Source organism: Streptomyces sp. NBC_00038 (genome assembly GCF_026343635.1).
Classification (GTDB): domain Bacteria; phylum Actinomycetota; class Actinomycetes; order Streptomycetales; family Streptomycetaceae; genus Streptomyces.
Genome location: NZ_JAPELQ010000001.1, coordinates 6,400,109 through 6,515,451, shown reverse-complemented (window position 1 = coordinate 6,515,451; position 115,343 = coordinate 6,400,109). Strand labels below are relative to the sequence as shown.

The window sequence follows — 115,343 nt, the reverse complement described above, 5'->3', positions numbered from 1 at the left end:
GCGGACCAGTGCGGGCAGGGCCTGGGCGAGATGGCCGACGTCGGCGTCGAGGGCCGCCCGGTCGGCGAGGACCCGCATGACCACGGGCAGCGCGTCCGGGAGTTCGGCGAGGAGGCAGCGCTCGGCGAGTGCCGTGACATCGGCCAGGGAGCCGGCGCCGATGGCGTCCGCGTCGGCCTTGGCGGTCGCGGCGGCGAGCACGGTGGTGCCCCACACCCCGGCCTCGGCGACCCGCACGGACAGCTCCGGCTCCCAGCGCAGCCGCCAGGCCTCGCGGAAGGTACCGGTGCTGCCGCGCGACGCGACGGGCTCGCCCCAGCCGATGCCCAGCAGCCGCAGCCGGTGCAGGAGTCTGCTGCGCCCGGCGTCGGTCTCCTTGCGCAGGTCGAGCTCCAACTCCCGCTCCATTGCCTCCGGTTTGAGCCGAAGCCGTCGCTGCAGCCGCGCCAGGTCGCGCTGCAGGGGCACCGCGGGTGCGGACTCCGGTACCTCCCCCATCACATCCCCGACCACGAGCCGGTCCCGCACGAGCGCGAGCGGCACGTCGGAGCCCTCGCACATCACAGCTCGTACGGCGTCGGTGGTCTCGGTCAGTCCCGGCAGCGGGCGGCCGCGCATCGCGGCGAGTGTGTCGGCGAGCCGCACCGCCTCGATGACGTGTGCGGACGAGACCATCCGGTCCTCGTCGCGCAGCAGCCGGGCGACCTTCGTCATCCAGCGCTCGACCGGGCGGTCCGGGGCGCCGAACAGATGCCCGTACCAACCCGGCGAGTCGATGCCCGCCCCGTACCCGCTGACCCGGGACAGCCGGCGGTGCGTCCACGGCACCCATGTCATGTCGGCCTTGGCCTTGGGCAGCCCCTTGAGCAGCGCCCGGTCGGCGCCGGCCGTGGTCTTCTGCCGCAGGGCGGGGACGTGCCAGGCCCCGCACACCACGGCCACGTCGTCCCCGAACTCCCGCTGCGCCGCCCGCACCTGGATCCGCATGTACGCCTCGCGCACCAGGTCCCGCTCGTGGCCCCCGACCCCGTACGCCTCCCGCAGCGCCCCCATCGCCTCCCCGAGTACGGCGAACGGCGCGAACGGATCGCCTCCCGCCACCCCGCCCCGGTGCTCGACCACGTCCTCCCACCACCGCTCGGGATCGTCGTAACCGGCGGTCTCCGCCAGCACGGCAAGGGGGTCGATACGGACGGCCTCGTCCGGAGACGAACCCTCCTCGTCCTCCGAAGCGGGTTCGTCCTTCCCCCATACCAGCGTGTGGGTGGCCGGAAGGTCGATGAACCGGGCCGGGACTCCCTGATCCAGGGCCCACCGGATCGCCACCCACTCCGGTGAGAACTCGGCAAGCGGCCAGAAGGCCGAGCGGCCGGGCTCGTCCACGACGTGGGCGAGGAGGGCGACGGGAGGACGCATCCCCTTCTCGGCGGCGAGCGGGATGAGTGCGTCCGCCTCCGGGGGCCCCTCGATCAGCACGACCCGGGGAGCGGCCGCCTCCAGCGCGGCCCGCACGGCCCGCGCCGACCCCGGCCCGTGATGCCGCACGCCGAGCAGCAGCGGCCCACCCTCCCGTACGCCGGAGACACGCTCCGGCTCCGCCTCCTGCTGGAGTCCGGTCATACGCTCACCTCCCGGCAGGCCCGGTAGAAGTCCTTCCACCCGTCCCGCTCGCGGACGACCGCCTCCAGGTACTCCTGCCAGATGACGCGGTCGGCCGCCGGGTCGCGGACGACGGCGCCGAGGATGCCGGCGGCGACGTCACTCGCACGCAGGACGCCGTCCCCGAAGTGGGCTGCCAGCGCGAGCCCGTTGGTGACGACGGAGATCGCCTCGGCGGTGGACAGCGTGCCGCTGGGTGACTTCAGCTTCGTACGCCCGTCGGCCGTGACTCCGTCGCGCAGCTCGCGGAAGACGGTGACGACGCGGCGGATCTCGTCGACGCCGTCGGGCGCGGCGGGCAGGTCGAGGGAGCGGCCGAGCTGGTCGACGCGGCGCGAGACGATGTCGACCTCGGCGTCGGCGCTCTCCGGCAGCGGCAGCACCACCGTGTTGAAGCGGCGGCGCAGCGCGCTCGACAGCTCGTTGACCCCGCGGTCGCGGTCGTTGGCCGTGGCGATCACGTTGAAGCCGCGGACGGCCTGCACCTCCGAGCCCAACTCCGGTATCGGCAGCGTCTTTTCCGACAGGATCGTGATGAGCGTGTCCTGCACGTCGGCGGGGATGCGGGTCAGCTCCTCGACACGCGCCGTCATCCCTTCCGCCATGGCGCGCATGACCGGGCTCGGCACCAGGGCGTCCCGGCTCGGCCCGTGCGCGAGCAGTTCGGCGTAGTTCCAGCCGTACCGGATCGCCTCCTCCGGCGTGCCGGCGGTGCCCTGTACGAGCAGTGTGGAGTCGCCGCTGACCGCGGCGGCCAGGTGCTCGGAGACCCAGGTCTTCGCGGTGCCGGGCACGCCGAGCAGGAGCAGGGCGCGGTCGGTGGCGAGCGTGGTGACGGCGACCTCGACGATGCGGCGCGGCCCCACGTACTTGGGTGTGATCACCGTGCCGTCCGGCAGCGTGCCGCCCTGCAGATACATCGCCACGGCCCACGGCGACAGCCGCCAGCGGGCCGGGCGGGGCCGGTCGTCCTGCGCGGCCAGCGCCGCGAGTTCGGCCGCGAAGGCGTCCTCGGCGTGCGGCCGCAACACCTCGCCCGCCGCCTCGCTCACGGACGGATCGACGGACGTGGTCCCAGTCGGCTCAACGGACACAGACATGGCTAGGTCCCCCCTCCAGCTCGGCCGGTTCGATCGGCCGGTTCGGACTGGTTCCACCGTGCACCATGCCACTGACAATGCGGCCTGACCTGCGCAAACGTGCTCGCGGAAGTCGATTGTCAGTGGTGGGATCTACCTTCGATGACATGACTCAGCAGGGGGTGCGCTGGACTGCGGATCAGGTGCTGGCACTGGCGCCTGACGCAGCGTCACGCAAAGCGGGAAGCAAGCTCGGCGCGGCCGGGCCGTGGTCGGAGGCAGGCAGTTCTGACGAGGGGACGGTATGGGGACTGTGCGCGGGAAGTGGCAGCAAGCCGTATCAGACGGTCATCGACGTCGCGGACTCCACCGGGCCCGCGTACAAGTGCAGTTGCCCCAGCCGCAAGTTCCCGTGCAAGCACGCGCTCGGGCTGCTGCTGCTCTGGGCGGGCGAGGAGGGCACTGTGCCGCGGGGGCAGGCGCCGGACTGGGCGGAGCAGTGGACAGAGGGGAGACGACAGCGCGCGGAGGGGAGTCGGACGACGACGGGCGGGGCATCTGGGACGGCCTCGCCGGGTGATCCGGAGGCGGCGCGGCGCAGGGCGGAGCGGCGGGCCGAGCGGATCACCGCGGGTGCGACGGAGTTGGAGCAGCGGTTGGCGGATCTGCTGCGCGGCGGCCTGGCCGGGGCCGAGCAGGCCGGGTACGGCGTGTGGGAGGAGACGGCGGCCCGGATGGTCGACGCGCAGGCACCTGGACTGGCAGCGCGGGTAAGGGAGTTGGGTGCGATCCCGTCGTCGGGCCCCGGCTGGCCGGTGCGGCTCCTGGAGGAGTGCGCGCTGCTCCATCTCCTCGACCAGGGCTGGCTGCGCCGCGAGCGACTGCCGGACGGCCTTGCCACGACGGTACGTTCACGGATCGGCCTGCACGGCTCGGCGGACGGCCCACCGATCCACGACCGCTGGCTGGTCCTCGCCCAGTACGACACGGCGGACAGCCGTCTCACCACGCGCAGGATCTGGCTGCACGGATCGGAGTCCGGCCGCACAGCTCTGCTCCTCTCCTACGGAGCAGCCGGCCGGGCACCGGAACTGACACTGCCCGTCGGCCTGGGCTTCGAGGCGGAACTCTCCGCGCACTCGGGCGGCGGGCTACGAGCGGCGCTGGGCGAGCAGTTCACACCACCCACCCCCACGGCGATACGACCACCGGGAGTCACCACGCCCCAGGCAGCGGCCCACTACGGCGAGGCACTACGGGCCGACCCGTGGCTCGACTCCTACCCCGTCACCCTCAACCGAGTCATACCGACCCCGGCCGGCGAAGCAACCACGACCCCACAAGGCTGGCAACTGGCAGACGCTGACGGCGACTTGGCCCTGCCCATCACCCGCTCTCCGCACTCCCTCCCCGGCCTGTGGCGCCTCGCCGCCCTCTCCGGCGGCGCCCCCGTCACCGTCTTCGGCGAATGCGGCCACCAAGGCTTCACCCCACTGACGGCCTGGCCGGAAGGCCCAGGAGAAGCGGTGCCGCTGTGCTGACCCCCTCCGCATGGAAAGGACGCCAACGCTCATGAACACCACTTCTGCTCCTGAAGGCTCCTGGGAGGAACTCGTCACCGTGGCACTGCTCGGGACGGATCGGCGTACACCTCCGGGATGCGGGCCGGGGCAGGAAGCTCCGATGGCTTTGCTGGACGCGGCCGCCGTGGAAACACTGCGGCGGCGGGCCGGGATGCGCCCGGCGCGAGCGGCGGCCCGGCCCGAGCCGTCGGCGCCGGATCCGCGCCCGGCCCTGCCGCCCGCCGCGGCCCAAAGACTCACGCTGCTGCTGGCGGACCGGCCCGGCACCGGTGGCGGCGGCCGCAGAGGAACGGCGCCCGACCTCATGGAGCTGCTGCCGCAGTGGCTCACCCTGGCCAACGCGCGCGGTTTCGCGCCGCCCCCGCACGCACTCCCCGCACTCCTCGACGCGGCCCGGGGCCGCACCGATCTCCGACCCGCCGCGCTGACCTTCGCGGGGCCGCGCGCCCTGTGGCTGGCACGGCTGAACCCGGACTGGCGCTTCGCACTGCGCTCCACTCCGGGAGGCGGTGCGGCGCTCCCGGACCCCGCCGAGCCCGAGCGCGTACAGCAGCTGTGGCAGGAAGGCCTGTTCGCGGAACGGGTCGCGCTGCTCGCGGCGATACGGAGCCGACACCCCGCAACCGCGCGCGAGTTGCTGGCCTCCACCTGGGCGACGGAGCGGGCCGAGGACCGGCTGATGTTCCTCGACTCGCTGCGGTCGGGGCTGTGCGCGGCGGACGAACCGTTCCTGGAGCGGGCGCTCGCCGACCGGAGCCGCAACGTACGGGCGACGGCGGCGGAGTTGCTGTCCGCGCTGCCGGAGTCGGCGCTCGCCGGGCGGATGGCGGCCAGGGCGGGCTCCTGCGTGGCCGTCGACCGTACGCGGGGCACGCCCACGATCGTGGTCGAGGCGCCGCACGAGTGCGACGCGGGCATGGAGCGGGACGGCGTGGTGCCGAAGCCTCCTGCCGGACGTGGTGAACGGTCATGGTGGCTGGGCCAGTTGGTCGAGGCGACACCGCTCGCGACCTGGCCGCGGCGGCTCGGCGGACGTACGCCGGAGGACATCGTCGCCCTGCCCGTGGCGGACGACTGGCAGAGCGAGCTGCATGCCGCGTGGTGCCGGGCCGCGGTACGGCAGCGGGATCCTGGCTGGTCCCGAGCGCTCCTCGGGGCGCCCTCCGCCCCGGAAGCCGGTGGACCGGGGGCGGTGTCCCTGTCGGAGCGGTCGAAACTGCTCGCCACGCTGGGCTCCGCCGAGCGGGCCGAGTGGGTGGCGGGGTTCATCGGCACGCACGGGTTGTCCGAGGCGTTTCAGTTGCTCGGGGTGTGTGCGGTGCCCTGGGCGGGGCCGTTGGGGCGGGCGGTGGTCGACGCGCTCAATATCGCGCGGGACGCGGGGAGTTACCCCTGGAGCTTCAGTGGAGTCATGGGGCTGGCCGAGCGCTGCCTCGTCCCCTCCGAGGCCGTACGACTCGAAGGCCTCACGGGCATCCCCGAAGAACCGGAGAACGCCGCCCCAGGCGCCGGCACCTACTGGGCGGAGGCCTTCCAGCGCCTGGTAACCACCCTGCGCCTACGCGCAACCATGACCAAAGAACTCACCCCACCCCAGCCAACGTAAAAGCAGTTCCTCGCCCCCTCCGCCCCTACCCAACCCGTACCTGGGGGCTCCGCCCCCAGACCCCCGATCGCCCAAAGGGCTCGTCCTCAAACGCCGGACGGGCTGATGGTGCCTACCCGGGCTGAAGAGTGGAGCCCCCACGGGCGGGTGGGGGATTGGGAAGGCATCGCCTCGTCCTCAAACACCAAACAGGCTGGATGGTGCCTCCCCGGGCAGAAAACTGGAGCCCCCGGGTGGGCAGGGGATCGGGACGGCACCACCTCGCCCTCAAACACCGGACGGCCGAAGACCAGCCTGCCGGAGTGGGAATCGCACCCGCACCCACCCACCGGCGGAAGGGGGCGTGCCGGTACGTCCAAAGCCCGTCGCGTACGTTCGCGTCACCGGACGGTTTCCTGCTAGGCCAACGTCTGATCCGGCGGCGACGGGCGGACGTACCGGCACGCCCCCGACCCACCACCCGGACAGCAGGCGCCCCCGCCAGAACTACGCCCCGGCAGGCTGCCGAACATTCGCCCGCACCCACTCCACGATCGACGCGGTAGTCGCCCCCGGCGTAAAGATCTCCGCGACCCCCTTCTCCTTGAGCGGAGCGATGTCCGCCTCGGGAATGATGCCGCCGCCGAAGACCTTGATGTCCTCCGCGTCGCGCTCCTTGAGGAGCTCGATGACGGCCGCGAAGAGCGTGTTGTGGGCGCCGGACAGGATCGAGAGGCCGATCGCGTCGGCGTCCTCCTGGATCGCGGTGTCGACGATCTGCTCGGGAGTCTGATGGAGCCCGGTGTAGATGACCTCCATACCGGCATCGCGCAGCGCCCGCGCGATCACCTTGGCCCCGCGATCGTGGCCGTCGAGCCCCGGCTTGGCCACCACCACGCGGATCGGACCGGCTGCCACACCCATCACTGCCTCCATGAACCGACTACACCAACCTGAACCAACACACACCGACAGATATCGCACATTCCGCCACCGGCCGCACCAGACGCGGCACCAGACGCACACCCGCGGCACGGGCGCCCCGCACCACACCACCCGAGGAAGTGAACGAACGTTATCCCCAGCATCCCGCAACCGGCAGTTTCGCGGTGGATACCGAGGGGGAAATCACACGGTGGGACAAGTTCGCCGCGCACCGCTCCGGGTTCCTGCGGCACACGCACCGCAAGGACCCGCGGCGCATGGACCACAGCCGGAGCATGCGCAAGGAGAGCCGCTATCAGGTGGCCGCACCACGGCGTCGTCAGCGGGACACCGCGGTGGTGGGGCACATCGGCGATGGCACGACAGCGGGGAGCACCACCCGTACGAGGAAGACGAGGACCGACGCCCCCGCCGCACACCGGCGGGGTCATCCGCCGCAGGGACAGCGACGGCCGGAACCCGCGTCACCACCAAGGAACGGGCCCCCGTCGCGTCACCGGCGCCCCACGCGCCACAGACGCACCGTCGCGACCACCACCGACACCGCCCGAGCGACCGCCGAGCGACCGCCGAGCCGACGTCAAACCGGCATCGACGAGACCTCGACCAGACCTCGACCGAGCCGCCACCGGCATACGCGACTCTCCACGAGTGCACACGGGGGACAGAGGCGTCCTCCGTGTGCCGACAGGAGGTCGGCCATGAAGGTCACCAGGGCGGTGTCGCCCCTTCTTCCTCTCTGCCAGCGCCTGCTTCCGAGCAGACTGGCAGGACTCTCGATGGTCCTCCTGAAGGCGACGGCCCTGGAGATCGCGATCCTCGCGGGGCACCTCCTCCTCTACCCGTCGGGCATGACCCAGGAGCGCCGGACCACCCCCGCGCTCCCCTCACCGGACGCCGCCCGGCTGCCCACGGAGGCCAAGCCCCCGGTCGTCCTGCTGCACGGCTTCATAGACAACCGCTCGGTCTTCGTCCTGTTGCGCCGCAACCTCGCCCAGCACGGCAGGCAGCACATCGAGTCGCTCAACTACTCGCCGCTGACGTGCGACATCCGCACCGCCGCGGAGCTGCTCGGCCGACACATAGAGGAGATCTGCGAGCGCACGGGCCAGGACCGCGTGGACATCGTCGGGCACAGCCTCGGCGGACTGATCGCGCGTTACTACGTGCAGCGCCTCGGCGGTGACGTGCACGTGCGCACCCTGGTCACGCTGGGCACACCGCACTCGGGCACCCGCGTGGCCCCGTTGATGAACGCGCACCCGATCGTCCGTCAGATGCGCCCGGACTCCGAGGTGATCGAGGAACTGCGCAAGCCCGCGCCGGACTGCCGTACGCGCTTCGTGAGCTTCTGGAGCGATCTCGACCAGTTGATGGACCCGCTGGAGACGGCCTGCGTCGACCACCCGGACCTGCTCGCGCAGAACGTGCGGGTGAGCGGCGTCGGGCATCTCGCCCTGCCCGTGCATCCCGCCGTAGCGGCCGGCATACGGCAGGCGCTCGACACCGAGGAAGCGGGAACCCGCGCCGCCACCCACACCGGCGGCGGCCTGACAGTGGCGTGACAGTCACCCCGCACCCCCGCGCCCCCGTACCCCCGCCCCCCGTACCCCCGCCTCCGCACAGCGGGCCGAGAGCCACCGGACAGCCGCCCACATTCGAACGTTCATCGAACGCCAGGCCAAAGCCGTGCCCACAGTCCCCCGAAACACGGCCGAATGCCCGTTTCCTACGAGAGGGAAACCTGCCGAAGATTGTCGCGCCCGCGTACTGCCGGGTACAGTCACCGCACTGCTCTGCCAGCCCCTGTTGTCGAGGCGAAAGAGAAGTTGGTGAACGACCGTCCCCCGTCGGGGATTGCTACTCCCCCGGCCCCGGCTTCCAATGCCGCCTCGACGCCTTACGCGTCGTACGGCGGGCAGGAAGCCCAGTACGGCGACTTCACCACGCACGACGGTTACCCCGCCACCGGTTTCGAGACGGGCGCCAACGCCGCGTACGCGACCGGGCACTTCGAGACGCAGGCCTTCGAAACGGCGAGCTTCGCGACAGACCCTCTCTTCGGCGACATGCCGGGCGACGGCACGGGTTCGTACGACGCCACCGGCTCGTACGGCACCACTGGTTCATACGACACCACCGGCTCCTACGACGCGTCCGGTTCGTACGACGCCACGCAGTGGAGCACCGGCGGTCACCAGACGCTGAACTACGACCCGTACGCGGCGCAGCACCAGGCCGCCTACGACACCGGCAGCTACGAAACGACGACGTGGGCGGCCGGTTACCAGCAGCTCACCGACATCCCCGCGCAGCACCCGAGCCCTGACTCCTCGGGCCAGTGGGACGCGACCGCCTGGCGCCAGCCCGAGCAGCCGGTCGACCACGCCCAGCAGTGGAGCGCGCACACCCAGGAGACCGGCGCGTACGACGCCACGCAGTGGAACACCGCCGGTGACCACGACGCGTACGAGCGAGAAGCGGCGTACGAGCGAGAACACGAGCACCCGCAGCCCGAGTCCTACGAGCATCAGCCCGCGCCGGAGCCCCTCGACCAGCAGGCGACCACCACATTCGAGCAGGTCCCGCACGAGCAAGTCGCCGCCGCGGAGGACGAGTTCGAGCACCCGGCCGACGAGCACGACACCGGCGACGAGCACGAGGCGCCGCTGCTGCTCGACGACATGGAGGAAGTCGCCCCGGCCCCCCGCCCCGCCTCGCGGTCCGCGTCTCGGCCCGCTTCCCGCTCCCGTCGCCGCACCCCCGCGAAGCGTTCCGCGCTGCTGACCGTCGCCGTTCCCTCGGCGTGCGTGATGGGGGTCGCGGGGATCGCCGCCGCCTCGGTGGTCGACGTCGGCGGGGACGAGACCAAGGACACGACGCTCAGCGCATCCGACGGGACCGCGGTGAAGCCGTCCGCCGCGAACAACAAGCTGGACACCCAGCTGCAGAGTCTCTCCGCGGGCGCCGACGACTTCGCGGACCGGGCGAGCCGGACGCAGGAACGTATCGACCTCGAGGCCCAGCAGGAGGCCGAGCGGAAGAAGGCGGCCGAGGCGGCGGCGACCAAGGAGCGACTGCGCCCGAAGTTCGCGCTGCCGGTCGCGCAGAAGGGGCTGAGCGCCTACTTCGGCCAGGCGGGCGTCAACTGGATGTCCATCCACACGGGCATCGACTTCCCGGTGTCGTACGGCACGACGGTGATGGCCGCGACCGACGGGACCGTCCGGACGCAGTGGAACAGCGCGTACGGCAACATGATGATCGTGACCGCGAAGGACGGCACGGAGACGTGGTACTGCCACCTCTCCAGCTACCAGGTCGCGTCGGGCACGACCGTGAAGGCCGGTGACCCGATCGCGAACTCCGGGAACTCCGGCAACTCCACCGGCCCGCACCTGCACTTCGAGGTCCGCCCGGCGGGCGGCTCGGCCATCGACCCCCTGGCCTGGCTGAACAGCCACGGCCTGGACCCGACGTAACCACCGGATCCCGCCTGGACCCGACGTATCACCTGACCGCCGGGCCCTACCCCTAGCCGTCTACAGCTTCTCCACCGGCGCATACCGCAGCAGCAACCGCTTCGGCTTCGGCTCCCCGAAATCGACCGTCGCCTCGGCGTTCGCACCCGTCCCGTTCACGCCGACGACGGTGCCCAGGCCGAACTGGTCGTGCGTGACCCGGTCCCCGACCGCAAGCGACACCACCGGCTTCTCGGAGATACCGCGACGCGTCGCGAACCCGGAGGCACCCGAGGCTGCGGACCGCGACCGCGAGGACGACAGCGACGACGACAGTGAAGCCGCCACTCCCGACACGGGGCTCGACGAGGCGGGACCCATCGCACCGGTGCGCTTCCACTCCAGATGCGCGTCCGGGATCTCCTCCAGGAAGCGGGACGGCGGGTTGTACGAGGGCTGGCCCCAGGCGCTGCGCATCGACGACCGCGTCAGATACAGCCGCTCCCGCGCGCGCGTGATGCCGACGTACGCAAGGCGTCGCTCCTCCTCCAGCTCCTTGACCTGACCCAGCGCGCGCATGTGCGGGAAGACGCCGTCCTCCATGCCGGTCAGGAACACCACAGGAAACTCAAGGCCCTTGGCGGTGTGCAGGGTCATGAGGGTGATGACGCCGTTGCCGTCCTCCTCGTCGGGGATCTGGTCGGAGTCGGCGACGAGCGCGACCCGCTCCAGGAAGGCGGAGAGCCCGCCCGGGGTCTCTCCCTCACCGGTCTCCTGCTCGAACTCCAGGGCCACGGCGGCGAGTTCCTGAAGGTTCTCGATGCGGGTCTCGTCCTGCGGATCCGTCGAAGCCTGCAACTCCGCGAGGTAGCCGGTGCGTTCGAGTACCGCCTCCAGGACGGTGGCCGGACCCGCGCCCGATTCCACGATCGTCCGCAGGTCCTCCATCAGCGTGTTGAACCGCTTGACCGCGTTCGTGGATCGGGCAGCCATGCCGTAGGCCTCGTCCACCCGCCGCAGTGCCCCCGCGAAGCTGATCTTCTCGCGCAGCGAGAGGGCGTCGATCATCGCCTCGGCGCGGTCGCCGATGCCGCGTTTGGGGACGTTGAGGATCCGGCGCAGCGGAACGGAGTCCTCCGGGTTGGACAGCACCCGCAGGTACGCCAGGACGTCCCGGACCTCCTTGCGTTCGTAGAAGCGGACGCCGCCGACGACCTTGTAGGGCAGGCCGACGCGGATGAAGACTTCTTCGAAGACACGGGACTGGGCGTTCGTACGGTAGAAGACCGCGACGTCGCCCGCCTTGGCGTCGCCCGCGTCGGTGAGACGGTCTATTTCGTCGGCGACGAACTGTGCCTCGTCGTGTTCGGTGTCGGCGACGTAGCCGGTGATGTTCGAACCCGCGCCCGCGTTCGTCCACAGGTTCTTGGGGCGCCGTGATTCGTTGCGCTCGATGACCGCGTTGGCCGCGCTGAGGATCGTCTGGGTGGAGCGGTAGTTCTGCTCCAGGAGGATCGTCGTCGCGTTCGGGTAGTCCTCCTCGAACTGGAGGATGTTGCGGATGGTCGCGCCGCGGAAGGCGTAGATGGACTGGTCGGCGTCGCCCACGACACACAGCTCGGCGGGCCCGAGGTCCTGCTCGCTGGGCGGGACGTCCACGGGGTGCTGGGAGGTGCCGACGAGTTCCCGCACCAACGCGTACTGCGCGTGGTTGGTGTCCTGGTACTCGTCGACGAGCACGTGCCGGAAGCGGCGGTGGTAGTGCTCGGCGACGTCCGGGAAGGCGCGCAGCAGATTGACCGTCGTCATGATCAGGTCGTCGAAGTCGAGGGCGTTGGCCTCGCGCAGCCGCGACTGGTACATCGCGTAGGCCTGAGCGAGGGTCTTCTCGAAGCCGTCGGCGGCCTGGGCGGCGAAGTCCTCCTCGTCGATCAGCTCGTTCTTCAGGTTCGAGATCTTGGCGCTGAACGACTTGGGCGGGAAGCGCTTCGGGTCGAGGTCCAGATCACGGCAGACGAGCGCCATCAGCCGCTTGGAGTCGGCGGCGTCGTAGATCGAGAACGAGGACGTGAAGCCGAGCCTCTTGCTCTCGCGGCGCAGGATCCGTACGCACGCGCTGTGGAAGGTCATCACCCACATCGCGTTGGCGCGCGGGCCGACGAGGTGCTCGACGCGCTCCTTCATCTCGCCCGCGGCCTTGTTGGTGAAGGTGATCGCGAGGATCTGGCCGGGGTGGACATTGCGCTCGCCCAGCAGGAATGCGATCCGGTGGGTGAGCACGCGGGTCTTGCCGGAGCCCGCGCCGGCCACGATGAGCAGGGGGGAGCCGGAGTGTGCCACGGCCGCCCGCTGGTTCTCGTTCAGCCCGTCCAGGAGCGCGGCCGCGTCCACGGCGGGACGCGGGGCGCCGTCGCGGTAGTACGCGTCCCGGCTTGGCGGCACGTCGAAGCGGCCGCCGAACAAGTCGTCCGGAAGCGGCTCGGCCGCCCCGTCCTCGGGCGGCGGCGGGGGCTCTTCCTCGTGAGCCCCGGAGGGCTTGAGGTCCGCCAGGAAGCTGTCATCAAAGAGGCTGCTCATCGCTCTCCGAGTCTAGGCGGCCCCACTGACACCCCGCCGCCACCCCGAAAACTCCGTCGCGGGAAACGGCCGGGAAACCGCACTCCGAAGCCGAGAATCCTTCCAGAGTCGGCCGCCCGACGTCTTCCTACCCTCCAGAACGGTTCCGTCACGGTCGGCGACCGATCGGGATCAGGACCGAGGGCCGGCGTGGTCCGGACCTACTCGTGTTGTCCTGCGCCGCCCGGTTTCAGGACCCTGAAACCGTCTTGAATGCGCGTTGAATGCGCCCTGCCGCAACCTCCTCGGCATGACGACAACGACATCGCCTTCTCCCGCCATCGCGGCCAAGGGGCTGCGCAAGGCCTACGGGGACAAGACGGTCCTCGACGGCATCGACCTGACGGTGCCGGCCGGTTCCGTGTTCGCGCTGCTCGGGCCGAACGGCGCCGGCAAGACCACCGCCGTGAAGATCCTGTCCACCCTCATCACCGCCGACGCCGGCGACCTGCACGTCGGCGGACACGACCTGGCCACCGATCCGCATTCCGTGCGCGCCGCGATCGGTGTCACCGGCCAGTTCTCCGCCGTCGACGGCCTGATCACCGGCGAGGAGAACATGCTCCTCATGGCGGACCTCCACCACCTGTCCAAGAGCGAGGGCCGCCGCACCGCCGCCGAACTCCTGGAACGCTTCGACCTCACCGAGGCCGCCAAGAAGCCCGCCTCCACCTACTCCGGCGGCATGAAGCGCCGCCTCGACCTCGCCATGACCCTCGTCGGCAACCCGCGGATCATCTTCCTCGACGAGCCGACCACCGGCCTCGACCCCCGCAGCCGCCACAACATGTGGGGCATCATCCGCGAGCTGGTCTCCGACGGCGTCACCGTCTTCCTCACCACCCAGTACCTGGACGAGGCCGACGAACTCGCCGACCGCATCGCGGTATTGAACAACGGCAAGATCGCCGCGGAGGGCACCGCCGAAGAGCTGAAGCGGCTCATCCCAGGCGGACACGTCCGGCTCCGTTTCACCGACCCGACCGCCTACCAGTCCGCTGCCTCCGCCCTGCGCGAGGCCACCCGCGACGACGAGTCGCTCTCCTTGAGCATCCCCAGCGACGGCACCCAGCGCGAACTGCGCGCCATCCTCGACTGGCTCGACTCCGCCGGGGTCGAGGCCGACGAGCTGACCGTGCACACCCCCGACCTCGACGACGTCTTCTTCGCCCTGACCGGCACGACCACCGTCCCCAACCAGCCCAAGGAGACCGTCCGATGAGCGCCGCCCTTGCTCCCGCCCGCCCGAGCCGGATCTCCCTCGCCGTCCGCGACTCGAACACGATGCTGCGCCGCAACCTCCTGCACGTCCGGCGCTACCCATCCATGACGCTGAACCTGCTGCTCACGCCGATCATGCTGCTGCTGCTCTTCGTCTACGTCTTCGGCGGCGTGATGAGCGCGGGCATCGGTGGCGGTGGCGCCGACCGCTCCGACTACATCGCCTATCTCGTCCCGGGTCTTCTGGTGATGACCATCGGCAGCACCGTCATCGGAGCCGCGGTCTCCGTCTCCATGGACATGACCGAGGGCCTCATGGCCCGCTTCCGTACGATGGCGATCCACCGCGCCTCCGTAATCATCGGGCACGTCGTCGGCAGCGTGCTGCAGGTGCTCGCCAGCCTGGTCCTCGTCGGCGCCGTCGCCGTGGCCATCGGCTTCCGGTCCACCGACGCCACGGCCGTGGAGTGGCTGGCGGCATTCGGACTGCTCGCGCTGTTCGCCCTGGCACTCACCTGGATCGCGGTCGGGATGGGCATGGCCAGCCCCAACCCCGAGGCCGCCAGCAACATGGCGACGCCCCTGATCCTCCTCCCGCTCATTTCGAGCGCCTTCACTCCGGCCGACACGATGCCGGGCTGGTTCCAGCCGATCGCCGAGTACCAGCCCTTCACCCCGACCATCGAGACCCTGCGCGGCCTGCTGCTCGGTACCGAGATCGGCAACAACGGGTGGATCGCGCTCGCCTGGTGCGTCGGCCTCACCGTGCTCGGCTACCGCTGGTCGACATCACAGTTCAACCGCGACCCGAAGTAACCGCCATGGCAGCGCGGGCCGCCTCCCGCAACTCGTCGCGCCCCAGGGCGGCGTACTCCGACACCGCGTCGGCGTACGCCGCCCTGTCGGCATCCTCGGCCGCCTGCCGCGCACGGGTCGCCGACATCGTCGGCTGGAAATCGCGCAGCACCCACAGCCGTTCGGCCAGCGCGATCATCCGTACGGCGGAGGGGTCGCCGGACACCAGCCCCGCCATGCCGAGGGCGTGCAACCCCGTCCCGAACACGGGGAGTTCCATGGGCGATCGGGCCGGGCCGGCGAGCAGGGTGCGCATCCGCTGCCGCAGCCGGTCGACCACCTCCGCGACGAGTTCGAGCCGGCCGGCGTGCGCGTGCGCCGTCACCGCCGCCGACCGGAGCTGCAGCGTCCACCTCTCGTAGAAGGGGTCGTCGTCGTAGTCCATCGAGGCCGCGGGTATCCACTCCACGGCGCCGCGCCACAGGCCGAGCCCGACCTCCGTCAGTCCGCGGGCGAGCGCGATCTCGGCGCGGGCGCCGAGGCCGGGGCTTTCGGAGGCGTCCTGTTCCGGGTTGTCGCACTCCGCCTGCCGCAGCCAGTACTCGGCCTCGTCGGGGTCGCCGCGCTGCAGACAGGCGAGGGCGAGGCCCCCGCGGACGCCGATGGAGTCGTGCTCGTCGCCGAGCCGCGGCAGCGCCTTCAGCGCCGCCTGGAGGTGCGTGTACGCGGCCGCGCCCTGCTCCGTCCGCAGGCACAGCTCGCCCAGCCGGGCACGGCCCATGACCTGCAGGAACGGGTTGTCGACGGGCTCCAGTGCGGCAACGCTCCGGCGAGCCGAGGCGAGCGCGCGCTCGATGTCGTGCTCGTGCTCCCAGACGTACGTGGCGACGCACTCGGCGATGCCGGCGAGCAGCGGCTGCTCGCTCTCGCAGAGATCCCGCAACACCTCGTAGTCGGGAGGCGACATCTCGGGGATCGCGCTGAGCACTGCCGCGATGGCCCGCACCAGGGTGTCCGGCGGGGCTGGGGGCAGCCGCCGGAGGGTGACGAGTTGGCGTACGGCGCGCGGGCCTTCGCCCATGAACAGGCTTCCCGTGGACAACACCGCGGCGGCGCGGGCGACTTCGACGTATTCGGGCTCGGGGTGGTAGTGCGACAGGGGCGGGCCTGTGTCCGCGGCGAGGGCGGCGAGGCGGGGGTAGCTGGAGCCGATGGACCAGGCGGCGGCCAGGACGGCGGTGAGGGCGGCGAGGGTGGGGCAGTCCGTACGGGCCAGGGCGTGTCGCAGGGCCAGCACGAGGTTGTCCTGCTCGGCTCTGATCTGCTCCCAGGCGGTCAGCGGTTCCGAGCCGAAGAACCAGTCGTGGTACGTGACCCCGAAGTCCCGCGCCCAGGCGAGGAACCGGTCGACGGCCTCCTCGTCCTCGCCCGCCTCCGCACACCGGGCCGCACTGAACTCCCGTACGGTCTCCAGCATTCTGAACCGCACGCCGGCCGCGGTGTCGGCGACGGTGAGCAGCGACTGATCGGCCAGCTGCTCCAGGAGAAGCAGCGCGTCCTCGCCGAGGACCTGCTCCGCCGCCTCGCCGGAGAAGCCGCCGGGGAAGACGGACAGGGTGCGCAGCGCCGCCCTGGCGTCCTCGTCGAGCAGGTTCCAGCTCCAGTCCACGACCGCGTGCAGTGTGCGGTGGCGCTCCGGCGCGTCCCGGGCCCCGCCGCGCAGCAGCGCGAACCGGTCGCCGAGGCGGCGGGCGATCTCCGGCACCGAGAGGACCCGTACCCGCGCGGCGGCCAGCTCCACGGCGAGCGGCAGCCCGTCGAGGTGGCGGCACAGCTCGGCCACCGCGTCCGGCGGCAGCTCCACGCCGGGCCGGGCGGCCCGGGCCCGCTGTGTGAACAGCTCGACGGAGGTGCCGAGCCCGAGCTCCGGCAGCGCGTACACCGCCTCCGAGGTGAGGCCCAGCGGGGCCCGGCTGGTGGCGAGCACCCGCAGGTCCTTGGAGGACGAGACCAGGGCCTGTACGAGGTCGGCGGCACCGGCGACGACCTGCTCGCAGTTGTCGAGGACGAGGAGCGCGGACCCGGAGCCGAGCACGCCGAGGATGCCGGACACCGGGTCGTGACCACTGAGTGCGCCGGGCCGTCCCTCGCCCGCGCCGAGCGCGGAGGCCACCTCCGCGGCCACGTCCGCGCCCGCGGTGACGCCGGCGAGCGGCACGAAATACACCACGCGCTGCTCGGCCCGGCGGCTGACGGCGTGCGCGAGCCGGGTCTTGCCGAGACCGCCGGGGCCGACGACGGTGACGGCGCGGGAGGCGCGGAGCAGCCGCTCCACCGCCGCGATGTCCTCGTCCCGGCCGAGCAGCGGGTTCGGCTCGTGCGGCACGCCGTGCCTGGCGACGGGCGCCTCGCCGCGCAGCAGCTCCTGTTGTACGGCCTTGAGTCCGGCGCCCGGATCCGTGCCGAGCTCGTCGCGCAGTTCACGGCGGTACGCCTCGTACCGCATCAGCGCGGCGGACGGGCCCGCCGTGGCCGCCTCGCCGCGCAGCCGCTCGGCGAGCACCTCCTCGTCGCGCGGATGCTCCGCGGCGGCCGCGGCCAGCTGTCCGGCCGCCTCCGCGTGCCGGCCGAGGCGGGCGAGTGCGAGCGCCTGCGCGCGTACGAGCGTGCCGCGGACGGGGGCGCGCTCGGTGCGCAGCGCGGCTACAGGGTCGTCGGTGTCGCCGGCCTCGTCAGGGGTGCCCTCCCACAGCGCGAGCCCGGCCTCGGCCGCGGCCAGCGATCCCGCGTGGTCCCCGGCCCTGGCCCGGTCCGCGCTCGCGGCGGCGTACAGCAGTAGGGCGGAGCTGTCGACCTGCTCCTCGGCGAGTGTGAGCCGGTATCCGGTCGGCGTGCTGATGAGGACGTCGGCGCCCAGCTGCGCCCGCGCCCTGGACACCAGGACCTGTACCGCCTTTCCCGGCCGCTCCGGCAACTCCTCCGGCCACAGCCCTGCCACCAGCCGCTCGGTGCTGCAACCCGTGCGCAGGTCGCCCGCGAGCAGCGCGAGGAGACCTCGGAGCCGGGGCGCGGTGACCTCCTGCCCGCGATAGGCGACACGCGGCAGCAGGGTCAGGTCGGTGGTCATCCGTGCAGATTAGCCAGGCCCGGCCGCCGGGGGCTCCGGCGCGGGCCGAACTCCCCACGCGGGCCGAACTTCCGCATCGCGGGCGGCTGCTGCGGTCGCTCCGACCGCTTCGGACAACTCACCGCAGACCATTCCAAATCGACCCCGGGTGACGAAGCTCATGACTAAGGTCACGAAAATGTATCGGGCATATCGAACATCAACCTTCACAAGGGCCACACGAGTTGGCTAGCGTGCTGACCAGGCCGCCCGACCCCCACCGGCGAACGTCGCCGGGCCGCGGTAGCCTCCGCCGAGTCCGGCGCGCCTTCATGGCAGCTGGAGCCGGGGACCCAACCGACCTTGGGGTGAATCGGTCCAACTGCCTTGTCGGGCAGGGACCGTAGGGCAACCCTTCCGAACCACCCGCCCGAACCCGACAGCTAACTCGGTAGGCGGATGATGGAAGGAGTCGCCTCCCTTGGCGTCGCATCGCAAATGGCTCTCGGGTACGCGCGTGGCGGGCATACGGCCCCCCGCGCTCGCAACCGCGGCCCTCACCTCGGTGGCTCTGCTCTCCCAGACGGCGACCGCCGCGCCCTCGGAGGAGCCCAAGCCGAGCCTCGAAGAGGTCGAGAAGAAGGTTGACGACCTCTATCGGCAGGCGGAGTCGGCCACCGACAAGTACAACGCGGCCAAGGAGAAGACCTCCAAGCAGCGCAAGCAGGTCGACACCCTTCTCGACGACGTCGCCAAGCGCACGGAGAAGCTCAACACCGCGCGTGAGGAGCTGGGTTCGTTCGCCGCGGCGCAGTACCGCACCGGGGCCGCCGCCCCCGACACCGCGAGTCTCCTGCTGGCCGACAACCCGCAGGACTACTTCGACCAGACCCAGCTGATGGACCGGCTGACCACCCGCCAGAAGGCGGCCGTCGACGACTACGTCACGGAGCAGGCCGCCGCCACCGAGAAGCGCACGGAGGCCTCCCAGAGCCTGGAGACGCTGACCACCTCGCAGACCGCCCTCAAGACGTCCAAGGCCGACGTCCAGCAGAAGCTCGCCTCGGCGCGCGAACTGCTCTCGCAGCTGACCGCCGAGGAGAAGGCGCGGCTCGCGGCGATCGAGGAGGAGCAGCGCAAGGAGGCCGAGCGCAAGGCGGCGGAACTGGCGCAGCAGCAGGCCGCTGCCGAGGCCGCGGCGAAGGCGGCCGCCCAGGAGACGTCGTCGAGCGCCACGACCGGCACGACCACCACCACCGACTCCTCGTACGCCACGAAGGCGGCCAAGGCCATCGCCTTCGCCCGTGCCCAGGTCGGCAAGCCGTACGTCTGGGGCGCCACCGGCCCCGGCTCGTACGACTGCTCGGGCCTCACCCAGGCCGCCTGGAAGGCCGCCGGCGTCACACTCCCGCGCGTCACCTACGACCAGGTGAACGCCGGCACGACCGTCGCCCTCTCCGACGCCCAGCCCGGCGACCTCGTCTTCTTCTACGACGACGTCAGCCACGTCGGCCTCTACATCGGCAACGGCATGATGATCCACGCCCCGAAGCCGGGCGCGTACGTCCGCGAGGAATCGATCTACTACGACGGCGAGTCGGCGATCCACAGCGTGGTACGCCCGGCGTAACGCAACGCACCACCCGGACACCCTTTTCGCGGGGCACGCACGCGTGGGGCACGTTTTCGTGCACTACGGGGCGTGCCTCGCGGCCGTTTCGGGCGAGGCACGCCAGGCGGCTGTCACGCCCTGCGCGTTCGCGCTCCGCGCGAGGCGCGAGGCGCGAGATCCTGATACGCACGCGCCGGGGTGTGTGGGTCCTGATAGGCACGCGCGGAGCGTGGTCCTGCAATACGCAGGCGCCGGGCACTTCACCCCGCGCGTGGGCGCACTCCACGGCTTTCACGCCCCACCCACCCCAAACAAGCGCGTGCGCCATCCCCCACGCACGCGTGCCCCACGTTTTCATCCCCCGCGCGCGTGCCCCGCGGGCCACCCGTCCGGAGATCCCTAGCATCGGGCCCATGCCAGCCATGCCAGCCATCCCCCAGCTCCGCGCGTGGTGGGCCGAGCGGCCGCCCGCCGCCGGTGCCGCCGTCATGGCGACCGGCATCATCTCGGTCGGGTGGCATCTGACCGGCTACGAGACGCTGTCCCGTATCGCGCTGGCGCTGGCGGCCGTCGCCTGGCTCGCGCTCGCCGCGGACTTCGTCGTACGGCTGGTGCGGGAGCGGACGCGCTGGGCGGCGGAGGCGGGCACGCCCGCCGGGCTCACCGCTGTCGCGGCGACGACCGTCCTCGGTACGCGGCTGTCCGCGCTGGGGTGGCAGGAGGTCGCCGAGGCGCTGCTTGCGCTGTCGGCCGTGCTGTGTCCGGTGCTGCTCTTCGTCGTCGTACGGCACTGGAAGCGTCGTATGCCGGGAGGGGTGTTCCTCGTGTGCGTGGCGACACAGGGCCTGGCCGTGCTGGGGGCCACGCTCGCCGCGGCGCTGGGCGCGGACTGGCTCGCGCACACCGCGCTGGTGCTGTTCTGGCTCGGGATCGTGCTGTACGCGGTGGCGTTCGCGCACTTCGACATCAGGGAGGTGGCCACGGGCGCCGGGGACCAGTGGGTCGCGGGCGGCGCGCTCGCGATCTCGGCGCTGGCCGGTGCCGAACTCGTCGCGGCACACCACGTGAACGCCTACCTGTGGAACGACGACGACAACGGCGTCCTGCGCGCCGTCACCGTCGCCCTGCTCGTCCTCGATCTCGCCTGGTACTGCGTCCTGGTCGCCGCGGAACTGGTCCGGCCGCGCCTGCGCTACGACGCGCGGCGCTGGGCGACCGTGTTCCCGATGGGGATGACGGCGGCGGCGACCCTGTCGGTCTCCACCGCCCTCGATGTCGACTGGCTCAAGGGGCTGGGTGAGGTACTGCTGTGGATCTCGGTGGCGGTGTGGCTGGTGGTGGCAGCCGGAGCCGTCAGGTCCACAGCACCGCGATGAAGATGTCCGTCGTGGTCAGCAGCCCGACGAGCCCGAAGAGGCCCTTGTCCACCTTCTCGTCGTCGCGCTTCACGTAGACGAGCCCCAGGATCACTATCAGCAGCGCCAGCTTCACACCGATCTTGATGTTGTTGACCGTCTGGTCGTCCGCCTGGTTGAGGCCGACCAGCACGACGCCCGTGACCAGCATGGTCAGCGCGCCGTGCAGCATCGCGGGGACGAACCGGGCCGTGCCCTGGCCCATCGCCTTCATCTGGGTGAGGAAGCCACCGAGAAGCGAGGCGATGCCGATGATGTGCAGGCCGACGAAGAAATGGATGAGTAGGTCCATGAGGCGGGAGCCTATTCCTGCGCCCTGGCCCCACTTGTCACCGGCCCATCCCATGTAACCCCTAGCACCGGCGCACCCCTGGTTGTCCGGGATTGCCCCCATCGGTCATCACACCGTGTGAAGTCGGCGACTCCAGGCGGGAATCGCGATCACATGCGGTCGTTCGGCGATCCAGTGACGCCAGTTCCGTACATGGCGTTACCAACCCCTCACGCTCAGGTTTAGCGTCCTCCACCAGGTGCCCGGCTCCCCACCGCCGCCCGGGCCAGGGGCGGCATCCGGACACCACCGCCGAGAAGGTCCGGCGGCGGCCCGCTCCCCCTGTGTGGGCCGCCGCCGGACGCGTAACCGCTGACCGCCGGGTTCCCGCTCCGGCGGCCGTACCGAAGGATGTGGCGCCCTCGTGGCAACGCACCGCAAGCCCAGGCAGCGCTCGCTCGGTGGAGGCAAGGTCCGCACAGCCGCCACGATCGCCCTCGCAGGCGCGGCGACGGCCACCGCCTTCGACGGGACGGGTCACGCCGAGCCCCAGCTGTCGACGGCGCAGGTGAAGGCCAAGGTCGACAAGTTGTACGAGGAGGCGGAGGTCGCCACCGAGAAGTACAACGGCGCCAAGGAGAAGGCCGGCAAGGCCGCGGAGCGGCTGGGCACGTTGCAGGACGAGGCGGCACGCAAGGAGGAGCGCCTCAACTCGGCGCGCGACGCGCTGGGTTCGATAGCCGCCTCGCAGTACCGCAGCGGCGGCCTCGACCCGGCGCTGCAGCTCGCGCTCTCCGACGATCCGGACCAGTACCTGGAAGGTGCCGCGTTCGCCGAGCGCGCGGGCAGCAGGCAGGCGGCATCCGTGGAGCGCGTACGCCAGCAACTGCGGGAGATCGAGCAGCTGCGCGGGGCCGCACATGTCGAACTGGCCTCGCTCAAGTCGCGGCAGGCGGAGCTGAAGCGGCACAAGAAGACGATCAACGGAAAGCTGGACGCGGCACGGCAGCTGTTGGGCCGCCTCAGCGAGGAAGAGCGCGCACAGGCCGTCGGCGCCGGTGACTCCGGTGACCGCGCCTCGCGGTCCTCGGCACGGGACCTGGCCCAGGCGCCGTCGTCGGGCTCGGTCGCGGCCCCCAACTCCCGCGCGGCCGCGGCCGTTTCGTACGCCTACGCCAAGCTCGGCAGCCCCTACGTCTGGGGCGCCACCGGGCCCGACGCCTTCGACTGCTCCGGCCTGACCCAGGCCGCCTACCGCGCCGCGGGCATCGAGCTGCCCCGTACGACCTACGCCCAGATCAACGCCGGCCGCCGTGTCTCACAATCCGAACTCCTCCCGGGCGACCTGGTGTTCTTCTACTCGGGCATCAGCCATGTGGGCATCTACGTGGGCAACGGCCAGATGATCCACGCACCCAACCCGAGCGCGCCGGTGCGACTGGCCCCGATCGACGAGATGCCGTTCGCGGGGGCTACACGGGTGGCGTGAGAGCCGACACCCGCCGGACGTCACGGGCAGCCCGACGCACACGGGCCGCCGCCGCTCACACCAGACGACGCGCGGTGGCCCACCGAGTCAGCTCGTGCCGGTTGGAGAGCTGCAACTTCCTCAGTACGGCGGAGACATGGGACTCGACCGTCTTGACGGAGATGAACAGCTGCTTGGCGATCTCCTTGTACGCATAACCACGGGCGATGAGGCGGAGGACCTCGCGCTCGCGCTGGGTGAGCCGGTCGAGGTCCTCGTCGACGGGCGGGGCGTCGGTCGAGGCGAACGCGTCGAGGACGAACCCTGCCAGGCGGGGTGAGAAGACCGCGTCGCCGTCCTGGACGCGGAAGATGGAGTCCACGAGGTCCGCACCGGTGATCGTCTTGGTGACATAGCCCCGGGCGCCACCGCGGATCACCCCGATGACGTCCTCCGCGGCGTCCGACACGGACAGCGCGAGGAAGCGGACCGGCTGCTCGGCGTCGCCCATCAACGGGGCGCAACGGCGCAGCACTTCGACACCGCCGCCGCCCGGCAGGTGGACGTCGAGCAGAACGACCTCGGGCCGTGTGGCCGTGATGACCGTGACCGCCTGGTCGACGTCCGCGGCCTCACCGACCACCTCGACGCCGGTCCGCTCGGTCTCGCCGATCTCGGCCTGAACGCCCGTACGGAACATGCGGTGGTCGTCGACGAGCACGACCCGCGCCCGCCGCCCATCCCCGGCAGCGGCCGGCCCGGCCGCGTTCGCAGTCTCTCCGGATGCGGCGGCGGCCGAAGGGGTCTCCTCCGCTCCGGCAGAACTGCCGGACTCCACAGGCCCATTCGTGTCAGTCATGACGTCTTCTCCGCCCTCTCCATCTCCAGCTCGACCTCCGTGCCGCCGTCCGGCACCGCGCGCAGCCGCGCCGTGCCGCCGTTGCGCTCCATGCGGCCGATGATCGATTCTCTGACGCCCATGCGGTCGGCGGGTATCGAGTCGAGGTCGAAGCCGGGGCCGCGGTCACGCACGGACACGAAGACCGTCCTGCCCTCGACTTCGGCGAAGACCTGTACCGCGCCGCCCTCGCCACCGTACTTGGCCGCGTTCACCATCGCTTCCCGCGCGGCCTGCATCTGTGCGGTGAGGCCGTCGTCGAGCGGGCAGTCGCCGACGACCACGACCTCGATGGGGACGCCGTGCTTGTCCTCGACCTCCGCGGCATTGCGCCGGACCGCCTCGGCGAGGGTGTCGGGCTCCTCCGCCTCGTCCTTGCCTGTGCCCTCGGGTTTGTAGAGCCAGGTGCGCAGGTCGCGCTCCTGGGCGCGGGCCAGTCGCCGCACCTCGTTGCCGTTGTCCGCGTTGCGCTGGATCAGGGTCAGGGTGTGCAGCACCGAGTCGTGGACATGGGCGGCGACTTCCGCCCGCTCCTGGGCGCGGATACGCATCAGGCGCTCCTCGGAGAGGTCCTGTGTCATGCGCACGAGATAGGGGCCGGCGAGCAGCGCTATGCCGACCAGGACGGCGAGTGCCGCCTGCAGGACGGAGCCGAGGTGGGCGGCCGAGCCCTGGAGTACGAATATTCCGGAGACGCCTGCGGTGACCAGCAGGACACCCGCCGCGGAGCGCAGCAGCGTGAGCGTACGACGGCGGCGGCCGACCTCCACCCAGCGGGCCCGCCGCGCGTTGTCCGCCTGACGCCAGACGAGGGCGACGCCCGCGCCGACGAGCACCGTCGGCCACAGATACGCCTTCGCTCCGCCGCCGAGGTTCACATTGCCGACGAAGACCATGGCCACGACGACCATGAGGAGCAGGGCGACGATCTGCCCCTTGTCCGGCTTGCGGGCCACCAGCCTGCGGCGGCCGTCGGGAGCGGTCTCCGTGGAGATGCCCGGCGTACGCCCCGAACCGACCGGGCCGACTCCTCCGACCCCGCCGACGCCGAGCGGCACGAAGAACCAGAACGCGGCATACAGCAGGGCCCCCAGCCCGTCCGCCATGAACAAGCCGACGAACACGAGCCGCACCCAGATCACGGGCAGCCCGAGATGCCCGGCGAGCCCTCGCGCCACACCCCCGAGCCAGCGTCCGTCGCTGCTGCGGTAGAGCTTGCGCGGGGGCCGCGGGGCGTCCAGTGGCATGGCTGCGGCTTCCGGCATGCCATCGATGTTCACACGCCCGGCGGGCCCGGGCATCAGGGTCGACCCCCGAGACTCCCCTGATCTTCGAGAATCCGCGACCTGACCTTCGAAAGCCCGATGTCCGATCCCCAGGAATCCGGCAATTGATCTTCGACCAACAGGCCGCCGATCCTCGGGGAGCCGGTGACCGAACAGTCCCCACAGTCCCCCGGCCACCCATCAGGGCCGAAATCAGGGTTCGGCCAGGGTCATCCCGACTGCCGTTGCGCCTCCTCGCCCGTCACGATGGACGCATGACAGATCACCAGCACGCGGCGGCGGAGCCGGACCCCGGCCCCGGCCCGGGCGCCCCACCACCGGGCACCGGGCCGCGCGACGCCGTGCCGCCCGCCCCAGGTGAGGAGCCGCGCGCGCCCGAGGTCCCCCGCAAGTTCCGTCGCGACCGGCGGCACAAGATGCTGGGCGGGGTGTGCGCCGGTCTGGGGCGGCAGTGCGACATGGACCCGGTGATCTTCCGGATCGTGCTCGCGGTGCTCTCCGCGACGGGCGGCCTCGGCCTGATCTTCTACGGCTTCGTCTGGCTGTTCATCCCGTTCGACGACGACGAGGAGAACGAGGTACGGAAGCTCCTGACCGGCCGCGTGGACGGCCAGGCGCTGGCGGCCGTGCTCTTCGCCCTGGTCGGCTGCGGAGTGTTCCTCTCGATGATCAACAACGGCGGGGTGCTGACCTTCGCCGGGGTCCTCGCCCTGCTCCTGGCGGGCGCCGGGTTCTGGTCGCAGCAGCGCGGCGCCCCCGACCCCGACCCGCTCGCCGCCCAGGCCGTGGCCGACGCCCCGCCGGAGGCGAAGGCACCGCCCGTCCCCGCCTCCTACCCGTCCTGGTGGCGCGACCCGATCATCAAGGACGGCTCCCACGTCGGCGGTACCGGCTATCTATGGGGACCCAGAGACACACGGAACCGGGATGTGGCGGCCGCACTCAATATCGCCCGAGGCACAAGCCGCCCCGACATACGCACGGCATGGCACCCGAAGCCACCCGGCCCGCGCTGGATCGGCGGCTGGGTGCTGGTGCTCGCGCTCGTCGCGGGCATCCTCGGCACCAGCCTGACGTGGGAGGAGCACACGCTCTCGACCAGCCTGCAGACGGGCCTGGCCGGCGCGCTGATCGTGTTCGGCCTGGGCATCGCGATCAGCGCGTTCAAGGGGCGTACGGGCGCGGGCTCGATCTTCCTCGCGATACTCACCGCGGGCCTGCTCGCCGGCTCCGCCGCGCTGCCCAAGAACATCAGCACGCACTGGGTACGGACGGAATGGGTACCGGCCAACGCTGCCGAGGTGAAGGATTCGTACGACCTCGGCACAGGCGTGGGCACCCTGGACCTGACCAACCTCGACCTCGCCAAGGGCCAGATCCTCGCGACGAACGCGGAGGTGGGTGTGGGCCAGCTCAAGGTGATCATCCCAAAGGATCTGACCGTGAACCTGAGCGTCGATGTCGGCGTCGGAGACATCCAGTTGCCGGGCGACGACGAGAAGGACGTGGACGTGGCACCGGGCAAGAACAAGAACGTGACGCTGTCGCCCACGACCGCCGACAAGAACGGCGGCACGCTCGACCTCGATCTCCAGGTCGGCGTGGGCCAGGCGGAGGTGACCCGTGCCACGTCATGAGCTCCAGCCGGGCAAACTGGTCGCGGGTTTCTTCCTCACCCTCGCGGGCGTTATCTACGCCGGCGACGCGGGCGGCCTCTGGGAAACGCCCTGGTTCGCGATCATCCCCCTGGTCACGGTGGGACTCTTCCTGGCAGCCACCGTGGCCCTCCTGACCCGAGCAATACGCAGACGCCGGGCGACCCGCCGGGATCCGGTGACCGCGGCGAGCAAGCCGGGGTAGGCCACCCTCTGCCCCGTTGGCCTCCGGCTGGAACCACCTCTTCAGCCCAGTCCGCCAACAGGGGCAGTCATCCGTGCCGGCAAGCCGGGAGGGCCCTCCCGCCATGGGAAGGCCCTCCCGACTGTCAAGCCGCCCGACGGATCACGGGTCGATGTCGCCGAGGTCCCTGACCAGGATGTCCTCGCCGTTCTGCTGGACGTGCAGCTCGACGTCGTTGAAGGTGAGGTGGAGCAGCTGCACGCGCCAGTTCCCGTTGGGACATACGTCGTCCTCGCTGGGAGTCTCCGGCGCCGGGAGCGTCACGTTCCGGAAGGTGATCTGGCCGTTGCGCGGGGTGACGTGCTGGGTCGGGCCTTGCACGTTCTGGAACTCGGTGCCCTGGCCAGGGGCGATGTTGCCGCCCCGATTGACGCATACGTACTCGGCCTCGACGGAAGACGCCGTGAGGAAAATGTCGGTGGCGACGTTGCCGAGGCCGGCAGCCTTGCCGCTGCAGCTGAGTCCGCTGAGGGACTTACTGCAGGTGACGTCGCCGATGAAGTGCGGGCTCTGGGCCGCCGCCGTCGAGATGCCGATGGCGGTGGCTGCAAGAGTCATGAGCGCGGTGCTGAACACGCGGCGCATGCAGGTCTCCCTATCTTCGTGCGGGAATGAGACTGGATGCTCGACGGACGCCCCTGGGAGCGGGTCGGCGTCTCGCCTTTATCCCGTTGAAGACATGAGCATGCGCAGGTTGCGATGCACGGACTACGAATAGTGATCGTACGAGTGCCAATCGTAACGGTCCGGAGTATCGCCACATCCTCAGAGACCGCAGGCCGGGGCTCGCCTCTTCAGGCTCAGCCCTTCATCGGTAACCGCCACTGCGTTGCCGACGCCGGTTGCGCAGTGCCGCGTCCACGGAGAACACCGAGGCGCCGGCCAGAACCAGGGGCAGCCAGGCCATCAGGTAGATCAGGTCGTTGCCGTAGTAGTACGGGTCGGCGGCCCAGCTCACGGTCAGCCACAGGCTGAGCGAGATGACGGCGCCACCGAACGCGGCGAGGCGGGCCAGCAGGCCGATCAGAGTGCCGATACCGACGGCGAGCTCGCCGAAGGCAATCGCGTAACCGAAGCCGACCGGATTCTTCAGCGACATGTCGACGAGCGCCGGGATCGCCGAGGAGTCGCGGACCCCGCGCATCATGTCGCCGATCGAGCCTGCGCCGGAGTCCGACATGAACGCGCTGTCGGTGAGTTTGTCCAGGCCGGCGTAGATGAAGGTGACACCGAGGAAGACCCGTAGGGGAAGCAGGGCGTACCGGGTGGCGGTGTCCCGCCAGTCCCGCCCCCCATCGAGATAGGGGCTCGGTGTGTCCGTCCGAATACCGTGAGTCATCGCTCTCCGCCGCCTCTCGCCCGCGTGCCGTTGACCCCTCAACAGACCATACGTACGACAGCAGGCCCCCGCTCAAGGATCGGGGGGCCCGTTTTCCTTCCCACCCTCCAGCGCCCGGACCGATATGGCCACCCGACCCGGGTGTCCGGCCCGGTTTTTTTCGCCCCCTCCGCCCCTACCCAACCCGTACCTGGGGGCTCCGCCCCCAGACCCCCGCTCGCCCAAAGGGCTCGTCCTCAAACGCCGGACGGGCTGAAACCCCAGCCCCGACGGGTGGGTGGGGGATCGGGACGGCACCACCACACCCTCAAACACCGGCGGGGTTGGAGCCGCCCACCGGCGGAAGGGGGCGTGCCGGTACGTCCAAAGCCCGTCGCGTACGCCCGCGTCACCGGACGCTCCCCTCCTCGCCCAACGTCTGATCCGGCGGCGACGGGCGGACGTACCGGCACGCCCCCGACCCACCCACCACCCGGACCGCTCCTCAGTCCGTCACATCAATCACGCACCGATTCGTCTCCACCCCCGCAGCGGTAACCACCTGCACCTCCACCCGCCCCGGCTCCACATCCACCGGCACAGGCACGGTAAGCACCGCATCCGTGGGATTGCTGAACCCCCCGGCCACGGGAACCAACGGCACATGGACATGCACCGGACCGATCCGCACCACCATCCGGGACAGCCGGTCCGCGGTCCCCGCGCCGGGCGGCACGAACCCGGCCCCCCGGATCTCGATGTCGTCGCCGGTGCGGATGGGCGCGTCGAGGTCGCCCGCCTCACGGGCGCGGACGACGGAGAGGATCACCGGCCGCCCGCCCTCGGCGTACTTCGCGGCGAGATAGGTGGCGGCGGACACGAGGACCAACAACGCCAGCCCCCACGGCAGATCCGGCAGCTGCGAGGGCCGCCGCGCCAGCCGCACCGCCGCGAACACCAGAGCAACCGCACAGATCACGACGTACTGGATGTCCGCGAAGGACCCCCGCCCGGAGTCGTCGGTCAAAAGATCGGACGCCCGCGGCCGATCCGCCCGCACCTTCTGAAGCCGCTGCCCAAGCACCCGCAGCCCCACAACCCGCCGCACCAGCACAGCAATCCCGCACAACACGGCGACAACGGTCACCACACCCGCACCCCGGGCGAGTTCAAGCCCGGCGATCAGCTCGTCGCGAGTGCCGTGCGCGGAGGCAGCCGCCAGCTGCCCCACGAGCACCAGAACGGCATACACGACGAACAGCACCCAACCCCCCGCCACCACACGCGAGGTGGAGAGCCGGTTGTCCTCGCCGATGAGCGGGGCGAGGACGCCACCCCGCGCCCGGTGGAGATACCCCGCACCGGTCAACGCCCCGCTCACCACAAGAGCGGCGAGCAGCCCGGCCGTGCGCGCCGCACTCCACCCCGCCCCGATCGCGGTGAGCGCCTGCACCAGAAGCAGCGCGACGACAACTCCCCACACCGCGTAGGCAGTACGCCGCCACATCCGTCCGAGCCACGCCTCGCCGTCGAGGCGCCCGCGCTCGGCGACGACGTCCGCGGACTGGGTCAGCTCGTCCGAGACCCACTGCCGGGACGCGGACGCCGAGTGGGCGACGGCGGCGGGCAGCCCCTGCCCGGACGCCAACTGGTCGCGCTTCGCGAGGAATTCGGCGACAGCCCGCCGATGCCCCTCACGCGCCCCGTGCGGACAGTCCCCGCAGGTGCACCCACCGCCGTGCGCGCCCTGCCCGGAACCCTGACCGGCGCCGAGCCCGTCACCGCGCCCCGCGCCACGTCCCGAACCACGCTCCACGCCGTGTCTCGCCTCCTGCACCGCCACGTCCGCTGCCGCCTTCCCCGCGCCAAGAACTCCGTGCGGCCAGACCATCCGTACGCCTGACTGCCGTACAACTGCCTTACAACTGCGTCGCGATGACAGCGAATTGTGCCGTACGAAACACGGCCCGCGTCCGGCAGGTCTGGTCAGCGCGGGTGAAGCGCGGGCGCCCGTGTTGACCCGGCTGCGAGAATTCGCGTATGGCCGAGATCATCCAGCGCGACGGGACCTGGGTCTTCGACGGCAGCACGGTCAGGATCACGCCGGGGCTGCACCGCTCCGTGCCGCTGTTCCGGCAGACGTACGGGGAGGTCACGGTCCCCCTGGAGGCGATCGCCGGCATCGTCTACGAGCCCGAACGCAAGCGCGGCCGCCTGCGGCTGAGCCTGCGCGAGGGCGCCGACCCGCTTCTCCAGGCGACCGGCGGCCGGCTGCCCGAGGCGGCGGACCCGTACCGGCTGGCGGTCGACATCGACCGTTCCGGGGTCGCGGAGTACGTCGCCGAGGAGATCCGCCGCGCGCTGCTCCTCGACCAGATCCCCAAGGAACCGACGAAGACCTATCTCCTCCCGGGCCCGCCCGTCCCCGTCTCCGTCCGCTCCAGCGACGGCACGGTGTCGTTCGACGGAACGCAGGTGCGGATCGACTGGGCGGACACGTCCGACCGGGTCAAGCGGGCGACGGGCCCGCGGATCGTCGCGGTGAGCGACCTCGTGCAGGTCGAGTGGCTGCCCAACTCCGGTTACGAGGACGGCTTTCTGCGCTTCGTGACCGGCGAGACCGTCTTCTCCAAGCTGCCGCCCGAGAAGGACCCGTACTCCCTGGACCTGTGGGGGAACACCCACCGCGACCTCCTGACGGCTCTCGTCGCCACCGCCGTCACGGCCCGTCTGCCGCATCCGTCCACCCGCACGGGCGAGTACGTGGACCGTCCCCAGCTCAAGCAGGCCGCCGTACCACCTCCGGCCGACCATCACGACGTACTCCTGCGCCGCCTGCGGGAGTTGGGCGAACTGCACCGCGACGGCGTACTCACGGACGAGGAGTTCGCGGCAACGAAGGCGGCGGTGCTCCGGGGGTTCTGACCCCCGCCGCGGAACCCCCACTACCCCTACCCCCACTACGCCCCCGTCACGAAAGAAGATCAGGCTCACTCCGGCTGATGTCCTGCCACAACGGCTGGTAGTTGATCCACGCCACCAGATCGCCGCCGAGCTGCTCCCGCGTAGCAACCGCCTGCTTGTGGTCGATGAGGATCGGCCGGCCCGCGGCCTGCGCGGTGAGCTGAACCTGGCTCGACCGCTCCATGGACACGAACCACCAGGCCGCCGCGTCCACCGAGTCCCCGACCGTCAGCAGCCCATGGTTGCGCAGCACCAGTGCCTTGCCGGTGCCGAGCGCGGAGGCGATGCGGCGGCCCTCGTCGGCGTCCACGGCGACGCCGGTGTAGGTGTCGTACAGCGCGTGGTCCTCGTAGAAGGCGCAGCTCTCCTGGGTGATCGGGTCGAGCAGGTCGCCGAGGGCGGACAGAGCGCGCCCGTGCACGGAGTGGCAGTGCGCGACGGCGACGACGTCGGGGCGGGCGGCGTGGACCTGGGCGTGCACGGTGAAGGCCGCCTGGTTCACGTGGTAGCGGCCCTCGATCACCTGCCCGTCCTGGTTGGCCATGACGAGGTCGCTGACGGTGACGTGCTTGAACGGCATCCCGAAGGGGTTGACCCAGAAGCAGTCGCTGTACTCGGGGTCGCGCGCGGTGATGTGGCCGGAGACCCCGTCCTCGAACCCGAGCCGCCCGAAGAGCCGCAGCGCTCCGGCCAGCCGTTCCTTGCGGTGCCGCCGCTCGTCGTCCACCGAATCGTGCATCGGCGGCATGGCGAACCGCAGCCGGTCGGTGGGTAGGGGCGTGGGCGTGGGCGGGGTGGGCCCGTGCATATGTCCTCCAGCACTGGCGTGTCCGGTACGGAGCGGAAGTTACCCCCGGTCAGCCCAGGAGACCAGGGCCGTTCGGTGAAGAGAGTGCGCAACCGTTACGAGATCCGGGTTCCCTCTGTCGCCGAGAGCACGCGGACGGTCGCCGAGAGCACTCGGATACCGGACAGAGGATGTCGGGTATCCGCGCGAGACTCGTCGTATGACTCCTCCGACGACATCGAATACAACGGCATCGAACTCGACGCCACCGAACTGGGCGGCCTTCGGCACCGCGGAACCCGACCTGGCCAAAACGGTCGAGGACCGGTTCACGGCCTTCACGCACCACACCCTCGCGACCCTCCGCAAGGACGGTTCCCCCCGCACCTCGGGCCTTGAGGTCCGTTTCCTGCACGGCGAGCTGTGGCTCGGCATGATGCCGGACTCGCTGAAGGCACTCGACCTGCGCCGCGACCCGCGCTTCGCGCTGCAGGCGAACCAGGGGCCGGGCACCACCCTGGCGGGCGGCGACGTCCGGATCAGCGGGCGGGCGTACGAGGTCGCAGACTCCGAAGGCTCGGCGGCGAAGGCGGCGTACGTGAAAGAGGTGGAACCGCCGGAGCCGTTCCACCTCTTCCGCACCGAGCTGACGGAGGTCGTACGGACCTACGTCGAGGACGACAAGTACCTGGTCGTCGAGATCTGGAAGCCCGGAGAGCCGGTGCGAACTCTCAAGCGGACGTGAACCGCGCGGCTACTACTCCCACTCGATGGTGCCCGGCGGCTTCGAGGTCACGTCGAGGACGACTCGGTTGACGTCCGCGACCTCGTTCGTGATCCGGGTCGAGATCTTCGCGAGTACGTCGTACGGGAGACGCGACCAGTCGGCGGTCATGGCGTCCTCGCTCGACACCGGACGGAGCACGATCGGGTGGCCGTACGTGCGGCCGTCGCCCTGGACGCCGACGGACCGGACGTCCGCGAGCAGGACCACCGGGCACTGCCAGATGTCGCGGTCGAGACCGGCGGCGGTCAGCTCCTCGCGGGCGATGGCGTCGGCCTCGCGCAGCAGGTCGAGCCGCTCCTTGGTCACCTCGCCCACGATGCGGATGCCGAGGCCGGGGCCCGGGAAGGGCTGGCGCTGGACGATCTCGTCCGGCAGGCCGAGCTCCTGGCCGACCATCCGGACCTCGTCCTTGAAGAGCTTGCGCAGCGGCTCGACGAGTTCGAACTCGAGGTCCTCGGGGAGGCCGCCGACGTTGTGGTGGGACTTGATGTTGGCCGTGCCGGTACCGCCACCGGACTCGACCACGTCCGGGTAGAGCGTGCCCTGCACCAGGAAGGCGACGTCCTCGCCCGCCGCGGCCTCGGCGATGATGTCGGCCTGCGCCTGCTCGAAGACGCGGATGAACTCGCGCCCGATGATCTTCCGCTTCTCCTCGGGGTCGGACACCCCGGCGAGCGCGGCGAGGAACCGCTCCTCCGCGTCCACGACCTTCAGCTGTACGCCGGTCGCGGCCACGAAGTCCTTCTCGACCTGCTCGGTCTCACCCTGGCGCATCAGACCGTGGTCGACGTACACGCAGGTCAGCTGCGAGCCGATGGCCTTCTGCACGAGGGCCGCGGCGACCGCGGAGTCGACGCCGCCGGACAGCCCGCAGATGGCGCGCTTGCTGCCGACCTGCTCGCGGATGAGCGCGACCTGCTCGTCGATGACGTTGCCGGTCGTCCAGTCGGGCTTGAGGCCCGCACCCCGGTACAGGAAGTGCTCCAGCACCTGCTGACCGTGCGTGGAGTGCATGACCTCGGGGTGGTACTGGACCCCGTACAGCTTCTTCTCGTCGTTCTCGAAGGCCGCGACTGGGACGACGTCCGTGGACCCCGTGACCGTGAAGCCCTCGGGGGCGGCGGAGCAGGCGTCGCCGTGCGACATCCACACCGACTGCTCGTCGGGGGTGCCCTCGAAGAGGGTGGAGCCCGGCTTCGAGACGTGCAGCCCCGTACGGCCGTACTCGCGGGCGCCGGTGTTGTCGACCGTGCCGCCCAGCGTCGTCGCCATCAGCTGGAAGCCATAGCACATGCCGAAGACGGGGACGCCGGCCTCGAACAGCGCGCGGTCGAGGCGGGGGGCGCCCTCCGCGTACACCGACGACGGGCCGCCGGAGAGGATGATCGCCGCCGGGTTCTTGGCGAGCATCTCCTCGACCGGCATGGTGCTCGGCACGATCTCGCTGTAGACCCGGGCCTCGCGAACGCGGCGGGCGATGAGCTGGGCGTACTGCGCACCGAAGTCGACGACCAGGACGGTGTCGGGGGCGGCGGCGGGGGTCGCTGATGACACGGGTTGCCTTCCGGCGGTGAGCAGTGGGTGTGTGGGGCCGAGTCTACCGGGGGTGCGGGTGGGGGGTGGCTGGGGCGGGTTTTTCGCCGCCTCGGCCCCCGCTTGACCGAAGCCACCCCTGCCTGCCCGACCCGTGTCCACCGCCTGCCCGGCCCGTCTCACCATCCGAACCGTCTTGGCCAGGACGCCCCGCCCCTGCATACTGCTCCCATGCTCACGCACCCGACGAACTTCGTCTTTACCTATGGCAACCGGCCCACCGGCTGCCATGGTCGTGCTGCTTGAGCAACTGACAAGCGACTTCCCAGGCGCCCCGGGCCGACAAGGCCCGGGGCGCCTGCCGTTTCCGGACCTGGCCGCTCCGGGGCACCCCGTCACCAGAAGACAACAAGAGGAGCCCCACCATGGCCGACGCAGCCGACGTACTCGACAAGACCGGCGCCCGCACCGACGAGGCCGCTGACACGATCACCGGTGCCCGTGAGCGCATCGACGCCCTGGACGACCGGATCATCGGTCTCGTCCAGGAACGGATGGCCGTCTCGGCGGTGATCCAGGAGGCCCGGATCTCCTCCGGCGGCCGCCGTGTGAACCTCTCCCGTGAGATGGAGGTCCTCGGCCACTACAGGGACGCGCTGGGCAAGCCGGGCACGTCGCTCGCGATGACGCTGCTTGAGCTGTGCAGGGGCCGTATCTGAGTGCCGTACGGAATCCCGTACGGCGCCGTACGCACGTACGCATGCCGTCTCACCCGTACGGCGCGTGACCGGGCCGCCGCGGGCTTCGTTGGTCCCGATGTCCGTGTCAGCCAGGGGCGGGCCCGAAAGAACCACGCGTGGCTTCGCTGGAGTGATGAGACGTACGGATCGTGCCGTGTGTCGTGGGACCTCACTCCAGGGTCGTGACCGGACGGCAGGGGACAGCAGCCCGGTCACCCAAGAGAACGGTCGGCTCCGGGGACGCCCGGGGCCGCCCGGCGGAATCTGTACAGAAGCGGTCGTAACGGTTGCGGACTCCGCCGCCCATCCCGCACGATGCGAGAACAGCCCAAGTCCCCTACTGGGCAACCAAATTCATCCAGTACCGCCAATGGTCGACACCACCCGCACGCCCCCAGTGCGCCGGGGCGCCGACCAGCGGCCCCCAGCCCAGCGGCGCACCCCCCGGCGCCGCTCCCCCGGCACCGGCGCTGCCCTGACGTCGGTGCTGACGCCGAAGGGCCCTGCGGATTCCGTCCCGCGGGGCCCTTCGCCATGATCAGGGGTTGGTCACTCCGCCCGGTCTTCGGCGGAGGACTCCTCGGCACGCCGGTCCGGTCGGGGGGCGAACCCTGCCGTCTCAAGCTCGAAGTCGAACGGCGCGGGCACGTGCAGGCGCTTCCCGAACGGAACGGTGGTCCGCGACTGGTACCCCTTCGCGGACGGATCCCAGAACGCCGTGATCTCCTCGGCCTGCATGTCGAGTACAAGGTAGACAGGCACGACGCGCCCGTAAGCGTCCAGCTTGTCGAGCCAGTCGGCGTCCTTGATGGATACGGAGGTCAGCTCGGCGACCAGGGAGAGTGCACCACCGTCGGCGTGCCGGCCATCGGCGTCGAAAGCGGCCTCGTCGGCGACGTGCAGGTCGGGACCGAATCCTCGCTCCACCCCGGGAAACACAAAGAGAAACGGCGCCACGTCAACGTCATGGCCGGTCGGCGCATGGGGCTCAAGCTGTAGGCGCAGCGACTTCATAGCCTTCTTGAAGCGCAGCTTCGACCACGGCGACACGACGATCTTCCCCCGGATGAGTTCGGCCTTGTAGCCGTCAGGTGTGTCCAGCTCCTCGACGATCCGGAGCATGTCCTCGAAGGCTCCGGTCGCAGGAGCGTCTATGGCCGCCGGGCGCTCGCTCATGGTGGTCACCACGGTCCTCCACTGACTACAGGGCGTGTCGCTGGCCCCACGGTAGCGCCGAGCCTCTCCTGCCGCCCACCGCCCAGACGCCCTCATGCGGCGACGACACGGTCGGCGGACTGCGCCCCCATCTCACACCACAGCAGCTTTCCGCCCCGCCCGAAGAGGTCGTCGCCGAGCGGGTAGCCACCCCACGCGTCCGCGTAATGGCATACGAGGAACAGTCCGCGCCCGCCGTCCGCCTGGGCGGGGACGGGGTGGAGCGGGCCGGAGCGCTTGTCGAAGGGAGGTGGGATGTGCGGGTTGGCGTCCCAGACGCTCACGCGGAGGCGGGTGCCGCCGAGGGCGCGGAGGCGGAGGGTCGCGGGGCCGGTGGAGTACCGGTATGCGTTGGTGACGAGTTCCGAGGTCAACAGTTCGGCGGTGTCGGCGAGTTGGTGCATGCCGTGGCCGGTCAGGACGGCCCTGAGGGTGGTTCGGGCGATCCGCGGGGCCAGCGGATCGTTCGGCAACTGGAGGGCGTATGCCCAAGATGCGGACGCTTCGGACTTCGGCGGGGATACGGTGACCATGAACGCCTCCTGCGGTGGGGGGACTTGTGTTCGTACGGGCCCGGCTGAGCGGTGGCATGTCGCGTGCGTAGGTGTGGGCAGCGCGGGGCGCTTCCGGCTTACCGGTGGGGCCAGTTGAGCGGCGTGGAACTCACCGTAGACTGCGATCCCTGAAGGTTTTGCTGATGCCTGCAAAACCTTCAGGGATTTACCTCGTGTGGGTGACCGCCCCACCAGGTGTACGGAACGGAGCGAGGACATGGCACCGAGGAGCGCACCGACTGCGCGCCGCCTCCGCGTCGGGACCGAGCTGCGCCGACTGCGCGAACGCGCGGGCATGGCCGCCGTGGAGGCCGCGCGGGCCCTGGGCACGACGCAGGCCCAGATCAGCAACATTGAGGCCAACCGGTTCGGCGTGAGCGCCGACCGCGTCCACACCCTCGCCCACATCTACGGCTGCACCGACCAGCCCCTGGTCGACGCCCTCGCCGACATGGCAGCCGACCGCACGCGTGGCTGGTGGGAGGAGTACCGGGGCACTATGCCCGCTCCGCTCCTCGATCTGGCCGAGATGGAGCACCACTCGACCGCGCTGCGCGTCGCCCAGGTCATCAACATCCCAGGCTTGCTCCAGACGCCCGACCATGCCCGCGCGCTGTTCCGGGAAGCTGTCCCCGCCCTACGCCCTCACGAGATCGAGCACCACGTCTCCCACCGCATCAAGCGCCAGGCCGTCCTCTTCCGCGACCAACCGGTGCCGTACACCGCGATCATCCACGAGGCCGCACTGCGCATGCAGTTCGGCGGCTCGCAGGTGACTCATGCCCAGTTGGACCACCTCATCAAGGTGAGCGAACAGCCACACATCACCCTTCGAGTCATCCCCTTCGACGGCACCTCGTTCCCGACCGCCGGTCACGGTCTGGACTACGCGCACGGCCCGGTGACAGCCCTCGACACCGCACAGCTGGACACCAGCCACGGCAGCGAACTCATCGACGCAGTAGGGAAATTGGAGACGTACCGGCTGGTCCTGAACCGTATGGAGCAAGCCACCCTCAAACCCACAGCATCCCGAGACCTCATCCGCCGCATCGCCAAGGACACCTGAGGAGAGACACCCCGTGACCGAACTCAACTGGCAGAAGTCCACCTACAGCGAGGCGGCCTCCTCGTGCGTCTACCTCGCCACCACCCCCGCCGGAACGATCCTCCTCCACGAAAGCGACGAACCCGAGTCCGTCCTCACCACCGGCCCACGCCAACTCGACGCGCTGATAACCACCTTGCGGAACACGCTCCGCAGTTCACCATCCTGAGGCGCCCCAAGGCCTGAGCTTTTACCTGAGCCGCCTGAAGGAGACACGGAGCCAGTTCCATCCTCAGTCTGAGCTGGCCAGAGGACGGCCTGAACGAGACTCGTGATGCGGCTGGTCGAGCACCGAAGCTTGCGGAGGAGTCACCAGGACTTGGGGGTGGCAACGGCCTGCCCGACGAGGCCCGGATCTTTGCGTGAGACCGAATTGACGGCTTGCTGGCCGTGGAGAGCATCTCCCACCCGCCACGGGTAGGGCACACGAACCGTACCTCCGGTAGGAAGTCCTCCAGAGCCTCTCCGTTCAGAACGGTTCGAAGCGCGGCTGAACAGGGCCGATCTCTCCGGCGGCGACCAATTCCTCCAAGTCCGCCGGTTCCAGGAACTCCAGGGCTTCCGGTTCGATGCCGTGGTAGCGGTCCACGTCGAGCAGGCGCCGTACGAACGAGAGGGCGAAACTGGAGAACGGCCCGTCGAAGGTCTGGCATCCCTCTTCATGGACCATCGTGACGATCTTCCATTGCTCCGGGTCTGGGTCGCACGGCAGGAAGAAGTGCTCGTCACCGCTGTAGTCGTACCCCCAGGAGATCAGCCCACCGGGTTCGGGATGGAAGGCGTACGGAACATGCTCGGAGCCGCCGCGGCTCAGGGCTCTGTCTCGACGCTCAGTAAACGTCTGGTGCGTCTTGCGCATGCGCTCCAGCAACGGGCTTGATCCACGCGGGTGGAAGACAACGAGCTCGCCAGAGATGACCCCGCTGCCGTAGACATTGAGAAACGTCTTGAAGTCACCGGGCAGAGCGGAACCTACGTGTTGCTCGACTTCGTTCCAGTGGTCTGGGTTCGGTTGCCGGTCGGCGGGTTCGCCCAGCAGGGCCTGCAACTCATCCAACGAGGACATGCACTGCTCCAAGAAGCGACTGACCAACGCACCTCTAATTACATGCCACGCTCAGGCCCGCGCCACGTGCTCGAACGTTCCGACTCGGTCATCGGCATGGACTCGAAAACGATCGGACCTGCGTAGAAGACAGCACTTCCGGGACCAAACATATCTTCACCGACCAAGTACCGGTAGAGCCATTCAGAAAATTCCATGCGGTACTCGTAAAAATCCTGCTCGTCTCCATCGCATGACAGGATCCTCCATTCTCCGAAGGCCGCGTCGACCACCCCGAAGACATATTCCCCGCGATCCGTAGAGACCAGCGGTATGAGTCCCGACGGCCCACCGAACAGTGGGCCGTCTGGAAAACCGGGACACTCCGCTTCCGACAGGTCACTGCGTGAGAATGCCTCGACCGTCCCCCTCATCCACTTTCCCAGGTTCCACCGGTGAGTGGACGGATGGTCCAGGGAGAGGTGCCAGTTCAATTGCACCGGTGCATAGCTACCGATGATCTCCTTGTAGTCGTCGGGCAGTTGGACACCCAACTCTCCCTCCAACCTGTCCCAAGCCGAAGCCGGAGGCAAAACATTTCTCGTCGGACCCAGCATTCCGATCACAGACTCAGTGAAGTTACGAGACATGACCATCCTCAAAGATCACTTCGGAAATTTACTGGACCCCGTGGTGCACGCTGGTCGATACAGCGTCTCGGCCTCAAGCTCCCGGACTCGTCCCAGCAGGGGGAAACCACACTGGCGTGGTGTCGCATGCCGGGCGTCAGGTCCGGGACGCCACACCGCAGCCCGCCGCAGGGTTCTGATCGATGCCCTCACTGCGGTCGTACGGGTCCAGTGTCGGCCCGGTCGGGAGCTCGCCCTCCTGCTCGCCGGTCGAGAACTGGGGATGGAAATAGCCGTCGTAGACGTCGCAGGCGGAGTTGCCGATCTCCTGGTCGTAGCGGGTGACGAAGAGCTTGCCGGGGGTGACCTGGTACTTGACCGGGTCGGAGACCTCGAGGTCGAGCACCCGACGGATGACGGTGCGGGCGACCTCGGTCGAACCGTCGGTGCGGGCGAGCGGGTAGACGAAGGTGTAGTCGGCGTGGATCACGAAGGAGGCCGACTCGCCGGCCTCGAACGTCATGCGGCCGCGGGTCTTGACCACGTCTCCGGCGAGCCGCAGTTCGGCGGGGTCGTAGCGGCTGAACATCCACAGGGGGTCGTGCTTCTCGTCCGGCTTGCGCAGCGCGGTCTCCAGCAGGTCGACCACGCCGGTCTGGAGGGGGTCGATCACACCGAGCGCAGTCTCGGGTCGCTCGCCGCGCAATGTGGCCGGGTCGAGGTTCGCATCGACCAGGAGTTCCTTGGTCTGCCGCAGCGCCTTTTCGACCTGCGCCTTGGAGAAGGAGCCGACCGCTGTCGCCTTCGGCAGGACGATGCCGGCCGCGCCGTCGGCCCACCGCGCGGCCGGGGAGCCGGCGAACGGCCGTTCCAGGGTGGGGGTTACCGGAGCCACCTCCGAGGGCGCGGCGGTCGGGGCCGCGGTCTCCGCCGGGAGCTGGGACGCGGCAACGGCCTCCGGAACGCCGGTGCCCGAGCCGGGGTCATCGCCGAGCAGGAGTGACGGCTTGTTGGCCACGACGACCGCGGCAATCGCTAGGGGCACACCGAGAATCGCCCACAGCCGGCGGCGACGGGCCGCGCGCCCGTCCATTTCCCGCCAGGCCGGCCCGGTGCGCCACCCGTCGGGCACCTCACCCCGCGCATCCTGCTGCCGCAGCCGCTCAGTGACCACACGCGCCCGCGCGGACGGCTCCTTCGGCGCCGAGGCATGGATGTCCCGCTCGGTGTCCTGGACGAACTTGTCCCAGACCTCGTCGGATATGGAGCCCGAGTCGGGGTTCGGCTCGTCGGACGGTCTTTCGGCCACGGTGGATCGTGCGCCTTTCTCTGCGGGAACGGCCACCGGGCCCGGGCAGGGGAAACCGGGGGCTGGGCACGTCCTCGCTGGTGAGCCAGAGGCAGAGCCACTCCGCGAACCCGGTCGCACAGATCCCCCACCTGAATGATCAAGAGGGGACACTTCTAAGCGGACTTACTGGAGATGCACAAGACCTCCACAGGGCTCCGGGATTGATGCGTGATGACGGTCACACGAAAATCAGCCACGAACGGGACGATCCGACCCCGGACCTCCATGTGATCCACCCCACATAAGGATTCCGTGAGTGAAGGCACAACCATTCTCGGCCATCCCGTGTCACACCTGCAGAACCAACGGCCACACCCGCGCCCCACACGCGAAGGCCTCCCCACGTGCGTGCCGCGACGTAGCGGCGCGCGCCAGACTTTCCGAGGTTTTCATGAAGCTTCGTCGTGCCATGGCCGTTGCGGCCGCGACGGCCGCACTGGCCCCTATCGCGCTGCTGTCGGCGCCGGCCGCCTTCGCGGATGACACCACTCCCCCGGCCACGGCTGAGAGCAGCCCCGCGGTGGAGGACACCACTCCCGCGACCGAGGACACGACTCCTGCCGCCGAGGACACCACCCCGGCGGCTGAGGACACGACCCCCGCCGCTGAGGACACCACCCCGGCGGCCGACGACACGACCCCCGCCGCGGACGACACCACCCCCGCGGCCGGCGACAGCAGCCCGGCCGTCACGCCGACCCCCTCTTCGACCGTCCCGGAGGAGGGCGAGGAGCCCGAGCTCTGCATGGACGAAAGCGACGTCGTCGAGATCAGCAACGACCTGACCAGCAACCTGTCGGGCCTGCCCGACACCATCGTCGCGGGCAGCGGCTGGACGAAGTTCTCGTTCAACGTCTCCAACAGCGGCGACGACACCATCAAGAACATCGCGCCGCTGATCGGCGTCGCCGCCATCGGCTGGGACGAGGAGGACTACTCCGGCGAGATCAGCGTGCAGGTCCTCGACAAGGACTCCGGCACCTGGCGCGAGGTCGCGGGCGCCGCGGGCGAAGGCGGCACCTTCACCCCGTTCTCGCTCGGCGCCGGCCAGTCGACCTCGTACCAGCTGCGCCTGAGCGTCAGCGGCGACGTGCCTGACGCCATCGGCGTGACCGGCGGCTTCGCCCAGTACGCGGACGACGAGGGCTGCTGGGTCGCCGACGACCCGAACGGCTGGATCTACTTCTTCGACATCCTCGCCGCCGGCTCTGACGCGGGCGACCCCGAGGACGCCAAGCCGCAGACCGGCGGTTCGAAGGAGATCAGCGACGCCAAGACGGTGGACGCCTCCGGCTCGCTCGCCGAGACCGGTTCCTCGTCCGTGCTGCCGCTGATCGGCCTCACCGGCGGTGTCGCCGTCGTCGCCGGTGCGGGTGCGGTGTACGTGGTCCGTCGCCGCAACTCGGGTGGCGCCACCGCCGCGTAAGGCGGCCCGGCCCCAGTAGCCACAGCTGAATGAAGGACCTGCGCTCGGAGGGGGGTGCAGGTCCTTCTTTCTGTCCACAGCTGCCTGCGGGTTACGACTTCGGCGGCACCGTAGGCATCCCCAGGAACGGCAGCTTCAGCGCGCCGAACGCGTCCGCGGGGACTGCGGGGCTCTGCGGCTCGACCGGCTTCAGGCGCTCGTACGCCGCTCCCTGCGCCGGACGCGGGTCGGCCTCGCCCTTGTTGGGCCAGTACGACATCGCGCGCTCGGCCTGGGCGGTGATGGTGAGCGACGGATTGACGCCGAGGTTCGCGGAGACCGCGGCGCCGTCGACGACGGAGATGCCGGGGTGGCCGTACAGCCGGTGGTACGGGTCGATGACCCCGGTGGACGGCGAGTCGCCGATCGGGCAGCCGCCGAGGAAGTGCGCGGTGAGCGGCGTCCCCATCAGCTCGCCCACGTTGCTGCCGGCGAAGCCGTTGATCTCGGCGGCGATGGCGGAGGCGCCCTCCGAAGCCGCCTTGATCTGGCGGGGGTTGGGAGCCCCGTGCCCCTGACGGGCCGTCAACAGGCCCTTGCCCACGCCCTTCGACTTCAGGTACGTCGTCAGGGAGTTGTCCACCGACTGCATGACAAGACCGATGATGGTCCGCTCGGACCAGTGGCGGTTGGAGAGCGAGCGGAGCACGAGGAGTGGGTGCTTCGCGGCGTTGGCCAGCCATCCCAGAAGCAGTGATGAGCCCTCCGCGTACGGGACTTGGAGGATCGACAGGCCGCCCATCGAATTCGAGCCCTTGCCGTAACGGACGGGCTCGATGTGGGTGTTCTCGTCGGGGTGGATCGAGGACGTGATCGCGACGCCCTGGGTGAAGTCGACCTTGGGCGTGCCGTGCGCCTTGCGGTACCGGCGGTTGTCGGTCTGCGCGCCCACAAGGGCCTCGGAGTTGGTGCGGGTCAGATCGCCCAACCTGCTTGAGATGTACGGCAGTTGGCCGCCGGACTTCATGCGGTGCAGCAGGGTCTGCGTGCCGTAGGTACCGGCGGCGATGACGACCCGGCGGGCCTTGAGGATCCGCCCCTCGCCCTTGCGCTTCTCGTCCGTGGGCAGGGTGGCGACGGCGTATCCGCCCTGCGAGTCGTCGGTGACGGACACGACCGTCGTCATCGGGTGCACCACGGCACCCGCCTTCTCGGCGAGGTGGAGGTAGTTCTCGTTGAGGGTGTTCTTCGCGCCGTGCCTGCACCCGGTCATGCACTCGCCGCACTCGGTACAGGCCTTGCGGGTGGGTCCGGCGCCGCCGAAGTAGGGGTCTTCCACCTCGCCGCCCGGCCTGGCCTTCGCCGTCCCGTCCGCGTCCTCACCGTCGCCGAAGAAGACGCCGACCGGCGCCATGTGGAAGGTGTCGCCGACGCCCATCCGCTGGGCGGCCGCCTTGAGGTGGACGTCGGACGGGGTCATGGTCGGGTTGAGCCGCACGCCGAGCATCCGCCGGGCCTGGTCGTAGTACGGCTTCAACTCCCCCTCCCAGTCAGTGATTTCCTTCCACTGCGGGTCCTCGAAGAAGGCCTTCGGCGGTACGTAGAGGGTGTTGGCGTAGTTCAGGGATCCGCCGCCGACGCCGGCACCCGCGAGGACCATGACGTTGCCCAGCAGGTGGATGCGCTGGATGCCGTACATGCCGAGCCTGGGTGCCCACAGGTAGTTCTTCAGGTCCCAGGAGTTCTTGGGCAGCGAACCGCGGGTGAAGCGGCGGCCGGCCTCCAACACGCCTACGCGGTAGCCCTTTTCGGTGAGCCGGAGGGCGGTCACCGACCCGCCGAAGCCCGAGCCGACGACGATCACGTCATAGTCGTACGCGGACTCGTCCTGCTTTTGGACAGAGCTCTCCTGTGACACGTGCCGCTCTCCTCGTTGAGAACTTCTGAGAACTATTCAGATCTGGGATCTACCGGAGCCGCAGCGCCTTCATCACCCTGAGGCTCCGGCTCATGAACGCCGCGTACTTCTCGTCGTCCATGCCGAGCGACGGTGCCATCGGCAGCAGCCGCTGGTGGGCGACGGTCTGCGCCTCGGTGTACTTGAGGATGCCCTCGGAGCCGTGGCGGCGGCCGAGGCCGGAGTCCTTCATGCCGCCCATGGGTGACTGGACGCTGCCGTACGCGGGCGCGTAGCCCTCGTTGACGTTGACGGTTCCGGTGCGCAGCCGGGCCGCGACCGCGCGACCGCGCCGCCCGTCCTTGGTCCAGACGGAGGAATTGAGGCCGTACGCCGTGGAGTTGGCGAGTTCGACGACCTCGTCCTCGGTCTTGAAGCGGTAGAGGGAGACGACGGGTCCGAAGGTCTCCTCGGCGCAGACCGCCATGGGGGCCTCGACGCCGTCGAGGATGGTGGGCTCGTAGAAGTAGGGCCCGATGTCGGGGCGGGCGACGCCACCGGCGAGCAGCTTCGCTCCCTTGGCGACGGCCTCGTCCACATGCCGGGTCACGGTTTCGAGCTGCCGCTCGCCGACCAGCGAGCCCATGTCGGCGCCGTACGCGAGGGAGGTGCCGAGCCGCATCGCCTTGGTGCGTGCGGCGAACCGCTCCGCGAACACATCGGCGATGTCCTCATGGACGTACAACCGCTCGATGGAGATGCAGAGTTGGCCGGCGGAGGAGAAGCAGGCGCGCACGGCGCCCGCGGCGGCCTTGTCGACGTCCGCGTCCGCCAGCACCACCATGGCGTTCTTGCCGCCGAGTTCGAGCGAGACGCCGACGAGCCGGGCGGCGGCGCCCTGCGCGACCTCGCGCCCGGTCCGCGTGGAGCCGGTGAACGAGACGTAGTCGGCGTACTTGACGATCTCGGGACCGACGACCGGACCGTCGCCGATGACGACCTGGAACACCTCGGCGGGCAGCCCGGCCTCGATGAGCAGGTCGCGCGCCCAGAGGGCGGTGAGGCAGGTCTCGGTGTCGGGCTTCATGACGACCGCGTTGCCCGCGACGAAGGCGGGGAGCGCGTCGCCGACCGACAGCTCCAGGGGGTAGTTCCAGGGCGCGATCTGGCCGACGACGCCACGCGGGTGACGCAGTTCGGTGACCTTGGTGAGGGTCGGGACGGCGCCGGTGTGCCCCTTGGGCCGGAGGTAGGAGGGGGCCTTGCGCCCGTAGTGCCGCGCGGCCACGACAACGGCCTGGACTTCCTCGTGTGCGTGCAGCCGGGCCTTGCCGGTCTCCAGCTGGATCAGGTCGAGGACCTCGGCCTGGCGGGCGAGCACGAGATCGTGGAAGCGGAGCAGGACGGCGGCGCGCTGCCGTACGGGGGTGGCGCCCCAGGCGACCTGCGCCTTGCGCGCCCGCTCGAACGCTTCCCGTACGTCCTCGGGGGTGGACCCGGGCAGATCGGCCAGCTTCTCCCCGGTGAACGGGGTGTGGTTGGCGGTCCGCCCGGATCCGACGACACCCTTCGTGAGCTGGGCGACCAGCTCGGGCGTGACGACGTCGGCGGCGGTGCGGGCGCCTGCGGGGGCGGCGGCGAGGGGATTGGTGCCGACCATGGCGGCAGCGCCTGTGGTGCCCGTCCCGGCCGCTTCGTCGGTGCCGGTGTTTTCCGTGGCCTGCTCCGTGGCCTGCGAGTCCGTCATGAGCCGCAGGGTATGCCCGACCGCGCCCTTTGGGTACCCGTGGGTAATGCGCTTTCACCGACTGCTCACACGACGCCAGTGATCGCTGGCAACGAATGCCCTGATCAGGGGGTTGTGGGTGCGGCGATCACAGCTTGGTCACTCCCCAGCCAACGCTTGGTGATCCCTTTAATGTTGCCCTCATATTCCGGCTTCACTTCAGGCATCACTTCAGGCACACCCTGAACACACCTAAGGAACACCCCAACATGAAGAGATTCACGCTGCCCCGCACAGGCATCGCAGCGGCCGCGTCGGTGCTCTCGCTCGCCCTGGCCACCGGCTGCTCCGACAGTGGATCCGACTCCGGGGACGGTGACAAGGCCACGGGCGGCAAGGAGTCGACGGCCGCCGCGAAGGTGCTGAGCAGCAGCGAGTTGGAGAAGGCGATCATCGCCACGGGCGACGCCGACGGCTTCGAGGTCAGCTCGGCCACGGACTCCGAGCCATTCGCGTCCTCCAAGGAGAAGGTCAAGGTCGTCGACGAGAAGTGCGCGCCGATCGCGTACGTCCTCACCGGGTTCGCGCCCGGCGACTCCGAGGCCGCGTACCTCAACCGCCAGGTCACACCGGCCACCGAGGAGATCAAGCCCAGCGCGACCTCCTCGGACAGCCTGGAGGACTCGCTGGATTCGATCACCGACGCCCTCAACAGCACGATGACGATCGTCTCGCTCTCCTCGTACGAGGGTGACGGCGCCCAGGAGACCCTTGCCTCGGTCTCCGAAGCGGTCGAGGGCTGTGCGAGCGGGTTCACCGTCGCGGCCGGCAGCGACACCCAGAAGTTCACGAAGGTGGCGTCCGAGAAGGCGTCCGGAAGCGGCGACGAATCGGTCGCGTTCGCGGTGACCGGCGACGCGGAGGGCGACGAGGTCGTGGTGAAGGGCGAGGTCGTACGCCATGGCAGCACGGTCGCCACGTACTACTCGATAAACCTGGCCGCCTTCTCCGGCGAGGCGGGAGCCGGCACCGCCGACTACGACGTCCCGGCCGAGGTCATCGACGCCCAGGCGGCCAAGCTCGGCTGAGCCGCCTGACAGCCGGACCCCGGCCCCTTCCTCACAGCTTGTTGATGTCCAGGTTCGCGATCGCCGTCTTCGCCACTTCACGGCCGCGTGCGGTGAAGTCGCCCTTGCCGGGATAGCTGATCGTGAGCTTGTACATGTCGCCCTCGGACGACTTGTAGTAGAAGATCTTCAGCTCGCGGGGGCGGGGGTTCTGGCTGTCGGTGGTCGTGTAGGTCACCGTGTTCTCGGCGGACTGCTTGCCTTGGTACTTGGTCTCCCCGTTCGGGACCGTCTTCGCGCCCTCGGGCATGCTCAGCTCGTACGCGCCGCTCTCCTTAAACTCGCCGTCGTCGGCGTACATTTCGGCGCGGGCCGAGCCCTCGATCTGGCCGCTGGTGTCCTCAGCCTTCCTCGCGAGGTTCAGGCCGATCCAGATGCTGCCGCTCCAGTCGGAGTACGTGACCCAGTTCTTGTCCGTGTCGTCCGCGTCCGGCTTGCCCACCTGGTAGTTCGCGGGGACCGCCAGCGTCACGCCCAGCTTCGGGTGCGCCCGGTTCTTCCAGGTGTCCGGCAACGACCCCGCGAACGGATCCGCGACCACCAGATACGCGGCCACCGCCGCGGCGACGATCGCCGCGCCGAGGCCGATCAAGGTCTTGCGGCCGACACGGATCCCGTTGCCGCCCTCCGGCCCCGCCATCCGCACGACCTGCGTCGGCGCCGGAGCGGGCGGCCGAGCGGCCGCCTCCAGGAGACTGCGGACCCGGGCCGCGTCCGGGCGGCGGGACGGCTCCTTGTCCAGCAGGCCGTTGATCGTCTCGGCGAGCGGGCCGTTCGCCGAAGCGGGCGCCGCGGGCGTGGAGTTGAGGACGGACTGAAGGGTCGCCGGAGTGTTGCTGCGGCGGAAGGGCGAGACGCCCTCGGTGGCCGCGTAGAGCACGACGCCGAGGGACCAGAGGTCACTCGCCGGGCCCGGGCGCTGCCCCAACACCCGTTCCGGTGCGATGTATTCGGGCGATCCGACGAAGCCGCCGGTGTCCGTGAGGCTCGTCTCGCCCTCGATCTGGGCGATGCCGAAGTCGGTGAGGACGACTCGGCCGTGACGGCCGAGCAGGACGTTGTCCGGCTTCACGTCGCGGTGCAGGATGCCCGCCGCGTGCGCGGCCTCCAGGGCGCCGAGCACCTCAAGGCCGACACGCGCCGCCTCGCGGACCCCGAGCGTGCCCTCTTGGAGGGCGTCGCCCAGCGAGCGGCCCTGCACCAACTCCATGACGATCCAGGGCTGTCCGTCCACGACCGCGACGTCGTGGACGTTCACGACCGACGGGTGGTCGAGCCGCGCCGCCGCGCGTGCCTCGCGGCGCATGCGCTCGAAGGCGTTGGCGCGTTCGCGCTCGGGAAGATGGTCCGGAACGCGGGGCTCCTTGACTGCGACCTCGCGGTCCACCGTCTCGTCCTTGGCCCGCCAGACCGTGCCCATCCCGCCGTCGCCGAGCTTGGAGAGGAGACGGTAGCGGCCCGCGATGAGACGCCCCACGCCCGGGTCCTGCTGCGCGTGTTGTGTGTGTTGCGCCTGCTGTGCGTGCTGCGCCTGCTGCTCCGGGACGACCTGGGTCGGCGTGGCGTACGGGTTACCGGGGTAGGGCACACCCGCCTGCTGCCCCGGCACACCCTGACGTGGCGGTTGCAGACCGAAACTCGTTGGTTCATCGGCCCCGTAAGGGACTCCCCCGTTGTCACTCATGGGTCCATCCATATCGCGCCAAGCGGTTCGGCATCCAGCCCCGTCGCTTTCCAGTCACAGACCCGTGACGCGAGCCACCCTTTATTTCCCCTTTATTCGGGTACGAAGGTGTCCACCGCCACGTCGAAGTACTCCTTCGCCTCCGTCGCCCTCCCGACCGGCGCCGACACCCACACGTCGTACATCCGCCCGCCCTCCTCCCAGCACAGGTCGTACGTGTGCCGCGCGCCCTCCGCCTCGGTGAAGCCGTTCCAGGTGAACTCCCAGAACGCGGCGGGCTGTCCGCCGTGCGTGGCCGAGGTGACGGCGGCGTCGCGGTAACCCGGGTTGGTGGAGGGCCCCTTGGCGTCCCCGCGCCGCATCACCTCGAGCGGACCGCCCGGTTCGGGATCGGCCACCTTGATGCCGAGGCGGAAGGTCTTCCCCTGCGACACGTAGAAGACCCGCTCCCCTTCCGGCTCCCGGGTGAAGTCGTCGGGCACGGCGAGCGAGAACCCGTTCGGATCCGACGCGGTGCGGTAACCGGAGGGCGCCTTGTGGCTTACGGGACTCGCGGGCGAATTCGAGACCGACGCGCTCGCCGACGTGCCCGGCGCCCCGGGCGTTCCCGGCGTCCCCGATGTCGCGGTCATCGATGTACTCGCGGTACTTGAGGGAGCCGGCGTCCCCCCACCCCCACCGTCGTTCATCAGCAACGCCGCCGCCGACACCCCCGCCCCGGCCATCGCGGCGACCAGCGCGGCAGCGACGAGGATGCCCCGCGTGGAGCGCTGCGCCACGGGAAGCGGAGCGGAGGACGACGAGGTCGTCGAGGAGGTCGGCGGCGCAGGTGCAGCCGGCCGCGCCGGTACGTCCCGTTGCGTGGGCGTGTACCCGGCCGCAAGCCTCGGCGTACGCCCCGTGTCCCGGAACGCGCGCAGCATCCGCTCCGCCTCCGCCGCGTCGAGCCGCCGCTCGGGATCGCGCTCCAGCAGCCCCCGTACGACGGGAAGCAGGGGCCCGGCCTGGGCCGGCGGCCGGATCTCGTCGATGACGACCGCGTGCAGGATGCCGCCCAACGAGTCGCGATGGAAGGGGGATTCGCCGCTCAGGACGGTGCACAGCAGCACGCCCAGCGACCACAGGTCGGACTCGGGGCCCGTCCTGACCCCGGACATCCGCTCGGGCGCGGTGTACTCCGGTGAACCGACGAACGCCCCGCTCTCGGTGAGTGTCGTCGCGCCCGCGACCTGGGCGATGCCGAAGTCGGTGAGGACGACCCGGCCTTCCTCGGCGATCAGCACGTTCGCGGGCTTGAGGTCCCGGTGCAGGACACCCGCGTCGTGCGCGCGGCGCAGCGCACCGAGGAGGCCGATGCCGATGCGGGCGGCCTCGCGCGCGTCGACCGGACCGCGCGCGGAGATCCGCTCGGCGAGCGAGCCGCCCTCGATCAACTCCATGACGATGTACGGGCGTTCGTCGTCCTCGACCACGTCGTGCACGACGATGATGTGCGGGTGCCGCAGCTGCGCGACGGCGCGGGCCTCACGCAGGGTCCGGTCGCGCTGCTGACGGGCCTCGTCCGCGGAGAGCGTGGTGTCGAGGGCGATTTCCTTGACCGCGACCTGGCGGCCGAGCAGTTGGTCGGTCGCGCGCCATACGACGCCCATGCCGCCCCGCCCGATCCTGGCCTCCAGCCGGTAACGGCCGGCGATCACCCGGGCGTTGTCCCCCTCGGTCCCCATGCGTCCCATCATGCCGCAATGGAGCCCGGCCCTCCGGGTCGGCGACCGGCGGTGGCTGTATCCGGCCGTGCCGTTGTCCGGCGCTTCCCTTGCCCGGCGATTGCCCGGCGTCGCTATTCGGCCGTGGGGCGCCAGCCCTTCAGAACCGTGTCGAACTGCTCGCGCGCGGTGCCCCAGTCCGCCGCCGGCGCCGACATGTAGATCACGTACTCGACGCCGTCCCGGCTGAGATACGTCTGCTCGATGGCGCGGCGCGGCCCGGGGAACGCCGTGTCCTTCGCCAGCGCGGTCCAGGTGAAGTCCCACAGCGCGCCGTCGCAGTCACGGAAGGTGTTGGACTCCATGCTCACCCGGTGGTAATCGGCCAGCTTCGTCAACTGCTGTTCCAGGTCCACCTGGTGCAAGTACGGGTTGTCGAAGTCCGGCGAGTCGTCCACGGCGATGCGTACGAAGTGCTCGCCGCCGTCCGGTGTGTAGTCGATCTGTGCGCCGTCGACCTGCCGCACCCAGCCCTTGGGCACGGCGAGGCTGAAGCCCTCGGGGTCGTCCACGCGCACCCAGCCGTCGGGCAGGGCACCGGCCGCCGGCTGTGTGCTCTCGCCGGCCTGCGGGCTGGTAGTGGCGCTCGGCTCCGGCGTACTCCCCGATTCCCCGTCACCACCGGGTTCCTCGCTGCTGGTGACCCCGCCCGCGCCCGTCCGCCAGTCGTCCGCGTACTTCATGGCCGCGGCACCGCCGCCACCGACGAGCGCGGCCGCTACGACGACGAGGGCGATGGTGCGACCCCGACGCCGTTTCCTGGGGGCGGCCGGGACGGGCGTGGGGTAGGACATGGCCTGGGGCTGGGTCCCACCCGGGACATGGGGTGCCAAGCCATGGGGTGCCAAACCATGGGATGCCGAGTGATCGGGTGCCGGGACATGTGTGGTCGACCCATGTGCGGGTGTGGTCGCCGCATGTGCGGGGGCGATGCCGCCACCGAGGGAGTGATCCACCCCGGTTTCCACATGCTGCGTCGGCACGAACGCCTGCGCCGCGCTCGGCCGCCGCCCCTCCGCCGCCTCGGCGAGCATCTGCTCGGCCTCCGCAGCACTCGGCCGTACGGCGGGATCCTTGCGCAGCAGCGCGGTGATCACGGGCCCGAGCGGACCGGCGTACTCGGACGGTTCGGGCTCCTCCTCGACAACGGCCTGCATGGTGCTCAGCGGCGAGGTGCGCCGGAACGGCGACCTGCCCTCGACCGCCGTGTACAGCGTCGCGCCCAGCGCCCACAGGTCGGAGGCCGGACCGGGATCGTGCCCGCGCACCCGCTCGGGGGCCAGATAGTCGACCGAGCCGACGATCTCGCCGGTGCGCGTGAGGGTCGTATCGCCCTCGACCTGCGCGATCCCGAAGTCGGTGAGCAGTACGCGCCGGTCGGCGGAGAGCAGTACGTTCCCGGGCTTCACATCACGGTGCAGCACACCGGCGGCGTGCGCGGCCCGCAGCCCGCGCAGCACCCACAGCCCGATCCGCGCCGCCTCGGCCGGTTCGACGCGCCCCCGCTCCTTGACCTCGTCGGCCAGCGAGTTGCCCTCGACCAGCTCCATCACGATCCACGGCCGGCTGTCGTACTCCAGGACGTCGTGGATGGTGACGACGGCCGAGTGGTTGATCCGGGCGGCCGCTCTCGCCTCGGCGTGCGTGCGGGCGAGCATCGGAGCCAGGTCGCTCTCGGCGACGTACAGCGCGGCGGTCAACTCCTTGATTGCGACCGGGCGGTGCAGCACTTCGTCGTGCGCGCGCCACACCCGGCCCATGCCGCCGCTGCCGATGGATTCGGCAAGCCGGTAGCGGCCCGCGAGGAGCAGGCCCTGCATCTGATTCACGTTTCCCCGCAATGGTCTTGACAGGGTCAGACTAAGGAGCGGCCCCCGCGCAGGGAACCGCCGGGGCCGTACGGAGACCGCACTGTGACGGTTCTCCCTTCCGCGCGCGAAAGGGAACCAAAGTGAGCCAAGGGGGAGCCGTGGGGTTACGAAGGCGTCGGCCCACGCCCTGAGGAGGCATCGGGCGGCGCCCTGAGAGCAGTGTCAGCCGACTCCCTGAGACCGTGTCAGCCAGCGCCCTGAGACGGTGTCACCTCGTGACCTGATGTCACCCCGTGACCCGATACGTCCCCGAAGCCTGCTCGTACAGCCGCGTGACCTCGTCCCGTTCGGCCTCCGGGCCGCGCACCTGCACCACGTGGTAGCGCCCCTCGATGATGATCGCGAGATTGCGCACGAAGAGCTCGTGCCCTTCGCCGTCGGTCCAGGTGAACTGTCCCTCGGCCATGGCGAGGCCGCCCACATCGATCCGCCGCATCCCGCTGGAAGTGGCCCAGGTCGAGTCGCGGAACGGTTGCAACTCGCTCTCTCGCTCCCGCTGGTACGTCATCGGATCGCTGCCGTACGTGCTCGTGCTGTCCCGCCCGGGTACGAGGATGAGCTCGAAGTCGCCGTTGGAGTAGACGACTTGGCCGCTCCCGTTCTTCGCCGCACGGTCCCAGCCGTTGGCCACGGCCACCTGGAAGCCCTCGGCGTCCTCACGGAGCGTGAAACCCTGGGCGACTTCGGGGTCGTTGGCCCCTGAACTCGTCGAACTGGACGAGGCCGAGGGGCTCTTGTCCCCTCCGGGAGAGGTCTGGTCGGGGCGCGGCTCGCTGCTCGCGCTCCCTCCCGCGCCGGTGTCGGGGGCGGGACTGACGTCCCCGGCGGAACCGGTCCGCTCGTCGTCCGTGCCGCTGTTCGACTCGGCCTTGGGCATGAACACCATGGCGTACGCGATCGCCGCGGCCAGTAGGAGCAGGACCAGCAGGACGAGGTTCCGCCCGAGCCGTCTGGGCTTGGCCTGCTTGTTCTGCTTGGCACGCTTGTGACGGGCGTGCGGGCTGGTCGCGGGGAGCCCGGCGCGGCGCCTGCGAACAAGCTCGCCCCGTCGCCGTACGATCGGCAGCCGGCTGGGGTTGACCGGGGGCGCGGCGACGACATGCGCCCCCGCCTCGGCCTCCGGCGCCGACCGCACCAAGGAGCGCAGCCAGCCACGCAGTTCCTCGAAGTCGAGCCGCTCGGTGGGGTCCTGGCGCAGCAGCGACTCCACGACGGGCCTGAGCGGCCCGCACTCCTCGGCGAACGCGGGCGGCTCCGCGCACACGAGCTGCACCAGCTCGGCGGTGTTCTCCTCCGGGTAGGGCGCATGCCCCTGTACGGCCCGGAAGAGCAGCGCCCCCAGCGCCCACAGGTCGGTCGCGGGCCCGATCGGCGCCGCCAACTGCCAGTTCTCATGCACCGGCCCGGCCTGCTCGGGCGCCCACCGCTCGGTCACCGGCCCGACCACGGCCATCCGCGCCTGCCGGGCCCGCTCCGCGGCGAGCGCGGTGGCGGGTCCCCGGCGCGGGGGCCCACTGGCGACGATCTGGTCCCAACGGGCGGTCTGGCCTTGGGGGGTGGAGGTGGGCGTGCCGGGGCCCGGGGTGGGTGCGGGTACGGCCGCGGGTGCGGGTGCGGGGGCGAGGGGCTGGCCGGGTACGAGGGCGGGAGCGCTGTTGCCCGGGAGCGCTCCGGTGGGGGCGCCGCTCATCGGGAGGGGGCTGGTGGAGGTGCCGCTCCCGGAGTACATGCCGGGTGAGGTGTCACTCCCCGGCGCCGCCATCCCGCCGTTCGCGGCTCCAGGGAGCGCGGGGCGGCCTTCACCGCCGCCACCGGTTCCGGTTCCCGTGCCGGTTCCGCCGCCGCTACCGCTACGGGGCTGGGCGCCATGCCAGGAGCTGGAGTGCCCGACTCCGTACGGGTCGGCTATCTGCCCGGGGGGCGCGGTGTTGGGGTGATGTTCCGTGCCATGGGCGGGGACCTGGTAGGAACCCTGAGCCTGGGTCTGGCTGTGGCCGGGTGCTTGGGCAGGGGCTTGTCCATGACCAAGACCTTGAGCCTGGGCCTGACTGTGGCCGGGCGCTTGGGCCGGAGCTTGTCCATGACCAAGACCCTGGGCCGGGACTTGCCCGCGGCCCAGACCCTGAGCCTGAGCCTGACCGCCGTGCCCAGGAACCTGCGGGAACCCGCCGCCCCCACTCCCCCCGGATGCCTGCGGGAACCCGCTGTACCCGGCGACCTCGTGCCCGGACGCCTGCGCCACGCCCTGGCCCTGCGCCTGGCCCTGAGCCTGAACCGGCGACTGTGCCTGAACCGGAAACTGTGCCTGGGCCTGAGCCGCCGACGCATCGCCCTGCGGCGAAGGCCGGGGCGCGGGCAGCGCCGCCCGACCGCCCCCTTGCTCTTCGTGCACACGGGCCGCGGCACGCGCTCCGGCACGGTACGCGGCAATCGCCCCGGCGCGCGCCGCACGCATGTCGCTCCCAGCGCCACCACCAGGACCCACGGCGCCACCCGCGCCCCCGGCACCTCCAGCGCCGCCGGTTCCTCCGGCCCCCGGTGCTTCAAGCGCGCGCGGCCCTACGCCCGCAGCCGCCTCCGCAGGCCCCCCACGCTTGGCCCGAGCCTCGATCGCGGCTCGCCGCGCGGCTTCAGGATCGCCTCCGGCCGCACCACCGACCGCCCCGCCACCCGACGGACCCGACGGACCCGACGGACCCGACGACCCAGGCGGTCCAGACGGCCCCGACGGCCCACCAGGACCGAACCCATGCGAAGCACCACCACCGGCCCCACCTGCACGCCCAGCCCCCGCACCCCCGGGCCCACCCGGCCCACCGGCTCCCGCACCCCCACCACCGACGTCACCCTCGAAGTCCCGCACCGGCACAGGGTCGTACCCGCACAGCGCCTCCTCCGCGGCCCCGGCCGCCAGGCCGGTCAGCATCACGCGGCCGTCGTCGCAGACGAGCACCGTGCGCACGGTGATGTTCCGGTGCACCCACCCGTGCGCGTGCAGCACCCGCAGTGCGGCGAGGACGTCGGAGGCGATCTCGGCTGCCCGATAGGGGCTGAGCGGCCTCTCGGCGAGCAACACGTCCAGCCGCCTCGCCGCCACCAACTCGCTGACGATCCACAGCGACCCGCCCTCGGCGAACACGTCGAAGACCTGGTCGAGCCGGGGATGATCGGGTATCTGCGCGGCAGCCTGCGCGGCCTCGATCGCCCGCCGAACGGCCGGTTCGGTGGGCCGGCGCGTGGTCCGCGCGGACGCCCGGCGCACCCCGCCGTCCCGCGCCACGAACCCCTCGGGCAACCCGTCCGCGTCGAGCACCTCCGCCTCGACGACCTCAGGCAACGGCACCTGCCGGACCAGGACTTCCTGCCCGCTGTAGGTGTCGTACGCCCGGGTCTCGGCGAGTTCGTACTCGTCGGAAGGCGGCAGCGGCAAGCGGTAACGGTCGGCGAGAATCCGTCCCGCGTACTCGTCCACGATGCCTCCCCCGGCCGCCCGGTTGGTCAATTCCGTTCGCCTTGCGTCCCGTTGTGGTTCCGTACGGTCCGCAACTACTCACGATACGTGCCGGAGGCAACCCGCAAAGTAGGGATGCGATATCTCAGGGTGCCCAAGCATGGCGGAACGTCACATCGGCGAGCGGTACGTCACGACTTCGGCTGGAACGTCTCGGTGAACGTCTTCCACGTGTCCTTACGCAGATCGGTGTCCCAGTCGGCTGCCTTCGCCGTGTACATCAACGCGTACCCCTGGCTCGAGTTGACGACGAACCCGCGGTCGATCGACCGGTACTTCGTGCCACCGTCCTCGTAGGTGAACTCCCAGTCAGCCGTGTTCCAGCTGCGGTAGTCCACCTTCTCTATTCGCACGCGCTTGTAGTTCGACCGCGTCATGTACTGCTCTTGGTTCTCCCAGTCCGCCACCGGGTCGTCCTTGGGCGTGGTCGTCCAGCCGATCAGGAGCTTCTGCCCGTTGGGACCGGTGAGCCGGGCGCCCGCGTCGTCAGTGGACACGTACTTCCAGCCCTCCGGCAGCACGATCGAGAACCCTTGACTGCTTGTGTACGGCGTTCCGCCCGCGGAGCCCGAGGTCGACCCCTCGTCACTGTCCGACCCGCTCGACGTACCGGCACTGGCGCCGGTGCTCGGCGTACTGCCCGAACCCGTGGCCGAGTCGTCCGCCCCGTCACCGCTGTCCGTGTGGGCGCCGCTGCTCTCCTCGCTGCCACTTCCGGCGGTCGCCCCACTGGAAGCGGCCTTGGTGTCACCGCTCTTGGAGTCGTTCGAGTTGTCGTCGCCCCCGTTGAGGGTCAGGGCCAGCACGGTGCCGAGCACCGCCAGCGCCACGACCACCGCGATGATGATCAACGTCCGCCGCGGCACCACATCCGTCAACGGCGCCCGAGGCACCGGCCGCGGAGGCCGCTCCGGAGCCACCGGCCACCCGGAAGCCTTGCCGGCGGAAGCGGAAGCAGCAGGTGTATCGGCCGAGACGGAGGCGGAGACCGCAGTAGCGGCAACACCACCGTCGTCCTTCTCCGACGCAGGTGCAGAAACAGGCGGGGACACAGGTGGAGACACAGGTGCGGACACATGCGTGGCCGCTTCCGTACCCAAACCCGTACCCGAACCCGAACCCGACTCGGCAGTTGCCCCCGCACCCCCGGACTTCGCCCGCGCCGTCGCCGCCGCACCGGCCGCCGCCGTGGCCGCCCCGGCCGCCGAGGCAGCCTTCCGCACGGAACGCATCGCCCCGCGCAGCCGCTCCCCGGCCTCCTCACCACGCTTGGCCCCGGAACCGCCCGAGCCACCGGACCCCGAACCACCCTTGCCAGGCCCCTCGTCGGGCACCGGCGGCAACGCCACGACCTTCGTCGCGTCCGCCGGCTCCGGCACGGCCGGCCTGGGCTCGGGCGCGCGTAGCACCTCGATGAGCATCGCGCTCGCGCCCTCGACGTCGAGCCGCTGCTCGGGGTCCTTGGCGAGCAGCCCGTAGATCACGTTCTCCAGCGGACCCGCGTTCTTCGGCTGCTCCACCGGCTCGATCATCACCGCGGTGAGCGTCGCGATCGCGGAACCCTTGTCGTACGGCGGCACGCCCTCGACCGCCGCGTACAACAGACCGCCCAGCGACCACAGGTCGGCGGCGGGCCCGGGCTTGTGACCGCGCGCCCGCTCCGGCGAGATGTACGAGGGCGCGCCGACGAGCATGCCCGTCGAGGTGATGGACGGGTCGCCCTCGACCTGCGCGATCCCGAAGTCGGTCAGCACGACCCGGCCGTCCTCGGAGATCAGCACGTTCGACGGCTTCACGTCCCGGTGCAGGATGCCCTCCCGGTGCGCCGAACGCAGCACATCGAGAATCGCCAGCCCGACCTCGGCGGCCCGCACCGGCGTGAGCAGGCCGTCCTCGCGGATGACCTCGGCGAGCGACTTGCCCTCGACGAGCTCCATCACGATCCACGGCCGGTTGTCCTCGTCGACCACGTCGAAGACCGTCACCGCGCCGTTGTTACGGATCCGCGCGATCGCCTTGGCCTCACGCAGCGTGCGCGTGATCAGCCGCCGCTTCTCGTCCTCGTCGATGCTCGACGGGAACCGCAGCTCCTTGACGGCCACCGTGCGGCCCAGGGTCTCGTCCTTGGCCCGCCACACCGTGCCCATGCCGCCGCGGCCGAGAACATCCCCCAGCCGGTAGCGCCCGGCGAGGAGACGTTCGCTCTTGTCCTGACGGGATGCTCCCGCCCGCTCCGCCTCCGACATGCGTCCCCTCAAGCAACCCGCCCTGACAGAGCCTCCATTGTCCCTCACCGGACAAGTGAACGATGCCGTGGGGCCCCTCAAGAAGGGACCGCCCGACACCTGGCCCCGCGCCGTCCCGCATGATGGCCCTCAACAAGGAAGGACCACCGATGCCGCCGCGCCGGACACCTCGGACACTCCGGGCCATACCCGCGACCCTGGCGCTCCTCGGTCTGGCCCCGACCTGTTTGCTCGCCTCGACCCCGACCGGCGCACAAACCCCCAGGTCCGAGCCCTCGTCCGACTCCCGAGCCCTCACGTCCCCAGCACCAGCCGGATCGCGGTCCTCCGCCTCCCCGGCCACGGACGCCGCCCTCGCCCTCCTCGTCACCCGTGGCGAAGCCCCGGCCGCGGCCCTGCTCGCCCAGGACGATTCCGGCTCACAATTCGCCGACGCCGGTGACGGAATCGACCGCTCCGACCACTTCCGCGCGGGCAGCATCACCAAGACGTTCATCGCGACCGTCGTCCTGCAACTGGCCGCCGAACACCGGCTGTCCCTGTCGGACTCCGTGGACGCCCACCTCCCCGGCCTGGTCAGCGGAGCAGGCAACGACGGCAGCCACCTGACCCTGCGCGCCCTGCTCACCCACACCAGCGGCCTGTACGACTTCACCGCCGACACCTTGGGCACCGTCCCCGTCACCCCACTTCAGGCCGTACGCATCGCGCTCACCCACCCCCCGGCCGACCCCGGCCGCTACTCCTACTCCAACACCAACTACGTCGTGCTCGGCATGGTCATCGAACAGGTCACCGGCCACTCGTACGCCACCGAGGCCCAGCGCCGCATCATCACCCCTCTCCGTCTGACCGGCACCTCCTTCCCAGGTGCCCGCACCTCTCTCCCCTCACCGCACGGCCGCGCGTACGCCGCCGACGGTTCCGACGTCACCGAGCTCGACCCGCGCGTGGCCGGCGCGGCGGGCGAGCTGGTCACCACGCTCGCCGACCTGGACCGCTTCTACGGGGCCCTCCTCGCCGGCGAGCTGCTCCCGCCCGGCCAACTGCGGGAGATGCTCAACACCCGCGCCGCACACGGCTCGTACGGCATGGGCCTCTACCCGGTGAAGCTGCCGTGCGGCACCACGGTGTGGGGGCACAACGGCCGCATATCCGGCAGCTACGTGCGCAGCGCAGCCACCGTCGACGGTCGTCGTGTCCTCACCTTCCGGGTGAACACGGACGGGATCGCAGACCCTGACCTCGAACCGGCCCTGCTCGCCGCCGAGTTCTGCCCCCGCACCGAGTAGAACGGACACGTTCCGAGCAAAGATCCCAGCTCACGACACTCGTTCGAGTGACATCAGCGGGAGCCGTCAGCCACGGGAGTCATCCGCGGCGGGAACCGTCAGCAACGGAAGTCGTCCGCAGCAGGAACCGTCAGCGGCCGAAGCCCAGGCGGCGGGCCCGTCGGGTCGGTCAGAGCGGCACGATGTCCGGCGCCCCCAGCCGCGCCGCGTCCGCCGTCAGGTCGTCCGGCTGCCGCTGCGACTCCCGCTCGGCCTCGACCCGCTTCTCGTAGTGCTCCACTTCCCGTTCGATCTGGTCCTTGTCCCAGCCGAGCACCGGGGCCATCAGCTCCGCCGCCTCCCGCGCGCTGCGCGTTCCCCGGTCGAAGGTCTCGATAGAGATGCGGGTGCGCCGGGTCAGCACGTCGTCCAGGTGCCGGGCACCCTCGTGCGAGGCGGCGTAGACGATCTCGGCCCGCAGATAGTCCTCGGCGGCCGGCAGGGGCTCACCGAGTGAGGGATTGCCGGCGATGAGGTCGAGCACTTCCTCGGCGAGCACTCCGTACCGGTTCAACAGGTGCTCGACGCGCACCACATGGAGCCCGGTGCGCGCCGAGATCCGTGCTCGCGCGTTCCACAGCGCCCGGTACCCTTCGGCGCCGAGCAGCGGAATGTCCTCCGTGACGCACTCGGCGACCCGCTGGTCGAGACCGTGCACCGCCTCGTCCACCGCGTCCTTGGCCATCACCCGGTACGTCGTGTACTTGCCGCCCGCCACGACCACCAGCCCCGGCACCGGATGCGCCACGGTGTGCTCGCGGGACAGCTTGCTGGTGGCGTCCGACTCACCGGCGAGCAGCGGCCGCAGTCCCGCGTACACACCCTGTACGTCGTCGCGGGTGAGCGGCACCGAGAGTACGGAGTTCACGTGCTCCAGCAGATAGTCGATGTCCGCGCTGGACGCCGCCGGATGGGCCTTGTCGAGGTCCCAGTCGGTGTCGGTGGTGCCGATGATCCAGTGCCGCCCCCACGGGATCACGAAGAGCACGGACTTCTCGGTGCGCAGGATCAGCCCCGACGTCGAGTTGATCCGGTCCTTCGGTACGACCAGATGGATGCCCTTGGACGCGCGCACATGGAACTGCCCCCGCTCCCCCACCATCGCCTGGGTGTCGTCGGTCCACACCCCCGTGGCGTTCACCACCTGCTTGGCGCGGACCTCGTACTCCCCGCCCCCTTCGACATCCTGCACCTTGGCACCGACAACGCGTTCGCCCTCGCGCAGGAAGCCGGTCACCCGCGCGCGGTTGGCCACCTTCGCGCCGTACGCCGCCGCCGTGCGCACCAGGGTGGCCACATAGCGGGCGTCGTCCATCTGCGCGTCGTAGTACTGCAGGGCGCCGACCAGGGCGTCCTTCTTCAAGGCAGGGGCGACGCGCAGGGCGCGGGTGCGGGACAGATGGCGGTGTGTGGGCAGTCCGCGTCCATGACCGCTGGAAATCGACATGGCGTCGTAGAGCGCGACGCCCGAGCCCGCGTACAGCCGCTCCCAGCCCTTGTGCTGAAGCGGATAGAGGAACGGCACGGGCTTCACGAGGTGCGGCGCGAGCCGTTCGAGGAGGAGCCCGCGTTCCTTCAAGGCCTCGCGCACCAGTGCGAAGTCGAGCATCTCCAGATAGCGCAGGCCGCCGTGGATCAGCTTGCTGGACCTGCTCGACGTGCCCGACGCCCAGTCACGCGCTTCGACCAGACCTGTGGACAGACCGCGCGTCACGGCGTCCAGGGCGGTGCCCGCACCGACCACGCCCGCGCCCACGACCAGCACATCCAGCTCACGCTCGGCCATTGCTGCCAGTGACTCGGCGCGCTCCGCCGGCCCCAGTGTCGCTGTCCTCACCGCTGCCTCCCGCTCTTGGTCGCGCCGACCTCACCTGTCAGGCGGGCCCGTGCTCACATCCCCCATGCCCAAAGTCTGACCTTCTTGCCCTCCTTCGGCCACCACTCACCAGCAGCCTGTGGACAACACTCGGAGAATCTTGAACGCGCAATGCCGCAAATCGGTCATATTTACTCCTAGTCTGACATTGCGCTCGCCCGTCTTGTCCACAGGGCTTGCGCACCTGTTCCGCTTCGGCTACTGGGAAGGACGGCCCACTCCATGCCCGCAGACCTCGCCGTCATCGGACTCGGTCATCTCGGCCTGCCCCTCGCCCAGGCCGCCGTCGCGGCCGGCATCCCCACACTCGGCTACAAGACCGGTCCGGAAGGCGGCTCCCTCAGCCCCGCCGAACTGCGCCGAATGCTCTCGGGGGGCTTCCGGCCCGCCACCGACCCGGCGGAACTCGGCCGCGTCCGCACCGCCGTCATCTGCGCCCCGACCTCACGCGGCGCGGACGGCGCACTGGACCTGAGCCAGCTGGAGGCCGCCGCCCGCACCCTGGCCGCCCAACTGCGCCCGCACACCACGGTGATCCTCGAATCGCCCGTACGCCCCGGCACCACCGAGGAGTTCCTCCGCCCGCTCCTCGAAGAGGGCTCCGGGCTGCGCGCGGGACGCGACTTCCACCTCGCCTACTCGCCCAGCCGGGTCGACCCCGGCAACCGCGACTTCGGCCCCGCCAACACCCCGAAGGTCATCGGAGGCCTGACGCCGGCCTGCACCGAATCGGCCGCCGCCTTCTACGGGCGCCTCACCGACAAGGTCGTACGCGCGCGTGGAACACGCGAGGCGGAAACCGTGCAGCTCCTGGAGACCAACTTCCGGCACGTCAACATCGCCCTGGTCAACGAGATGGCCGTGCTCTGCCACGACCTGGGCGTCGACCTGTGGGACGTCATCCGCTGCGCCGAGACCAAGCCGTTCGGCTTCCAGGCGTTCCGGCCGGGCCCCGGAGTCGGCGGCCACGGAATCGCCCAGGACCTCACAGGCCACTCCGGACGCACCCTCCGGATGGTCGAACTGGCCCAGCAGGTCAACAACCACATGCCCCAGTACGTCATCCAGCGCGCCGCCACGCTCCTCAACGAGCACGGCAAATCGGCCCGCGCCGCGCGCGTGCTCCTCCTGGGCGTCACCTACAAGGCGGACCTCGCCGACCAACAGGGCACCCCCGCCCACGAGATCGCCCTGCGACTGATGGAACTCGGCGCGTCCGTCAGCTACCACGACCCGCTCGTCCCGGCATGGCGCGTCCTCGGCCGCCCCGTCCCGCGCGCGGACTCCCTCTACGAGGCCGCGGCCGACGCCGACCTCACGATCCTGCTCCAGCAGCACCGCACGTACGACCTCCAAGGACTGTCCGTGAAGGCCCAACTCCTCCTGGACACAAGGGGAGCAACCCCCACCGGAGCGGCCCACCGGCTCTGACCCCGGAAATCCCTCTCCCGTATGTCAGTGGTGACTGCTAGTGTCCGGGGCCGTTGTCGCACTCGAGTGCGCCCGCGCCCCACGCACATCAGTGCGTCCACCATCCACACCAAATTCGGGGGATATCCACCATGAGCCAGCCCACGCCGCCCTCCCAGCCCACCGAGGGCAACCCGTACGCCGCCCAGCAGCCCGTCGCCGGCAACCCCTACGCCGGTCAGCAGCAGCCCGCGGGCGGCGGCAACCCGTTCGCGGGTCAGCAGCAGCCCACCGGTGGCAACCCGTTCGCGGGCGGCCAGCAGCCCGGCTTCGCCCCTGCGCCGCCCGCCCCGCGCCAGGGCAATTTCGCCCTCGGAATCGTGGCCGCCGTTGTGGCGGCCCTGGTGACCGCCGGCATCTACGGCGCCATCATCGGCGGCACGGGGTACGAGATCGGCTACGCCGCGGTCGGCGTCGGCTTCCTCATAGGCCTCGCCGCGGGCAAGGTCGGCGGCAGCAACCCGGTACTGCCGGTCCTGAGCGCCGTCCTCTCCCTGGGCGCCGTCTACGTGGGCCAGCTCATCGGTGTCGCGATGATCGGTGCCGACGAGTCCGGTATCTCCGCGACCACGCTCCTCACCGACCACTTCGACCTGGTGACCGCGGCCTGGAAGGAATCGGCCGACTTCATGACGTACCTGTTCTTCGGGATCGGCGCCTTCGCCGCCTTCTCGGGCGCCAAGAAGGCCGCCCTGTAACCCGGTTCGCGCAGCGGTTCACGCACCGGTTCACGTACGGCGAAGGGGCCCGCGTCACCACCAGGTGACCGGGCCCCTTCGCGTCGTACGAGTTGTCGTACGAGCCGTTAGTACTGCCTACCGCTTGTGCTGCGAGTCCGCGACCGTCACCTCGACGCGCTGGAACTCCTTCAGCTCGCTGTAGCCGGTGGTGGCCATCGCCCGACGCAGGGCGCCGAAGAAGTTCATGGAGCCGTCCGGGATGTGCGAGGGGCCCGCGAGGATCTCCTCGATGGTGCCCACCGTGCCGAGGTCGACTTTCTTGCCGCGCGGCAGCTCCTCGTTGACGGCCTCCATGCCCCAGTGGTGGCCCTTGCCGGGCGCGTCGGTGGCGCGGGCCAGCGGGGAACCCATCATCACGGAGTCGGCACCGCAGGCGATGGCCTTGGGGAGGTCGCCGGACCAGCCGACACCGCCGTCGGCGATGACGTGCACGTACCGGCCGCCGGACTCGTCCATGTAGTCACGGCGCGCGGCCGCGACATCGGCGACCGCGGTCGCCATCGGAACCTGGATGCCCAGCACGTTGCGCGTGGTGTGCGCGGCGCCGCCGCCGAAGCCGACGAGGACACCGGCCGCGCCCGTGCGCATCAGGTGCAGGGCCGCGGTGTACGTGGCGCAGCCGCCGACGATCACCGGGACGTCCAGCTCGTAGATGAACTGCTTCAGGTTCAGCGGCTCGGCGGCACCGGAGACGTGCTCCGCCGACACCGTCGTACCGCGGATGACGAAGATGTCCACACCCGCGTCCACGACGGCCTTGGAGAACTGCGCCGTGCGCTGCGGGGACAGGGCGGCGGCGGTGACGACGCCCGAGTCGCGCACCTCCTTGATGCGCTGCCCGATCAGCTCCTCCCTGATGGGAGCCGCGTAGATCTCCTGGAGGCGGCGGGTCGCGGTGTCCGCGTCCAGCTCCGCGATCTCGTCGAGCAGCGGCTGCGGGTCCTCGTACCGCGTCCACAGGCCCTCGAGGTTGAGCACGCCCAGGCCGCCCAGCTCACCGATGCGGATCGCGGTGGCCGGGGAGACGACCGAGTCCATCGGGGCGGCCAGGAAGGGCAGCTCGAAGCGGTAGGCATCGATCTGCCAGGCGATCGAGACCTCCTTCGGGTCCCGGGTACGGCGGCTCGGGACGACGGCGATGTCGTCGAAGGCGTACGCCCGGCGGCCGCGCTTGCCGCGCCCGATCTCGATCTCAGTCACGTGTGTGGCCTTTCCCTCTTCGCTTCTGCGTCTCCCAGTATCGCCGACGCCCACGACAAGGGCGGCCCCGGGAACCTCCGGGACCGCCCTCAAGCCGTACGACCACTGGTTACGGCGACTGCTGACGACTACTGGTTACGGCTGTAGTTCGGTGCCTCGACCGTCATCTGGATGTCGTGCGGGTGGCTCTCCTTGAGGCCCGCCGAGGTGATGCGGACGAAGCGGCCCTTGGTCTCCATCTCGTCGATGGAGGCGGCGCCGACATAGCCCATGGTCTGGCGCAGGCCGCCGACGAGCTGGTGCAGCACGTTGGCCAGGGGGCCGCGGTAGGGCACCTGGCCCTCGATGCCCTCGGGGACGAGCTTGTCGTCGGAGGCCACCTCGGCCTGGAAGTAGCGGTCCTTCGAGTACGACCTGCCCTGGCCGCGCGACTGCATGGCACCGAGGGAACCCATGCCGCGGTACGACTTGAACTGCTTGCCGTTGATGAACTGCAGCTCGCCGGGCGACTCCTCGCAGCCCGCGAGGAGGCTGCCGAGCATCACCGTGTCGGCGCCGGCCGCGAGGGCCTTGCCGATGTCGCCGGAGTACTGGAGGCCACCGTCGCCGATCACCGGGACACCGGCGGCACGCGCCGCGAGGGCGGCTTCGTAGATGGCGGTGACCTGGGGGACGCCGATGCCGGCGACCACTCGGGTGGTACAGATCGAGCCGGGGCCCACGCCCACCTTGACGCCGTCGACACCGGCGTCGATCAGGGCCTGGGCGCCGTCACGGGTGGCCACGTTGCCGCCGATCACGTCGACGCCGACGCTCGACTTGATCTTCGCCATCCAGTTGAGGGCGTTGCTGTTGTGTCCGTGCGAGGTGTCGACGATCAGGAAGTCCACACCGGCCTCGGCCAGCGCCTGCGCCCGCTCCAGCGCCTCGGGGCTGGCTCCGACGGCGGCACCCACCAGGAGGCGGCCCTCGATGTCCTTCGCGGCGTTCGGGTACTTCTCGGCCTTCACGAAGTCCTTGACCGTGATGAGGCCCTTGAGAACGCCCGCGTCGTCGACCAGCGGAAGCTTCTCGATCTTGTGGCGGCGCAGCAGTTGCATCGCGTCGTTGCCCGAGATGCCGACCTTGCCGGTGACCAGGGGCATCGGGGTCATGACCTCACGCACCTGGCGCGAGCGGTCGGTCTCGAAGGCCATGTCGCGGTTGGTGACGATGCCGAGCAGCTTGCCGTTGCCGTCGGTGACGGGGACACCGCTGATGCGGAACTTGGCGCACAGCGCGTCGGCCTCGCCCAGCGTGGCGTCCGGGTGCACGGTGATCGGGTCGGTGACCATGCCGGACTCGGAGCGCTTCACGAGGTCGACCTGGTTGACCTGGTCCTCGATGGAGAGGTTCCGGTGCAGCACGCCGACGCCGCCCTGCCGGGCCATGGCGATCGCCATGCGCGACTCGGTCACCTTGTCCATCGCGGCCGAGAGCAGCGGGATGTTCACACGTACGTTGCGGGAGATGCGGGACGAGGTGTCGACCGCGTTGGGCAGCACTTCCGAAGCGCCCGGCAGCAACAGCACGTCGTCGTAGGTCAGCCCGAGTGTCGCGAATTTAGCGGGCACTCCGTCGACGTTGGCAGTCATGACACCTTCCCCAAATGGCCTTGATCGGTGCGGATGTCCATGCTAACGGGAAGCAAGGGTCTCTCATTCCATGGCCTGGGTTGGGCTGGGGCTTCGTACTTTCGTACGGGGCTGATGGCGTCGCCGTTCATCCGCGACGCCGGAAACCCTGTTCCCGGGCCTGGCCCGGCCTCTGTGGGCCCGGCCTGCTCGACGTGGGCCGGTTTCTTATCGGCGCAGGCCGGTTTTTTCAGCGCGGGCGGGTTTTCGCCGCCCGGCTCCCCGCTGCCGCGACGGAGAACGACTGCCGTCCCGGCTGAGCAGTTCTGGGCACCGCCGGACACCACCGTCCGGCTGCCCGCCGTCGAGGCGGAGAAAGAATCGCCGTCCCGACCGGGCCATGCTCGGCACCGGCGGCCAACGCCGGCCACCGCCGGACACGGCCGCCCAGCTCCCCGCCGTCGCGGCGGAGGAAAACCCAGAAGACCCACCGCCCCGGCCGAGCCGCGCCCGGCACCGGCGGACCGCCAGGCATCGACGTCCGACTTCCCGCCGCCGCAGCGGAAAGGGACCGGAAACCAACTCCCGAAGAAGGCCCGACTACTGCTCCGCCAACGCCCGCAGCCGGCTCAACGCCCTGTGCTGAGCCACCCGTACCGCCCCTGGTGACATTCCCAACATCTGCCCTGTCTCCTCGGCCGTGAGGCCCACCGCGATCCTCAGCAGGAGCAGCTCGCGCTGGTTGTCGGGGAGGTTGGCCAGGAGTTTCTTGGCCCATTCGGCGTCGCTGCTGAGCAGGGCGCGCTCTTCGGGGCCGAGGGAGTCATCGGGGCGCTCGGGCATCTCGTCCGAGGGGACCGCGGTGGAACCGGGGTGGCGCATCGCGGCTCGCTGCAGGTCGGCGACCTTGTGCCCGGCGATGGCGAAGACGAACGCCTCGAAGGGGCGCCCGGTGTCCTTGTAGCGCGGCAGCGCGAGGAGCACCGCGACGCAGACCTCCTGCGCCAGGTCCTCCACGAAGTGCCGCGCGTCGCCCGGAAGCCGGGACAGACGGGTGCGGCAGTAGCGCAGCGCGAGGGGGTGAACATGGGCGAGCAGGTCGTGCGTGGCCTGCTCGTCGCCGTCGACAGCGCGATGGACGAGCGCACCGATCACCGTCGTCTCGTCGTCGCGCATCGGTCCATGGTGCCTCGGCGTCGTCCGATCCGTGGCACCGCGTCCATAGTTGTGCACCGAAGCGTTATGAGCAGGTGCGCCGGAACTCATCTCCTGCGCCCTCCCCTTCCGCTCGACCGAATCGTCCCCTAGGAACTCCACACCTCAAGGATGCGGCATCCGCCGGGAAACGGGGATCAGGCATCGAAGAGGCTCTCTCCGAGGGCCCGGCCCCACCCGCCGCACGGCGGGCAGGGACTACTGCCGTTGTACCCCCACGGCGGCTCACTTAGCGAACCAGGCCCCACCGGAAACCGAGCGCCACAGCGTGCGCGCGGTCCGAGGCGCCGAGCTTCTTGAAGAGCCGCCGGGCGTGCGTCTTGACGGTGTCCTCGGAGAGGAACAGCTCACGGCCGATCTCCGCGTTGGAGCGGCCGTGGCTCATACCCTCCAGGACCTGGATCTCCCGCGCGGTGAGCGTGGGAGCCGCGCCCATCTCGGCCGACCGCAGTCTGCGCGGGGCGAGCCGCCAGGTGGGGTCGGCGAGCGCCTGGGTCACCGTCGCGCGCAGTTCGGCACGTGAGGCGTCCTTGTGCAGATAGCCGCGGGCGCCGGCGGCGACGGCGAGCGCCACGCCGTCCAGGTCCTCGGCGACGGTGAGCATGATGATGCGCGCACCGGGGTCGGCGGACAACAGCCGCCGAACAGTCTCGACGCCGCCCAGACCGGGCATGCGTACGTCCATCAGAATCAGGTCCGAACGGTCGGCACCCCAGCGGCGGAGTACTTCCTCGCCGTTGGCCGCCGTCGTCACACGCTCGACGCCGGGCACGGTCGCCACCGCGCGGCGGAGCGCCTCTCGGGCAAGCGGGGAGTCGTCGCAGACGAGGACGGATGTCATTGCCGTCCTCCGCAGCTGATGCGCGTCACCTTGAGCCTCCAGGCTGGTACGAATCGTCATCTGTGCGGTCGACACTCGCCGACGGAAACTGCCGTCTGCCCGAGCGCTTGTTCCTTCAACCGCCTCGGCACTTCCAACGATGGTCACTCGAAAGAGTTACGGGGCAGCAAGTCGTCTTCGGCACTGTACGTGAGGGCGCGGACACGGTGCAGACATGCGGAGCGGACCCACAACCTTTCATCACAACCCATGCCCCATTTAGCCCGATTTCTTCCCTTTTGCTGGTGTCTGTGGCTAGATTCGCAATGAGTCATATTTTCATCTCCTTAGATCGTAGATGTACGGTCGGTGGGCACATAGCAGCCCAGAACGGCAACAAGGGGACACGCAATGGCAGATTTCTCCCGCCTTCCCGGTCCGAACGCGGACCTCTGGGACTGGCAGCTCCTCGCGGCCTGCCGCGGGGTCGACAGCTCGCTCTTCTTCCACCCGGAGGGCGAGCGAGGTGCGGCACGGAGCGCTCGCGAGAACTCGGCCAAAGAGGTCTGCATGCGATGCCCGGTACGCGCGGAGTGCGCGGCGCACGCGCTGGCGGTGCGCGAGCCGTACGGCGTGTGGGGCGGGTTGACCGAGGACGAGCGCGAAGAGCTCATGGGACGGGCACGCAACCGGCTGGTCTCGGCGTCGGCGACTGGAAGCAGTCCCGCTTCGAACAACTGAAGGAACGTTTCTGCTGACCGGGCACGCGCCCGCGTGCCCCTAACTTTTCTGGCCCCTCTCCCCAACGCGCCCCGCGCCGGGACTACCGCTGCGCGGCCCGCGCCAGCCGGTCGAGCGTCGCCGCCACCGCGGGCACCTGAGCGAGATCCGGCAGCGTGAGCGCGACGATCTCCCGCCGCACCGGGGGCTCCACCCGCACCGTGCGCGCCCCCTTCGGCCGTACGGACTCGATGGCGAGCTCCGGAAGGACCGCAACCCCCAGACCGGCGCCCACCAGGCCGACCACGGCCGGGTAGTCGTCGGTGGCGAAGTCGATACGGGGCTCGAAGCCCGCGCCGCGGCAGACCTCGACCAGTTGTCGGCGGCAGCGCGGGCAGCCCGCGATCCATGGGTCCCCGGCGAGTTCGCCGATCGCCACCGACTCGGCCCCGGCGAGGCGGTGGCTCTCGGGGACGAGCCCGACGAGGCGGTCGAGGAGCAGGGGGCGTACGACCAGGTCGTCCCACTCCTCGACGCCCGCCGCCCCCTCGTACCGGAACGCGAGCGCGATGTCGCAGTCGCCCTCGCGGAGCATCTCCACGGAGCGCGGCGGCTCGGCCTCCTCCAGGGAGACCCGGGTGCCTGGGTGCGCGGCGCGCAGGGCGGCGAGGGCCGTGGGGACGAGCGTGGAGCTGCCGCTGGGGAAGGAGACGAGCCGTACGCGGCCGGCGCGCAGGCCCGCGATCGCGGCGACCTCCTCCTCGGCCGCCGTCAGTCCCGCGATGATGCCGGCCGCGTGCCTGACCAGCGCGTCGCCCGCCTGCGTCAGGCGCATCTCGCGTCCCGTGCGGACCAGCAGCGGTGTGCCGACGGATGCTTCGAGCGCCTTCATCTGCTGGCTGACGGCGGGCTGGGTGCAGCCCAGTTCGCGCCCGGCCGCCGAGAAGGAACCGGTGGCGGCGACGGCGCGCAGTACGCGGAGATGACGTGCCTCGATCATTTTCCGAGCATAAGGGCGCCTTGGGTAAGGAAGCGAATATTGCGTCGCCGCTTTGGCTCCCATCGCCTAGCGTGCTCTCCATGAAGCTTCTCTCGCTGAATCTGGGCCAGGCGCGGGCCGTCGACTACACGGACCAGCCGGAGGGGGTGACCGGCATCGACAAACAGCCGGTGCCGGGGCCGGTGCGGGTCGCGGCGCCCGGGCCCAAGGGGACCGGCGGGAGCGGCCTCGCCGGGGACGCCGTGTGCCACAAGCGGCACCACGGCGGGGAACACCAGGCCGTGTACGCGGTCGCGCGCGAGGATCTCGACGACTGGGAACGCGAGCTGGGCCGGACGCTGCCCGCCGGCTCCTTCGGCGAGAACCTCACGACACTGGGAGTCGACGTGTCCGGGGCGCTGATCGGCGAGCGCTGGCGCATCGGGCCCGAGGTGATCCTCGAGGTCACCTGCGGGCGCATCCCCTGCCGGACCTTCCAGGAACACGTCGGCGAGAAGGGGTGGGTGAAGCGCTTCACTCAGAAGGGCGCGCCCGGCGCGTATCTGCGTGTCGTCGAGCCCGGCGAGATCCGCTCCGGCGACCCGATCGAGATCGTGCACAGGCCGGACCACGACGTCACGGTCGCCCTCCAGTTCCGTGCGATCACGACCGAACGGGGGCTGCTGCCACGGCTGCTCGACGCGGGCGAGGCGCTGCATCCCGAGTCACGGGCGATCGCCGAGAAGTACGTGGCGACGCCCGGCGCTTAGCAGGGGCTGCGCAGGCAGTCGCGCGCCCCGCGCAGAAGTCGTGTGGGGCGCGCGCACGTTGGGGAGCGCGGAGCGCCGGACCACAGGTCAGGTCACTAACCTTGGGCCATGACAACGGCTCTGATTACGGGATCGACCGCGGGGATCGGCGCCGCCTTCGCGCGGCGTCTGGCGGCTGACGGGCACAACCTCGTGCTGGTGGCGCGTGACACCAAGCGGCTGGGCGAGCAGGCGACCGAGCTGCACGACCTGCACGGCATCGAGGCGGAGGTGCTGACGGCGGATCTGGCGACGGACGACGGCATCGAGGCCGTGGCCGGGCGCCTGAGCGACCGCAAGAACCCGGTCGACCTGCTGGTCAACAACGCCGGCTTCGGCAACAAGGGCCGCTATCTCGACGTATCGATCGCGGACGAGCTGAAGATGCTCAAGGTGCACTGCGAGGCGGTCCTGCGGCTGACCTCCGCGGCGACCGAGGGCATGCGGGAGCGCGGCCGTGGCGGGGTCGTCAACGTCGCGTCGGTGGCCGCGTTCCTGCCGCGGGGGACGTACGGGGCGTCGAAGGCCTGGGTCGTGCAGTTCTCGCAGGGCGCGGCGAAGGACCTGGCAGGCAGCGGCGTACGGCTGATGGCGCTGTGCCCCGGTTTCGTGCGCACGGAGTTCCACCAGCGGGCCGGTATGGGCACTGACAACATCCCCAACTGGATGTGGCTGGACGCCGACAAGCTGGTCGCCGCCGCGCTCACGGACCTGGCCCGCGGCAAGACCCTGTCGATTCCCGACCCGCGCTACAAGGTGCTGATGGGCATGGCGAAGGTGGCGCCGCGGTCGTTGCTGGGCGGAATCTCCTCCAGGACCGGGCGGAAGTACGGGCCCCAGTAGGCCAGAGGCGGTGGCGCCGCCGTCCCAGTGGGACGATGGAGGTATCACCCGGACCCAGGGGGGCCGGAAGGCGGCGTCATGACGTTCGTACAGCTCATCGACTGCAAGACCGGTCGATTCGACGAGATGGACCGGCTCATGGACACATGGGTCGAGCAGACCAAGGGCAAGCGGACCGCGACGCACAGCGTCATCGGCAAGGACCGGTCCGACGCCAGGCACTTCATCGAGATCGTGGAGTTCGCGTCGTACGAGGAAGCGATGGCGAACTCGAATCTTCCCGAGACGGACAAGATCTTCCGGGAGATGGTGGCACTCTGCGACGAGATGCCGACGTTCACGGATCTGGATGTGGTGCGGGACGAGTGGCTCTACAAGACCAACGTCCGCAATTTCTACGGACTGGTCGCAGGCAAGGGCGAGTTGCCCTCGTGGGACGAGGTCGTCGCGGAGAACTACCACGACCACGATCCGTCCAACGAGCAGGACGTGATCGGCCTGGACGCCATGCGCCGCGAGGTGGAGATGTGGCGGTCCGGCTTCGACTTCACGTTCACCATCGAGGACCAGCTCGCCGACGGCGACCGGGTCTGTACGCGCTGGACCTGGAACGGCACCCACAAGGGCGACTTCATGGGGATCCCGGCCAGCGGCAGGCAGGTCGCCATGACCGGCACGACCATCCACCGGTGCACCGACGACGGCAAGCTCGTCGAGGGCTGGTGGCAGTACGACAGGCTGGGGCTGATGGCGCAGCTCGGGGCGCTGGATTCGCTGGAGCAGTGACCGGTAGACCGCAGCGCTGGAGCAGTGACCCGGCTAGACCCGCAGAACACGGGAGAAGCCCCCGTTCCCTGTGGGAACGGGGGCTTCCTCGGAAGCCGGTGCCTCAGTGCGAGTGGCCGTGACCGTGGCCGTGACCGGCCTCGGACTCTTCCTCGGCCGGCTTCTCGACGACCAGGGTCTCGGTCGTGAGGAGCAGGGAGGCGATGGAGGCGGCGTTCTCCAGGGCGGAGCGGGTGACCTTGACCGGGTCGATGACGCCGGCCTTGACCAGGTCGCCGTACTCGCCGGTGGCGGCGTTGAAGCCCTGGCCCTTGTCGAGCTCGGCGACCTTGGAGGTGATGACGTAACCCTCCAGGCCGGCGTTCTCGGCGATCCAGCGCAGCGGCTCGACGGCGGCCTTGCGGACGACCGCGACACCCGTGGCCTCGTCGCCGGTCTTGCCGAGGTTGCCCTCGAGGACCTTGACGGCGTGGACGAGCGCGGAGCCACCACCGGAGACGATGCCCTCCTCGACCGCGGCGCGGGTCGCGGAGATGGCGTCCTCCAGACGGTGCTTCTTCTCCTTGAGCTCCACCTCGGTGGCGGCGCCGACCTTGATCACGCACACGCCGCCGGCCAGCTTCGCGAGGCGCTCCTGGAGCTTCTCGCGGTCCCAGTCGGAGTCGGTGTTCTCGATCTCGGCCTTGATCTGGTTGACGCGGCCGACGACCTCGGAGGAGTCGCCGCCACCGTCGACGACGGTCGTGTCGTCCTTGGTGACCGTGACGCGGCGGGCGGTGCCCAGCACGTCCAGGCCGATCTGGTCGAGCTTGAGGCCGACCTCCTCGGCGATGACCTGACCGCCGGTGAGGGTGGCGAGGTCGCCCAGCATCGCCTTGCGGCGGTCGCCGAAGCCCGGGGCCTTCACCGCGACGGCGTTGAAGGTGCCGCGGATCTTGTTCACGACCAGGGTCGACAGGGCCTCGCCCTCGACGTCCTCGGCGATGATCAGGAGCGGCTTCGAGGCGTTGGCCTGGATGACCTTCTCAAGCAGCGGCAGGAGGTCCTGGATGGAGGAGATCTTGCCCTGGTGGATGAGGATGTACGGGTCCTCGAGGACGGCCTCCATGCGCTCCTGGTCCGTCACGAAGTACGGCGACAGGTAGCCCTTGTCGAAGGCCATGCCCTCGGTGAAGTCCAGCTCCAGACCGAAGGTGTTGGACTCCTCGACGGTGATGACACCGTCCTTGCCGACCTTGTCCATCGCCTCGGCGATGAGCTCGCCGACCTGGCTGTCCTGGGCGGACAGACCGGCGACGGCCGCGATGTCGGCCTTGTCCTCGATCGGACGGGCGGTCGCGAGGAGCTCCTCGGACACGGCCTTGACGGCGGCGTCGATGCCCTTCTTGAGGAGGGCGGGGGACGCGCCGGCGGCGACGTTCTTGAGGCCCTCGCGCACGAGCGCCTGGGCGAGCACGGTGGCGGTGGTCGTACCGTCACCCGCGATGTCGTTGGTCTTGGTCGCCACCTCCTTCACCAGCTGGGCACCGAGGTTCTCGTACGGGTCGTCGAGCTCGACCTCGCGCGCGATGGTGACGCCGTCGTTGGTGATGGTGGGAGCGCCGAACTTCTTGTCGATGACGACGTTGCGGCCCTTGGGGCCGATCGTCACCTTGACCGTGTCGGCAAGCTTGTTGACGCCGCGCTCGAGGGCGCGACGGGCGTCCTCGTCGAACTTCAGGATCTTCGCCATGGGAGCGATTCAGCCCTCTCGAAACTCTGGAAAATCTGGGGAGAACGAACGGCGCCCCCGACGCCCGGCTTCTTGCGATCGCGGGGGGCCAGGGGCGCTGTTCACTGCAAGACCGGTTGATGCCGGTCAATACCGGTTAAACCGGGGTGAACTACTTCTCGATGATCGCGAGCACGTCGCGAGCCGAGAGGACGAGGTACTCCTCGCCGTTGTACTTCACCTCGGTGCCGCCGTACTTGCTGTACAGCACGATGTCGCCGACAGCGACGTCGAGCGGAAGACGGTTACCGTCCTCGAAACGGCCCGGGCCCACGGCAAGGACGACGCCCTCCTGGGGCTTCTCCTTCGCGGTGTCCGGGATGACCAGGCCAGAGGCCGTGGTCTGCTCGGCTTCGAGCGGCTGGACCACAATGCGGTCCTCGAGCGGCTTGATGGCAACCTTGGAGCTGGTGGTCGTCACGATCCGACCTCCCCCTTCGGAGATCTCACGGGGTTAACTGTCTGAGGTGGCGACCAGGTGGACCCGTCGTCGCGGGAGCCGGATCTACCTGTCGTCATTGGCACTCTCCAGGGGGGAGTGCCAGACCTGAGACTATGACCGTGATTAGCACTCGGTCAAGCGGAGTGCCAACGCGGCGCCCACGAGCTCATCGGATCCCGAGCGGAACCACAGCCCCCGGACACGTCACAGGTAGTCCTCGAGCCGCGCCGGAGTGAACCCCTCCGCCTGGACGCGGCGCAGCAGCTCGAGCGTCGCCTCCGTGAGGTCCGGGTCCTCGGAGCCGGACAGGATGTCGCCCGGCCGCAGGGGGCCCGCATCGGCGTCCCGCCCCCGCACGACGGCGGCGATCCCGCAGTCCGCGGCGGCCCGCAGCGTGGTGGTGTCGTACGTGCCGTACGGGGGCCGCAGGAAGCGGGGGCGGATACCGAAGCGCTCCTTGAGCTTGTTCTGCTGGCCGCAGATCTCGGCGCGCTGGCCGACGTACGGCAGGCCCCGCAGGGAGGGGTGGTCCAGGGTGTGGTTCTGCACGGTCGCGCCGACCGCCCGCAGCCGCGCGAAGTGTCCGTACCCCGGCCCGACGACACTGTCCGTGACGAACATGCTGACCGGCAGCCGCAGTTCACGGACCATGTCGACGAACCGCGGATCCCGCTCGGCACCGTCGTCGTACGTCAGGAAGACCACCTTGTCGCGGGTGGGCACGCGGTCCACGAGCGGCGCGAGGCCCGGGCCCGCGGTGCGCGCGGTGACCCGGGCGGAGGGTTTCGGGGCGGGGACGAGCGGCGCGGACAGCCCCCAGCGGCGGTACGTCGCCAGGGTCGGCCCGTGCGAGCGCGCCTTGCTCACCTCGTGCGCCGCCTTCTTGCCCAGCCGTTCGATCGGGTCGACGGACTGGGCGCAGCCCGTGAGGAGTACGGCGGCGAGCACCCCGGCAAGGAGCGCGTACGGCCGCGACCTCACAGGTAGTCCTCCAGCCGCGCGACCGCGTACCCCTTGTCGGTCACCATCTTCATGAAGCGGCGGACCATGTCGGGCATCGTGCCCTTCCAGTCCTCCTTGCCGCGGAAGTGGCTGAGGACGATGTCGCCGGGGTGCAGATCGCGGTCCCACTCGCGGTACTCCCAGTGGTCGACGAAGATCTCCTCGTTCCACAGCGGGGCCGCCTTGATGCCGCAGGCCTTGGCTGCGCGCAGGGTGTCCTCGTTGTAGTTGCCGAACGGCGGCCGGAAGAGCGTGGGGCGCTTGCCGAACTGCTTCTTCATCACGTCCTGCATGCCGCAGATCTCGCGCTTCTGGCGTTCGTAGGAGAGTCCGGGCAGGTAGGGGTGGTGGAGCGTGTGGTTGTTGAGTACGACTCCGCGGTCGCGCATCTTGCGGAAGTACCCGTAGTCCTCCTTGACCAGGTAGTCGCTGAGGAAGGCGGTGTACGGGATCTTCAGGTCGCTCATCATCCGCAGGAAGGCCGGGTCCTTCTCGGCACCGTCGTCGATGGTGAGGAAGACGACCTTGTCCTTGGTGGGGATGGTCGTGAAGACCGGCGGCAGATCCTCACCATCCTCGACCTCGAAGCCGTCACGGAACTCGATGACCGGCTTCTTGGCGGGGGGCGCGGGCGCGGCGAGCGGCGTCTTGGCAAGACCCCAGCGCTTGGCCGCGGCGGCTCGTTCGGCCTGCGCGCGGCGGAGTTTGGCGGCGTAGGAGTCGAGGGCGCGGGCGGGCGGTGCCTGGGGCGCCTGGCGGCCGGGGGCCGGTTTCACGGGCTTTGAGCCGGCGCTCTCGGCGCAGCCGGACACGAGGGCGGCGAGGGCGAGCGCGGCGATCCCGCTCCGGGCAGCCGTCAATTTCACACTATTTTTGTAATTTTGTCGTACTGATCGCATGGCGCCGGATCCTCCCAGGCCATGGCCCGTACGGGGCCACGACACCGCGGCCGGACGCGCGCCGTCCACCGACTGGCCCACAATGGCCCGGTGAACGACCTCGATCCGCCGTCCCCCCTCGCCTCCTTCGCCTCCCTGCTCACCCCCGAGGGCCGCGCCCTGCTCGACGAGGTGCGCGGCACCGACCCGGCGCGGGAACTGGCGGTCGCCACCCGGCTGCGCCGCGAGCACCCGGCCGGGCTGGTCTCGGCAGCCCTCGGGCAGGCGCGGCTGCGGCAGCGGGCTGCGGCGAAGTTCGGGGCGAAGGACGCGGAGCGGATGTTCTTCACCCCGAACGGGGTCGAGCAGTCGACCCGTACGACGGTCGCGGCGCACCGCGCGGAGCGGCTGCGCGCCCTCGGCGTCCGCTCGGTCGCCGACCTCTGCTCCGGCATCGGCGGCGACGCGATCGCACTCGCCCGCGCCGAGATCCGGGTCCTCGCCGTCGACCGGGACCCGCTGACGGTCGCGGTGGCACGCGCGAACGCCGACGCGCTCGGCCTCGACGGCCTGATCGAGGTGCGCGAAGCGGATGTCACCGAGGTGGACGTGTCCGCGTACGAGGCGGTCTTCGTGGACCCCGCGCGCCGGGGCGGCCGCGGCCGGATCTTCGACCCGGAGGCCTACTCACCGCCCCTGTCCTGGGCGATCGGCACGGCTTCGAAGGCTCCGCTCGCCGCACTGAAGATCGCTCCCGGCATCCCGCACGAGGCGATCCCCGCCGAGGCCGAGGCCGAGTGGATCTCGGACGGCGGCGACGTGAAGGAGGCCGTGCTGTGGTTCGGCACCGAGCCGGGTCTTGTGCGGGCCACGCTGCTGCCGGGGCCGCGGGAGGTACGGGGGCGCGGGCTGCCGGATCCGGCGGTGCGGCCCGTCGGGCGGTATCTGTACGAGCCCGACGGGGCCGTGATCCGCGCCCACCTCGTCGCGGAGGTGGCCGAGGAACTCGACGGCGGACTGATCGACGAGACGATCGCGTACATCACGGCGGACGAGTCACATCCGACGCCGTACGCCTCCGGCTACGAAATCACCGACCAACTCCCCTTCAGCGTGAAGAAGTTGAAGGCGCTGCTGCGGGAACGGGGGGTTGGGGTGCTGACGGTGAAGAAGCGGGGGTCGGCGGTCGAGCCGGAGGAGTTGCGTCGGAAGGTGCTGCCGAAGTCGCAGGGTCCGAATTCGGCGACGGTGTTCATGACTCGGGTCGCGGGGGCGCCGACGATGCTGGTGGGGCATCCGCTGACGGGCTGATGCCGCCAAGGTCGTCCAGCTCACTCACCCGCGCCCGCAGCAGTTCCCTCTCCTGCTCGTTGCGCGTCAGCGTGATCGCCCGCTCGAACTCCGCCCGCGCCTGAGCCGTACGCCCGAGCCGGGCGAGCAGATCACCGCGGACGCTGGGCAGCAAGTGGTAGTCGCGGAGGGCGGGTTCGGCGGTGAGGGTGTCGATCAGGGCGAGGGCGGGCTCCGGGCCCTCCGCCATGGAGATGGCGACGGCACGGTTCAACTCGACGACGGGCGACGGGGAACGGGCCGCGAGCAGGCCGTAGAGAGTGGCGATCTGACCCCAGTCCGTGTCCTCGTACGCGTACGCCTGCGCGTGGCACGCGGCGATGGCTGCCTGGAGGGCGTACGGGCCGGGGCCGCCCGTGGCGACGGCGTTCGCGCGGCCCAGGGCGGCGAAGCCCCGGCGGATCAGCATGCGGTTCCAGCGGTGGCGGTTCTGGTCCTTGAGGAGGACCGGCTCGCCGGAGGGGCCGGTGCGGGCGGCCGCGCGTGACGTCTGGAGTTCCAACAGGGCGGCCAGCCCGTGCACTTCGGGCTCCTTGGGCATCAACTCAGCGAGGACCCGGGCCAGTCGGAGGGCGTCCTCGCACAGCGCGGGGCGCAGCCAGTCCTCGCCCTCGGTGGCCGCGTACCCCTCGTTGAAGATCAAGTAGATGACCTCCAGCACGGACCCGAGACGGGCGTCCCGCTCCGGGCCGTACGGCACCTCGAAGGCGACCCCCTTCGTCGCCAGTTTCCGCTTGGCCCGCACGATGCGCTGGGCGACCGTCGCCTCCGGGGCGAGGTAGGCGCGGGCGATCTCGGGGGTGGTCAGGCCGCCGAGCAGCCGCAGCGTGAGCGCAATGCGGGCCTCGGCGGAGAGGACGGGGTGGCAGGTGGTGAACACCAGCCGCAGCAGGTCGTCGTCGATGTCGTCCGGGTCGGCAGGTTCCTCGAAGGGGGTGGTCGTGTCCAGGTCGCGCCCGATCTCCGCCAGCTTGCGCGCGTAGCGTTCCCGGCGGCGCACGAGGTCGATCGCGCGATGCTTGGCGGTGGCCATGAGCCAGGCTCCCGGGTTGTCCGGGACGCCGTCACGCGGCCACTGCTCCAGCGCCGCGACCAGGGCGTCCTGCGCCAGTTCCTCGGCGATGCCGATGTCGCGGACGATGCGGGTGACGCCGGCGATGACGCGGGGGGACTCGATCCGGAAGACGGTTTCGATGGCTCCGCGCGGGTCCGCGGTGGGCTGCTGTTCCACAGCCCACCATCAGACACCCACGGCGGCCTCAGGCCAAGGAGCCGCTCAGCCCTCGGCGATCTCCCGCACCTCGCAGGTCACCGTCCAGTGCTCCTCGTGCACCTTCAGGAACCGCTTGGTCCACTCGATGGCCTCGGTCATGTCCTTGGCCTGGATGATCGCGTAGCCGCCGACGACCTCCTTGGACTCGGTGAACGGGCCGTCGGTGACGGACAGTTCACCCTTCTCCCAGCGGACCCGGGTGCCCTGCGCGGTGGGGGTGAGCCCGGCGGTGTCCAACAGCACGCCCGCCTTGGTCATCTCCTCGATCAGCTCACCCATCCGCTGCATCAGCTCGGGGCTCGGGCCCTCGGCGGGGGCGTTGGCCTCGTCGATCTGGACCATCGACAGGTAGCGCGGCATGGTGGCTCCTTCGGTACGGAGACGGGGCTCGTCCCTGCCTCTCACCCATGCGTCGAGCGGGAGACGCCTCTTTCGACACTGTCTCCGGAATTCCCCGAAGTTTCTTCCTCAGCGCCTCCGGCCGGGGAGCTTCACCGGCTGCTCGGACGCCGAAGGCGAGTCACCGCAGCGACGCCCACAGCTCGCTCGCCTCCGGCTCCTCAGCCACCACCCGGTTGGCGTCCGACGCAGCCGTCACCACCGGCATCGTGACCGTCTTGAGCGCGTCCGAGGGCAGGGACTTCAGGCTCTGGCCGAGGCTCATCAGTTCGGTCAGGGAGTCGAGGCCGGTGTCGGTGGTGAGGCTGCCGGTGACGGCGTCGGCGACCTTGTAGAGCTTGGCGGGGTCGGTGAGCAGGTTGGTCGAGGAGATCTGCTCCAACAGGGCCTTCACCAAAGTCTGTTGGAGGCCTATGCGGCCCAGGTCGCTGCCGTCGCCTATGCCGTGCCGGGTGCGGGCGAGGGCGAGGGCCTGGGTGCCGTCGAGGTGGTGTTCGCCGGCCTTCAGGTGCAGGTGGCTGTCGTCGTCGTCGATGTCCTCCTCCGTCGTGACGGTGACGCCGCCGAGCGCGTCCACGAGGTCAGCGAAGCCGGCGAAGTCGATCTCGATGAAGTGGTCCATGCGGACGTTCGTGATGGACTCGACCGTCTTCACGGCGCAGACCGGACCGCCCACCGAGTACGCGCTGTTGAACATCGAGCTGTACGCCACCGAGGTCGCCCCGCCGGAGGAGGTGGGGCACGACGGACGGGTGACCAGGGTGTCGCGCGGGATGCTGACCACCGTCGCCGCCGTACGGCCCTCGTCTATGTGCACGACCATCGCCGTGTCCGAGCGTGCTCCCGAGCTGCTGCCGCCGCCCAGCGCCGCGTTCTCCTCACCGCTGCGGGAGTCGGAGCCGAGGACCAGGATGTTGAGCGCCCCGCTGGGGAGCGGGGTCGCGGAGGCGGAGGAGGAGGCCGACGGGGTCGAGACGATCTTCGGCGGGCGGTCGTCGCCGAGCGCGCTGTTGATGTCGACGCTCCGGATGTTCTGGTTCAGGTGCCAGTAGGCCCAGCCCGCCCCGGCGACGGAGAGTACGAGGGCGCCGGCGAACACGATGCCGGCGGCTTTCAGCAGGCCCCGCCGTCGGCCCCCGCGTCTTTCGACGCCCTCGTTCTCGTCCCCGCGCTCGTCTTCAGAAGTCACGCGGAGGAACATAAGTCCGAATTATTACGAGCAGGAACACCTTCTGGGGTTTCCTTCGGAAAATCTCAGACTTCTCAGCCGTGGCTAAGGCTTGAACGGGAAAAGCTCAGCCGAGTGTCACGGTCGGCACCGGATTGCTCCCGCTCCATGCCGCGTTGAACCCGAACGTCACCGAACCACCGTTCGCGACCGTTCCGTTGTAGGAGGCGTTGAGGCAGCTCACCGCCGCGCCCGTCTGGGTGCAGCTCGCGTTCCAGGCCTGCGTGATCTGCTGGCCCGCGCCGTACGTCCAGCTCACCCTCCACGAGGACAGGGCAGCCCCCGAGCAGGCGATCCGCACCTGGCCCGTGAAGCCGGTGTTCCACTGGTTCGTCACGCTGTACGTCGCCGAGCACGCGCCCGTCGGCGGGGTGGACGTGCCGCCGAGCGCCGTCGCGATCGCGTAGTACGCCGGTTTCGGCACGTAGTTCTCGTCGTACGGGGTCGCGGCCCCGTAGCCGGTGAAGACGTCCGGGATCCAGGAGTCGGAGTCCGTGAAGCCCCAGACGGTGACGCCGGTGCACCGGGTGACCGCCACGCATGCGTCGAGCACGGCCTTGTAGTCGGCGGCCTGCTGCGTCAACTTCGCGTCGGTGGCGGGGAGTTGCATCCGGATGTCCAGCTCCGTGATCGCGACGTCCACCCCGAGGTCGGCGAAGCGCTGGATGTTCTGCTGGAACGTGGCCGGGACCTGGCCGAGGATGAGGTGGGCCTGGAGGCCGACGCCGTCGATCGGGACGCCGCGCTCCTTGAGCGACTTGACCAGGTTGTAGAGGGCGGTGCTCTTCGCGTTGACGCCCTCGACGTTGTAGTCGTTGATGTAGAGCTTGGCGCTCGGGTCGGCGGCGCGCGCCCAGGTGAGGGCCTGGGCGATGTAGTCGGCACCGAGGCCGTTGTACCAGAGGGTCGAGCGGTAGGTGCCGTCCTCGTTGAAGGGCTCGTTCACCACGTCCCAGGCGGCCAACTTGCCCTTGTAGCGCGTGACTTCGGTGCTGATGTGGTCCTGGAGCAGGGTGCTCAGCTCGGCGGACGTCCAGCTGCCGTTGGCCAGCCAGCCCGGGTTCTGGCTGTGCCAGACGAGGGTGTGACCGCGTACCTGCTGGTTGTGGGCCTGCGCGAAGGCGACGATCTGGTCGGCCTCGGCCCAGTTGTAGGCTCCGCGGCTGGGCTCGACCGACTCCCACTTCATGGCGTTGCCGGGGGTCAGCGAATTGAACTGGGCGCCGGATATGTCGCCGTAGGTGCCGGTGAGTTTGGAGCCGGTGACGGCGGTGCCGATGACCTTGCCCTTGGCGGCGGCGAGGTCGCGCAGCGGGGTGTCGGCCGCCTGAGCGGCGGGCGCCGCCACCAGCAGGGCGCCGAGGGTGGCGATGCCGGTCAGCAGCGACGCCAGGGATAAGCCTGATCTCCGAGATCTCATTGCGGGTGCCTCCGAAAGTTTCGGTGGTGCAACCGATTGGCTTCGGAGAGTGTGGAGCTGCCCGCACCACACGTCAATACGGAAGCACCGACCCGTTCCGTCAGTGCAGAATCACCAGCCCGTACCGCCAGAACAGGAGCACCGACCCCATGCCGCCGATACGGGAACAGCACCCCGTCCCGCCAAGGCTGAAACGCGACTACGCCGGCGGCGCCCCCGTACTGCTCCGCACCACCAGCCTCGTGGCCAGCTCCATCCGCGTTCCCGCGGCGGGCTGTTCCCGCCTCCCCAGCTCAAGGACCAGCCGCGCCGCCGCCTCCGCCATCTCGGTGAGGGGCTGTCGTACGGTCGTCAGCGGCGGCCCGACCCAGCGCGCCACCGGCAGATCGTCGAACCCGACGACGCTGAGGTCCTCCGGAACGCGCAGCCCCAGCTCGCGGGCGGCCTCGTACAGGCCGAGGGCCTGCAGGTCGTTGCCCGCGAAGACGGCGGTGGGCCGGTCCGGCGACCGGAGCAGCTCGAGTCCCGCCCGGTACCCGGACTCGTGGTGGAAGTTCCCCGGCCGGATCAGCGCCGGGTCGACCGGCAGCCCGGCCGTCTCCAGGGCGGCTCGGTAGCCGTCGACGCGGGCGCGGCTGCACATCATCCGGGAGGGGCCGCTGATCGCGCCGATCCTGGTGTGGCCGAGCTCGACGAGGTGGCGGGTCGCGGCCAGCCCGCCGTGCCAGTTGGTGGCGCCGATGGACGGGACGTCGTCGCCGGGGTCACCGGCCGGGTCGAGGACCACGAACGGGATGGACCGGCTGGTCAGCAGGGCCTGCCCGGACGCGTCGAGCCCGGACAGGACGAGGATCACGCCGTGCGGGCGGCGGGCGGCGACCTGGTCGGCCCAGGTGCGGCCCGGGGTCAGCCGGCCCGCGCTCTCGGAGAGCACGACGCTCAGCCCCTCGTCCCGCGCGACGTTCTCGACACCCCGGATGACCTCCATCGCCCAGGCGCTCTCCAGCTCGTGGAAGACCAGGTCGATGAGGGGGGAGCGAGTGGCCTCGGCACGGCGGCGCCGGTAGCCGTACTCGCGCAGCAGTCCCTCGACGCGGGTACGGGTCGCCGGAGCCACGTCGGCCCGCCCGTTGAGCACCTTCGAAACGGTCGGAGCCGATACGCCGGCCTCGCGGGCGATCTCGGCGAGCGTGGCGGTCTGTGTCGACCGCCGTGCCGTCCGCGTTCCCCGGGGCCGCGCCGGTCTGGCGGGAGTCATGGCGGCGATCGTAGCCCCGGCGTCCGGCGGCCCGAACCCCCTTTGAGGCCATACCTCCCCCAGAACATTCGACATCTGGCGCGAAACATTCGAACCCGCTGGTTCAACAGCTCACTTCACCCGCGCCTCACACCGCATCCGCCTCCCCGGCCCCACCACCCGCTCCGCCCCGGTCAACGTCACCCGCACCGCCTGCCGTACGTCCCCTCCCCCGCTGGACGCCCCCAACCGCAGTTCCAGCTCCCCGGGTTCGACGATCCGGTCGCCGTCGGGTCCGGTGTACGCGGCCAGGTCCGCGGGGACCGTGAAGTGGACCTCCGCGGACGCGCCCGCCTCCAGCGGTACCCGCGCGTAGCCCACCAGGCGGGCCACCGGTCGCGCCACCTTGCCGACGGGGTCGTGGAGATAGAGCTGCACGACCTCCGTGCCGGCCCGCTCGCCCGTGTTGCGGACCGTCAGGCGCAGCGTCGTCTCGCCGTCCGTGGGGAGGGTGTCGGTGTCGGCCGACGGGACCTGCCAGTCGTACGTCGTGTAGGACAGCCCGTGCCCGAACGGGAACAGCGGCGTCGGGTCGAGGCTGCTCGCCTCGCCGCGCAGGCCGAGCGGTGGGGCGAGGTACGTCCACGGCTGCCCGCCCGGGTCGCGCGGCACGCTCACCGGCAGCCGCCCGGACGGGTTCACCCGGCCCGACAGGACCCCGGCCACCGCGGGGCCACCTTCCTGGCCCGCGAAGAACGCCTGCACCACCGCCGCGCACCGGTCCGCCCACCGGCCGAGCGCGTAGGGGCGTCCGGAGAGCACCACGAGCACGACCGGCGTCCCGGACGCGAGCGCCTTCTCCACCAACTCGCCCTGCCCGTCGGGAAGTTCGAGGTCCGCCACATCGCACCCCTCCCCCGAGGTACCCCGCCCGAACAGCCCCGAGCGGTCCCCGACCGCGACCACACACACATCGGCCGCCACCGGATCGTCCGTGAACTCCGCGTCCGGCAGCTCGGCACGCAACGCTTCGAGCAGCGTGGGCACGGCGACGCCCATCGGGAGTCCGGGGTGGTCCAGGAGGACATGGCGGGGGAAGGTGTAGCAGCCGAGCATCGCCGCGGGGTCGTCGGCGAGCGGGCCTAGGACAGCGATCCGCCGCGCCCCGGCCCCAGTCCCAGCCCCGCCTTCGCCTCCGGCGCCGGTCCCAGTACCGGCACCGGCACCGGCACCGGCACCGGCACCGGCACCGGCCACGCTCCCAGCCCCGACCGCGGCCTCGGCCCCGATCCCGCCTTCACTCCCGGTCCCGTCTCCACCCCCGGTCCCGACACGGATCCCGCCTTCGCCCCCGCCCCTGGCCACTGCCCCGGCCACACTCCCAGCCCCGGACCCGGCCCCGGCCCCGGTCCCGCTCCCAGCCCCGGTCCGGACGCCGGTCCCGCTCCCAGCCCCGGTCCCGGTCACGCTCCCAGCACCGGTCCCACCCCCACCCCCGCCCCCCAGCGGCAACACCCCACTGTTGGACAGCAGCACAACCGACTCCTCCGCCAACCGGCGTGCCAGCGCCCGCATATGAGGCGGATCGAGATCAGCCGGACCCTCGGCGACAGGCGACGGAGCCCAGCCCGGATCCAGCAACCCCAACTCGCACTTCTGCGTAAGAACCCGCAGCGCCGCCCGGTCCACCAGCCCCTCGTCCAGCGCCCCTGCCCCGAAGCACCGCACCGCGGGCAGCTCCACATCGACGCCCGCCGCTAGCGCGAGCGCCGCCGCCCCGCCCGGGGAGTCGGTGAGCCCGTGCGCCGACTCCAGGAAGGAGACGCCGAAGTAGTCGGAGACGACAGTCCCCCCGAACTCCCACTCCTCCCGCAGGAGTTGGGTGAGAAGTGCGCCGTGCGCGTGGGCGGGCAGCCCGTCGACATCGTTGTACGCCGCCATCACCGACCGCGCGCCGCCCTCCCGTACGGCCATCTCGAACGGCGGAAGGACGACGTCCGCGAGTTCGCGCGGGCCGATCGACACGGGCGCGTGGTTGCGGGCGCCGCGTGAGGCCGAGTAGCCCGCGAAGTGCTTGAGCGTGGCGACGATGCCCGCCTCTTCCAGGCCCTGGACATAGGCGGTGCCGACCGTCGCCACGAGGTAGGGGTCCTCGCCGATCGACTCCTCCGTGCGGCCCCAGCGGGGATCCCGTACGACATCGAGGACGGGCGCGAGCCCTTGGTGCACGCCCACCGACCGCATCGAGGCGCCGATCGCCGCCGCCATCTCCTTCACCAGCGCCGGGTCGAAACTGGCGCCCCAGGCGAGCGGCGTCGGGAAGATCGTCGCCCGCCAGGCGGTGAAGCCGGTGAGGCACTCCTCGTGGGCGAGCGCGGGCAGCCGGAAGCGGTTCGCCGAGCGGATGCGTTCCTGGAGGGCCCCGAGGCGGGCGGCGCCCTCGGCCGGCTCGACCGGCGCGGTGCCGAACGGGCGGGTCAACTGGCCGAGCCCGTACGGGAGCAGCTCCGTCAGGTCGACGTCACCCGACAGCGCGTGCTGCAGCGGTGCCATGTCGCCGCCCGGTGTCTCGGCCGAGCCGGGCCAGACGCTGTAGAGCTGGGCGGTCTTCTCCTGGAGGGTCATACGGGAGAGCAGGTCGGCGGCGCGGACGCCTGCGGGGAGAGCGGGGTCCTGCCAGGGGTCGGTCATGTAACTCCTCACGTGGATAGGTCCGTACGGTCGTCAGCCCTTGGTCGCGCTTCAGCCCTTGGTCGCGCCGAGCGTGATGCCGCCGATCAACTGGCGTTCGGCGACCGCGTAGAAGGCCAGGGCGGGTGCCATGGCGAGCACCAGGTACGCGAAGATGCGGGCCACGTCGGAGGCGTACTGGCCCTGGAACTGCTGGATACCGACCGGGACCGTCCACCAGGTGGGCTCGCTGAAGACCAGCAGCGGCAGCAGGAACTGGTTCCAGCTGCCCACGATGGCGAGGACGGAGACCGTGCCGAGGGCGGGCCGCGCCAGCGGCAGCAGGATGCGCCAGAAGAAGCCGAAGCGGGAGCAGCCGTCGATGGTCGCGGCCTCCTCCAGTTCGCCGGGGATCTCCCGGAAGAAACCGCGAAGGATGACGATCGTCAGCGGCAGGCCGAAGGCCGCCTCGGGAAGGATCACGCCCCACGGGTTGTCGAGCAGGTCGAACGTGCGCAGCAGGATGAACAGCGGCAGGATCGCCACCGCGAACGGGAACATCAGCCCCATCGTGAAGAGGGTGAACATGAACTCCCGCCCACGGAAGGCGAATCGGGCGAGTGCGAACGCGGCGAGGGCCGCGGTCGCGACCGTGAGCACGGTGGCGCCGACCGCTATCAGCGTGCTGCTGCCGATGGACCGCCAGAACGCGCCCGAGCCGAGCAGGGACGTGTAGTTCGAGGTCACCCAGGGATCGGGCAGCCCGAAGGGGTTGTTGGAGAGCTGGTCGGTGGACTTGAAGCCGGAGATGAGGGCGTACAGGAGCGGGGTGACCATGAACACCCCGACCAGCCAGAGGATCACGTACACGGGCACCTTGCGCAGCACCCGGCGCCGCCGCACTCGCTTCGGTACGCCCGTCGCCCCGCTCATCGGTTCCCTCGCATGGTGGTGATCGCTCCTTCGGTGTCACGGCGCAGCACGAAACGCTGGTAGGCGAGGGCGAAGACGAGGCTGATCAGGAACATCGCGACGCTGATCGCGCTCGCGTAGCCCATCTGGTAGCGCTTGAAGCCGTACTGGACCATGGAGATCGCCAGCGTCTCCGAGGCGTGGTCGGGACCGCCGGTGGTGATCACCCAGACCAGGTCGAAGAGCTGGACGGAGAAGATGACGGACAGGAAGGCGCTGATCCGGATGGTCGGCGCGAGCAGCGGCAGCGTGATGTGACGGAACCGCTGCCAGGTGCCGGCGCCGTCGATGCGCGCCGCCTCGTGCAGTTCGGCCGGGATGCCCTGCAGTCCGGCCAGGTACAGCATCATGTGGAAGCCGAAGTACTTCCACGTCATGACGAGGAAGAGCGTGGGCAGGACGGTGCTCTGACCCGCGAACCAGTCCCCGCCAAGACCGCTCAGCCCCACCTCGTCCAGGACCCGGTCGGCGAGCCCGTCCCCCGGCGCGAAGATCATGCCGAACAGCACGCCGGTGATGACCTCGGACAGGATGTACGGCGCGAAGAACAGCATCCGGTACACCGCCCGGCCGCGCAGCTTCTGGTTGAGCAGCACGGCCATGGCCAGCGCGAACGGCAGCTGGAGGAGGACGGAGAGCCCGATGAGAAGCGCGCCGCGCGACAAGTCCCCGAGAAAGACCGGGTCCTTGAGGAGCCGCGTGTAGTTGCCGAACCCCCGGAAATCCGAAACCGGCCCGAAACCGCCCCAGTTGAAGAAGCTGATGTAGAAGGCGTAGCCCATCGGCACCAGCACGAGCAGTCCGAACAGCACGAGCGCCGGGACCGTGAAAACGAAGGCCCCCAGCCAGTCGCGCAGTCGGCGTGCGGCGGGCTTGCGGGTGTGCGTGCCGGGTGGTGACGGCTCCACCAGGTCGGGGGACTTGCCGAGGTCGGGCACGTAGGTCGGTGTCGTCGAGTGGGTCATCGGCGGCCGCTAGCTCTCGCTCTTGGCGACCTGGGTGACCGAACGGGTGACCTGCTCAGGGGACTTGGAGCCGGCGATGAGCGCGGCGACGCTGTCGTTGATCTCCTGGCCGACGGCGGGGGCGTACGCCTGGTCGAGGTAGAGCTGGAAGCCGGTGGCCGTGTTCAGCGCGTCCGATACGGCGGTGAGGTTGGGGTCGGTCAGTGCGGCGCGCGCGTCCTTGGACACCGGTATCAGGCCGGTGTCCTTGACGAGCTTCTCGGCGAACTCCTTCTCGGCGAAGAACTTCAGGAACTCCACCGCCGCGTCGGGAGCGCCCTTGCGCACCGCGTGACCGCCGCCTCCGCCGAACACCTCGGTGAGCGCGCCCTTTCCGCCCTCCACGGCGGGGAAGGAGAAGAAGCCGAGGTCCTCGCCGATGCCCTTGCCCGCGTCACCCTGGACGACCGGCGCCCACTGGCCCATCAGCTCCATGGCCGCCTTGCCGTTGCCCATCAGGGCCGCCTCGCCGCTGGGCGTGGAGTAGGCCGCGCCGAGGAACCCCTTCTGGAAGGGCTCAAGAGCGACGAGGTCCTTGAGGTGCTGCCCCGCCGTGACGAACCCCTCGCCGGTGAAGTCGGCCTCGGTGGCGGCCTTCTGCATCGCTTCGAGCCCGGCGACCCGCATCGAGAGGTACGCCCAGTAGTACATGCCGGGCCACTTCTCCTTGCCCGCGAGGGCGATCGGCGTGATTCCGGCGTCCTTGAGTGCCTGGACGGCGTCGAGATAGCCGGACCAGGTGGTGGGCGGCGAGTCGATCTTCGCCTTCTTGAAGAGCGCCTTGTTGTACCAGAAGCCGACCATGCCGATGTCAAAGGGGACGGCGTACGACCTGTCCTCGAACTCGTAGGCCGCCAGCGCGGCGGGCACGAAGTCCTTCGTCCAGGAGGACACCTTGTCCGTCAGATCCTCGACCAGGCCGGCGTCGACCTGCTGCTTCAGGACCCCGCCGCCCCAGGTGTGGTAGATGTCCGGCAGCTTCCCCGAGGTGGTCAGCGCGGTCATCTTCGACTTGTACGCCTCGTTCTCCAGAGTGACGATCTTGATCTTCACGTCCGGATGCGCGGCCTCGAACTCCCTGGCCCGCTCGGCCCACAGCTTCTTCGCGGGCTCGGTGGTGGTGATGTTCCACCACTCGACGGTGGTCTTGCCCGAGCCGCTCCCGCCGTCGGAGGAACCGCACCCGCTCAGGGCCAATCCGGTAGCCGCGGAGGCCGCCAGGATCCCACGGCGGGAAAGAGAGGTGTTGCCCAACGCTCGCATCGCACACCTTCCGGAAGAGAGCCGATAATTATCGGTGAGGTGCGCGGGAAATTACGGGCGTACGACAGGTATGTCAACGCCCCTGACAAATATCGGGAGTTCTTGAGCTACAGGTGGTTCGTGGCCGGCCGCGCCCCTGCGGGGCGCTGCTCAGTCCGGCGCCGACAGGAGCGCCCCTTCAGGGGCGCGGGGAACTGCGCGATCAGCCCCCACCGGCGGCCAGCCGGTGAACCGCCTCAAACGCCCAGGGGCGCGGTACTCGCCCGCACCACCAGCTCGGTGGCCAACTCCACCCGCGGCGACGCGGGCTCCTCACCCAGCGCCAGCCGCAGCACCGTACGGGTGGCCAGCTTGCCCATGTCGGCAAGCGGCTGCCGCACGGTGGTCAACGGCGGCGCCGACCACCGCACCTCCGGCAGGTCATCGAACCCGACCACACTCATGTCCTCGGGAACCCGAAGCCCCCGCCGCCGCAAAGCCTCGATCGCCCCGAGCGCCATCTGATCACTCGCGGCGAACAACGCGGTCGGCGCCTCCGCCAGATCAAGCAGCCGATTGCACCCGTCGAACCCGGACTGGTGATAGAAGTCCCCCTGCTGGATCAGCGCGTCGTCGACCGCGACCCCCGCCCCCTCCAGCGCCGCCCGATACCCGTCCAGCCTGGCCCGCGAGCACAGCAACCGCACCGGCCCCGCGACGAACCCGATCCTGCGGTGCCCGAGCCCGAGCAGATGCTCCGTCGCCGCCATCCCGCCCGCCCAGTTGGTGGCACCGACGGTCGGCATGTCGAGGGACGGCGACCCCGCCGGATCGACGACGACGAGCGGCACCCCGAGGCGCCGCAACTCCTCGTGCAGCCCGGGTTCGAGGACGGAGGTCACGAGGATCACCCCGTCGGAGGCGCGGGCCCGCAAGTTGGTCATCCACTGCCGGGCCGAGCCCGACGCGCCATGGATGGCCGACACCACCGTCCCCACACCGGCCGCGTGCGCGACCTCCTCGACCCCCCGGATGATCTCCACGGCCCAGGGGCTGTCGAGGTCGTTGAAGACCAGGTCGACGAGGGCCGCCCGGTCGCCCGGCGCGGACGGCCTGCGCCGGTAGCCATGGTGGCGCAGCAGATCCTCGACCCGGGCCCGGGTCTCCGGCGACACGTCGGAACGCCCGTTGACGACACGCGACACGGTGGGCACCGAGACCCCGGCCTGGCGGGCGATCTCGGTGATCGTCACCTTGTTCTTCTCGATCGCGGCCTTCTTGATGCTCTCCCGGGCCACTGCGCCCACCTCCGTCGACACTTACGAAACTTTGCAGGAGTCTTCCGGAAAACTGAGGCCGCCGTGAAGCCCAGCCGGAAACGGAGGTGTCCGGACGGACGTCAGGAAGGTCATCACGACAGCCGTCAGGACACCGACTCGAACCGCCATCGATGCACAGCCCGGGTCACCAACTCCCCGCCCGGCTCCGGGAGTTCGGGCAATTCGGCGTCGTACGGCGCATCCCACCAGGTGATGACGAGCACCCGGTCCTGGGGCGCCCGGAAGATCTCCTGGCGCAACGGCTGGGCCGCCAGTTCCTGCGCCCGCACCCAGTCGAGCAGCTCCTCACCCTTCCCGGAGACAGCCCGCGCCTCCCACATCAGCGCGACGCTCACGAGTACAGGTTCTCCTTGCTGACCTCGTGCACATGGTCATGAGAGTGACCACGGCCGGGCACATGCGGGTCCGTCACCGGCAACGACGAATCCGCCGACAGGTCCCAGTCGGAGGCGGCCCGGTTCCGCGCCACCATCTCGGCACCCAGCGCGGCCACCATCGCCCCGTTGTCCGTGCACAGCTTCGGCCGCGGCACCCGCAGCCGGATCCCGGCGGCCTCGCAGCGCTCCTGGGCGAGCACCCGCAGCCGGGAGTTGGCGGCCACCCCGCCGCCGATCATGAGGTGGTCGACGCCCTGGTCCTTGCAGGCCCGTACGGCCTTGCGCGTCAGCACGTCGACGACCGCCTCCTGGAAGGACGCGGCCACATCGCGCACCGGCACCTCCTCCCCCGCCGCCCGCTTGGCCTCGATCCAGCGGGCCACGGAGGTCTTCAGACCGGAGAAGGAGAAGTCGTACGCCGCGTCGCGCGGCCCGGTGAGGCCGCGCGGGAACGCGATCGCCTTCGGGTCGCCCTCCTTCGCGTACCGGTCGATGACAGGGCCGCCGGGGAAGCCGAGGTTGAGCACCCGCGCGATCTTGTCGAAGGCCTCGCCCGCTGCGTCGTCGATGGTCGCGCCCATGGGACGTACGTCGGAGGTGATGTCGGTCGAGAGCAGCAGCGAGGAGTGACCGCCGGAGACGAGCAGCGCCATCGTCGGCTCGGGCAGCGCGCCGTGCTCCAGCTGGTCCACGCAGATGTGCGAGGCGAGATGGTTGACGCCGTACAGCGGCTTGCCGAGCGCGTACGCGTACGCCTTCGCCGCCGAGACCCCGACGAGCAGCGCGCCGGCAAGGCCGGGCCCGGCGGTCACGGCGATCCCGTCCAGGTCCGAGGCGGCGACCCCCGCCTCCTTCAGCGCGCGCTGGATGGTCGGCACCATCGCTTCAAGGTGCGCCCGCGAGGCGACCTCCGGCACGACCCCGCCGAAACGCGCGTGCTCGTCGACGCTCGACGCGATGGCGTCGGCGAGCAGCGTGGTGCCGCGGACGATGCCGACGCCGGTCTCGTCGCAGGAGGTCTCGATGCCGAGGACGAGCGGTTCGTCAGCCATTGATCTCAACCATTGATCTCTGTTCCTTGTACGCCGTTTACTGAGGGGGAACCCGCGGCGGAGCCGCTGTCGGACGCCGTGTGGAGGCGCATCACCAGGGCGTCGATGTTCCCCGGCTGGTAGTAGCCCCGCCGGAAACCGATGGCCTCGAAGCCGAAGCGCTCGTACAGCTTCTGCGCGCGGACGTTGTCCACCCGGCACTCGAGCAGCACCTCGGCGCACTCGAACGCGGTCGCGGCCCGCAGCAGTTCGGCCAGCAGCCGTGCGCCGAGCCCGGTGCCCCACTGCTCGCGGCGCACGGCGATCGTCTGTACGTCACCGAGGTCACCGGAGGCCGCGAGTCCCGCGTACCCGACGAGGCGCCCGCCCTCCTCGGCCACGACATACCGCCGCGTCGCCTCCGGACCTCGCGAATGAGCCAGCTCGGACCAGAACATCCCCCGCGACCAGGCGTCCTCGGGGAAGAGGTCCTTCTCCAGCTCCAGTACGGGATCGATGTCCCACCAGCGCATCTCGCGCAGCTCGGTGGTCACTTGGGGGTGACCACCTTGTAGTTCTTGGGCACCTGGGCGTCCGGGCGGCGCAGGTAGAGCGGCCGGGGAGCCGGGATTTCCTCGCCCGCCGCGAGCTTCTCCGCGGCCAGGGACGCGAGCGCGGCGGCCGAGACGTACTCGGGCGCGCGGGCGTCCGGGAAGGTGTCGGGGTAGAGCAGCGCACCCGCGCCGACGGCGGGCAGGCCGCCGAGGTCCAGGTCCGCGGGCCGGTCCACGGCGGGCTCCGACACGCGGGTACGGGGATCGGCGTACCGCGCCCAGTAGACCTCCTTGCGTCTCGCGTCGGTGGCCACGACGAAGGGACCCTCGATCTCGGACGCGTAGGCGAGCCCGTCGAGGGTGCACAGGCCGTACACGGGCACGCCGAGTGCGAGCCCGAAGGTGTCGGCGGTCATCAGGCCGACGCGGAGCCCGGTGTAGGGGCCGGGGCCGACGCCGACCACGATGCCGGTGACGGCGTCGAGACGCAGGCCGGCTTCGGCGAGTACCCGGTCGACGGCCGGCAGCAGCAGCTCCCCGTGCCGACGCGCGTCCACCTGGCTCGACGAGGCGATGACGGACGTGCCGTCGTGCAGGGCGACGGTCACTGCGGGGGTGGCGGTATCCAGAGCGAGCAAGAGCACGCAAACAGCCTACGGCGCCCGGGGGCAAGGCACGGCCGCCCCGGTCTGCCGGGCCCCGGCTGCTAACGTCAACACAAGAGGCGTACAGGGTCAGAACACGGTTCGAGAGGTGGGCACACAAGGTGGCTAGGAGCAGCTCGGGATTCGTGGCCGGGCTCACCGTGGCGGCGATCGCAGCAGTCGGCTTCCTCGCCTACCAGGCGTCCGCGAGCGTGCCGGACACCCTGGGCAAAGCGGACACCAGCGCGTCGCCCAAGGCCTCCGCCTCGAAGACCCCCAAGAACACGGCGAACCCGACGGCGCTGCCCACCGCGTCCGGCGCCGGTGAGCGGGTCGTCTACTCGACCGACGACGACCGTGTGTGGCTGGTCGCCGCGAACAACAAGGTGCAGCGCACGTTCGAGGTGACACCCGGCACGGTGGATCCGACCGCGGGCACGTACGCCGTGACCACGCGCACCAACTCGACCGCCGGGTCGGACGGAGTGCAGATCGAGCACGTCGTACGGTTCACGTCGGTCGACGGCATCGCGATCGGCTTCAGCGCCGCGGTGAACGGCTCGACGGCCGCCCCGAGCGCCTCGAAGAAGCTCGGCGGCATCCGAGAGTCCCGAGCGGACGGCGACGCGATGTGGAACTTCGCAACGGTCGGCGTCAAGGTAGTGGTCGTCCAGTAGAGCGCCCCTTTAGGGGCGCGGGGAACTGCGCGACAAGCCCCCACCGGACCCGCAGGGGAAAACTAGGCGGCCTTGCGGGGCTGCTCAACCCCGGGCACCTCGGGCAGTGGCGCGAGCGGCGCCCGCGACACCGCTTCGGCCGCGGCGCACGACGCCAGCAGATCCCGCATCGACACCCCGGCAGCTACCCGCGGCGCCTGCTGTCGCACCGGCACGTCACGCTCTGAAGCCGACCGTTCTGAAGCCGACATGGACGCCTCCTGAGCTTCGGGGGCCACCGTGGTTAGGTAGACCTAACCACGGACTGATGTCCATGTGACCACGCCCGGGACGCGAAAAGCAACATCTTGCCGACGTCTTGTCGGAACGTTATTCGAATGTACGAAGAAACGGCCGCGCCCGGCTGTACCGGGGCTCGGCGCCCGCCTGCGTTCAGGCTGAAAGCACACTCAGATCAGCCGTCGCCCAGCGCCCCCCGAGCCCGGTCAGCGTCACGTGCCGTACCTCGTCCGTGGTGTCCCCAACGGCCCGGTGGATCACGACGTGCAGCCGGTCGTCGGTGAGCTCCTCGACCTTGCCCTCGCCCCACTCCACGACGATCACCGAGTCGGACAGCGAGACGTCGAGATCGAGGTCCTCCATCTCGTCGAGCCCGCCGCCGAGGCGGTACGCGTCCACGTGGACCAGCGGCGGACCGTCGCCGAGAGAGGGGTGCACGCGGGCGATGACGAAGGTCGGGGAGGTGACCGCGCCCCGCACCCCGAGACCCTCGCCGAGGCCGCGCGTCAGTGTCGTCTTGCCCGCGCCGAGCTCGCCGTTCAGCATCACGAGGTCACCCGCGCGCAGCAGCTTGGCCAGGCGGAGGCCCAACTCGCGCATTTGTTCAGGGGAGTTGACGGTGAACTGGACGCGGGCCCCCGCCGCGGCGGGCTCAGCCGGGTTGTGCGGTGCTGCTGGTCGTTCCATAGCCACCAACGGTAGCTCCTGCCGGGACGGCGCCCGCGCGCATGAGGAGGTCCGCGAGACGGTCTATGACGACCTCGGGGTGCTCAAGCATCACGAGGTGTCCGGCGTCCGGCACGAGCACCAGCTCGGCGTCCGGCAGCAGATCGGCGATCGCCTCGCTGTGCTCGCTCGGGGTCACCAGGTCCTTGACCCCGGCGAGGACGAGGACGGGCATGTCGGCGAAGTACGCGAGCGCCTCGGTCTTGTCGTGTTCGGTGAACGCCGGGTAGAACTCGGCGACCACGTCGATCGGCGTGCCCTCGATCATCCGCTCGGCGAACCGCTCGACGGCCGGGTCGACGTCCCGTCCCGCGAACGAGTAACGCTTGATGACCCCGGCGAACAGATCGGCCGTGGCCCGCCGCCCCCGCTCCACCAGGGCGGCCTGCTGTCCGAGCGCCTTCAGCACACCGGGCAGCACCCGCCGCACGGCGTTGACGCCCGCGACGGGCAGCCCGAAGTTGACCTCGCCGAGCCGCCCCGAGGACGTACCGACGAGCGCGGCGGCGACGACCCTTTCGCGGATCAGTTCGGGGTACTGGTCGGCCAGCGCCATCACCGTCATGCCACCCATGGAGTGCCCGACCAGCACTATCGGCCCCTCGGGCGCGGCCGCGTCGATGACGGCCTTCAGGTCCCGGCCGAGCTGGTCGATGGTGACCGGCTTGTGCTCCTCGACCTGGGCGACGCCCCGCCCGGACCGCCCGTGGCTGCGCTGGTCCCAGTGCACCATGCGCACCACACCGCGCAGCGCGGCCCGCTGGAAGTGCCAGGAGTCCTGGTTGAGGCAGTAGCCGTGGCTGAAGACGACGGTGACGGGGGCCGGGGCCTTGCGGCCGAAGAGACGCCGCCGGCGACCGCCGAGCGGAGCCTCGGGCTCGACGTCGTCGACCTCGTAGTACAGCTCGGTGCCGTCATCGGCGTACGCCTTGCCGGGGGTGCCGCGCAGCGCGCCGTACGGTCCCGCGGAGTCGAGGGCGAGCCGGGCCCGCTCCCGCATGCCGCGGCCGACCGTGAGCCGCTCTATGGCGACTCCGGCGGCGGCGCCGGCCGCGACCACGCCTATGGCGACGCCCGCGATACCGGTTGCCTTGCGCCAGTTCCCGGCGGAGGCGGCGACCGCCGAGGCCGCACTCGCGACGGCCTCCGCGCTGCTCTCGCTCACTTCCCGCTCCTCTTCGCCGGTTTCTGCACTGTTCGGGGTACTGCCGTGGTTACTGCCGTGTTCCGCACCGTTGGAGGTACAGGCGCGCCTGCGCCGCACACCTATTCGCTGTTACCCGTTTTGTTCGTCATTCACCTTCACGTACACACGCGGTACGCGGGTTCCGATCCGGGTGACGATTTCGTACGCAATTGTTCCCGCGGCCCGTGCCCAGTCCTCGGCGGTCGGCTCGCCCCGGTCGCCGGGCCCGAACAGCACGGCCTCCGCACCGACTTCCGGCTCGTCCCCGCCGAGGTCGACGACGAACTGGTCCATCGCGATCCGACCGGCGACCGTCCGCAGCTTGCCGCCGACCAGCACGGGTCCGGTGGCGGAGGCGTGACGCGGGATGCCGTCCGCGTACCCGACGGGCACGAGGCCGAGGGTCGTGTCGCCGGGGGTGATGTAGTGATGCCCGTAGCTGACGCCGTGCCCCCCTTCCACGTGCTTCACCAGGGCGAGCGACGCGCTGAGCGTCATCACCGGGCGCAGGCCGAAGTCGGCGGGGGTGCCGATCTCGGGGCTCGGCGAGACGCCGTAGACCGCGATTCCCGTGCGTACGAGATCGAAGTGGCTCTCGGGAAGGGTCAGCGTGGCGGGCGAGTTGGCGATGTGCCGCACCTCGGGGCGGGCGCCCCGCTCCTCGGCGTACGCCACCATCTCGCGGAAAAGGGTGAGTTGGGCCTGGATGGAGGGGTGGCCGGGTTCGTCGGCGCAGGCGAAGTGCGACCAGAGGCCGGTGACGGTGATCAGTCCGTCGGCCTCGGCGCGCAGGGCCTGGGCGACGAGTTCGGGCCAGTCCGCGGGCCCGCAGCCGTTCCGCCCGAGGCCGGTGTCGGCCTTGAGCTGGACGCGGGCGGGTGCGCCGGTGTCGCGGGCCGCCTGGGTGACCTCCCGCAGGGCCCACAAACCACTCACCGACACATCGAGGTCGGCCTCGATGGCCTGGGCCCAGGGGCCACCGGGCGTCCATAGCCAGCACAGGATCCGGCCCGGCAGTCCCGCCGCCCGCAGCGCGAGGGCCTCCTCGGGGGTGGCGGTGCCGAGCCAGGCGGCGCCCGCCTCGCGCGCCGCGCGGGCACACGGGACCGCCCCGTGGCCGTACGCGTCGGACTTGACCACGGCCATCAGGGCCGCGGACGGCGCGTGGGCGCGCAGGGTCCGCACATTGGCCCGGAGTGCGGCCAGATCGATCTCGGCGCGGGCGCGCAGGGGTGCTGTCTCGTTCATAGCGTCCCCAGTGTCTCAGAGGGGTCCGACAGCACCCGGGCACCGGTGGCACTCAGGTACCGGCCCGGCGGCCCCATACGTAAACCCGGTCGCCCTTCTTGAGGACGCCCCACAGCTTGCGGGCGTCGGCGAGCCGCAGATTCACACAGCCCCACGAGCCGACCGTGGTGTTGATGCTGCCGTAGACGGCGTGGAAGGCCTGTCCGCCGTCGAAGAACTGGGCGTACGGCATGGGGGTGTTGTAGAGCGTCGACCAGTGGTTCTTGTGCTTCCAGTAGACCTTCTTCCACCCGGTCCGCGTCCGGTACCCGGCCCGCCCGCTCCTCATCGGCACCGGCCCGTAGACGACCTTCTTCCCCTTCTGCACCCAGGTGAGCTGACGGGTGAGATCCACACAGGCCACGCGGTACGACCGGACAGGACACTTCTTGGCCGCGTTCGGGTTCTTCTTCGCCGACAGCAACTGCATCTGGGCCCAGGTGACGGGCCCGGCGAAGCCGATGTTCGGCTTGATCTTGTGCTTCGTCTGGAAGGCACGGATGGCGAGACAGTCGGCGCCCAACTGCTTCCCGTCCACCTTCAGCTTCAGCCACCGCTCGACCTGCCGCTGGTAGGGCCCGGTCCGCTTGCTGCACGCGACCTTGGCGGCGGCGTCCCCGAGCGGCACGTACTCGACGAGCGCGTACGTCGCCTCCATCGCGTCCCGCGGCTCGGCCGTGTCCTCCGCGACGGTCGGCGTGTACACCTTCGGCGCCAGCACCTGGTCGGGCGTATCGATCTGCCACGGCTGGTACGGCCCCGGCGGCACCCCGGGCACGAGCTCCGCCTCCGGCCCGGAAGCGGGGGGAACAGGTTCCGCATACGCCGCCCCGACAGGCAGGACGGTCACCGCGGCGAGCATCACCGCGATCCCACGACACGTCATTCGTCTGCTGATCATGTGATCAGCCATACGCAATGGAAAGGCGCCCACGGGTGAGCCGCGCGGAGGGGGTCGCCCGTTAGGCGGGCTGGGGTGGGGTCTTCTTCGCCCCCTCCGCCCCTACCCGTCCCGTACCTGGGGGCTGCCGCCCCCAGACCCCCGCATCGCGCTGACGCGCTCGTCCTCAAACGCCGGACGGGCTGAAAGATCTTTCCCCGGACGGGGAGAAAGCTCGCCTCGGACGGGGAGAAAGCTCGCCCCGGCAGGGGAGAAAGATCTGCCGCCAGCACTGAAAGATCTGCGGCTGGGGCGAAAGAATGTGGTCGGGGCGAAAGATTTCAGCGCCGGCCGGGGAAAGTTTCAGCCCCTCCGGCGTTTGAGGAGCGGGGTCTGGGGCGGAGCCCCAGGGGCAAGGGACGGGTAGGGGCGGAGGGGGCGAAAAACACTCACCTCAGCCACACACATCCCGCCAGGCACCCGGAATCGCATCAGCCACGTCATGCGCCCCCACAGGCGCCCCATCCGCAGCAAACCGCCCCGCAAGCCCATGCAAATACGCAGCCACACTCCCCGCATCCAACGCGGACAACCCCGCCGCAAGCAACGACCCCCCAAGCCCCGACAACACGTCCCCACTCCCGGCGGTGGCCAGCCACCCCGTCCCCGTCGAATTCACCCGCACCACCCCACCCCCGGCGTCAGCGACCAACGTCGTAGACCCCTTGAGCAGCACAGTCGCCCCATAAAGCCCCGCAAGCTCCCGCACGGCAGCCAGCCGAGCCCCCTCGACGGACTCCCGCGAGACTCCAAGCAGCGCCGCCGCCTCCCCCGCATGCGGGGTCATCAAAGTCGGCGCCCCCCGCCCCCGCACCACCGCCCGCGAGGCCAGCCGCAACCCGTCCGCGTCCAGCAACACGGGCACATCGGCCGTCAGCGCCTCCCCCACACCCGACGCATCGTCCCCGGCCCCCGGCCCCACCACCCACGCCTGCACCCGCCCGGCATGCTTGGGCCCCTGATCGGACACCAGCGTCTCCGGAAAGCGGGCGAGGACCGCGCCCCCGGCGGGCCCGACGTACCGCACGGCCCCCGCCCCACCCCGCAAGGCCCCGGCCACGGCAAGCACGGCCGCCCCCGGATACCGCGCCGACCCGGCGGCGATCCCGACGACCCCCCGCCGGTACTTGTCGCTCGCCGCCCCCGGCACCGGCAGCCGCGCCGCCACATCCACGTGCTGCAGAGCCTCCAACTCGGGCTCGGCAGGCAGTTCGGCCCCGAGCCCGATGTCGACAAGCCGCACCGACCCGGCGTACTCCCGCGCCGGATCGATCAGCAACCCCGGCTTGTGCGTCCCGAAAGTGACCGTGAGGTCGGCGCGGACAGCGGCCCCGCGCACCTCGCCGGTGTCCGCCTCGACCCCGCTCGGCAGATCGACGGCGACGACAGCCGCGCGGGAACCGTCGACGAGATCGGCCAGCGCCGCCGCGTCGGGCCGGAGCCCGCCCTTGCCCCCGATCCCGACGATCCCGTCGACGACGAGATCGGCCCGGCGGACGAACTCCTCGGCGGCGGCCGGGCTCACGGTCCGTCCGCCCGCCCGGCGCAGCGCCGCGACGCCTCCTGGGTGCGTGCGTTCGGGGCTGAGCAGGACAGCCGTGACACCGGCCCCACGCCCCGCCAGCCGCGCCCCCGCGTACAGGGCGTCCCCGCCGTTGTCCCCGCTCCCCACCAGCAGCACGACCCGGCTCCCGTACACCCGCCCCAGCAACTGGGCGCAGGCGACGGCCAGTCCGGCGGCGGCGCGCTGCATCAACGCCCCCTCCGGGAGCCGCGCCATCAGCTCCCGCTCAGCAGTCCGTACGGTCTCCACGCTGTACGCAGTACGCATACGGTCGAGTTTCCCGCAGCTATCCCTCCGCCACCACCACAGCCGAGGCCACACCCGCGTCATGGCTCAGCGACACATGCCAGGACCGCACGCCCAGCTCGGCCGCGCGGGCGGCCACCGTGCCCGTCACCTTCAACCGCGGCTGCCCGCTGTCCTCGACGTAGACCTCGGCGTCCGTCCAGTGCAGGCCCGCCGGAGCGCCCAGAGCCTTGGCCACGGCCTCCTTGGCCGCGAAGCGGGCCGCGAGCGAGGCGACCCCCCGCCGCTCACCGCTCGGCAACAGCAACTCGCTCTCCACGAACAGCCGCTCGGCCAGCCCGGGCGTCCGCTTCAGAGACGCCGCGAACCGGTCGATCTCGGCCACGTCGATACCGACCCCGATGATGCTCATGCCGAGACCCTACGGCGATCCAGCACCGCCGCTCTCACCTCTCCCCCGGGGCCAGCTCCAGGCGGGTGCCGTGGAAGCGTTCGCGCAGGAGGCGGTCGTGTGTCACCACGACCAGGGTGCCGGTGTAGCGGGCCAGGGCTGCCTCGATTTCTTCCACCAGGGCGGGGGCCAGGTGGTTCGTCGGCTCGTCGAGGAGCAGCAGGTCGAGCGGGCCGGCCGTCACGAGGCGGGCCAGTTCGAGCTTGCGGCGCTGGCCGACGGACAGGTTCCGTACGGGGACGGTGAGGTCGGAGGTGTGGAACAGGCCGAGCGCGAGGAGTACGTCGGCGTGTTCGTCGGGGTGCCCCGCCCGGCCGGCTGCGAATGCCGCGAGCAGCGTTCGGGCGTCGAAGGCTTCGTCGGGCGCGCTCTGCTGACGTAGGAATCCGACCCGGCGCGGTCGGCGCACGATGCCGTCGTCAGGCGTCAGTTCCCCTGCCAGCAGTTGGAGAAGTGTGCTTTTGCCGACTCCGTTGGGGCCGGTGACGAGGAGTCGGTCACCAGCGGCGAGTTTCAGCGAAGGAATCTGCAACCGCCCCTCGACCAGGACACCTTCCAGGTGCACGGCCGTTGATGATTCGTCGACGGTCGGCGTGCCTTCGACGCGGCCTGTGAAGCGCAGTGGCTGAGGAGGGGGCGGCACGGGGTGTTCCGTGAGCCGTTGCAGCCGCTCGCGTGCGTTCCGGATGCGACTCTGTGCACCGTGCGCCCGCGAGCGCGCTCGGAAAGCGCCAGCACCGCTGAAGGCCCACGGCGCCTTGCGGGGGATCTCGGCCAGCGTGCCGATACTGGAGTCCGCGAGGTGTTCCTGTCGGGCGACCTCATTGCGCCACTGCTCGTGATCCCACGCCCACCGGGCCCGGGCGGCCGCCTTGGCGGCGAGGAAGCCGGCGTATCCATTGCCGTAGCGCCGGACCGTCCGCTGATCGTGGTCGACTTCCAGGATGGTGTCGGTGACGCGTTCCAGGAACGCCCGGTCGTGCGTGGCCACGACGACCGTGCCCCGATGACGGTGCAGATGCCCTTCGAGCCAGGCCACGGCCTCGTCGTCCAGATCGTTGGTCGGCTCGTCGAGCAGCAGCAGTTCGGGGGCCAGGGCGAGCGTCGCGGCGAGGGCGAGGCGGGAGCGCTGCCCTCCGGAGAGGGTGCTCAGCGCACGCTCCCGGTCCAGTGGTGTGTGCTCGCCTAGCCGGCGCAGGTTCACGTCGACCCGGCGATCCGCTCCGTGCCCGCCCCGCGCATCGAACTCGGCCACCAGCGCGGCGTAGCGCTCCAATTCGGCAGTGCCGGCCGTGCCCAGTGCGGCCTCGGCGACACGAATGCGGTGCTCCAGGGCGCGCAGTTCGCCCAGTACGTCATCCACGGCGTCGCCCACGCGCGCCGAACCGGGCAGATCGAGAGTCTGGCGCAGGTGGCCGATCCCGCCCGGTGCGATGACGGTCAGGCTGCCGTTGTCGACGGGCTCCTGTCCCGCCAGCAGCCGCAGGAGCGTGGACTTCCCAGAGCCGTTGTCCCCGACGATCCCGACCTTTTCGCCCGGCCGGACGGTGAGGGACACGCGGTCCAGCACCATGCGGTCGCCGTAGCGCTTGGTCACCTCGGCGAGAGCGATCTGAGACGTGGTGAGAGGAGAAGCAGTGACGGTGGTGCCGACGGAAGCACAGTGCAAGAGCAGTCCTTTGCTGGGTGACAGGGTCATGTGGCGAGCAGCAGGAGCCCCCGCTGCCGACCGACAAACATGAAACTAGACGATACGGTCCGTCTCGTCAAGCCTCGGCCCTCAAAATAACCCCGCCGGGAACCCCTACCCCCCGCCACCGGCCGTCCGCCGCCGAGCCCACCCGGCGTGCAAGCGAGGCCCGACCGCGCCCACGCCAACCCACCTCTAGGCGGCAGCAAGCCCGCCCTGAAGCCGGCTCACTCCACCGTCACCGACTTCGCCAGGTTCCGAGGCTGATCCACCTCGTTCCCCCGAGCCGTGGCGAGCTCGCAGGCGAAGACCTGCAACGGCACTGTAGCCACCAGCGGTTGGAGCAACGTCGGCGTGGCCGGGATCCGGATGAGGTGGTCCGCGTACGGCACCACCGCCTCGTCCCCCTCCTCCGCGATCACGATCGTCCGCGCACCCCTCGCCCGGATCTCCTGGATGTTGGACACGATCTTGTCGTGGAGGACGGACCGGCCCCGAGGCGACGGCACGACGACCACCACCGGCAGGTCGTCCTCGATCAGCGCGATCGGCCCGTGCTTCAGCTCACCCGCCGCGAAGCCCTCGGCGTGCATGTACGCCAGTTCCTTGAGCTTGAGCGCGCCCTCCAGTGCGACCGGATAGCCCACGTGCCGCCCGAGGAACAGCACCGTGTTCTTGTCGGCGAGGGACCGCGCCAGCTCCCGTACCGGCTCCATGGTCTCCAGGACCTGATCGACGGAAGCGGAGATCTGGGACAGGTCGCGGATCACGGCCAGGATCTCGTCGCCCCACTTGGTGCCGCGTACCTGACCGAGGTACAGCGCGACCAGGTAGCAGGCGACCAGCTGCGTCAGAAACGCCTTGGTCGAGGCGACCGCGACCTCCGGACCGGCGTGCGTGTACAGCACCGCGTCCGACTCGCGCGGGATCGTCGAGCCGTTGGTGTTGCAGATCGCCAGCACCTTGGAGCCCTGTTCGCGGGCGTGCCGCAGCGCCATGAGGGTGTCCATGGTCTCGCCGGACTGCGAGATCGCGATCACCAGGGACCGCGCACCCAGAATCGGATCCCGGTACCGGAACTCGCTGGCGAGCTCCACCTCGCACGGGATCCGCGTCCAGTGCTCGATGGCGTACTTGGCGATCAACCCGGCATGGAAAGCGGTCCCGCACGCCACGATGACGACCTTGTCGATCTCGCGAAGCTCGTGGACCGGGATCCGCACCTCGTCCAGAGTCAGCAGGCCGGCCGCATCGATGCGCCCCAGCAACGTATCGGCGACCGCCTTGGGCTGCTCGGCGATCTCCTTGAGCATGAAGTAGTCATAGCCCCCCTTTTCTGCCGCCGAGGCGTCCCAGTCCACGTGGAAGGCGCGCACGTCGGCGGGGAGGCCGTCGAAGCCGGTGACCGTCACCCCGTCCCGGCGCAGCTCGACCACCTGGTCCTGACCCAGCTCGATCGCCGACCGCGTGTGGGCGATGAACGCGGCGACGTCCGAGGCGAGAAAGGCCTCGCCCTCTCCAACGCCCACCACGAGGGGCGAGTTCCGCCGCGCCCCGACGACCACGTCCGGCTCGTCGGCGTGCACCGCCACCAGCGTGAACGCGCCCTCCAGGCGCCGGCACACCAGCCGCATGGCCTCCGCCAGGTCCGCGCAGACCGAGAACTCCTCGGCGAGCAGATGCGCGACCACCTCGGTGTCCGTCTCGGAGGCCAGATGGTGCCCGCGCTCCGCCAACTCGGCCCTGAGCACCGCGAAGTTCTCGATGATCCCGTTGTGGACGACGGCGACCCGTCCGGCGTTGTCGAGGTGCGGGTGGGCGTTCGCGTCCGTGGGCCCGCCGTGCGTGGCCCACCGAGTGTGCCCGATCCCGGTCGACCCGGTCGGCAGCGGCCGTTCGACCAGCTCCTTCTCCAGGTTGACCAGCTTCCCGGCCTTCTTCGCGGCGGCGAGCCCCCCGTCCGCCGGCACGGCGACACCCGCCGAGTCGTACCCCCGGTACTCCAGTCGCTTCAGTCCGGCCATCACCACGTCAAGCGCCGACTGCGACCCCACGTATCCCACGATTCCGCACATGGCGGCAGCCTAAGGGCCGACCCCCGCCCCAACCCGGCACGTCGTGCCCGATATCGGAAATTCCCACCCCTCCCAGCGCTCCCCCCGGAGTAGCCCGCGTGACGGACCCCACGTCCCATCCCGTCCACACTCCCGTAACAATGGACTGGTGATCTCTCCGGTCTCCTCGTTGCCGCGGAGCGCCCACCGGTCCAAGCCGGAGGCGACTCCCTACGTCGACCTCACCCGTGCCGAGTGGAGCGCGCTGCGCGAAAAGACGCCGCTCCCGCTGAACGCCGAGGAGGTCGAGAAGCTGCGCGGCCTGGGCGATGTCATCGACCTCGACGAGGTGCGGGACATCTACCTGCCGCTGTCCAGACTGCTCAATCTGTACGTCGGTGCCACCGACGGGCTCAGAGGCGCTCTGAACACCTTCCTGGGCGAGAAGGGCTCCCAGTCCGGCACGCCCTTCGTCATAGGCGTCGCGGGCTCGGTGGCCGTCGGCAAGTCCACGGTCGCCCGTCTCCTGCAGGCCCTGCTCTCCCGCTGGCCCGAGCACCCGCGCGTCGAGCTGGTCACCACGGACGGCTTCCTGCTCCCCACCGATGAGCTCGAAGCACGCGGCCTGATGTCGAGGAAGGGTTTCCCCGAGTCGTACGACCGCCGCGCGCTCACCCGGTTCGTCGCCGACATCAAGGCGGGCAAGGACGAGGTGACGGCCCCCGTCTACTCGCACCTGATCTACGACATCGTCCCCGGCCGGCGGCTCACGGTCCGCCGCCCCGACATCCTGATCGTCGAGGGCCTGAACGTCCTGCAGCCCGCCCTGCCCGGCAAGGACGGCCGCACCCGCGTCGGTCTCGCCGACTACTTCGACTTCAGCGTGTACGTCGACGCCCGCGCCGAGGACATCGAGGCCTGGTACCTCAACCGCTTCCGCAAGCTCCGCGCCACCGCCTTCCAGAACCCCTCCTCGTACTTCCGCAAGTACACCCAGGTCTCCGAGGAGGAAGCCCTCGACTACGCCCGTACGACCTGGCGGACCATCAACAAGGTGAACCTGCTGGAGAACGTGGCGCCCACCCGGGGCCGCGCGACCCTCGTCGTACGCAAGGGCCCGGACCACAAGGTGCAGAGGCTGAGCCTGCGCAAGCTTTAGCGGTCCATGCGAGCCGTGTAGAAAGACGTCATGCTGCATCTGCGCCTGATCACCCCGGCCGACAAGACGGACGACGTGGTGCGCCTGATCGAGAACACGGTCGGCACCGCCCATCTCGTGGTCGTGCCGGGCGCCGCCCGCAACCCTGCCGGAGACGTCGTGATGGTCGACGTCGCGCGCGAGGCGGGCGACGAACTCATCAGCGACCTGCAGGAGTTGGAGCTCGACAAGACCGGCTCGATCGCCGTCGAGAACATCGACCTGTCACTGTCGAAGCGCGCCGACAAGGCGGAGGACGAGGCGCCGGGCGAGGGTGTGGACGCGGTGCTGTGGGAGCACCTGACGGACGCGACGCACGAGGAGTCGACGCTCACCGTCACCTATGTGGGGCTCCTGGCGGTCGCGACGATGCTCGCGGCCTGCGGTGTGATGCTCGACAACGCGATCCTGATCGTCGGCGCGATGGCCGTGGGCCCGGAGTTCGGGCCGCTCGCCGGGATCTCCACGGCGCTGGTGCAGCGGGCCCCGCACCTGGTGTGGCGGTCGCTGTGGGCGCTGCTCGCCGGGTTCGCGATCGCCATGGTGCTGACGGCGGGCTTCAGTTGGCTGCTGGACGCGCTCGGGCTGTTCGAGAGGTCGATGGTGGAGGCGGCCCGGCCGAACACCGCTTTCATCTACAAGCCCGACTGGATGTCGTTCGTAGTGGCCTTCTTGGCCGGTATCGCCGGCACTCTCTCCCTCACGTCCGCGAAGTCCGGCGCGCTGATCGGCGTCGCGATCTCGGTGACCACGGTCCCGGCGGCCGCGAACGCGGCGGTGGCCTTCAGCTACACCGACTACTCCCAGACGTGGGGCTCCACTTGGCAGCTCCTCGCCAACCTCGGCGGCATCATCGCCGCCGGCACGCTCACGCTGCTCGCCCAGAAGTGGTTCTGGGCGAGACAGCGCGCGCGTACACCTGAAGTGGCTTAGCCGAGCGCCGACTTCACCGCGTCCGCGAGCCGCCCGGCAACCGACCGAGCGTGGTCGATGTCGGCGGCCTCCACCATCACCCGTACGAGCGGCTCGGTGCCGGACGGACGGAGCAACACCCGCCCGGTGGAACCGAGTTCACGCTCGGCGTCGGCCACGGCGCTGGCCAGTTCGGCGGAGGTCCCCACTCGCGACCTGTCGACGTCCGGCACATTGATGAGTACCTGCGGCAGCCGCTCCATGACGGACGCGAGGTCCCGGAGCGTACGACCGGACTGAGCGACCCGGGCCGCGAGGAGCAGCCCGGTCAGCGTGCCGTCGCCGGTGGTGGCGTGGTCGAGGATGATCACGTGCCCGGACTGCTCGCCGCCGAGCGCGTACCCGTGCTGCTTCATCTCCTCCAGGACGTAACGGTCGCCGACCGCCGTCTGCACGAAGGCCAGGCCCTCGCGCTCCATGGCCAGCTTGAAGCCCAGATTGGACATGACAGTCGCGACGACGGTGTCGGAGCGCAGTGCGGAACGCTCCCGCATCGCCAGCGCGAGTACAGCCAGAATCTGGTCCCCGTCGACCTCGGCACCCGTGTGGTCCACGGCGAGGCAGCGGTCGGCGTCGCCGTCGTGCGCGATGCCGAGGTCGGCACCGTGTTCGAGGACGGCGGCCTGGAGCTTCTCCATGTGGGTGGAGCCGCATCCGTCGTTGATGTTGAGCCCGTCCGGCTCGGCGCCGATCGTGATGATCTCGGCACCGGCGCGCGCGAAGGCCTCGGGCGACACCCGGGCGGCGGCACCGTGCGCCTCGTCGAGGACGACCTTGAGACCGTCGATGCGGTTCGGGAGTACGGCGATGAGGTGGGCGACGTACTGGTCGAAGCCCTCGTCGTAACTGCGGACGCGGCCCACGCCCGAGCCGGTCGGCCGGTCCCAGGGAGCGCCGGTGCGGTGCTCCTCGTAGACGCCCTCGATCCGGTCCTCCAGCTCGTCGGCGAGTTTGTGGCCGCCGCGGGCGAAGAACTTGATGCCGTTGTCGGGCATGGCGTTGTGGCTGGCGGAGAGCATCACGCCGAGGTCGGCGCCCAGCGCACCGGTGAGGTACGCCACCGCGGGGGTGGGCAGCACACCGACGCGCAGGACGTCCACGCCCGCGCTGGCCAGCCCGGCGACCACTGCGGCCTCCAGGAACTCCCCGGACGCGCGAGGGTCACGCCCGACCACCGCGACCGCCCGGTGGCCTTCGAACGTGCCCGCCTCGGCCAGTACGTGCGCCGCCGCGACGGAGAGGCCGAGCGCGAGCTCGGCCGTCAGGTCCGCGTTGGCGACACCGCGCACGCCGTCCGTGCCGAAGAGTCGTCCCACTTGTCCTCCTGAGAAAGCTTCAGAATTCGGACGTCATCCGATCACACGAGCCTTTGAGCACCTTGTGCCGTTATACGCCTAAGGCTGTGATAAACGAACGCCCCGACGGCACTGTGGCGTGCCGCCGGGGCGTTCGGACGTACTACGCGTAACCACACGTGATCGGCCGACCACACGTGCTAGGCGTACGAGCAGGCAGCGAAGATTAACGCTTGCTGTACTGCGGGGCCTTACGGGCCTTCTTGAGACCGGCCTTCTTGCGCTCGACCGCACGGTCGTCGCGCTTGAGGAAGCCGGCCTTCTTGAGGGCGCCGCGGTTGTTGTCGACGTCGGCCTCGTTCAGCGCGCGGGCGACACCGAGACGGAGCGCACCGGCCTGACCGGAGACGCCGCCACCCGTGATGCGGGCGATGACGTCGTAGCGGTTGTCGAGCTCGAGCACCTTGAAGGGCTCGTTGACTTCCTGCTGGTGCACCTTGTTGGGGAAGTAGTCCTCAAGGGTGCGACCGTTGATCTTCCACTTGCCGGTGCCCGGGACGATCCGGACGCGGGCGATGGCGTTCTTGCGACGGCCCAGGCCGGCGGCCGGCTGCGGGTCGCCGAAGCGGCCCGCGAGCGACTCCGAGGTGTACTCGCCCTCGACGGGGACCTCGGACTCGGTGGTGTAGTTCTCGACGTTCTCGACGAGCTCGCCCTCGGTCTCTTCGACCGGCTGCTCAACGGTGGTCTCGGCCACGATTCTCCTCAGAATTCTCTGTGTCTTAGGGGGTGGCCGGAACTACTGCGCGACCTGGGTGATCTCGAACGGCACCGGCTGCTGGGCAGCGTGCGGGTGCTGGTCGCCCGAGTAGACCTTCAGCTTCGAGAGCACCTGACGGCCCAGGGTGTTCTTGGGGATCATGCCCTTGATGGCCTTCTCGACGGCCTTCTCGGGGTTCTTCGCCAGCAGCTCGTCGTAACGGACGGAGCGCAGACCACCCGGGTAACCGGAGTGGCGGTACGCCAGCTTCTGGGTCTTCTTGTTGCCGGAGAGGTGCACCTTGTCGGCGTTGATGATGATGACGAAGTCACCGGCGTCGACGTGAGGGGCGTAGATCGGCTTGTGCTTGCCCCGAAGGATGTTCGCGGCGGTGGTCGCCAGACGACCCAGGACGACATCCTGAGCGTCGATGACGTACCACTGGCGAGTGATGTCGCCGGGCTTGGGGCTATACGTACGCACTTCGTAGCCTTCGCTTCTTCAGTGGATGGGTCCTGACACATGGCATCACTGAAGCGATCATGCAGCTGGGGACGACAGTGCCGGGAACGATGCCCGTATGCCGCCCACTGGTAACTGCTCCAGGGAACCTACGTAAGGGCCTCTCGCGTGAGAACGACCAAGCCGATACGCATAACGAAATGCAAGAGTACTCGGGCGGCCCCGGAAGGGTCAAAACGCGCCCCTACGGCCGCCACCGCGACCGGCAACGTCTAGTACAACCGTACGAAATATTCGCGACCCCTCGCACCCCGGGAACCGCGACGCACCAACCACCCGGAGATGTCACTTTTGCCCGTACGGGCTCACCGCACACCAGGAATCGAGTGCCCGCTGAAGCGGAACGGCACACCCCAACCCCCGTCTAAGATGCGGCACATGAGCTATGGGCAGGGTGGGCAGGGGCAGCCCCCGTGGGACCCCTGGAATTCGGGATCGCAGCGGCCTCAGTGGGGCAGCCAGACGGACGACCGGACTCCGGACTGGGCGGCGCTCGCCGACGCCTCCGAGTCGCGCAACAAGCGCCGCAGAGTGCTGCTGATCAGCGGCGGAGCGCTCGCCACGGTCGCGGTCGGCGTCGCCGTCGCGGTGGCCGTCGTGTCCGCGAACGGCAGCAGCCAGGCCTCGAACTCGCCCAGCAACCTGCCCCCCACCGCGGACATCCCGAGCGACGTCACCGCGCCGGAACCGTCCTTCGCGCCGACCTCGGCCCCTCCCCCGCTGGACCCGAAGGACTTCATATCCAGCGTGAAGAAGGACACGGCACCGCTCAGCCCCGGCCTCCTCTTCCCCGGCTCGACGCTGACCATGGGTGACCGCGTCTACACGAAGGGCCCGACGGCCGACACAACGAACTGCGCCGCGGCCGCGAAGGGCACGCTCGCCACGGTCCTCACCAAGAACAAGTGCACGCGCCTCCTGCGCGTCACCTACAGCAAGGACGGCATGGCGGTCACGGTCGGCGTGGCCGTCTTCGACACCGAGGCCCAGGCCGCCAAGGCCAAGGGCGACGCCGACGCGAAGAGCATCATCGCCTCGCTGGCCGGCGGAAAGGTCAAGCCCTTCTGCGACTCAGCGGTCTGCCGCTCGACCACGAACTCCTACGGCCGCTACGCCTACTTCACCCTCGCCGGCTTCACCAACGGCAAGGACGTGACAACAAAGGACACCACGGTCTTCACCACCGGCGACGACCTCGCGGAGTTCACCTTCCGGCAGATCCGGCGACGTGGCGAGGCACAGGCTTCGACAGCGGCCAACGAATAGCGGCCTTCGGCAGCGGTCGGCCGGCCCGGACAGTCAGCCACTGCGGCGCTCCAGCAGTTGGACCGTCACTTGGTGCAGCCGCTCGGTGCGCACCACCTCGAACCGGCCGTCCAGCGCCGCGGCCGTGCTCGGTCTCATGTCGGCGCGGGGATCGACCACCGCGGTCGACACCAGCCAAAGTCGCCGGTGGCCGGCCAGGCAGGCGGCGGGCACGTCGCACTCGTCGGCCGCGTACCAGCCGGTCTGCTGCGGCGTCCGCTTCATCAGCGCGTCCTTGGGCCGAGCGCCTCTCCGGAGCTCGTACGCCATGGCCTTGCGCACGCCGAACGTGCCGTTGAAGACGATCCCGTCGCCGGGCCGCTGTGCGACCTTCACCACGCGCCCCGCGCCCGCGAAATCGGGCTCGTCCGGGAGATCCTGACTCGCCGTCGCGACGGCGGGCAGTACCTGGAGGGCAAACCCGGCCACGGCGCCGGTCACCAGCACCCCGCCCGTCACCCGGCCCCAGCGGCCCGTCCACCGCGCCCGGGCCAGCGCATCCGCGCACCGGACCCCACCGGCGGCCGCGAGCAGCAGCCAGCCCGGGATGGTGAACAGCAGATACCTGGGCAGGAAGAGATGGAGCTGGTCGGACGTGAGGAAGGTGAGAGCCGGTGGGAGCACGGCCCAGACCAGGGGCACGACGGCCTTGCGTCCCGCCGTCAGCAGCCCCACGACCCCGAGGCCCATCACTACCGCGCCGGAGAACCAGGACCCGAACAGCTCCGCCGGGTACGTGGTCAGGTCCCGTAGGACCACGTTGTTCCAGGCGATCTGGCCGGCCTGCCCCGAGCCCTGGACCATCATCGGGATGACTGCCGACGTGCCCATCACCACCGCGCAGCCGAACGCCCAGTGCGCGATCGGGTCACCGCCGCGTCTGGCCCGCAGGACCGCCACCAGGTGGGCCGCCAGCACGCAGAGAGCCACCAGGTGGGTAAGCCCGGTCAGGGCGATCGCCAACGTGTAGAGCGCCCAGCCCTTGAGGGTCGGCCGCTCCAGAGCACGCAGCAGCATCAGCGTGGCGAGCAGGGAGAACAACACCGCGAAGGCGTACGGGCGCGCCTCCTGTCCGTACCGCGTGACCGTCGGAAGCAGGGCGAACAGCAGACTCGCGACCAGACCCGCGCGCGTGCCGAACAGCTGCCGCCCGACGAGCCCCAGCAACCCCGCCGACGCCGCCATGGCCAGCGCCTCGGGCAGCCGCAGGGCGGCAGGTGAGGTTCCGGCGAGCGCGATCCAGAAATGCATCAGTGCGTAGAACGGCGCGAAGACCGCATCGATGTGCCCGATGAGAACGCCCAGGTCCGGAAATCTGATCGAGGACGCCCACCAGGTGCAGTGCTCGTCACGCCACAGCTGGCGATGCCCGATGCCGCGCAGGACGCAGACCAGCGCGACGGCCGTGGGCAGCAGGAAGACGAGTGCCGGGACCCACCTGCGGTCGCGCGCCGTCGGCGGGCCGACGTCTTCCGTACTGGCGGTACGGGACGGCCGGACGACAGGATCCGTGCTCAAGGAAGTCATCGCTTCACCCAGATCCGGTAGTGGCCTTGTTGGTCGTTGCCGAACGGCACCGTGGCCAGCAGGCGGTACCGGCCGCTGCTGCGCACCGCCGCCGCGACGGGGCCGTCCAGTTCGCTCGCGACCCCGTCGAGCACGACCAGGTCGAACCAGCCGTCGGCGAGCGCCTTGCGGTAGCCGTCCACACCGTGGTGCACGGCGCCCCGGGCGTCCTGGTAGCCGATGTAGTAGAGCGAGCTCCAGCTGGCCTGGGCGGTGATGTCCCGCAGGTAGTACACGGGCACATTGGGCGTAGCCGCGAGATAGCGGCCTTCGCCCGGTTTCACGTACTGCCGAAGGGCCGTGTTGAGCCGGCTCGAATCGGGCCAGGAGGCGAACCACTCGGCCGACTTGGTCAGCCCCACGCAGAGCATGGTCACCCACACGACACAGGCCAGCTGCGGATGCCGGAAGTGCGCGCCCACCAGCCGGGTCAGACCGACACCGGCGAGGGGTGCGGCGAAGAGCAGGCCGAATCCGATGTGTTTGTAGAGGGCGACGGAGGTCGAGAGGTGGATCTGGTAGGCCGGGGCGAGCAGCGCGGTGCCGCACAGCAGCACACCCAGCAGGGCACGCCAGACTCCGCCCGGCACACCGAGGCGCGCCGCCTGCGGAGCTTCGTTCATCCGGCCCCGGCGCGCGTACGCGACGGCGCCGCCGCAGGCGGTCAGGAACATCGCCCCGCCCCATACCGTGCTCTTCCAGAGCAGCTCCCGCACGCCGTCGGTGCCGTGTGCGCGTGCGGTGGTGGTGGCGCGTACACCGTCGAGTACGTCGGTGTAGTGGAGCCCTGCGAGGATCGGAACGATCACGCCGGTCACCAGCAGCACGGCCCGCACGACGCTCCCCCTGCCGCGGTGCGGCCAGGAGACGAGCGCGGCGAGCACGACCAGGGTCGGCAGATAGAGGCCGGCGGCGTACTTGGTGGCGACCGCCAGGACCGCGACCGGGGCGGCGAGCAGCACCGCCGCGAGGGGTGCCCGGTCGGTCCGTACGATGATCCAGGCCGCGAGGGCGAGCAGGAAGACCGCCGCCGAGTCGTAGGTGGCGAAGTTGCCGAGGATGATCGTGGAGGGGATCACCGCGAACAGCGCGGACGCGGCGAGGGCCGGCCGCTCGCTGAACAGCCGCCGGGTCATCGCGTACAGCAGCGCGTTGGCCCCGAGCATGAAGAGCAGACTCAGCAGGCGAGCGCCGCCGAGGCCGAACCTGGCGTCGACGAGCGCGGCCAGCACCGGGTAGAGGAGCGGAGAGCCCGAGAAGTAGCTCCCGTAGTCGGTCGGCACGGGTGTGCCGTGCAGCAGATGGGCGATCTGCACATGACCGGAGCTGAGGTAGACCGCTTCGTCCTGGAAGGCGGTGTTGTGCAGCCGGAGCGACAGAACCGCCTGGAATACCAGGACACACAGCAGGACGGCCCGGCTGACCCAGGTGCGCCGACGGCAGCCCGCCATGCTCCAGGCCGCCTCCGGGACCTTCGGGACCTGATAGGCCGGGGCGGCCGGGGCCTGCTGGTCGCCGTGCTGGGGTGGAACCGGGTGGACCACCTGGAGGCCGTGCTCTGTGGACGTCATCCGACCTTCCGCACGTCGAAGCCGTAGAGGTCGCTCGCGGCGAGTCGCCGGAACTCGGCGAGACCCTCCGGATGGGCCGACAGCCGCCAGTCGGCGCGCGCGTTGTGGTCGAACCAGGCGAATCCGATGATGTCGCGAGCGGCAGTGACGCCCTGGAAGAGCGCGCGTACGTCGCCCTTCCGGTACTCGCCGGGCATGGCACCCGTCTCGAGGACGAGCAACGGCAAGCGGCTGAACCTGCGCACCTCTGTGACGGTCGGCCCGAACAGGCCCTCGAAGGTGTGCGGGTCCCAGTCGGTGAAATACCCGACCATGCCCACCCAGTCGACGTAGTTGTCGCCCGGGTAGAAGGGCTTCAGGTCTGTGTCACTGCCAGGTTCGATGATGTTCGGCGACCAGGCCCAGATCACGTTGGTCGCGCCGACGTCCTCGAAGACGTCGTGGATGTGCCGCCAGGCCCTGACGTATTCCCGGGGTGTGGTTTTGGTGATCCCCCACTCCTCCCAGTTGCCGTTCATCTCGTCCGCGAAGCTGATCGCGAACGGAATGTTCAGCCTGCGCGCCGCTTTCGCGTAGCTCCTGAGATAGTCGTCGGACGCTCCGTCGGCGATCTCGGTGAGGGAAATGGTCTGCGGCTCCCAGGACACGACGGTCAGCGCGCCGGAGTTCCAGGCGTTGCGCACGCCCGTGGCGTCGAATCCGTCACCCCAGGCGGCGTAGTACGCGATGAGGTTCGGCTTCTTGCCGACCATCGTGGCGTAGTCGCTGACCGGCTTCATGGAGGTCGGGGCCTTGGGCCGGGAGACTCCGAAGTACTTCTTCAGCGGCTTGAGCAACGGGCGTACGTCATAGGGCAGTTCCTGGGCCGCCGCCGGTGAGGCCGGGGCGTGGGGACGGCCGGTGGCGGTGCCCGGGCTGCAGGCCGTCACCGCGAGCGCGGCGGCGAGCGGTACGAGCAGGGTGGCGGTGGCACGGAACAAGCGCATCAGTTGGCTCCCATCGCACGAGGCTGTACAAGGACCCGTCCGACGATCAGCGCGTAGAAGAGTCCGGAGGAAAGAAGGAGGGCGAAATCGGACGGGTCGAGCGTGAGCGTGCGCCAGATGGCGGCGCCGACCCAGAGCACGGCGGTTCCGCCGCCCCACAGCCACACGCCGATCCGGTGCCGTTTGATCCCGTTCCGCTTCGCCTCGGCGGAGCCGGTGGCCCGCCACCCCATACGCCGGCCGCGCAGGATGTCCCAGATCGAGAAGACATGCGCCCAGCCGTACATCATGCGGACCGCCCATGCCTCCAGGCGGTAGGGAACCCGGTGCCACAGCGTGAACACGAGCGTGGTGTAGATGACGCTGGGCAGCACCCACCAGAGGGTCTCCACCGTGGGCTTGTCCGGGAAGGCCAGCAGCAGCACGATCGGGATCAGGGGCGCGACGAGGGTGAACAGGGCCGTGTGAATGTAGTAGAAGAAGCCGGACAGATAGCAGAGTCTGCTGGAGAGCCTGATCCTGGCCTGCCAGAACTTCGAGCTGCCCAGCAGGCTCATCGAGCCGGCGCACCAGCGGTACTGCTGGTTGAAGAAGGCATCCGCGTTGTCCGGGCACACACCCGCCGACAGCGCCACCGGCACATAGCGCAGGTCCCAGCCGAGGCGCCGCAGG

Annotated in this window: 95 protein-coding genes, 1 pseudogene and 1 riboswitch (2 of these 97 running past the window's edge); of the genes and pseudogenes, 30 read left to right on the top strand and 66 right to left on the bottom strand. The window is 70.3% G+C overall.

Annotated features, from left to right (window positions below):
• Positions 1-1,620, bottom strand: the 5' portion of a protein-coding gene (locus OG219_RS29640) for a DUF5682 family protein (RefSeq protein ID WP_266831531.1). It extends 801 nt beyond the left edge of the window; the window shows 1,620 of its 2,421 coding nt (coding positions 1-1,620); the start codon lies at positions 1,618-1,620; its stop codon lies off the left edge, out of view.
• Complete coding sequence (locus tag OG219_RS29635; RefSeq protein ID WP_266831529.1) at positions 1,617-2,759, bottom strand: AAA family ATPase; 1,143 nt, start codon at positions 2,757-2,759, stop codon at positions 1,617-1,619. The genes OG219_RS29640 and OG219_RS29635 overlap by 4 nt, the downstream gene beginning before the upstream one ends.
• Before the next feature lie 146 nt (positions 2,760-2,905).
• On the opposite strand from OG219_RS29635, the gene OG219_RS29630 reads away from it, so the two are divergent.
• On the top strand, positions 2,906-4,279 hold the full coding sequence (locus tag OG219_RS29630; protein WP_266831527.1) for an SWIM zinc finger family protein: 1,374 nt from the start codon (positions 2,906-2,908) through the stop codon (positions 4,277-4,279).
• 31 nt (positions 4,280-4,310) lie between these two features.
• A complete protein-coding gene (locus tag OG219_RS29625; RefSeq protein ID WP_266831525.1) occupies positions 4,311-5,927 on the top strand; it encodes a DUF5691 domain-containing protein in 1,617 nt (538 codons plus the stop codon).
• Between the two features lie 486 nt (positions 5,928-6,413).
• Here OG219_RS29625 and OG219_RS29620 read toward each other — a convergent pair whose 3' ends face one another.
• Entirely contained in the window at positions 6,414-6,830 is a 417-nt protein-coding gene (locus OG219_RS29620) for a cobalamin B12-binding domain-containing protein (RefSeq protein ID WP_266831523.1), read from the bottom strand.
• Between the two features lie 722 nt (positions 6,831-7,552).
• Here OG219_RS29620 and OG219_RS29615 point away from each other — a divergent pair.
• Both OG219_RS29615 and OG219_RS29610 read left to right on the top strand, forming a co-directional pair.
• Positions 7,553-8,416 (top strand): alpha/beta fold hydrolase, encoded by an 864-nt coding sequence (locus tag OG219_RS29615; protein ID WP_266831521.1) that lies wholly within the window; start codon positions 7,553-7,555, stop codon positions 8,414-8,416.
• A gap of 267 nt (positions 8,417-8,683) precedes the next feature.
• Positions 8,684-10,333, top strand: a complete 1,650-nt coding sequence (locus OG219_RS29610) for a M23 family metallopeptidase (protein WP_266831519.1) — start codon at positions 8,684-8,686, stop codon at positions 10,331-10,333.
• 60 nt (positions 10,334-10,393) lie between these two features.
• Here the strand turns inward: OG219_RS29610 and pcrA are convergent, their stop codons facing one another.
• Entirely contained in the window at positions 10,394-12,889 is a 2,496-nt protein-coding gene (pcrA, locus tag OG219_RS29605) for a DNA helicase PcrA (protein WP_266831517.1), read from the bottom strand.
• A 289-nt stretch (positions 12,890-13,178) separates the two neighbouring features.
• Between pcrA and OG219_RS29600 the strand changes: the two genes are divergently transcribed.
• Both OG219_RS29600 and OG219_RS29595 read left to right on the top strand, forming a co-directional pair.
• Positions 13,179-14,150, top strand: coding sequence for an ATP-binding cassette domain-containing protein (locus tag OG219_RS29600; RefSeq protein WP_266831515.1), 972 nt, complete (start codon positions 13,179-13,181; stop codon positions 14,148-14,150).
• Positions 14,147-14,965, top strand: a complete 819-nt coding sequence (locus tag OG219_RS29595) for an ABC transporter permease (RefSeq protein ID WP_266831513.1) — start codon at positions 14,147-14,149, stop codon at positions 14,963-14,965. The genes OG219_RS29600 and OG219_RS29595 overlap by 4 nt, the downstream gene beginning before the upstream one ends.
• Here OG219_RS29595 and OG219_RS29590 read toward each other — a convergent pair.
• Positions 14,946-18,071 carry a BTAD domain-containing putative transcriptional regulator gene (locus OG219_RS29590; protein WP_266831511.1) on the bottom strand — a complete coding sequence of 1,042 codons (3,126 nt, stop codon included), beginning with the start codon at positions 18,069-18,071 and terminating at the stop codon, positions 14,946-14,948. The two genes, OG219_RS29595 and OG219_RS29590, sit on opposite strands and share 20 nt — an antisense overlap.
• Positions 18,072-18,351: 280 nt before the next feature.
• A riboswitch (cyclic di-AMP (ydaO/yuaA leader) is annotated at positions 18,352-18,524 on the top strand.
• 7 nt (positions 18,525-18,531) lie between these two features.
• Between OG219_RS29590 and OG219_RS29585 the strand changes: the two genes are divergently transcribed.
• Entirely contained in the window at positions 18,532-19,680 is a 1,149-nt protein-coding gene (locus OG219_RS29585; RefSeq protein WP_266831509.1) for an NlpC/P60 family protein, read from the top strand.
• A gap of 404 nt (positions 19,681-20,084) precedes the next feature.
• Positions 20,085-21,038: a tellurite resistance/C4-dicarboxylate transporter family protein gene (locus OG219_RS29580; protein WP_266836272.1), complete on the top strand. Its 954-nt coding sequence runs from the start codon at positions 20,085-20,087 to the stop codon at positions 21,036-21,038.
• On the opposite strand, the gene OG219_RS29575 is transcribed toward OG219_RS29580, so the two are convergent.
• A complete protein-coding gene (locus OG219_RS29575; RefSeq protein WP_266831507.1) occupies positions 21,016-21,369 on the bottom strand; it encodes a hypothetical protein in 354 nt (117 codons plus the stop codon). The genes OG219_RS29580 and OG219_RS29575 overlap by 23 nt on opposite strands.
• 403 nt (positions 21,370-21,772) lie before the next feature.
• Here OG219_RS29575 and OG219_RS29570 point away from each other — a divergent pair, with 403 nt between their 5' ends.
• The gene (locus tag OG219_RS29570; protein WP_266831505.1) at positions 21,773-22,837 is read left to right on the top strand and encodes a C40 family peptidase; all 1,065 of its coding nucleotides are present in this window, start codon (positions 21,773-21,775) and stop codon (positions 22,835-22,837) included.
• A 55-nt stretch (positions 22,838-22,892) separates the two neighbouring features.
• Here the strand turns inward: OG219_RS29570 and OG219_RS29565 are convergent, their stop codons facing one another.
• Together OG219_RS29565 and OG219_RS29560 are read right to left on the bottom strand one after the other, a co-directional pair.
• Complete coding sequence (locus OG219_RS29565; protein WP_266831503.1) at positions 22,893-23,675, bottom strand: response regulator transcription factor; 783 nt, start codon at positions 23,673-23,675, stop codon at positions 22,893-22,895.
• Positions 23,672-25,015 carry an ATP-binding protein gene (locus tag OG219_RS29560; RefSeq protein WP_266831501.1) on the bottom strand — a complete coding sequence of 448 codons (1,344 nt, stop codon included), beginning with the start codon at positions 25,013-25,015 and terminating at the stop codon, positions 23,672-23,674. The genes OG219_RS29565 and OG219_RS29560 overlap by 4 nt, the downstream gene beginning before the upstream one ends.
• Positions 25,016-25,254: 239 nt before the next feature.
• On the opposite strand from OG219_RS29560, the gene OG219_RS29555 reads away from it, so the two are divergent.
• Together OG219_RS29555 and OG219_RS29550 are read left to right on the top strand one after the other, a co-directional pair.
• A complete protein-coding gene (locus tag OG219_RS29555) occupies positions 25,255-26,637 on the top strand; it encodes a PspC domain-containing protein (protein WP_266831499.1) in 1,383 nt (460 codons plus the stop codon).
• A complete protein-coding gene (locus OG219_RS29550; protein WP_266831497.1) occupies positions 26,624-26,860 on the top strand; it encodes a hypothetical protein in 237 nt (78 codons plus the stop codon). Before OG219_RS29555 ends, OG219_RS29550 begins: the two co-directional genes overlap by 14 nt.
• 141 nt (positions 26,861-27,001) lie before the next feature.
• Here the strand turns inward: OG219_RS29550 and OG219_RS29545 are convergent, their stop codons facing one another.
• From OG219_RS29545 to OG219_RS29535, 3 genes are all read right to left on the bottom strand, one after another.
• Positions 27,002-27,484 (bottom strand): hypothetical protein, encoded by a 483-nt coding sequence (locus OG219_RS29545; RefSeq protein ID WP_266831495.1) that lies wholly within the window; start codon positions 27,482-27,484, stop codon positions 27,002-27,004.
• Positions 27,485-27,707: 223 nt separating this feature from the next.
• Positions 27,708-28,238: a DoxX family protein gene (locus OG219_RS29540; protein ID WP_266831493.1), complete on the bottom strand. Its 531-nt coding sequence runs from the start codon at positions 28,236-28,238 to the stop codon at positions 27,708-27,710.
• A 484-nt stretch (positions 28,239-28,722) separates the two neighbouring features.
• The gene (locus OG219_RS29535; RefSeq protein WP_266831491.1) at positions 28,723-30,033 is read right to left on the bottom strand and encodes a hypothetical protein; all 1,311 of its coding nucleotides are present in this window, start codon (positions 30,031-30,033) and stop codon (positions 28,723-28,725) included.
• 224 nt (positions 30,034-30,257) lie between these two features.
• Between OG219_RS29535 and OG219_RS29530 the strand changes: the two genes are divergently transcribed.
• Positions 30,258-31,142, top strand: a complete 885-nt coding sequence (locus tag OG219_RS29530) for a DUF4429 domain-containing protein (protein WP_266831489.1) — start codon at positions 30,258-30,260, stop codon at positions 31,140-31,142.
• Between the two features lie 46 nt (positions 31,143-31,188).
• Here OG219_RS29530 and OG219_RS29525 read toward each other — a convergent pair whose 3' ends face one another.
• Positions 31,189-31,989: a class II aldolase/adducin family protein gene (locus OG219_RS29525; RefSeq protein WP_266831487.1), complete on the bottom strand. Its 801-nt coding sequence runs from the start codon at positions 31,987-31,989 to the stop codon at positions 31,189-31,191.
• Between the two features lie 199 nt (positions 31,990-32,188).
• Here OG219_RS29525 and OG219_RS29520 point away from each other — a divergent pair, with 199 nt between their 5' ends.
• Entirely contained in the window at positions 32,189-32,713 is a 525-nt protein-coding gene (locus tag OG219_RS29520) for a pyridoxamine 5'-phosphate oxidase family protein (protein ID WP_266831485.1), read from the top strand.
• 12 nt (positions 32,714-32,725) lie between these two features.
• Here OG219_RS29520 and guaA read toward each other — a convergent pair whose 3' ends face one another.
• On the bottom strand, positions 32,726-34,309 hold the full coding sequence (guaA, locus tag OG219_RS29515; protein ID WP_266831483.1) for a glutamine-hydrolyzing GMP synthase: 1,584 nt from the start codon (positions 34,307-34,309) through the stop codon (positions 32,726-32,728).
• A gap of 404 nt (positions 34,310-34,713) precedes the next feature.
• Between guaA and OG219_RS29510 the strand changes: the two genes are divergently transcribed.
• Positions 34,714-35,007 (top strand): chorismate mutase, encoded by a 294-nt coding sequence (locus tag OG219_RS29510; protein WP_266831481.1) that lies wholly within the window; start codon positions 34,714-34,716, stop codon positions 35,005-35,007.
• Positions 35,008-35,577: 570 nt separating this feature from the next.
• On the opposite strand, the gene OG219_RS29505 is transcribed toward OG219_RS29510, so the two are convergent.
• Both OG219_RS29505 and OG219_RS29500 read right to left on the bottom strand, forming a co-directional pair.
• Entirely contained in the window at positions 35,578-36,150 is a 573-nt protein-coding gene (locus tag OG219_RS29505; protein WP_266831479.1) for a Uma2 family endonuclease, read from the bottom strand.
• A gap of 146 nt (positions 36,151-36,296) precedes the next feature.
• Entirely contained in the window at positions 36,297-36,776 is a 480-nt protein-coding gene (locus OG219_RS29500) for an ATP-binding protein (protein WP_266831477.1), read from the bottom strand.
• A gap of 238 nt (positions 36,777-37,014) precedes the next feature.
• Here OG219_RS29500 and OG219_RS29495 point away from each other — a divergent pair, with 238 nt between their 5' ends.
• Both OG219_RS29495 and OG219_RS29490 read left to right on the top strand, forming a co-directional pair.
• Positions 37,015-37,866 (top strand): helix-turn-helix transcriptional regulator, encoded by an 852-nt coding sequence (locus tag OG219_RS29495; RefSeq protein WP_266831475.1) that lies wholly within the window; start codon positions 37,015-37,017, stop codon positions 37,864-37,866.
• A gap of 13 nt (positions 37,867-37,879) precedes the next feature.
• Positions 37,880-38,074: a DUF397 domain-containing protein gene (locus OG219_RS29490; RefSeq protein WP_266831473.1), complete on the top strand. Its 195-nt coding sequence runs from the start codon at positions 37,880-37,882 to the stop codon at positions 38,072-38,074.
• An 80-nt stretch (positions 38,075-38,154) separates the two neighbouring features.
• On the opposite strand, the pseudogene OG219_RS29485 reads toward OG219_RS29490, so the two are convergent.
• The 4 genes and pseudogenes from OG219_RS29485 to OG219_RS29470 form a co-directional block, all read right to left on the bottom strand.
• A pseudogene (locus OG219_RS29485) lies at positions 38,155-38,346 on the bottom strand (IS5/IS1182 family transposase); the annotation flags it as partial.
• A 28-nt stretch (positions 38,347-38,374) separates the two neighbouring features.
• The gene (locus tag OG219_RS29480) at positions 38,375-38,971 is read right to left on the bottom strand and encodes an SMI1/KNR4 family protein (RefSeq protein WP_266831471.1); all 597 of its coding nucleotides are present in this window, start codon (positions 38,969-38,971) and stop codon (positions 38,375-38,377) included.
• 38 nt (positions 38,972-39,009) lie between these two features.
• On the bottom strand, positions 39,010-39,600 hold the full coding sequence (locus tag OG219_RS29475; protein WP_266831469.1) for an SMI1/KNR4 family protein: 591 nt from the start codon (positions 39,598-39,600) through the stop codon (positions 39,010-39,012).
• 136 nt (positions 39,601-39,736) lie between these two features.
• Entirely contained in the window at positions 39,737-40,888 is a 1,152-nt protein-coding gene (locus OG219_RS29470) for a hypothetical protein (RefSeq protein WP_266831467.1), read from the bottom strand.
• 433 nt (positions 40,889-41,321) lie between these two features.
• Here OG219_RS29470 and OG219_RS29465 point away from each other — a divergent pair, with 433 nt between their 5' ends.
• Complete coding sequence (locus tag OG219_RS29465) at positions 41,322-42,356, top strand: hypothetical protein (RefSeq protein WP_266831465.1); 1,035 nt, start codon at positions 41,322-41,324, stop codon at positions 42,354-42,356.
• 91 nt (positions 42,357-42,447) lie between these two features.
• Here OG219_RS29465 and OG219_RS29460 read toward each other — a convergent pair whose 3' ends face one another.
• Positions 42,448-44,253 carry a GMC oxidoreductase gene (locus OG219_RS29460; RefSeq protein WP_266831463.1) on the bottom strand — a complete coding sequence of 602 codons (1,806 nt, stop codon included), beginning with the start codon at positions 44,251-44,253 and terminating at the stop codon, positions 42,448-42,450.
• A 49-nt stretch (positions 44,254-44,302) separates the two neighbouring features.
• Complete coding sequence (locus tag OG219_RS29455) at positions 44,303-45,892, bottom strand: succinic semialdehyde dehydrogenase (protein ID WP_266836271.1); 1,590 nt, start codon at positions 45,890-45,892, stop codon at positions 44,303-44,305.
• A gap of 335 nt (positions 45,893-46,227) precedes the next feature.
• On the opposite strand from OG219_RS29455, the gene OG219_RS29450 reads away from it, so the two are divergent.
• Positions 46,228-47,046 (top strand): hypothetical protein, encoded by an 819-nt coding sequence (locus OG219_RS29450; RefSeq protein ID WP_266831461.1) that lies wholly within the window; start codon positions 46,228-46,230, stop codon positions 47,044-47,046.
• Positions 47,047-47,077: 31 nt separating this feature from the next.
• Here the strand turns inward: OG219_RS29450 and OG219_RS29445 are convergent, their stop codons facing one another.
• From OG219_RS29445 to OG219_RS29425, 5 genes are all read right to left on the bottom strand, one after another.
• Positions 47,078-48,769 (bottom strand): serine/threonine-protein kinase, encoded by a 1,692-nt coding sequence (locus OG219_RS29445; RefSeq protein WP_266831459.1) that lies wholly within the window; start codon positions 48,767-48,769, stop codon positions 47,078-47,080.
• 92 nt (positions 48,770-48,861) lie between these two features.
• A complete protein-coding gene (locus OG219_RS29440) occupies positions 48,862-50,493 on the bottom strand; it encodes a serine/threonine-protein kinase (RefSeq protein WP_266831457.1) in 1,632 nt (543 codons plus the stop codon).
• Between the two features lie 113 nt (positions 50,494-50,606).
• Positions 50,607-52,352 (bottom strand): serine/threonine-protein kinase, encoded by a 1,746-nt coding sequence (locus tag OG219_RS29435; RefSeq protein ID WP_266836270.1) that lies wholly within the window; start codon positions 52,350-52,352, stop codon positions 50,607-50,609.
• A gap of 277 nt (positions 52,353-52,629) precedes the next feature.
• Positions 52,630-55,875 (bottom strand): protein kinase, encoded by a 3,246-nt coding sequence (locus tag OG219_RS29430; protein WP_266831455.1) that lies wholly within the window; start codon positions 55,873-55,875, stop codon positions 52,630-52,632.
• 170 nt (positions 55,876-56,045) lie between these two features.
• Positions 56,046-58,160 carry a serine/threonine-protein kinase gene (locus OG219_RS29425; RefSeq protein WP_266831453.1) on the bottom strand — a complete coding sequence of 705 codons (2,115 nt, stop codon included), beginning with the start codon at positions 58,158-58,160 and terminating at the stop codon, positions 56,046-56,048.
• A 149-nt stretch (positions 58,161-58,309) separates the two neighbouring features.
• Between OG219_RS29425 and OG219_RS29420 the strand changes: the two genes are divergently transcribed.
• Positions 58,310-59,452: a serine hydrolase gene (locus tag OG219_RS29420; protein ID WP_266831451.1), complete on the top strand. Its 1,143-nt coding sequence runs from the start codon at positions 58,310-58,312 to the stop codon at positions 59,450-59,452.
• Positions 59,453-59,621: 169 nt separating this feature from the next.
• On the opposite strand, the gene OG219_RS29415 is transcribed toward OG219_RS29420, so the two are convergent.
• Positions 59,622-61,328, bottom strand: a complete 1,707-nt coding sequence (locus OG219_RS29415; protein ID WP_266831449.1) for a glycerol-3-phosphate dehydrogenase/oxidase — start codon at positions 61,326-61,328, stop codon at positions 59,622-59,624.
• A 261-nt stretch (positions 61,329-61,589) separates the two neighbouring features.
• Between OG219_RS29415 and OG219_RS29410 the strand changes: the two genes are divergently transcribed.
• Both OG219_RS29410 and OG219_RS29405 read left to right on the top strand, forming a co-directional pair.
• A complete protein-coding gene (locus OG219_RS29410) occupies positions 61,590-62,798 on the top strand; it encodes a nucleotide sugar dehydrogenase (protein WP_266831447.1) in 1,209 nt (402 codons plus the stop codon).
• Between the two features lie 131 nt (positions 62,799-62,929).
• Positions 62,930-63,535 carry a hypothetical protein gene (locus OG219_RS29405; protein WP_266831445.1) on the top strand — a complete coding sequence of 202 codons (606 nt, stop codon included), beginning with the start codon at positions 62,930-62,932 and terminating at the stop codon, positions 63,533-63,535.
• A 117-nt stretch (positions 63,536-63,652) separates the two neighbouring features.
• Here the strand turns inward: OG219_RS29405 and OG219_RS29400 are convergent, their stop codons facing one another.
• The 4 genes from OG219_RS29400 to OG219_RS29385 form a co-directional block, all read right to left on the bottom strand.
• Positions 63,653-64,777 carry a GuaB3 family IMP dehydrogenase-related protein gene (locus OG219_RS29400; RefSeq protein ID WP_266831443.1) on the bottom strand — a complete coding sequence of 375 codons (1,125 nt, stop codon included), beginning with the start codon at positions 64,775-64,777 and terminating at the stop codon, positions 63,653-63,655.
• A gap of 128 nt (positions 64,778-64,905) precedes the next feature.
• Entirely contained in the window at positions 64,906-66,411 is a 1,506-nt protein-coding gene (gene guaB, locus OG219_RS29395; RefSeq protein ID WP_266831441.1) for an IMP dehydrogenase, read from the bottom strand.
• Positions 66,412-66,990: 579 nt separating this feature from the next.
• A complete protein-coding gene (locus OG219_RS29390) occupies positions 66,991-67,566 on the bottom strand; it encodes a sigma-70 family RNA polymerase sigma factor (RefSeq protein ID WP_266455832.1) in 576 nt (191 codons plus the stop codon).
• A gap of 268 nt (positions 67,567-67,834) precedes the next feature.
• Positions 67,835-68,446 (bottom strand): response regulator transcription factor, encoded by a 612-nt coding sequence (locus tag OG219_RS29385; RefSeq protein ID WP_003948568.1) that lies wholly within the window; start codon positions 68,444-68,446, stop codon positions 67,835-67,837.
• Between the two features lie 390 nt (positions 68,447-68,836).
• On the opposite strand from OG219_RS29385, the gene OG219_RS29380 reads away from it, so the two are divergent.
• Positions 68,837-69,166, top strand: a complete 330-nt coding sequence (locus OG219_RS29380) for a WhiB family transcriptional regulator (protein ID WP_266455834.1) — start codon at positions 68,837-68,839, stop codon at positions 69,164-69,166.
• 82 nt (positions 69,167-69,248) lie between these two features.
• Here the strand turns inward: OG219_RS29380 and OG219_RS29375 are convergent, their stop codons facing one another.
• The gene (locus tag OG219_RS29375) at positions 69,249-70,145 is read right to left on the bottom strand and encodes a LysR family transcriptional regulator (protein ID WP_266831438.1); all 897 of its coding nucleotides are present in this window, start codon (positions 70,143-70,145) and stop codon (positions 69,249-69,251) included.
• 80 nt (positions 70,146-70,225) lie between these two features.
• Here OG219_RS29375 and OG219_RS29370 point away from each other — a divergent pair, with 80 nt between their 5' ends.
• The 3 genes from OG219_RS29370 to OG219_RS29360 all read left to right on the top strand — a co-directional run bounded on the left by OG219_RS29370 (position 70,226) and on the right by OG219_RS29360 (position 72,562).
• Positions 70,226-70,894, top strand: coding sequence for an MOSC domain-containing protein (locus tag OG219_RS29370; RefSeq protein ID WP_266831436.1), 669 nt, complete (start codon positions 70,226-70,228; stop codon positions 70,892-70,894).
• A 108-nt stretch (positions 70,895-71,002) separates the two neighbouring features.
• Positions 71,003-71,776 carry an SDR family oxidoreductase gene (locus tag OG219_RS29365; RefSeq protein WP_266831434.1) on the top strand — a complete coding sequence of 258 codons (774 nt, stop codon included), beginning with the start codon at positions 71,003-71,005 and terminating at the stop codon, positions 71,774-71,776.
• A gap of 78 nt (positions 71,777-71,854) precedes the next feature.
• The gene (locus OG219_RS29360; RefSeq protein WP_266831432.1) at positions 71,855-72,562 is read left to right on the top strand and encodes an ester cyclase; all 708 of its coding nucleotides are present in this window, start codon (positions 71,855-71,857) and stop codon (positions 72,560-72,562) included.
• A gap of 103 nt (positions 72,563-72,665) precedes the next feature.
• On the opposite strand, the gene groL is transcribed toward OG219_RS29360, so the two are convergent.
• From groL to OG219_RS29340, 4 genes are all read right to left on the bottom strand, one after another.
• A complete protein-coding gene (groL, locus tag OG219_RS29355; protein ID WP_266831430.1) occupies positions 72,666-74,294 on the bottom strand; it encodes a chaperonin GroEL in 1,629 nt (542 codons plus the stop codon).
• Positions 74,295-74,445: 151 nt separating this feature from the next.
• A complete protein-coding gene (gene groES, locus OG219_RS29350; protein WP_266455850.1) occupies positions 74,446-74,754 on the bottom strand; it encodes a co-chaperone GroES in 309 nt (102 codons plus the stop codon).
• A 225-nt stretch (positions 74,755-74,979) separates the two neighbouring features.
• Positions 74,980-75,756 carry a polysaccharide deacetylase family protein gene (locus tag OG219_RS29345; RefSeq protein WP_266831428.1) on the bottom strand — a complete coding sequence of 259 codons (777 nt, stop codon included), beginning with the start codon at positions 75,754-75,756 and terminating at the stop codon, positions 74,980-74,982.
• Positions 75,753-76,676, bottom strand: a complete 924-nt coding sequence (locus tag OG219_RS29340) for a polysaccharide deacetylase family protein (RefSeq protein WP_266831427.1) — start codon at positions 76,674-76,676, stop codon at positions 75,753-75,755. Before OG219_RS29340 ends, OG219_RS29345 begins: the two co-directional genes overlap by 4 nt.
• A 21-nt stretch (positions 76,677-76,697) precedes the next feature.
• Between OG219_RS29340 and OG219_RS29335 the strand changes: the two genes are divergently transcribed.
• Positions 76,698-77,966, top strand: a complete 1,269-nt coding sequence (locus OG219_RS29335) for an SAM-dependent methyltransferase (RefSeq protein WP_323183307.1) — start codon at positions 76,698-76,700, stop codon at positions 77,964-77,966.
• On the opposite strand, the gene OG219_RS29330 is transcribed toward OG219_RS29335, so the two are convergent.
• From OG219_RS29330 to tsaB, 14 genes are all read right to left on the bottom strand, one after another.
• On the bottom strand, positions 77,908-79,236 hold the full coding sequence (locus tag OG219_RS29330) for an RNA polymerase sigma factor (protein ID WP_266831423.1): 1,329 nt from the start codon (positions 79,234-79,236) through the stop codon (positions 77,908-77,910). The genes OG219_RS29335 and OG219_RS29330 overlap by 59 nt on opposite strands.
• 45 nt (positions 79,237-79,281) lie before the next feature.
• Complete coding sequence (locus tag OG219_RS29325; RefSeq protein WP_266831421.1) at positions 79,282-79,638, bottom strand: YciI family protein; 357 nt, start codon at positions 79,636-79,638, stop codon at positions 79,282-79,284.
• A 160-nt stretch (positions 79,639-79,798) separates the two neighbouring features.
• On the bottom strand, positions 79,799-80,878 hold the full coding sequence (locus OG219_RS29320; protein ID WP_266831419.1) for an LCP family protein: 1,080 nt from the start codon (positions 80,876-80,878) through the stop codon (positions 79,799-79,801).
• Between the two features lie 94 nt (positions 80,879-80,972).
• On the bottom strand, positions 80,973-82,325 hold the full coding sequence (locus OG219_RS29315) for an endo-1,4-beta-xylanase (protein WP_266831417.1): 1,353 nt from the start codon (positions 82,323-82,325) through the stop codon (positions 80,973-80,975).
• Positions 82,326-82,524: 199 nt separating this feature from the next.
• The gene (locus tag OG219_RS29310) at positions 82,525-83,583 is read right to left on the bottom strand and encodes a LacI family DNA-binding transcriptional regulator (RefSeq protein ID WP_266831415.1); all 1,059 of its coding nucleotides are present in this window, start codon (positions 83,581-83,583) and stop codon (positions 82,525-82,527) included.
• A 111-nt stretch (positions 83,584-83,694) separates the two neighbouring features.
• Complete coding sequence (locus OG219_RS29305) at positions 83,695-86,253, bottom strand: glycoside hydrolase family 3 N-terminal domain-containing protein (protein ID WP_266831413.1); 2,559 nt, start codon at positions 86,251-86,253, stop codon at positions 83,695-83,697.
• Positions 86,254-86,304: 51 nt separating this feature from the next.
• Entirely contained in the window at positions 86,305-87,165 is an 861-nt protein-coding gene (locus OG219_RS29300) for a carbohydrate ABC transporter permease (protein WP_266831411.1), read from the bottom strand.
• The gene (locus OG219_RS29295; RefSeq protein ID WP_266831409.1) at positions 87,162-88,169 is read right to left on the bottom strand and encodes a carbohydrate ABC transporter permease; all 1,008 of its coding nucleotides are present in this window, start codon (positions 88,167-88,169) and stop codon (positions 87,162-87,164) included. Before OG219_RS29295 ends, OG219_RS29300 begins: the two co-directional genes overlap by 4 nt.
• Positions 88,170-88,178: 9 nt before the next feature.
• Positions 88,179-89,462, bottom strand: a complete 1,284-nt coding sequence (locus OG219_RS29290) for an extracellular solute-binding protein (RefSeq protein ID WP_266836269.1) — start codon at positions 89,460-89,462, stop codon at positions 88,179-88,181.
• A 245-nt stretch (positions 89,463-89,707) separates the two neighbouring features.
• Positions 89,708-90,748, bottom strand: coding sequence for a LacI family DNA-binding transcriptional regulator (locus OG219_RS29285; protein WP_266836268.1), 1,041 nt, complete (start codon positions 90,746-90,748; stop codon positions 89,708-89,710).
• A gap of 125 nt (positions 90,749-90,873) precedes the next feature.
• Positions 90,874-91,125: a hypothetical protein gene (locus OG219_RS29280; protein WP_266831407.1), complete on the bottom strand. Its 252-nt coding sequence runs from the start codon at positions 91,123-91,125 to the stop codon at positions 90,874-90,876.
• Positions 91,122-92,219, bottom strand: coding sequence for a tRNA (adenosine(37)-N6)-threonylcarbamoyltransferase complex transferase subunit TsaD (gene tsaD, locus OG219_RS29275; protein ID WP_266455893.1), 1,098 nt, complete (start codon positions 92,217-92,219; stop codon positions 91,122-91,124). The genes OG219_RS29280 and tsaD overlap by 4 nt, the downstream gene beginning before the upstream one ends.
• Positions 92,220-92,224: 5 nt before the next feature.
• Positions 92,225-92,731 carry a ribosomal protein S18-alanine N-acetyltransferase gene (gene rimI, locus OG219_RS29270; RefSeq protein ID WP_266463855.1) on the bottom strand — a complete coding sequence of 169 codons (507 nt, stop codon included), beginning with the start codon at positions 92,729-92,731 and terminating at the stop codon, positions 92,225-92,227.
• A gap of 17 nt (positions 92,732-92,748) precedes the next feature.
• Positions 92,749-93,396 carry a tRNA (adenosine(37)-N6)-threonylcarbamoyltransferase complex dimerization subunit type 1 TsaB gene (gene tsaB / locus OG219_RS29265; protein WP_266831404.1) on the bottom strand — a complete coding sequence of 216 codons (648 nt, stop codon included), beginning with the start codon at positions 93,394-93,396 and terminating at the stop codon, positions 92,749-92,751.
• 122 nt (positions 93,397-93,518) lie between these two features.
• On the opposite strand from tsaB, the gene OG219_RS29260 reads away from it, so the two are divergent.
• Positions 93,519-94,073, top strand: coding sequence for a hypothetical protein (locus OG219_RS29260; protein WP_266831402.1), 555 nt, complete (start codon positions 93,519-93,521; stop codon positions 94,071-94,073).
• Between the two features lie 62 nt (positions 94,074-94,135).
• On the opposite strand, the gene OG219_RS29255 is transcribed toward OG219_RS29260, so the two are convergent.
• The 9 genes from OG219_RS29255 to glmS form a co-directional block, all read right to left on the bottom strand.
• Entirely contained in the window at positions 94,136-94,324 is a 189-nt protein-coding gene (locus OG219_RS29255) for a hypothetical protein (RefSeq protein WP_266831400.1), read from the bottom strand.
• A 181-nt stretch (positions 94,325-94,505) separates the two neighbouring features.
• The gene (gene tsaE, locus OG219_RS29250; protein ID WP_266831398.1) at positions 94,506-95,039 is read right to left on the bottom strand and encodes a tRNA (adenosine(37)-N6)-threonylcarbamoyltransferase complex ATPase subunit type 1 TsaE; all 534 of its coding nucleotides are present in this window, start codon (positions 95,037-95,039) and stop codon (positions 94,506-94,508) included.
• Positions 95,005-96,243: an alpha/beta fold hydrolase gene (locus OG219_RS29245; protein ID WP_266455907.1), complete on the bottom strand. Its 1,239-nt coding sequence runs from the start codon at positions 96,241-96,243 to the stop codon at positions 95,005-95,007. Before OG219_RS29245 ends, tsaE begins: the two co-directional genes overlap by 35 nt.
• 111 nt (positions 96,244-96,354) lie before the next feature.
• Positions 96,355-97,512 (bottom strand): alanine racemase, encoded by a 1,158-nt coding sequence (alr, locus tag OG219_RS29240; RefSeq protein WP_266831396.1) that lies wholly within the window; start codon positions 97,510-97,512, stop codon positions 96,355-96,357.
• A gap of 52 nt (positions 97,513-97,564) precedes the next feature.
• Positions 97,565-98,452, bottom strand: a complete 888-nt coding sequence (locus OG219_RS29235) for a L,D-transpeptidase (RefSeq protein WP_266831394.1) — start codon at positions 98,450-98,452, stop codon at positions 97,565-97,567.
• A gap of 433 nt (positions 98,453-98,885) precedes the next feature.
• On the bottom strand, positions 98,886-100,322 hold the full coding sequence (locus tag OG219_RS29230) for an NAD(P)H-hydrate dehydratase (protein WP_266831392.1): 1,437 nt from the start codon (positions 100,320-100,322) through the stop codon (positions 98,886-98,888).
• A 19-nt stretch (positions 100,323-100,341) separates the two neighbouring features.
• Entirely contained in the window at positions 100,342-100,713 is a 372-nt protein-coding gene (locus OG219_RS29225) for a holo-ACP synthase (RefSeq protein WP_266831390.1), read from the bottom strand.
• A 34-nt stretch (positions 100,714-100,747) separates the two neighbouring features.
• Positions 100,748-102,325, bottom strand: a complete 1,578-nt coding sequence (locus OG219_RS29220; RefSeq protein WP_266836267.1) for an ABC-F family ATP-binding cassette domain-containing protein — start codon at positions 102,323-102,325, stop codon at positions 100,748-100,750.
• Positions 102,326-102,669: 344 nt separating this feature from the next.
• The gene (glmS, locus tag OG219_RS29215) at positions 102,670-104,517 is read right to left on the bottom strand and encodes a glutamine--fructose-6-phosphate transaminase (isomerizing) (RefSeq protein ID WP_266831388.1); all 1,848 of its coding nucleotides are present in this window, start codon (positions 104,515-104,517) and stop codon (positions 102,670-102,672) included.
• 148 nt (positions 104,518-104,665) lie between these two features.
• Between glmS and coaA the strand changes: the two genes are divergently transcribed.
• The gene (gene coaA, locus OG219_RS29210) at positions 104,666-105,655 is read left to right on the top strand and encodes a type I pantothenate kinase (RefSeq protein ID WP_266831386.1); all 990 of its coding nucleotides are present in this window, start codon (positions 104,666-104,668) and stop codon (positions 105,653-105,655) included.
• Between the two features lie 30 nt (positions 105,656-105,685).
• The gene (locus OG219_RS29205; RefSeq protein WP_266831384.1) at positions 105,686-106,627 is read left to right on the top strand and encodes a DUF389 domain-containing protein; all 942 of its coding nucleotides are present in this window, start codon (positions 105,686-105,688) and stop codon (positions 106,625-106,627) included.
• Here OG219_RS29205 and glmM read toward each other — a convergent pair.
• The 3 genes from glmM to rplM all read right to left on the bottom strand — a co-directional run bounded on the left by glmM (position 106,624) and on the right by rplM (position 109,204).
• Positions 106,624-107,982, bottom strand: a complete 1,359-nt coding sequence (gene glmM / locus OG219_RS29200; RefSeq protein WP_266831382.1) for a phosphoglucosamine mutase — start codon at positions 107,980-107,982, stop codon at positions 106,624-106,626. The genes OG219_RS29205 and glmM overlap by 4 nt on opposite strands.
• Positions 107,983-108,187: 205 nt before the next feature.
• Positions 108,188-108,718, bottom strand: coding sequence for a 30S ribosomal protein S9 (gene rpsI, locus OG219_RS29195; protein WP_266831380.1), 531 nt, complete (start codon positions 108,716-108,718; stop codon positions 108,188-108,190).
• Between the two features lie 42 nt (positions 108,719-108,760).
• Entirely contained in the window at positions 108,761-109,204 is a 444-nt protein-coding gene (rplM, locus tag OG219_RS29190) for a 50S ribosomal protein L13 (protein WP_010986363.1), read from the bottom strand.
• 417 nt (positions 109,205-109,621) lie between these two features.
• On the opposite strand from rplM, the gene OG219_RS29185 reads away from it, so the two are divergent.
• On the top strand, positions 109,622-110,509 hold the full coding sequence (locus OG219_RS29185; RefSeq protein ID WP_266831377.1) for a hypothetical protein: 888 nt from the start codon (positions 109,622-109,624) through the stop codon (positions 110,507-110,509).
• Between the two features lie 33 nt (positions 110,510-110,542).
• On the opposite strand, the gene OG219_RS29180 is transcribed toward OG219_RS29185, so the two are convergent.
• The 4 genes in view from OG219_RS29180 to OG219_RS29165 are tightly spaced (each overlapping or abutting the next) and all read right to left on the bottom strand, a layout consistent with a single transcriptional unit that may run on beyond the window.
• Complete coding sequence (locus tag OG219_RS29180) at positions 110,543-112,075, bottom strand: glycosyltransferase family 39 protein (RefSeq protein WP_266831375.1); 1,533 nt, start codon at positions 112,073-112,075, stop codon at positions 110,543-110,545.
• The gene (locus tag OG219_RS29175; protein WP_266831373.1) at positions 112,072-113,685 is read right to left on the bottom strand and encodes a glycosyltransferase family 39 protein; all 1,614 of its coding nucleotides are present in this window, start codon (positions 113,683-113,685) and stop codon (positions 112,072-112,074) included. The genes OG219_RS29180 and OG219_RS29175 overlap by 4 nt, the downstream gene beginning before the upstream one ends.
• Positions 113,682-114,671 (bottom strand): glycoside hydrolase family 26 protein, encoded by a 990-nt coding sequence (locus tag OG219_RS29170; protein WP_266831371.1) that lies wholly within the window; start codon positions 114,669-114,671, stop codon positions 113,682-113,684. Before OG219_RS29170 ends, OG219_RS29175 begins: the two co-directional genes overlap by 4 nt.
• On the bottom strand, positions 114,671-115,343 hold the 3' portion of the coding sequence (locus tag OG219_RS29165; protein WP_266836266.1) for a glycosyltransferase family 2 protein. 755 nt of this gene lie beyond the right edge of the window; 673 of the gene's 1,428 nt are visible here — the last part of the coding sequence; the start codon falls outside the window, past its right edge; the stop codon is at positions 114,671-114,673. Before OG219_RS29165 ends, OG219_RS29170 begins: the two co-directional genes overlap by 1 nt.

Coding starts and splice junctions, on each gene's coding strand:
- OG219_RS29185 (WP_266831377.1), top strand. CDS start 109,622: ATGAGCTATGGGCAGGGTGGGCAGGGGCAGCCCCCGTGGGACCCCTGG.
- alr (WP_266831396.1), bottom strand. CDS start 97,512: ATGAACGAGACAGCACCCCTGCGCGCCCGCGCCGAGATCGATCTGGCC.
- OG219_RS29425 (WP_266831453.1), bottom strand. CDS start 58,160: ATGTCGGAGGCGGAGCGGGCGGGAGCATCCCGTCAGGACAAGAGCGAA.
- OG219_RS29465 (WP_266831465.1), top strand. CDS start 41,322: ATGAAGCTTCGTCGTGCCATGGCCGTTGCGGCCGCGACGGCCGCACTG.
- OG219_RS29305 (WP_266831413.1), bottom strand. CDS start 86,253: ATGACCGACCCCTGGCAGGACCCCGCTCTCCCCGCAGGCGTCCGCGCC.
- OG219_RS29500 (WP_266831477.1), bottom strand. CDS start 36,776: ATGGTCACCGTATCCCCGCCGAAGTCCGAAGCGTCCGCATCTTGGGCA.
- OG219_RS29440 (WP_266831457.1), bottom strand. CDS start 50,493: ATGGGGACCGAGGGGGACAACGCCCGGGTGATCGCCGGCCGTTACCGG.
- OG219_RS29225 (WP_266831390.1), bottom strand. CDS start 100,713: ATGAGCATCATCGGGGTCGGTATCGACGTGGCCGAGATCGACCGGTTC.
- OG219_RS29170 (WP_266831371.1), bottom strand. CDS start 114,671: ATGCGCTTGTTCCGTGCCACCGCCACCCTGCTCGTACCGCTCGCCGCC.
- OG219_RS29370 (WP_266831436.1), top strand. CDS start 70,226: ATGAAGCTTCTCTCGCTGAATCTGGGCCAGGCGCGGGCCGTCGACTAC.
- OG219_RS29315 (WP_266831417.1), bottom strand. CDS start 82,325: ATGAGATCTCGGAGATCAGGCTTATCCCTGGCGTCGCTGCTGACCGGC.
- OG219_RS29525 (WP_266831487.1), bottom strand. CDS start 31,989: ATGCACGGGCCCACCCCGCCCACGCCCACGCCCCTACCCACCGACCGG.
- OG219_RS29310 (WP_266831415.1), bottom strand. CDS start 83,583: ATGACTCCCGCCAGACCGGCGCGGCCCCGGGGAACGCGGACGGCACGG.
- OG219_RS29340 (WP_266831427.1), bottom strand. CDS start 76,676: ATGCGATCAGTACGACAAAATTACAAAAATAGTGTGAAATTGACGGCT.
- OG219_RS29590 (WP_266831511.1), bottom strand. CDS start 18,071: ATGACCACCGACCTGACCCTGCTGCCGCGTGTCGCCTATCGCGGGCAG.
- OG219_RS29360 (WP_266831432.1), top strand. CDS start 71,855: ATGACGTTCGTACAGCTCATCGACTGCAAGACCGGTCGATTCGACGAG.
- OG219_RS29580 (WP_266836272.1), top strand. CDS start 20,085: ATGCCAGCCATCCCCCAGCTCCGCGCGTGGTGGGCCGAGCGGCCGCCC.
- OG219_RS29495 (WP_266831475.1), top strand. CDS start 37,015: ATGGCACCGAGGAGCGCACCGACTGCGCGCCGCCTCCGCGTCGGGACC.
- OG219_RS29255 (WP_266831400.1), bottom strand. CDS start 94,324: ATGTCGGCTTCAGAACGGTCGGCTTCAGAGCGTGACGTGCCGGTGCGA.
- OG219_RS29600 (WP_266831515.1), top strand. CDS start 13,179: ATGACGACAACGACATCGCCTTCTCCCGCCATCGCGGCCAAGGGGCTG.
- OG219_RS29410 (WP_266831447.1), top strand. CDS start 61,590: ATGCCCGCAGACCTCGCCGTCATCGGACTCGGTCATCTCGGCCTGCCC.
- OG219_RS29420 (WP_266831451.1), top strand. CDS start 58,310: ATGCCGCCGCGCCGGACACCTCGGACACTCCGGGCCATACCCGCGACC.
- OG219_RS29565 (WP_266831503.1), bottom strand. CDS start 23,675: ATGACTGACACGAATGGGCCTGTGGAGTCCGGCAGTTCTGCCGGAGCG.
- OG219_RS29505 (WP_266831479.1), bottom strand. CDS start 36,150: ATGCTCCGGATCGTCGAGGAGCTGGACACACCTGACGGCTACAAGGCC.
- OG219_RS29450 (WP_266831461.1), top strand. CDS start 46,228: ATGAAGAGATTCACGCTGCCCCGCACAGGCATCGCAGCGGCCGCGTCG.
- pcrA (WP_266831517.1), bottom strand. CDS start 12,889: ATGAGCAGCCTCTTTGATGACAGCTTCCTGGCGGACCTCAAGCCCTCC.
- OG219_RS29375 (WP_266831438.1), bottom strand. CDS start 70,145: ATGATCGAGGCACGTCATCTCCGCGTACTGCGCGCCGTCGCCGCCACC.
- OG219_RS29295 (WP_266831409.1), bottom strand. CDS start 88,169: ATGACCCACTCGACGACACCGACCTACGTGCCCGACCTCGGCAAGTCC.
- OG219_RS29545 (WP_266831495.1), bottom strand. CDS start 27,484: ATGCGCCGCGTGTTCAGCACCGCGCTCATGACTCTTGCAGCCACCGCC.
- tsaD (WP_266455893.1), bottom strand. CDS start 92,219: ATGGCTGACGAACCGCTCGTCCTCGGCATCGAGACCTCCTGCGACGAG.
- OG219_RS29300 (WP_266831411.1), bottom strand. CDS start 87,165: ATGAGCGGGGCGACGGGCGTACCGAAGCGAGTGCGGCGGCGCCGGGTG.
- OG219_RS29575 (WP_266831507.1), bottom strand. CDS start 21,369: ATGGACCTACTCATCCATTTCTTCGTCGGCCTGCACATCATCGGCATC.
- OG219_RS29620 (WP_266831523.1), bottom strand. CDS start 6,830: ATGGGTGTGGCAGCCGGTCCGATCCGCGTGGTGGTGGCCAAGCCGGGG.
- OG219_RS29445 (WP_266831459.1), bottom strand. CDS start 48,769: ATGAGTGACAACGGGGGAGTCCCTTACGGGGCCGATGAACCAACGAGT.
- OG219_RS29175 (WP_266831373.1), bottom strand. CDS start 113,685: ATGACGTCCACAGAGCACGGCCTCCAGGTGGTCCACCCGGTTCCACCC.
- OG219_RS29630 (WP_266831527.1), top strand. CDS start 2,906: ATGACTCAGCAGGGGGTGCGCTGGACTGCGGATCAGGTGCTGGCACTG.
- OG219_RS29510 (WP_266831481.1), top strand. CDS start 34,714: ATGGCCGACGCAGCCGACGTACTCGACAAGACCGGCGCCCGCACCGAC.
- tsaE (WP_266831398.1), bottom strand. CDS start 95,039: ATGGAACGACCAGCAGCACCGCACAACCCGGCTGAGCCCGCCGCGGCG.
- rimI (WP_266463855.1), bottom strand. CDS start 92,731: ATGCGCTGGTGGGACATCGATCCCGTACTGGAGCTGGAGAAGGACCTC.
- OG219_RS29390 (WP_266455832.1), bottom strand. CDS start 67,566: ATGCGCGACGACGAGACGACGGTGATCGGTGCGCTCGTCCATCGCGCT.
- OG219_RS29380 (WP_266455834.1), top strand. CDS start 68,837: ATGGCAGATTTCTCCCGCCTTCCCGGTCCGAACGCGGACCTCTGGGAC.
- OG219_RS29205 (WP_266831384.1), top strand. CDS start 105,686: ATGCTGCATCTGCGCCTGATCACCCCGGCCGACAAGACGGACGACGTG.
- OG219_RS29385 (WP_003948568.1), bottom strand. CDS start 68,446: ATGACATCCGTCCTCGTCTGCGACGACTCCCCGCTTGCCCGAGAGGCG.
- groL (WP_266831430.1), bottom strand. CDS start 74,294: ATGGCGAAGATCCTGAAGTTCGACGAGGACGCCCGTCGCGCCCTCGAG.
- OG219_RS29220 (WP_266836267.1), bottom strand. CDS start 102,325: ATGGTGCTGGACCGCGTGTCCCTCACCGTCCGGCCGGGCGAAAAGGTC.
- OG219_RS29435 (WP_266836270.1), bottom strand. CDS start 52,352: ATGCAGGGCCTGCTCCTCGCGGGCCGCTACCGGCTTGCCGAATCCATC.
- OG219_RS29530 (WP_266831489.1), top strand. CDS start 30,258: ATGGCCGAGATCATCCAGCGCGACGGGACCTGGGTCTTCGACGGCAGC.
- OG219_RS29180 (WP_266831375.1), bottom strand. CDS start 112,075: ATGACTTCCTTGAGCACGGATCCTGTCGTCCGGCCGTCCCGTACCGCC.
- OG219_RS29455 (WP_266836271.1), bottom strand. CDS start 45,892: ATGGTCGGCACCAATCCCCTCGCCGCCGCCCCCGCAGGCGCCCGCACC.
- OG219_RS29365 (WP_266831434.1), top strand. CDS start 71,003: ATGACAACGGCTCTGATTACGGGATCGACCGCGGGGATCGGCGCCGCC.
- OG219_RS29320 (WP_266831419.1), bottom strand. CDS start 80,878: ATGTTCCTCCGCGTGACTTCTGAAGACGAGCGCGGGGACGAGAACGAG.
- guaB (WP_266831441.1), bottom strand. CDS start 66,411: ATGACTGCCAACGTCGACGGAGTGCCCGCTAAATTCGCGACACTCGGG.
- OG219_RS29405 (WP_266831445.1), top strand. CDS start 62,930: ATGAGCCAGCCCACGCCGCCCTCCCAGCCCACCGAGGGCAACCCGTAC.
- OG219_RS29325 (WP_266831421.1), bottom strand. CDS start 79,638: ATGCCGCGCTACCTGTCGATGGTCCAGATCGACGAGGCCAACGCCCCC.
- OG219_RS29235 (WP_266831394.1), bottom strand. CDS start 98,452: ATGATCAGCAGACGAATGACGTGTCGTGGGATCGCGGTGATGCTCGCC.
- OG219_RS29480 (WP_266831471.1), bottom strand. CDS start 38,971: ATGTCCTCGTTGGATGAGTTGCAGGCCCTGCTGGGCGAACCCGCCGAC.
- OG219_RS29615 (WP_266831521.1), top strand. CDS start 7,553: ATGAAGGTCACCAGGGCGGTGTCGCCCCTTCTTCCTCTCTGCCAGCGC.
- OG219_RS29560 (WP_266831501.1), bottom strand. CDS start 25,015: ATGCCCGGGCCCGCCGGGCGTGTGAACATCGATGGCATGCCGGAAGCC.
- OG219_RS29625 (WP_266831525.1), top strand. CDS start 4,311: ATGAACACCACTTCTGCTCCTGAAGGCTCCTGGGAGGAACTCGTCACC.
- OG219_RS29475 (WP_266831469.1), bottom strand. CDS start 39,600: ATGTCTCGTAACTTCACTGAGTCTGTGATCGGAATGCTGGGTCCGACG.
- OG219_RS29555 (WP_266831499.1), top strand. CDS start 25,255: ATGACAGATCACCAGCACGCGGCGGCGGAGCCGGACCCCGGCCCCGGC.
- OG219_RS29540 (WP_266831493.1), bottom strand. CDS start 28,238: ATGACTCACGGTATTCGGACGGACACACCGAGCCCCTATCTCGATGGG.
- OG219_RS29520 (WP_266831485.1), top strand. CDS start 32,189: ATGACTCCTCCGACGACATCGAATACAACGGCATCGAACTCGACGCCA.
- glmS (WP_266831388.1), bottom strand. CDS start 104,517: ATGTGCGGAATCGTGGGATACGTGGGGTCGCAGTCGGCGCTTGACGTG.
- OG219_RS29230 (WP_266831392.1), bottom strand. CDS start 100,322: ATGCGTACTGCGTACAGCGTGGAGACCGTACGGACTGCTGAGCGGGAG.
- OG219_RS29595 (WP_266831513.1), top strand. CDS start 14,147: ATGAGCGCCGCCCTTGCTCCCGCCCGCCCGAGCCGGATCTCCCTCGCC.
- OG219_RS29635 (WP_266831529.1), bottom strand. CDS start 2,759: ATGTCTGTGTCCGTTGAGCCGACTGGGACCACGTCCGTCGATCCGTCC.
- OG219_RS29335 (WP_323183307.1), top strand. CDS start 76,698: ATGGCCCGTACGGGGCCACGACACCGCGGCCGGACGCGCGCCGTCCAC.